89 protein-coding genes (1 of these 89 running past the window's edge) are annotated in these 115,343 nt (G+C 57.5%); 50 read left to right on the plus strand and 39 right to left on the minus strand.

The window, feature by feature from the left end; genetic code table 11:
* From OHL12_RS02315 to OHL12_RS02405, 19 genes are all read left to right on the plus strand, one after another.
* Positions 1 to 338: the end of a TrbG/VirB9 family P-type conjugative transfer protein gene (locus OHL12_RS02315; RefSeq protein WP_263412226.1), read on the plus strand. It extends 502 nt beyond the left edge of the window; the window shows 338 of its 840 coding nt (coding positions 503–840); the start codon falls outside the window, past its left edge; its stop codon occupies positions 336 to 338.
* Positions 339 to 340: 2 nt separating this feature from the next.
* Positions 341 to 1,678 carry a TrbI/VirB10 family protein gene (locus OHL12_RS02320; protein ID WP_263412227.1) on the plus strand — a complete coding sequence of 446 codons (1,338 nt, stop codon included), beginning with the start codon at positions 341 to 343 and terminating at the stop codon, positions 1,676 to 1,678.
* Between the two features lie 21 nt (positions 1,679 to 1,699).
* Positions 1,700 to 1,912 carry a hypothetical protein gene (locus OHL12_RS02325; protein ID WP_263412228.1) on the plus strand — a complete coding sequence of 71 codons (213 nt, stop codon included), beginning with the start codon at positions 1,700 to 1,702 and terminating at the stop codon, positions 1,910 to 1,912.
* A 23-nt stretch (positions 1,913 to 1,935) separates the two neighbouring features.
* Complete coding sequence (locus tag OHL12_RS02330) at positions 1,936 to 2,724, plus strand: hypothetical protein (RefSeq protein ID WP_263412229.1); 789 nt, start codon at positions 1,936 to 1,938, stop codon at positions 2,722 to 2,724.
* A 12-nt stretch (positions 2,725 to 2,736) separates the two neighbouring features.
* Positions 2,737 to 3,006 carry a hypothetical protein gene (locus OHL12_RS02335; protein ID WP_263412230.1) on the plus strand — a complete coding sequence of 90 codons (270 nt, stop codon included), beginning with the start codon at positions 2,737 to 2,739 and terminating at the stop codon, positions 3,004 to 3,006.
* A 46-nt stretch (positions 3,007 to 3,052) separates the two neighbouring features.
* Entirely contained in the window at positions 3,053 to 3,970 is a 918-nt protein-coding gene (locus OHL12_RS02340) for a type IV secretion system protein (protein ID WP_263412231.1), read from the plus strand.
* 164 nt (positions 3,971 to 4,134) lie between these two features.
* Positions 4,135 to 4,941: a type IV secretion system protein gene (locus OHL12_RS02345; RefSeq protein WP_263412232.1), complete on the plus strand. Its 807-nt coding sequence runs from the start codon at positions 4,135 to 4,137 to the stop codon at positions 4,939 to 4,941.
* Entirely contained in the window at positions 4,938 to 5,906 is a 969-nt protein-coding gene (locus tag OHL12_RS02350) for a CpaF family protein (protein ID WP_263412233.1), read from the plus strand. Before OHL12_RS02345 ends, OHL12_RS02350 begins: the two co-directional genes overlap by 4 nt.
* A gap of 475 nt (positions 5,907 to 6,381) precedes the next feature.
* Positions 6,382 to 6,777 (plus strand): single-stranded DNA-binding protein, encoded by a 396-nt coding sequence (locus tag OHL12_RS02355; RefSeq protein ID WP_263412234.1) that lies wholly within the window; start codon positions 6,382 to 6,384, stop codon positions 6,775 to 6,777.
* 68 nt (positions 6,778 to 6,845) lie between these two features.
* A complete protein-coding gene (locus OHL12_RS02360) occupies positions 6,846 to 7,796 on the plus strand; it encodes a RepB family DNA primase (RefSeq protein WP_263412235.1) in 951 nt (316 codons plus the stop codon).
* A 25-nt stretch (positions 7,797 to 7,821) separates the two neighbouring features.
* Entirely contained in the window at positions 7,822 to 8,136 is a 315-nt protein-coding gene (locus tag OHL12_RS02365; RefSeq protein WP_263412236.1) for a hypothetical protein, read from the plus strand.
* Between the two features lie 278 nt (positions 8,137 to 8,414).
* A complete protein-coding gene (locus OHL12_RS02370) occupies positions 8,415 to 8,726 on the plus strand; it encodes a hypothetical protein (protein WP_263412237.1) in 312 nt (103 codons plus the stop codon).
* Positions 8,727 to 8,827: 101 nt separating this feature from the next.
* Positions 8,828 to 10,825 carry a type IV secretion system DNA-binding domain-containing protein gene (locus OHL12_RS02375; protein WP_263412238.1) on the plus strand — a complete coding sequence of 666 codons (1,998 nt, stop codon included), beginning with the start codon at positions 8,828 to 8,830 and terminating at the stop codon, positions 10,823 to 10,825.
* A gap of 3 nt (positions 10,826 to 10,828) precedes the next feature.
* Entirely contained in the window at positions 10,829 to 13,609 is a 2,781-nt protein-coding gene (gene mobF / locus OHL12_RS02380) for a MobF family relaxase (RefSeq protein ID WP_263412239.1), read from the plus strand.
* Between the two features lie 42 nt (positions 13,610 to 13,651).
* On the plus strand, positions 13,652 to 16,570 hold the full coding sequence (locus OHL12_RS02385) for an SNF2-related protein (RefSeq protein ID WP_263412240.1): 2,919 nt from the start codon (positions 13,652 to 13,654) through the stop codon (positions 16,568 to 16,570).
* Positions 16,571 to 16,579: 9 nt separating this feature from the next.
* Positions 16,580 to 16,789, plus strand: a complete 210-nt coding sequence (locus OHL12_RS02390; RefSeq protein ID WP_263412241.1) for a hypothetical protein — start codon at positions 16,580 to 16,582, stop codon at positions 16,787 to 16,789.
* Positions 16,786 to 19,152: an AAA family ATPase gene (locus OHL12_RS02395; RefSeq protein ID WP_263412242.1), complete on the plus strand. Its 2,367-nt coding sequence runs from the start codon at positions 16,786 to 16,788 to the stop codon at positions 19,150 to 19,152. The genes OHL12_RS02390 and OHL12_RS02395 overlap by 4 nt, the downstream gene beginning before the upstream one ends.
* A 4-nt stretch (positions 19,153 to 19,156) precedes the next feature.
* The gene (locus OHL12_RS02400; RefSeq protein WP_263412243.1) at positions 19,157 to 20,845 is read left to right on the plus strand and encodes a site-specific DNA-methyltransferase; all 1,689 of its coding nucleotides are present in this window, start codon (positions 19,157 to 19,159) and stop codon (positions 20,843 to 20,845) included.
* Positions 20,842 to 23,529 (plus strand): DEAD/DEAH box helicase, encoded by a 2,688-nt coding sequence (locus OHL12_RS02405; protein WP_263412244.1) that lies wholly within the window; start codon positions 20,842 to 20,844, stop codon positions 23,527 to 23,529. Before OHL12_RS02400 ends, OHL12_RS02405 begins: the two co-directional genes overlap by 4 nt.
* A gap of 49 nt (positions 23,530 to 23,578) precedes the next feature.
* Here OHL12_RS02405 and OHL12_RS02410 read toward each other — a convergent pair whose 3' ends face one another.
* Positions 23,579 to 26,701, minus strand: coding sequence for an SIR2 family protein (locus OHL12_RS02410; protein WP_263412245.1), 3,123 nt, complete (start codon positions 26,699 to 26,701; stop codon positions 23,579 to 23,581).
* 382 nt (positions 26,702 to 27,083) lie between these two features.
* Between OHL12_RS02410 and OHL12_RS02415 the strand changes: the two genes are divergently transcribed.
* The 3 genes from OHL12_RS02415 to OHL12_RS02425 all read left to right on the plus strand — a co-directional run bounded on the left by OHL12_RS02415 (position 27,084) and on the right by OHL12_RS02425 (position 30,184).
* Positions 27,084 to 27,998, plus strand: coding sequence for an ArdC family protein (locus tag OHL12_RS02415; protein ID WP_263412246.1), 915 nt, complete (start codon positions 27,084 to 27,086; stop codon positions 27,996 to 27,998).
* On the plus strand, positions 27,999 to 28,415 hold the full coding sequence (locus tag OHL12_RS02420; protein WP_263412247.1) for a DUF6908 domain-containing protein: 417 nt from the start codon (positions 27,999 to 28,001) through the stop codon (positions 28,413 to 28,415).
* 83 nt (positions 28,416 to 28,498) lie between these two features.
* Positions 28,499 to 30,184, plus strand: a complete 1,686-nt coding sequence (locus OHL12_RS02425; protein ID WP_263412248.1) for a ParB/RepB/Spo0J family partition protein — start codon at positions 28,499 to 28,501, stop codon at positions 30,182 to 30,184.
* A 230-nt stretch (positions 30,185 to 30,414) separates the two neighbouring features.
* Here the strand turns inward: OHL12_RS02425 and OHL12_RS02430 are convergent, their stop codons facing one another.
* Both OHL12_RS02430 and OHL12_RS02435 read right to left on the minus strand, forming a co-directional pair.
* Positions 30,415 to 31,542 carry a hypothetical protein gene (locus OHL12_RS02430; RefSeq protein ID WP_263412249.1) on the minus strand — a complete coding sequence of 376 codons (1,128 nt, stop codon included), beginning with the start codon at positions 31,540 to 31,542 and terminating at the stop codon, positions 30,415 to 30,417.
* Between the two features lie 36 nt (positions 31,543 to 31,578).
* Positions 31,579 to 32,298 carry an SOS response-associated peptidase gene (locus tag OHL12_RS02435; protein WP_263412250.1) on the minus strand — a complete coding sequence of 240 codons (720 nt, stop codon included), beginning with the start codon at positions 32,296 to 32,298 and terminating at the stop codon, positions 31,579 to 31,581.
* 305 nt (positions 32,299 to 32,603) lie between these two features.
* Between OHL12_RS02435 and OHL12_RS02440 the strand changes: the two genes are divergently transcribed.
* A complete protein-coding gene (locus tag OHL12_RS02440) occupies positions 32,604 to 32,891 on the plus strand; it encodes a hypothetical protein (protein ID WP_263412251.1) in 288 nt (95 codons plus the stop codon).
* A gap of 108 nt (positions 32,892 to 32,999) precedes the next feature.
* Here the strand turns inward: OHL12_RS02440 and OHL12_RS02445 are convergent, their stop codons facing one another.
* The 3 genes from OHL12_RS02445 to OHL12_RS02455 form a co-directional block, all read right to left on the minus strand.
* On the minus strand, positions 33,000 to 35,870 hold the full coding sequence (locus OHL12_RS02445) for a TonB-dependent receptor (RefSeq protein ID WP_263412252.1): 2,871 nt from the start codon (positions 35,868 to 35,870) through the stop codon (positions 33,000 to 33,002).
* 147 nt (positions 35,871 to 36,017) lie between these two features.
* Positions 36,018 to 37,448, minus strand: a complete 1,431-nt coding sequence (locus tag OHL12_RS02450; protein WP_263412253.1) for a sensor histidine kinase — start codon at positions 37,446 to 37,448, stop codon at positions 36,018 to 36,020.
* Entirely contained in the window at positions 37,445 to 38,128 is a 684-nt protein-coding gene (locus tag OHL12_RS02455) for a response regulator transcription factor (RefSeq protein ID WP_263412254.1), read from the minus strand. Before OHL12_RS02455 ends, OHL12_RS02450 begins: the two co-directional genes overlap by 4 nt.
* A gap of 188 nt (positions 38,129 to 38,316) precedes the next feature.
* Between OHL12_RS02455 and OHL12_RS02460 the strand changes: the two genes are divergently transcribed.
* The 11 genes from OHL12_RS02460 to OHL12_RS02510 all read left to right on the plus strand — a co-directional run bounded on the left by OHL12_RS02460 (position 38,317) and on the right by OHL12_RS02510 (position 52,241).
* Entirely contained in the window at positions 38,317 to 39,336 is a 1,020-nt protein-coding gene (locus tag OHL12_RS02460) for a YncE family protein (protein WP_263412255.1), read from the plus strand.
* Between the two features lie 28 nt (positions 39,337 to 39,364).
* On the plus strand, positions 39,365 to 40,789 hold the full coding sequence (locus OHL12_RS02465; protein WP_263412256.1) for an arsenate reductase/protein-tyrosine-phosphatase family protein: 1,425 nt from the start codon (positions 39,365 to 39,367) through the stop codon (positions 40,787 to 40,789).
* Positions 40,790 to 40,804: 15 nt separating this feature from the next.
* The gene (locus OHL12_RS02470) at positions 40,805 to 41,803 is read left to right on the plus strand and encodes a YncE family protein (RefSeq protein WP_263412257.1); all 999 of its coding nucleotides are present in this window, start codon (positions 40,805 to 40,807) and stop codon (positions 41,801 to 41,803) included.
* Between the two features lie 148 nt (positions 41,804 to 41,951).
* Positions 41,952 to 43,439, plus strand: a complete 1,488-nt coding sequence (locus OHL12_RS02475) for a TolC family protein (protein WP_263412258.1) — start codon at positions 41,952 to 41,954, stop codon at positions 43,437 to 43,439.
* A 17-nt stretch (positions 43,440 to 43,456) separates the two neighbouring features.
* Complete coding sequence (locus OHL12_RS02480) at positions 43,457 to 46,600, plus strand: efflux RND transporter permease subunit (RefSeq protein WP_263412259.1); 3,144 nt, start codon at positions 43,457 to 43,459, stop codon at positions 46,598 to 46,600.
* Positions 46,587 to 47,672: an efflux RND transporter periplasmic adaptor subunit gene (locus OHL12_RS02485; RefSeq protein WP_263412260.1), complete on the plus strand. Its 1,086-nt coding sequence runs from the start codon at positions 46,587 to 46,589 to the stop codon at positions 47,670 to 47,672. The genes OHL12_RS02480 and OHL12_RS02485 overlap by 14 nt, the downstream gene beginning before the upstream one ends.
* 54 nt (positions 47,673 to 47,726) lie before the next feature.
* Entirely contained in the window at positions 47,727 to 48,656 is a 930-nt protein-coding gene (locus OHL12_RS02490) for a chromate resistance protein (protein WP_263412261.1), read from the plus strand.
* Positions 48,657 to 48,701: 45 nt separating this feature from the next.
* Positions 48,702 to 49,586 (plus strand): DUF1259 domain-containing protein, encoded by an 885-nt coding sequence (locus OHL12_RS02495; RefSeq protein ID WP_399262158.1) that lies wholly within the window; start codon positions 48,702 to 48,704, stop codon positions 49,584 to 49,586.
* Between the two features lie 6 nt (positions 49,587 to 49,592).
* On the plus strand, positions 49,593 to 50,753 hold the full coding sequence (locus tag OHL12_RS02500) for a chromate transporter (RefSeq protein WP_263412263.1): 1,161 nt from the start codon (positions 49,593 to 49,595) through the stop codon (positions 50,751 to 50,753).
* Between the two features lie 46 nt (positions 50,754 to 50,799).
* Positions 50,800 to 51,828 carry a DUF1259 domain-containing protein gene (locus tag OHL12_RS02505; protein ID WP_263412264.1) on the plus strand — a complete coding sequence of 343 codons (1,029 nt, stop codon included), beginning with the start codon at positions 50,800 to 50,802 and terminating at the stop codon, positions 51,826 to 51,828.
* A 71-nt stretch (positions 51,829 to 51,899) separates the two neighbouring features.
* Positions 51,900 to 52,241 carry a hypothetical protein gene (locus OHL12_RS02510; protein ID WP_263412265.1) on the plus strand — a complete coding sequence of 114 codons (342 nt, stop codon included), beginning with the start codon at positions 51,900 to 51,902 and terminating at the stop codon, positions 52,239 to 52,241.
* Positions 52,242 to 52,417: 176 nt separating this feature from the next.
* On the opposite strand, the gene OHL12_RS02515 is transcribed toward OHL12_RS02510, so the two are convergent.
* The 3 genes from OHL12_RS02515 to OHL12_RS02525 all read right to left on the minus strand — a co-directional run bounded on the left by OHL12_RS02515 (position 52,418) and on the right by OHL12_RS02525 (position 56,929).
* Complete coding sequence (locus OHL12_RS02515; protein ID WP_263412266.1) at positions 52,418 to 54,706, minus strand: TonB-dependent receptor domain-containing protein; 2,289 nt, start codon at positions 54,704 to 54,706, stop codon at positions 52,418 to 52,420.
* Complete coding sequence (locus OHL12_RS02520) at positions 54,681 to 55,298, minus strand: carboxypeptidase-like regulatory domain-containing protein (protein ID WP_263412267.1); 618 nt, start codon at positions 55,296 to 55,298, stop codon at positions 54,681 to 54,683. The genes OHL12_RS02515 and OHL12_RS02520 overlap by 26 nt, the downstream gene beginning before the upstream one ends.
* Before the next feature lie 515 nt (positions 55,299 to 55,813).
* Positions 55,814 to 56,929, minus strand: coding sequence for a hypothetical protein (locus tag OHL12_RS02525; RefSeq protein WP_263412268.1), 1,116 nt, complete (start codon positions 56,927 to 56,929; stop codon positions 55,814 to 55,816).
* Between the two features lie 704 nt (positions 56,930 to 57,633).
* Here OHL12_RS02525 and OHL12_RS17360 point away from each other — a divergent pair.
* Positions 57,634 to 57,993, plus strand: coding sequence for a winged helix-turn-helix transcriptional regulator (locus tag OHL12_RS17360; RefSeq protein ID WP_399262161.1), 360 nt, complete (start codon positions 57,634 to 57,636; stop codon positions 57,991 to 57,993).
* Positions 57,994 to 58,000: 7 nt separating this feature from the next.
* Here OHL12_RS17360 and OHL12_RS02530 read toward each other — a convergent pair whose 3' ends face one another.
* The 3 genes from OHL12_RS02530 to OHL12_RS02540 form a co-directional block, all read right to left on the minus strand.
* Positions 58,001 to 58,582 carry a PIN domain-containing protein gene (locus OHL12_RS02530; protein WP_263412269.1) on the minus strand — a complete coding sequence of 194 codons (582 nt, stop codon included), beginning with the start codon at positions 58,580 to 58,582 and terminating at the stop codon, positions 58,001 to 58,003.
* A 3-nt stretch (positions 58,583 to 58,585) separates the two neighbouring features.
* On the minus strand, positions 58,586 to 59,035 hold the full coding sequence (locus tag OHL12_RS02535; RefSeq protein ID WP_263412270.1) for a helix-turn-helix domain-containing protein: 450 nt from the start codon (positions 59,033 to 59,035) through the stop codon (positions 58,586 to 58,588).
* A 735-nt stretch (positions 59,036 to 59,770) separates the two neighbouring features.
* A complete protein-coding gene (locus tag OHL12_RS02540; RefSeq protein WP_263412271.1) occupies positions 59,771 to 60,169 on the minus strand; it encodes a winged helix-turn-helix transcriptional regulator in 399 nt (132 codons plus the stop codon).
* A gap of 94 nt (positions 60,170 to 60,263) precedes the next feature.
* On the opposite strand from OHL12_RS02540, the gene OHL12_RS02545 reads away from it, so the two are divergent.
* The 4 genes from OHL12_RS02545 to OHL12_RS02560 all read left to right on the plus strand — a co-directional run bounded on the left by OHL12_RS02545 (position 60,264) and on the right by OHL12_RS02560 (position 64,758).
* Positions 60,264 to 61,118: an SDR family oxidoreductase gene (locus OHL12_RS02545; RefSeq protein ID WP_263412272.1), complete on the plus strand. Its 855-nt coding sequence runs from the start codon at positions 60,264 to 60,266 to the stop codon at positions 61,116 to 61,118.
* A 59-nt stretch (positions 61,119 to 61,177) separates the two neighbouring features.
* Positions 61,178 to 62,035 (plus strand): hypothetical protein, encoded by an 858-nt coding sequence (locus tag OHL12_RS02550; protein ID WP_263412273.1) that lies wholly within the window; start codon positions 61,178 to 61,180, stop codon positions 62,033 to 62,035.
* Between the two features lie 129 nt (positions 62,036 to 62,164).
* A complete protein-coding gene (locus OHL12_RS02555) occupies positions 62,165 to 63,445 on the plus strand; it encodes a DUF3500 domain-containing protein (protein WP_263412274.1) in 1,281 nt (426 codons plus the stop codon).
* Positions 63,442 to 64,758 (plus strand): HupE/UreJ family protein, encoded by a 1,317-nt coding sequence (locus OHL12_RS02560; RefSeq protein ID WP_263412275.1) that lies wholly within the window; start codon positions 63,442 to 63,444, stop codon positions 64,756 to 64,758. Before OHL12_RS02555 ends, OHL12_RS02560 begins: the two co-directional genes overlap by 4 nt.
* A gap of 5 nt (positions 64,759 to 64,763) precedes the next feature.
* Here OHL12_RS02560 and OHL12_RS02565 read toward each other — a convergent pair whose 3' ends face one another.
* The 7 genes from OHL12_RS02565 to OHL12_RS02595 all read right to left on the minus strand — a co-directional run bounded on the left by OHL12_RS02565 (position 64,764) and on the right by OHL12_RS02595 (position 75,088).
* Positions 64,764 to 67,262, minus strand: a complete 2,499-nt coding sequence (locus tag OHL12_RS02565) for a TonB-dependent receptor (protein ID WP_263412276.1) — start codon at positions 67,260 to 67,262, stop codon at positions 64,764 to 64,766.
* Between the two features lie 418 nt (positions 67,263 to 67,680).
* Positions 67,681 to 70,227 (minus strand): serine/threonine-protein kinase, encoded by a 2,547-nt coding sequence (locus OHL12_RS02570; protein WP_263412277.1) that lies wholly within the window; start codon positions 70,225 to 70,227, stop codon positions 67,681 to 67,683.
* A 137-nt stretch (positions 70,228 to 70,364) separates the two neighbouring features.
* Positions 70,365 to 70,940 carry an ECF-type sigma factor gene (locus tag OHL12_RS02575; protein ID WP_263412278.1) on the minus strand — a complete coding sequence of 192 codons (576 nt, stop codon included), beginning with the start codon at positions 70,938 to 70,940 and terminating at the stop codon, positions 70,365 to 70,367.
* A gap of 102 nt (positions 70,941 to 71,042) precedes the next feature.
* Positions 71,043 to 71,963 (minus strand): collagen-like protein, encoded by a 921-nt coding sequence (locus OHL12_RS02580; RefSeq protein WP_263412279.1) that lies wholly within the window; start codon positions 71,961 to 71,963, stop codon positions 71,043 to 71,045.
* 49 nt (positions 71,964 to 72,012) lie between these two features.
* Positions 72,013 to 72,627, minus strand: a complete 615-nt coding sequence (locus OHL12_RS02585; RefSeq protein ID WP_263412280.1) for a PEP-CTERM sorting domain-containing protein — start codon at positions 72,625 to 72,627, stop codon at positions 72,013 to 72,015.
* A 215-nt stretch (positions 72,628 to 72,842) separates the two neighbouring features.
* The gene (locus OHL12_RS02590; protein ID WP_263412281.1) at positions 72,843 to 74,282 is read right to left on the minus strand and encodes a PAS domain-containing sensor histidine kinase; all 1,440 of its coding nucleotides are present in this window, start codon (positions 74,280 to 74,282) and stop codon (positions 72,843 to 72,845) included.
* Positions 74,273 to 75,088: an alpha/beta fold hydrolase gene (locus tag OHL12_RS02595; protein WP_263412282.1), complete on the minus strand. Its 816-nt coding sequence runs from the start codon at positions 75,086 to 75,088 to the stop codon at positions 74,273 to 74,275. Before OHL12_RS02595 ends, OHL12_RS02590 begins: the two co-directional genes overlap by 10 nt.
* An 847-nt stretch (positions 75,089 to 75,935) precedes the next feature.
* On the opposite strand from OHL12_RS02595, the gene OHL12_RS02600 reads away from it, so the two are divergent.
* From OHL12_RS02600 to OHL12_RS02610, 3 genes are all read left to right on the plus strand, one after another.
* Positions 75,936 to 76,685 (plus strand): hypothetical protein, encoded by a 750-nt coding sequence (locus tag OHL12_RS02600; protein ID WP_263412283.1) that lies wholly within the window; start codon positions 75,936 to 75,938, stop codon positions 76,683 to 76,685.
* A gap of 233 nt (positions 76,686 to 76,918) precedes the next feature.
* The gene (locus OHL12_RS02605; protein WP_263412284.1) at positions 76,919 to 78,316 is read left to right on the plus strand and encodes an MBG domain-containing protein; all 1,398 of its coding nucleotides are present in this window, start codon (positions 76,919 to 76,921) and stop codon (positions 78,314 to 78,316) included.
* 10 nt (positions 78,317 to 78,326) lie between these two features.
* Positions 78,327 to 78,845: a hypothetical protein gene (locus OHL12_RS02610; RefSeq protein WP_263412285.1), complete on the plus strand. Its 519-nt coding sequence runs from the start codon at positions 78,327 to 78,329 to the stop codon at positions 78,843 to 78,845.
* A gap of 146 nt (positions 78,846 to 78,991) precedes the next feature.
* Here OHL12_RS02610 and OHL12_RS02615 read toward each other — a convergent pair whose 3' ends face one another.
* The 12 genes from OHL12_RS02615 to fdhD all read right to left on the minus strand — a co-directional run bounded on the left by OHL12_RS02615 (position 78,992) and on the right by fdhD (position 98,623).
* Positions 78,992 to 81,184 (minus strand): winged helix-turn-helix domain-containing protein, encoded by a 2,193-nt coding sequence (locus OHL12_RS02615; protein ID WP_263412286.1) that lies wholly within the window; start codon positions 81,182 to 81,184, stop codon positions 78,992 to 78,994.
* A gap of 156 nt (positions 81,185 to 81,340) precedes the next feature.
* On the minus strand, positions 81,341 to 82,855 hold the full coding sequence (locus OHL12_RS02620) for a sensor histidine kinase (RefSeq protein WP_263412287.1): 1,515 nt from the start codon (positions 82,853 to 82,855) through the stop codon (positions 81,341 to 81,343).
* Complete coding sequence (locus OHL12_RS02625; protein ID WP_263412288.1) at positions 82,845 to 84,254, minus strand: sigma-54-dependent transcriptional regulator; 1,410 nt, start codon at positions 84,252 to 84,254, stop codon at positions 82,845 to 82,847. Before OHL12_RS02625 ends, OHL12_RS02620 begins: the two co-directional genes overlap by 11 nt.
* Before the next feature lie 8 nt (positions 84,255 to 84,262).
* Positions 84,263 to 86,287, minus strand: a complete 2,025-nt coding sequence (locus OHL12_RS02630) for a TolC family protein (RefSeq protein ID WP_263412289.1) — start codon at positions 86,285 to 86,287, stop codon at positions 84,263 to 84,265.
* The gene (locus OHL12_RS02635) at positions 86,284 to 87,000 is read right to left on the minus strand and encodes an ABC transporter ATP-binding protein (RefSeq protein ID WP_263412290.1); all 717 of its coding nucleotides are present in this window, start codon (positions 86,998 to 87,000) and stop codon (positions 86,284 to 86,286) included. Before OHL12_RS02635 ends, OHL12_RS02630 begins: the two co-directional genes overlap by 4 nt.
* Before the next feature lie 3 nt (positions 87,001 to 87,003).
* On the minus strand, positions 87,004 to 89,517 hold the full coding sequence (locus tag OHL12_RS02640) for an ABC transporter permease (RefSeq protein ID WP_263412291.1): 2,514 nt from the start codon (positions 89,515 to 89,517) through the stop codon (positions 87,004 to 87,006).
* Between the two features lie 26 nt (positions 89,518 to 89,543).
* Positions 89,544 to 92,096: an ABC transporter permease gene (locus OHL12_RS02645; RefSeq protein ID WP_263412292.1), complete on the minus strand. Its 2,553-nt coding sequence runs from the start codon at positions 92,094 to 92,096 to the stop codon at positions 89,544 to 89,546.
* 30 nt (positions 92,097 to 92,126) lie between these two features.
* The gene (locus OHL12_RS02650) at positions 92,127 to 94,694 is read right to left on the minus strand and encodes an ABC transporter permease (RefSeq protein ID WP_263412293.1); all 2,568 of its coding nucleotides are present in this window, start codon (positions 94,692 to 94,694) and stop codon (positions 92,127 to 92,129) included.
* 201 nt (positions 94,695 to 94,895) lie between these two features.
* Positions 94,896 to 95,672 (minus strand): ABC transporter ATP-binding protein, encoded by a 777-nt coding sequence (locus tag OHL12_RS02655; protein WP_263412294.1) that lies wholly within the window; start codon positions 95,670 to 95,672, stop codon positions 94,896 to 94,898.
* A gap of 53 nt (positions 95,673 to 95,725) precedes the next feature.
* Complete coding sequence (locus OHL12_RS02660) at positions 95,726 to 96,985, minus strand: efflux RND transporter periplasmic adaptor subunit (RefSeq protein WP_263412295.1); 1,260 nt, start codon at positions 96,983 to 96,985, stop codon at positions 95,726 to 95,728.
* Positions 96,986 to 97,352: 367 nt separating this feature from the next.
* Positions 97,353 to 97,730: a DUF7009 family protein gene (locus OHL12_RS02665; RefSeq protein WP_263412296.1), complete on the minus strand. Its 378-nt coding sequence runs from the start codon at positions 97,728 to 97,730 to the stop codon at positions 97,353 to 97,355.
* A complete protein-coding gene (gene fdhD, locus OHL12_RS02670) occupies positions 97,727 to 98,623 on the minus strand; it encodes a formate dehydrogenase accessory sulfurtransferase FdhD (protein WP_263412297.1) in 897 nt (298 codons plus the stop codon). Before fdhD ends, OHL12_RS02665 begins: the two co-directional genes overlap by 4 nt.
* A gap of 556 nt (positions 98,624 to 99,179) precedes the next feature.
* On the opposite strand from fdhD, the gene OHL12_RS02675 reads away from it, so the two are divergent.
* Together OHL12_RS02675 and OHL12_RS02680 are read left to right on the plus strand one after the other, a co-directional pair.
* On the plus strand, positions 99,180 to 99,602 hold the full coding sequence (locus tag OHL12_RS02675) for an antitoxin Xre/MbcA/ParS toxin-binding domain-containing protein (protein ID WP_263415054.1): 423 nt from the start codon (positions 99,180 to 99,182) through the stop codon (positions 99,600 to 99,602).
* Between the two features lie 2 nt (positions 99,603 to 99,604).
* Positions 99,605 to 100,060: an RES family NAD+ phosphorylase gene (locus tag OHL12_RS02680; RefSeq protein ID WP_263412298.1), complete on the plus strand. Its 456-nt coding sequence runs from the start codon at positions 99,605 to 99,607 to the stop codon at positions 100,058 to 100,060.
* 808 nt (positions 100,061 to 100,868) lie between these two features.
* On the opposite strand, the gene OHL12_RS02685 is transcribed toward OHL12_RS02680, so the two are convergent.
* Positions 100,869 to 101,933, minus strand: coding sequence for a hypothetical protein (locus tag OHL12_RS02685; RefSeq protein ID WP_263412299.1), 1,065 nt, complete (start codon positions 101,931 to 101,933; stop codon positions 100,869 to 100,871).
* Positions 101,934 to 102,356: 423 nt separating this feature from the next.
* Between OHL12_RS02685 and OHL12_RS02690 the strand changes: the two genes are divergently transcribed.
* Positions 102,357 to 103,406, plus strand: a complete 1,050-nt coding sequence (locus OHL12_RS02690; RefSeq protein ID WP_263412300.1) for a phospholipase D-like domain-containing protein — start codon at positions 102,357 to 102,359, stop codon at positions 103,404 to 103,406.
* Positions 103,407 to 104,325: 919 nt separating this feature from the next.
* On the opposite strand, the gene OHL12_RS02695 is transcribed toward OHL12_RS02690, so the two are convergent.
* The 7 genes from OHL12_RS02695 to OHL12_RS02725 all read right to left on the minus strand — a co-directional run bounded on the left by OHL12_RS02695 (position 104,326) and on the right by OHL12_RS02725 (position 112,176).
* The gene (locus OHL12_RS02695; protein WP_263412301.1) at positions 104,326 to 105,165 is read right to left on the minus strand and encodes an oxidoreductase; all 840 of its coding nucleotides are present in this window, start codon (positions 105,163 to 105,165) and stop codon (positions 104,326 to 104,328) included.
* 210 nt (positions 105,166 to 105,375) lie between these two features.
* Positions 105,376 to 106,455 (minus strand): zinc-binding dehydrogenase, encoded by a 1,080-nt coding sequence (locus OHL12_RS02700; protein WP_263412302.1) that lies wholly within the window; start codon positions 106,453 to 106,455, stop codon positions 105,376 to 105,378.
* Positions 106,455 to 106,832 carry a VOC family protein gene (locus OHL12_RS02705; protein WP_263412303.1) on the minus strand — a complete coding sequence of 126 codons (378 nt, stop codon included), beginning with the start codon at positions 106,830 to 106,832 and terminating at the stop codon, positions 106,455 to 106,457. Before OHL12_RS02705 ends, OHL12_RS02700 begins: the two co-directional genes overlap by 1 nt.
* Positions 106,833 to 106,856: 24 nt before the next feature.
* A complete protein-coding gene (locus OHL12_RS02710; protein ID WP_263412304.1) occupies positions 106,857 to 107,606 on the minus strand; it encodes an SDR family oxidoreductase in 750 nt (249 codons plus the stop codon).
* Positions 107,607 to 107,647: 41 nt separating this feature from the next.
* The gene (locus OHL12_RS02715; RefSeq protein WP_263412305.1) at positions 107,648 to 108,397 is read right to left on the minus strand and encodes a helix-turn-helix domain-containing protein; all 750 of its coding nucleotides are present in this window, start codon (positions 108,395 to 108,397) and stop codon (positions 107,648 to 107,650) included.
* A 132-nt stretch (positions 108,398 to 108,529) separates the two neighbouring features.
* Entirely contained in the window at positions 108,530 to 111,541 is a 3,012-nt protein-coding gene (locus OHL12_RS02720) for a sensor histidine kinase (RefSeq protein WP_263412306.1), read from the minus strand.
* A 5-nt stretch (positions 111,542 to 111,546) separates the two neighbouring features.
* Complete coding sequence (locus tag OHL12_RS02725; protein ID WP_263412307.1) at positions 111,547 to 112,176, minus strand: response regulator; 630 nt, start codon at positions 112,174 to 112,176, stop codon at positions 111,547 to 111,549.
* A gap of 291 nt (positions 112,177 to 112,467) precedes the next feature.
* Between OHL12_RS02725 and OHL12_RS02730 the strand changes: the two genes are divergently transcribed.
* The 5 genes from OHL12_RS02730 (at position 112,468) to OHL12_RS02750 (ending at position 115,333) form a co-directional block, all read left to right on the plus strand.
* On the plus strand, positions 112,468 to 112,884 hold the full coding sequence (locus tag OHL12_RS02730) for an antibiotic biosynthesis monooxygenase family protein (RefSeq protein ID WP_263412308.1): 417 nt from the start codon (positions 112,468 to 112,470) through the stop codon (positions 112,882 to 112,884).
* 241 nt (positions 112,885 to 113,125) lie between these two features.
* Positions 113,126 to 113,656: a cupin domain-containing protein gene (locus OHL12_RS02735; protein ID WP_263412309.1), complete on the plus strand. Its 531-nt coding sequence runs from the start codon at positions 113,126 to 113,128 to the stop codon at positions 113,654 to 113,656.
* Entirely contained in the window at positions 113,657 to 114,223 is a 567-nt protein-coding gene (locus OHL12_RS02740) for a cupin domain-containing protein (RefSeq protein WP_263412310.1), read from the plus strand.
* Positions 114,224 to 114,225: 2 nt separating this feature from the next.
* Positions 114,226 to 114,615: a nuclear transport factor 2 family protein gene (locus tag OHL12_RS02745; RefSeq protein ID WP_263412311.1), complete on the plus strand. Its 390-nt coding sequence runs from the start codon at positions 114,226 to 114,228 to the stop codon at positions 114,613 to 114,615.
* 151 nt (positions 114,616 to 114,766) lie between these two features.
* Positions 114,767 to 115,333, plus strand: coding sequence for a cupin domain-containing protein (locus OHL12_RS02750; RefSeq protein WP_263412312.1), 567 nt, complete (start codon positions 114,767 to 114,769; stop codon positions 115,331 to 115,333).
* The last annotated feature ends 10 nt before the right edge of the window (positions 115,334 to 115,343 follow it).

A 115,343-nucleotide genomic window follows, 5' to 3' on the forward strand; every position in this document is an offset into this window, starting at 1 on the left:
CAAAGGCCGCGCAAGCTGCTGAGTTGAAATCGGAAGAGGCCAAAGCGGAGACCTATCGCAGTCAGTATCCGGGCAGCCTGCACTTCGATTTCACCTGGGACGAGAAAAAGGGCAAAGAGCTTGGCCTCCAACAAATATGGCACGACGACAAGTTCACCTACCTGCGCGGCCAGTTTCAGGAGACGCCTGCGCTCTACGAGCTGAAGGACGGCAAAGGATCGCTCATCAACTTCGATTTCAACGCCGGCCTTTACACCGTGCCGAAGGAGCTGGACAACGGCTATCTGACGATCGGCAAGAAGCGCGTGGACTTCCATCGCAGCGGGGAGAAGAACTAGCCATGACCGACCAGAATCCCAACCCGCCCGCTACCGTTCCCGCGCAGCGTGAAGCTGTGGGGCCAGTGAAGAAGAGTACGCCTGTCATCATCGCGCTTGTCGTGATCGTCGGCCTCATAGGACTCGCGAACATATCGAGCCTTGTGAGCGGCAAGAAGAGAACCGCACCGCAGAGCGCTTTGCCGATGCGCCCCGCGACCGCAAATCCTCAGCAGGTCTCCAGCTTCGAGACGCAGCAGGCGACGGAAGCGAAGCGAGATTCCGAGGATCAGCAGCGGCGGCAGGAGCTGGCCGCCGAGATGCAGCAACTCCAGGCTGCGCAAAATGTGCCAGGGCCGGAGGCAGCTGGAGCGCCGCCCATGACTTCGGCCCAGCGTTCGGCGATGTACGGCGACAGCCCGAATGCACCGAGCAAGACCTCCAATGTCTCGCAAGTACAAGCCGAGGCGAAACAGAAGGCTTTGGAGAAGGAAAAGGTGCATCAGGACGCTATTAACAGCGACACAGTCGCCATCGACTTCGCTCATCCGACGACCGCTACCCCCGCCGAAGGTCCGCCCACAGCTCAACCAACCGCCGTATTGGGCGAACGTGAAGAGATGACGCCGAAGTCAGCGTCGGAAACTATGGCAGGGTCAACTCGCGACGACGGAGAAGCCAGGAGGGGCGGAGGCGCTCAGGCGATCTCAGATCAACAGGCGAGGTTGGCTGGTAAGAGCAATCCGATGGCACCCTATGACTTCGATTCCTATCAGGGTCAGCTTTACCGGGTATTTGAAGGAACCGTTCTGGAAGGTGTCGTTACGAACCATATCGATGGCGGTTTGAACGGGCCGATCCTCATCATGCTCACGACCGACTACTACTCGCACGACCACCAGCAGCTTCTCATGCCACAAGGTACACGCCTGATTGGAACCGTGCAGAGTGTTGGCAATGCCCAGCAGCGGAAGATGTTTGTGACCTTCCACCGTGCGATCTGCCCGGATGGGTTCTCGCTTGAACTCGACAAGTATGTCGGCCTCGATCCACTCGGCACGACCGGCCTGGCTACCAAGGTTGACCACGGCTATTTGCAGGCGTTCGCGGCAGCGGCGGCGGTAGGCGGTCTCGGCGGTCTCGCCCAGATCGGCAACAGCGGCAGTGTCCTCTCGCCCTCGACCCAGATCCGTGACGGCATATCGGAGCAGTCCGCAGCCGAGGGAGAACAGGTACTCAACCACTTTCTCAACCGGCTACCGATCATCACGCTCAAGGAAGGCTCGCGTGCCCGCGTTTACATCGGCACCGACATACTCATCCCGTCCTACGCGGAACACCGCGTCGATTTAACCCTGTAATCGTGCCATCTGGAGGCATAGATGAAGGTCCGTATTCTCAAAATCGCACTTTCCCTTGCCTTCGCTGTGTCTGCCAGCTACGCCACGGTTCACTTGATGCGGACAGTAAACGCAAGCGATGTCATTGACCGCGTTCTGTTCTATGCAAATGTACCCGCCCGCTTCGGCGATGTCGTGACCAACTTCAAAATGCTTCCGGAGCGCATGAACCCCACCCGCTCTGAGTGCAACTAACCCTCAACCCTTCAGGAGCCTCTATGAAGTTCAACCTAACTAAACGACGGAAGTATCTGCTCGCGGGCGGGCTGCTTCTGGCAACAGCGACGCCGAGCTTCGCTCTCTTCGGAATCGGAGACATCGTCTTCGATCCCACGAGCTACGCAAGTCTCGTATCTCAGCTAACCACCCTTGAGTCGCAGTACAACATGCTCAAGAACAACGTCACCCACTTTTCATTCAAGCAGCAATGGCAGACGACGCTCAATGCGCTCAAGAACGCGAACGTGGCGAATATGTTCGGTGAGACGGCGGGCGTCAATATAGCGCTCAACAGCAACTCGCCGCGTGCTTCGCTCACAGCATGGAAGACGGCGACCGTGCCGGTCAGCACCGGGACGACCACCTACCTCCAAGGGCAAACGGTCGGGAACAGCGCCCAGCTCTCCCAACTCGCCATGATCGAGATGTCCGATTCGGTATCGCCAGACTGTCTCACCGCAGTTGGACAATACCGGGCCGGGCGCAGCCAGAACGGTACAGCCAGCAGTTCTCTCACGCAGCAGCAGTTCGATACAACGTCAGCGACGAACAGTGAGGTGCAGCAGTTGAACCTTCTGAACGCCGCTCAAGCCCAGCAGTTGACGGAGATGCAGTCGCAGGCCGCTATGCACGTCTGCCTCGCCTCTCAGATGACTGTCGCCAACATGCAGCAGCGGAACGCCGCAGCACAGGACTTGAATACGGCGGCGGCTGTTCAACAGCAACGGACGGTCAACGACACGAGCGCCGCCAATGAAGGCAGCACCTGGACAAAATACCTGCCCTAATCCGGAGAAGAAATGCTGACAGCCATCAATACGAAGATTCTCCTTGCAATCCTTGCGGCACTGACCGTCATTGGCGGTGCCGCGATCTATCAACGCGATCAGGCAGCGAAGACGGCAGCCGCCGCAGCGAAAGCAGCCCAACTTCTCCAGATACAGAAAGACGACAACGACTACCTCAAGCAGGAAAATGAGGCCCTTCGGAAAAAGGTTGAGGCTGACAAGAAGCAGCGAAATTCAGCCGCTGCCCATGAAGGCAAGACCTGGAAGACCTACATCCCCTAGCCCCGGACTTAAGCCGAGTCCCTGAAACCCAGAGAGAGCACCCGCCATGTCTTCCATTGCGTTGTTAGCCCAGGCCCTTCCCAGCGCGAGTTCCGGCGTTGATTGGCTGTATCAGTTCACCAACAATCTGACCAACCTGACGACACAGAATGGCGGGGCTCTCACTCAGCTCGGGATGACGGAATTAGCCTGCATTTCATTCTTCATGCTCGTCAGCATGGTCGTGAACTGGCAAACTTCCACGATGACGTTCCGCCTGCATCATCACCCGATTCAAGCGGGCGATCTGACCAAGTTTCTCCTTCAGCTCATCATCTGCTGCCTCTTGGAGACCTACTGGGTCAACCCGTTCCCCGGTGCGAGCTTCGGCATCAACCACTTCTTTTCCTACATCGCCCAGGCGATGGTTGCAGCCTTCGATCAAAGCTCCCTGGACTCGCTCCTTCAGTTGCTCAAGACAGCCGGCGATCAGACGCAGATGCCGTCGTTCACCGCGCCGGTTCAGATCCTCTGCTACTTCCTCGTGCAGATACTTTTGGGACTGGCTTCTGCCATTCTGTTTCTCATCAACTGCAGTGCGTTCATCCTCTATGGTGTGACGGCACTCTTTGGACCTATTTTCGTCCCTTTGCTGATGACGAAAACCTTCCGTGCGAAGTTCTTTCACTTCCTCGATGTGCTCGTCAGCTTTGCCATGATTCGGGCCGTTGCCGCCGCCTTCATCTTCGTTTGGGCAGGATTTCTAAACGGATTCATTCAACAGACCTTCAACGGCAACTATTCGATGGAAATGTGGCTGGCTAATCTGATTCCTTGTGTCATGGTGTTCATCGCCTTCATCATCAACATGCTCTTCATTCCGAGCATGACTCAGGCTATCTTCGGCGGGGCATCGGGTCTGGGAGAGAGCGTATCTAAGCTCATTGGGACAGCTGCATCGACTGCCATCATGTCAGGAGGATAGACCCATGTTCTGGTTTCTCTTACGAGTGAAAGCTTTGAATCGGCTGGGCTTCACAAAGCCATTCAGGGTCGCCTTCCTGATCGTCTTCGTAGGCGCACTAATTGCCGGTCTCATTTATTCCTATGTCGTTTTCAGTGCGCTCAGCGAAAGGAGCCATACCCCCAATGTCCAGCACAATCGTAGCCAATGAAGTTCGTCTCACGCCGAAACAGTCGGTCCTGACCGACGAGATCGGAAACGAGGTCTACGCCTCCCACTATGCCGAACGGAAGCTCAGCCGATTCGTAATCGGAACCGAGACAGTTCTCCTGCTTGGAGCGTTCGGCTTGATCTTCTCTCTGGCTCACCGTCCGATCGCCAACCGGTACATCCGGATCGACGAGATGGGACGCGCACAAGCCATTGCGTACACCGACCTCAACTACAGTCCCCGGGAGGGCGAGGTGCGGACGTACCTGACGGATTGGGCGAATTATCGGTACACCGTTAGCAGAGACACCATCGCCAAGAAGTATCCGCTCAACTACTACTTCCTGTCGCAGAACTTGGCTTCTCAACTGATGGGCCAGGACAACCAAAACCACGTCGTCTCGCAGGTCGTCGGCGGACAGATTGAGCAGAGCGACGTGGAGGTCAAGAACGTCACCATCACCTCCATGTCCGAAGAGACGGTACAGGGCGCGACGATTGCCCGTGGCACAGCCCTTGTGACCATCGACAAGCTCTACTCCCAGCGCAACTCGCGGGAGCCGAGGACGGAGCATTGGCTGCTCAGTGTTACCTACTATCTGAATCCCAAGCAGGTGAGCGACCAGGCCCGCATCTTCCCGCAGTTCGAGACGATCAATCCGCTGGGATTGACCATCACGGAGTTCCACGAGAACCGGATGTCCGTCGATCCAATGCCCGTCGGTGTCAATGCCGCCGCGCCAGCGGTAGCGACGACTCAAGCCACGGAGGGAGCGCGATGAGCTACCACCTCATACTGCCGTTCTTTCCAGAGGAACTGCGCGAGCTTTTGCTCGACCCTTCCATCTCGGATTTGATGATTAACGGTACGACTGGCGTCTATGCCGACCGTGCGGGAGTGGTGCAGCATATTCCGCTGTCCGAGCCGTACACGAACGACCGGCTGCAGGCGGCGATTGAGCGCGTCGCGCGGATTCTGGGCCAGGACCTTACGACCCAGAATCCGATCCTCAATACCCGTCTGCCAGATGGCTCCCGTGTCGCCGTTGTCGGAGCGCCATCGTCCATCAACGGGCCGACGCTGACCATCCGTAAGTTCAACCGTTGGTATACCTCCGATGAGCTGATTGACTCAGGGAGTATGCCTGCCCATGTGCGGGATACGGTGGTCGAGCTGATTGGCAAGAAGAAAAACGGCATCATCAGTGGCGGAACTGGCTCAGGGAAGACCACGCTCATGAAGGCTTTTCTTGACCATATCCCTCAGAACGAACGCCTGCTCATCATCGAGCAACCGGCAGAGCTGAAGGTCGCTCACCAGAACGCCGTTCGCTGGGAGGCTGTCGAGGAGATACCAGGCCAGGTCGCCATCACTCCAAGTGAGCTATTGGCCGCCGCTCTGCGCCACCGTCCCGACCGCATCATCATGGGGGAGATTCGCAATGAATGCGGGTACGACTTGCTCCAGGCAATGAACACCGGACATGGTGGAACGCTTTCCACGATCCACGCAAAGTCCGCGTGGGACGCCCTCAATCGTCTCTCCAATCTTGCCCTCAGTGCGCGACCCAATCTCAACCACGCTTTCATGCGGTCTGAGACGGCAGAAGCCATCGACTTCGTGCTCTATTGCGAGCGCGACCATACAGGCCGGCGTCGCGTGCGCGAGTTGATTACAGTCGGCGGCTACAGCCATGCAGATCAGAGCTTCCAGACCGAGGAGGTCTACCGCGCCTCCGCAGCCTAACACCCAGTCCAAACGCTAGAGAAACCAACCCGTATCCGAGGTCTTACCGATGCACCATCATGCTCCCATTCCGGCGGCCCAGCCCCACCTGTGTCTAAACGCCTTCAACGTGCCGTCCCCGAGCGGCGAAGAGCGCAACGGCAGTCGCGAGAGGCCGTCCTTTGAAGGAACTCTAGCCAGCAGGAATGAGCTGCGGTTTGGGCGAACATCCGCCGCCGAGAATCGAGAGAGTGACTTCGGCCCAGAAGGATTCATCCGTCTCGTATCCCGCCTATGCACGGTCACTGCTTCGGGGCTTAACCGGCGCCCTGCGGCGCGGCGCTCTTCTGCTTCGACTGCGTCGCCCTTCGGGTTACGGTTTCCTGCTTCGCCGGACCCTCCGCAAATGCAGAGCTTGGCACTTGGGAGCCGGGCCCACTTCGCTTATTAGTGACCCGAGCAAGATCGGGAAATTCAACTCACGGAGATCACCACCATGTACCAGAACAAAGTCACCCTCATCGGCTTCCTCGGCAACGACGCAGAAGTTCGCACCAACGACAACCGCAGCTTCACCACTCTCTCGTTGGCAACCAAGAGTTCCTACAAGAAGGACGGCCAGTACATCTCGCACACCGAATGGCACCGTTGCGTGATCTTCGGCAAGCTCAGTGAGTTCGCCGGCACGCTGAAGAAGGGCGCTCATCTGCAGGTGGAAGGCGAGCTGCGCAGCCGGGAGTACGAGACCAAGAAGGTCGGCAAGAAGCCAATCCAGAAGAAGACCATCTGGGAGATCCGGGTGAATTCGATTCTCAAGCTGGACCGGGCCGAGAAGGCAAGCCTAGAGGAGCAGGACGCAGACTCTCAACTCCCTCTGGAAGCGGCCGCATAAGCCGCTTTACTTCCATCAACTCGGGAGCCCGGTCGACGCCGGGCTTCCCAACCTGTGAGACGCCCCCAATGAACACGCAGACCGCACACGAATTCCTAACCCGATGCTTCCATCCAGGCGAGACGGTTGCTCTCCTGCTGCGTAGAGAGAATCCCGCATCGACCACGCAGCGAATCGTGACGGTGGAGCAGGCCACAGCACCACGTTATTTCGCGTGGCTGAGATATGAGAACTACAACGGCGCGAACGTCTATGTCGCTGCGAATCCGCTTCACTCTAGTAGCCGAAAGAGAACGAAGGACTGCATCGCCGAAGTCCGCCATCTCTACATAGACATCGACATAAATGGTGAGGAGCGCATCGCAGCTCTGCGAGCGTCCGATGTCGTACCCACTCCAAGCGCGATCCTGTCCACTTCGCCCGGCAAGTATCAGGCGCTATGGAGGGTCGAAGGTTTTGACTTCGATCGGCAGGAGAACACGCTGAAGTTGCTGGTCATCGCCTTCGGGGGCGACTCCGCTTGTACTGACCGCAATCGGGTTCTTAGAGTGCCGGGATTCCTGAACCGGAAATACGATCCCGCTCACCCGGTCTCAGTCGAATACCACGGCGACTCCATCTATCGTCCCGAAGACTTTCGCTTGGATGATGCATTGTTGAATACCGTATGTCCGTTTCGCGGTACCGCAAGGACATACGCGGCAGGAAAGAACACCCATTCGGAGCAGGATTGGGCGTGGGCTATCCAACAGCTTTCACTTGGCGAGGATGCAGCGAATCTCACGCTTGAGCTTGCTTCCCGCCGCTCGGATAAACCCAACCCGCTCTACTACGCCCAGCGCACCATCGACATTGCTTCGGCTCGCCTCATGTTGCTCAATGGTGCGGCGATCGAGGACGTAGTTGTCATGCTTGAACACCGTCGTTCTGCCGAAGTCCCAGCGGTCCTTTGCTCCTCTAGAGCGCGGGAGATTGTGACCACGGCACAGCGAATGATTGGCCGGTCAAAGTTTGCTTGATTTCACCACCCAAAGGAGAAGCATAATGCCACTGCTTGAAGTCGTCCAAACCCGTCAGATCAGCGCGTCCATTCGGCTCACTGACACAACCGCCACCCAGGTCGATCAATACGCCGCTTTCATCTCGGCTTGCGCCGACGATGTTGTCGAGCAAGCTCTCGCCTATGTCTTCAGCAAGGACCGCGACTTCCAGGACTTCCTGAAGACACCGGAAGCCCGGAAGGTCGCTTCGACCTTACGGATTCGCAAGGTTGCGGCTGCCGAGGCTTGCCCTCCAGCTTCTCCGAAGCCTTTGCCTGCGCCTATTGCCGCTCCCTTATCCCAGGCGAAAGGCGCTTGATCCTCCATTTCATTCCGGGGCAAAGGCACTGCGGTGCTGCGCACCGGAAGAATGTTGACACTCCACCCCTGCGAGGGTCGTGCAAAAGGCCATTTTGGATGCAGTTGTATACGTCCCTCGAATCAGCCGTTTAGCGGGATTCCGTATGCAACTGCATACAAGCCGTATGCGATTGCATACGGCCTAGAAGGGACGAAATGAAGTCACCAACAGTATCCCAAAACAGCGTCGTTGAGAGCCGCCTATCGCGCTCGCAAGGCCGCTCTTCCCGAGTCTGTGTGGCGCAGGCACGAATCACTGAGGATGAGCGTGAGCAACTGCTCGGAGCGGCGCGCGCTGAAGGAAGAGCTTTGGGCGAATGGGCTCGTGAAGTTCTGTTGCGGGCGGCGCGCCGCTCCGAAGACCCGCTCTTCACCGAACTCATTGCCACTCGGATGATCTTGCTGAACCTGCTCAAGCCGCTCGCTATGGGGCAGGTCGTCACGCCCGAGGATTTCACGCGCATCAGCGCAACCGTGCGCTCCGACAAGCGCAAGGTCGCCCAGGAAATCCGACAGCAATACGTCACCGCATCACCGAAGGAGTTGTAATCATGGCGACCCAATGGGGACGAAAAGAGACGATTATCTGGCCTCCGCATGTGCCGATGCTGAGCTATACAGCCGTTGCAACAGCCCTGCTATGCACCTGCTTGTTCGTCTGGCAGAGGTTCACATTTTCAATGACGCCGCTCCAAAGGAGCTACATGACCGAGTACATCCGCTCCGATATCGGAGCCAAATTCACCGCCCACGAGTCCTATCGGCTTCTCTATCTTGGAGGCGGGAAGGGCAAGCCGCGCCTGGCATTTCCAGTAGACTTCGCCCCCGGCGAAACCATCCTTCCAAATGGCAAGATTGTCCCGGTCGCGCTTTCGGACTTGGCGACCGCCCAGGGCTACCGTTGGTTCTACCGTGGGCCGGAACAGAAGCTCGCAGACCTCTCGCTGAACCGTTGGCTCCGCCTCACGGTTTTCGAGGACAAGGGCCTGTTGGATCTCTTCGCGATCAGCTTTGTTGAAGGCGGAGTCTGCCTCGCTGCCATGCTTTGGTTCGCCGTTCCCTACGACATCCGGCGCTTTAAGCAGATGAAGTATGGGCGGATTCTTCGCGGGCCGCAGTTGCTTTCGCCAAGCGAATTCAACCGCGCGCAGAAGGGCGACGGCATCGGCTTCAAGACAACCGAACTAGGAAAGATGATGCGGATTCCAGCACACAAGGAAGCCCAGCACTTCCAGATCATGGGCGACACGGGCGTCGGCAAGACCCAGCTCATCGTCCAGATGCTCTGTCAGATTCAGGAGCGTGGCGAGTCCGCCATCGTCTACGATCCTGCCTGCGAATATCTCCAACGGTTCTACGACAAAGACCGCGGCGACATCGTTCTAAACCCTTTGGACGAGCGTTGCCCCTACTGGGGTCCGGCTCAGGAGATGGCCTCGAATGCCGAGGCCGACGCTATCGCAGCGTCGCTCTATCAGCCCGCCACCGACGCTAAGGACGAGTTCTTTCACCAGACTCCGGCACAGATTTTCGCCCATCTCTTACGGAAGGGGCCGACTCCGCATCAGCTAGCCGAATGGATGGCCAGCAGCGAGACGCTGGAGCAAATGGTCGCAGGTACAGAGATGTCCTTCTACATCGACCGCAAGGCCGGCCCGCAGCGGGCAGGCGTGCTTGCATCCCTTGGACTGGTAGCAAAATGCTTCCGCCTCTTGCCGGAGAAAAACCAGACCGACCGGACTTGGAACGCCCGAACATGGGCGAAGGAACGCAAGGGATGGATATTCATTACGTCACGTCCGCCCGAACGCGAAACGCTGCGTCCGCTGCATTCGCTTTGGATCGATTTGCTCGTCATGCGGCTGCTCACCGCGCCTCAGCCCGGACAGAAGCCAGTGTGGTTTGTGATCGACGAACTCGCCAGTTTGCAAAAGCTCCCGCAGCTCCATACGGCCATCACCGAGAACCGCAAGAGCAAGAATCCGCTGGTGCTTGGATTCCAAGGAAAGGCTCAGCTTGAGGTCATCTACGGCCACATGGCCGAGGTCATGCTGTCCCAGCCCGCGACCAAGATTTTCATGAAGACGGCGGAACCCAAAGCCGCCGAATGGATCTCTGAAGCCATCGGTAAGGTTGAGATCGAACGCCTCAAAGAGACCAAGTTCGACGGCTCCCGCGCGGGCAAGAACTTCACTGTTGACCGCCAGATAGAGCCGCTGGTGATGGGTTCCGAGATCAGCGGATTGGACGATCGTCACGCCTATCTCAAGCTCGGAAATAACGTGGCAAGGTTCGACTTCGACTACCTCGACCTGCCAACTCCTACGCCAGCCTTCGTCCCACGGAAGTCGGCGGACGGGGAGATGAGCTTCGATCCCGAAACACTGCAGCCCCGCCGTCCTCAGATTCCGGTGTTAGAGGAAGCGGCAGCCGCACCAACTTCCGAGCCACAGTCCGGGGGCGGTGCTCCTTTGGCCCATAAGAAGACTAAGCAGACGGCCAGCGGTGTTCGACAGGAAGAGTCGGTCGGGCTCGCCCCTGAAGTCGGCTCGGAGCACGACGACCCGGAGAACGTGCGGGTGCCATTCGGCCCACATCACCTCGGATTGCACACGACAACCGAGGGTGTGGAGCAAGGGATCTTTTAGACCATGCTCACCATCTCCAAACCACTCAGTTCCGGCCAGGCGCAGAGCTACCACAAGCTGGAGTTCACGTCGGAGACGCAGAACTATTACAAGCAGGGCGACGCTGTTCGGGGCGAGTGGCAAGGTCAGCTCGCTGCCCGCTTCGGGGTTTCCGGCGAAGTGTCGCCGCTCGAATTCTCCCGCCTTGCTGAGGGGAAGAATCCCACGACCGACGAGCAGATGGTCCGGCACCGGGCGGCGATGGAGTACAAGAACGCGGACGGCACGACGACTAAATCCGTCGAACACCGCGCCGGGTGGGATGCCACCTTTTCCGCTCCAAAGTCCGTGTCTCTCACTGCACTTGTAGGAGGCGACGACCGTGTGCGCGAAGCTCACCGCGCCGCTGTCACGACTGCTTTGGACGAGTTGGAGCGGTATACCCAGGCACGGATCGGTGGCAATCATCCCGCCGAGAATACAGGCAAGTTCATCGCTGCCAAGTTCGAGCATGACACCGCCCGCCCGGTCGATGGCTATGCCGCGCCGCAGCTTCACACCCATGCCGTGATCTTCAACGTGACGGAGCGGGCAGACGGCACAACCCGTGCGGTTCAACCCCAGGGTTTGTTCGACAGCCAGAACTTTGCGACGGCGGTGTATCAGTCGGAGTTGACATACCGGCTGACGAGGCTTGGATACGAAATCGAGCCAGGGAGAAGCGGTGCTCCCGAGATCAAGGGGTACTCGCAGGAGTACCTTGACGCGTCTAGCCCCCGCTCCCGACAGATCAAGGAACAACTGGAAAAGACGGGCCACAGCGGTCCGGAGGCCGCGCAGATAGCCGCCCACTCCACCAGGGACCGAAAGCAGACTCTAACGGCGGAAGAGGTTCTGTCGGCCCATCGGGAGATGGCGGCCAGCTTCGGAGATCAACCGCAGCAGGTAATCACCGCTGCACGAGTCCGCGCCAATGAGGAGCAAGCGGAACGGACAACGTCCGCCAAGGAAGCAGTCACGTTCGCTCGCGACAAAATCTTCGAGAGGGAGGCTGTCGCCGACGAGCGGATGATCTTGCGGGACGCTCTGCGTCGCGGCATGGGAGAGACAACGTACCGCGACATCCGAGTAGAGTTCAATCAGCGTCGGGAGATAGGAGATTTCAGCTTCGTCGGTGGAACGAAGCACAGCTCTGGCCGCAGCTTCACTACACCTGAAACCATTGCCGCCGAACGTGCCAACATTCGCTATGTTCTGGATGGCAGGAACGCCGTCGAGCCGATCATGAGTGCGGAGTCGGCTAGGGAACATGCCAGCACGAAGACCTTCCTCAGCGAAACGCAGCGCAGGGTAATTGAGCAAGTCCTCAACTCCGCCGACCGTATTCACGGATTGCAAGGACTCGCCGGCTCAGGCAAGACCAGCGGTCTTCAGTCGATCCGGGAGGGAGCGGAATCGGCTGGTTACAAAGTTGAGGGATTTGCGCCCACATCCAAGGCTGCAGGACAACTCCGTGAGGCTGGAATCGAGGCTACGACACTTCAGAGCTTCCTCGCCCGTGGTCAAAATCATTCAAGTACCGAGCCCCCCACCCGGCATCTCTACATGCTCGACGAGTCCAGTCTCGCGAGCACCAAACAGATGCGCTCACTCCTCGGCAGACTCGGTCCTAACGACCGCGTCCTGGTCATCGGTGACACCCGGCAGCATCAGGGCGTGGATGCCGGGCGGCCATTCCAGCAGATGCAGGAGGCCGGAATGCAGACCTCAAAGCTCGACAAGATCATGCGTCAAAAAGATGCTGAGCTGCTCAAGGCAGTCCAGCATTTAGCAAATGGAGAAACCGTAAAGGGGATCGCCATGCTCGCGGAGCAGGGCCGTGTCACTGAGATTCCAAACGGGCACGATCGCATTGCCGCCATCGCCAGGGACTACGCTGCGAATCCAAAGAACACGATCATTGTCTCCCCGGACAATCGGAGTCGTCAGGAGATCAATGAAGCCGTTCGCACCGAGCTACGGAAAGGCGGAAGATTAGCGGAAGACGGCCAGGTGTTCCGCATCCTCACGCACCGATCAGACATGACAGGAGCAGACCGAACTTGGGCTGCTCGTTACAACGCTGGCGACGTTCTCCAGTACACCGCCGGCAGCAAGGCCGAGGGGATCGAGCGCGGCAGCTTTTCGACCGTCCAGTCTGTCGATGCTCGTGCTAACACCCTCACAGTCTCGTTGGAGGGCGGATCAACCGTCACCTACGATCCGCGTCGGCTGAGGGGTGTGAATGTCTTCCGGGAAGTCGAGCGGGAGTTCGCCACTGGAGAACGGGTTCAGTTCACCGCACCGAACAAAGACCTCGGCGTCGCCAATCGCGACCTCGGAACCGTGGTCAGCCTCGAAGACGGCCAGGTTACTTTGCAAATGGATGGCAAATCCGCCCGCCCGGTTACATTCGACACAGCCGAGTTCCGCCAGTTTGACCACGGCTACGCCGTCACCTCGCATAGCTCACAGGGCCTCACCGCTGGCCGTGTTCTCGCTCATATGGACACCGATTCCTCGCGCGGCCTCATCAACGACCGGCTTGCCTATGTTGCCATTTCACGCGCCTCGGATGATGCCCGCATCTACACCAATAATGCGGAAACCCTCGGAGAGCGTCTGGCATCGGATATCGCCAAAACCGCCGCCGTGGAGTTCCCGAAGCTGATTTCTGCTGGACAGGCCCAGGAGTCTTTCGGCATCTCTGGGAGTCGCGCGGTCGCGCCTGAGGTCGAACTCGAAGGGTTCAGTCTAGGAATCTGAGCCAATGCTCTAAAATTGGTGCACGGAGAATTCTGAGCGCCAATGAGTCTGACGGCCTATCACGCCAAGCTCTTTGCCCATGAGCTGACGAAACGGTCCAGCTCGGACAATGTGGACAAACTTGCGTCTGCACTCTCCGACGCGCAAGTTGACCTCAATCCGCATCAGATCGAAGCCGCGTTGTTTGCGTTCCGCTCCCCACTGTCGAAGGGGGCTATCCTTGCTGATGAAGTAGGCCTCGGCAAAACCATCGAGGCGGGCATTCTGCTAGCCCAGCATTGGGCGGAGCGGCGAAGGACTTTGCTCGTCATCTGCCCAGCCAACCTCCGCAAGCAATGGAGCCAGGAACTCCTCGACAAGTTTTTCCTCCCCAGTGTCATCCTTGAAGCCAAAACCTTCAACGAGGCGATTCGAGCGGGCATTCTGAACCCGTTTCAGCAAAGTAAGATCATCATTTGTTCCTTCCAGTTTGCCCGATCAAAGGAACCCTATCTGCGAACCACTCCGTGGAATCTGGTCGTTATCGACGAGGCCCACCGACTTCGGAACGTCTACAAACCCGGCAATAAGGTGGCGAACTCCATCAAGAATGCCGTTAGCGGCTTTCAAAAGGTTCTGCTAACGGCCACTCCGCTGCAGAACTCCCTTCTGGAGCTTTACGGGCTCGTCAGTATCGTAGACGAGTTCACCTTTGGCGATCTCCGCAGCTTTCGCGCACAGTTTGGTCGTCTGGCTGGTAAAGCGGACTTCGACGCTCTCAAACAGCGGCTACGTCCGATCTGCCAACGCACTCTGCGACGGCAGGTGCTCGCCTATGTGCCGTATACCAACCGACACGCGATGGTTCAAGAGTTTTACCCAAGCCCCGCCGAACAGCAGCTCTACGAACTCGTCTCCGACTACCTCATGGGGGACAAGCTGTACGCTCTTCCAGCCAGCCAGCGCCAGCTCATGACGCTCATTCTGAGGAAGCTGCTTGCGTCTTCGACCTACGCCATCTCCGATACTTTGCTTGGGCTTGCTACCAAGCTGGAGACGGCGGAGGCTGACCAGCAGAAGGCCGCCGAGGTTCCCGCCTCCCTTGCGGATGACTTCGAGACGCTTCCCGAAGTGCAAGAAGAATGGGTTGATGAGGATGAGGGATCGGAATCGGAGTCTGACAGAGCCGATGGAAAGAAGCTACCGGAACGACTCTCTCCAGAGCAATTAGCCGAACTTCGCGCTGAAAAGGACAAGCTCCACCAGTTCCACGCTCTGGCCAAGGCAATTCAGACGAACTCAAAAGGCGACGCACTTCTCACAGCGTTGCAGCGTGGCTTCGAGGCCGCACGCACGGTTCGCATGGAAGATGGAACTGGCGCTCTCCAGCAGAAAGCCATCATCTTTACCGAGTCCCGCCGTACCCAGGTGTACCTATTTAATCTGCTCCAGCAGACTGAGTTCGCTGAGAAAGTTGTGCTCTTCAACGGTACGAACACCGATCCCCAGAGTCAAGCAATCTATCAGGCTTGGATGAAACAGCACGCCGGGACTGACCGCATTACCGGATCACCTACCGCCGACAAGCGAGCAGCCCTGGTCGAATACTTCCGAGACACGGCCAGCATCATGATTGCGACTGAGGCGGCGGCAGAAGGAATCAATCTCCAGTTCTGCAATCTGGTCGTGAACTACGATATGCCGTGGAATCCTCAGCGTATCGAGCAGCGTATTGGCAGATGCCACCGGTACGGCCAAAAGTTCGACGTGGTTGTTGTGAACTTTCTCAACAAGGCGAATGCCGCCGATGTGCGTGTCTACCAGCTCTTAGCCGAGAAGTTCAAACTGTTCGACGGGGTTTTCGGCGCTAGCGATGAAGTCATCGGCGCAGTCGAGTCGGGTGTGGACTTTGAAAAGCGCATCGTCACTATCTACCAGCAGTGCCGCACGACCGAGCAGATTGAGTTTCAGTTCGACCAGCTCCAACAGGAGCTTGAATCGCAAATCGCCCAGGCGCGGAGCGACGCAAGCGAACAGCTCCTCAATAATTTCGATCAAGACGTCATAGATCGGGTTCGCGTTTCGAGCGGAGAATCGCTTGGACGCTTTCAAGACTTGCTTTGGAGGCTTACGGCCTTTTATCTCGCTCCGTTCGCGCGCTTCGATACGCCGGGCCACTCGTTCTATCTGGAGCGTGATCCATTTTCAGCAAACGCCCGCAGCGAGCAACCGGTGAACCCTGGTCCTTACCGCATGGGTAAGAACGTCGAGGATGCAAATACCTATCGCGTTGGACACCCACTGGCACAGGAAGTCTTGCGGAGTTGTTGCGGGCTTCCAACGCCAAAGGTCGAAATCCGCTTCGATCTCAGCAGTAGCGGCAAGCGTATTGCGGCCTTGGAGGTCTTACCAATCCGAAGCGGCTGGCTCGCTTGCTCGCGGTTTACTCTCAACGGATTTGAGACGGAAGACCACATCTTGCTTAGCAGCGTCTTGGACGACGGGCAGCCGCTTGAATCGTCTGCCTGCAAGCGTCTTTTTGATCTTCACGGAGAAGCTGGACAGCCGCTAGTGCTGGAACCGCCGGATTCGCTTCAGTCAGAGATGAATAAAGAGCAGCAACGTGTTCTTGGCGAGCTTGAAGAGAGGAGCGGAAAGTGGCTCGACTCTGAAATCGAGAAACTCGACCGATGGACCGAAGATCTCAAGTACGGTCTTGAACAGGAAATCAAAGATCTGGACAAAGAAATCCGCGAAACCAAAAGGCAAGCAAAAGTGGCCGTCGCTTTGGAGGCAAAGCTGCCCTTGCACCGCAGAGCAAAGGAATTGGAGGCTGATCGAGCCAGCAAACGCCGCGATCTCTTCAATGCGCAAGACGAGATAGATACTCGGAAGGAAAGCTTAATCTCGGATATTGAATCGAGACTGAGAAAGAATGCGGATGTCGAAGTTCTTTTCGTATGCAGGTGGACTTTGGAATAGAGAGGCCTCGTGGACAACACAACGATCGCACTGCCAAAGACCGCCGACGAAGAACTTGCAGATAAGATCGCGGATTCGCTTGGTGCCGCAAAACTCATCTCGACAGAAAAACTACCGCGAGTCAGGGACGGCCTACGTAAAGGCAACTTGACCAGTGCGGATTGGAAACTGCTGGTTGAGCTTAGTGAACCAACAAAGTCCGGAGGCACTGCCGAATGAAGATGCCAATGCAGCAGCTTTCGATTTCTGGATTCCGTGGGGCCACGAAGTCCATAGACCTCATTTTTGAAGACAAGCCCGTTGTCATGATCTTTGGTGAAAATGGCACTGGCAAGTCAACAATCGTCGATGCCATCGACTTCATCTGTAACGAATGTGCTGGCCCCCTTGAGGGTAGGCAATCCACACCTGTAAAGGAATACTTGCCGTCACTGGGCGGCAAGGCCGCCGATTTGAAGGTGCGACTCAAGTGGGCCGCTAAGACCTGGAGCGCTACTTTAGACGGTGCCAAAGCAAAGGTAGTCGGAGGATCGCCGCGCCCAAAAGCTAGAATTCTGCGTCGCACACAGATTCTCGAAATTGTGGACGCACAGCCAGCGAAACGATACGAAGCGTTCAGCAGATTCGTGGCTGTGCCAAAGGTCGAGCAGTCGGAGAATGCCCTGCGAGAGGCCGTCCGGACCGTTGACGCAGAGTTTGATGCAGCGGCCAGAAGTCTCTCAGAAGCTCAAGCTGCCTTAAAGCGACTTCAGACCGAGGCCGGAGCTTCTGCCATAGACCTGATGAAATGGGCCAAAGACAAGAACGACGTAGATCCGAAAGACCTAACTGCGCGAACGCAGCACATCACGACTTTGCTTTCTTCGGTTCAATCAGCGAAAACCGCTTTGAACGGCTTGAATCAGATACGCGGTCAGGCAGCGGAAGACGCGAAATCAATCGAGTCGCTGACTATCGACTTGCAGGCAGCCGAAGAACAAAGCGAAGAAGCGAAGAATGACCTCTTGAAGCTCCTGGATGTTGCGGCGGCCTACTTGACTGCACATGATGACCAGGACTCCTGCCCAGTCTGCGAACGACCAATAGACCGAGCCGAACTCATAGTCCGCTTGAATGCCCGTAAGGCGTCCGGCGCAGCGGTTATCGCCGCATCTGCCGAATTGGATGCTGCCAAGAAATCAGAAGATCGTCGCCAAACATTGGTGAGAGATGCACGAACTCGTTTCTTGAAAGCTGCTGCGACCCTACTCAAAGCGTTTAGCGAATCACAATCTCCGGCGGTCGCGAACACGAAGATCGAATGGAGTACGTTCTCGCTGGTGCAAGACGTAGTCGCGGATGAACAAGTAGATGCTGCTGACCTACAAGCCCAAAGCCTCTTAGCTGTCTGTGAGTCATACGATCCAGCGCTTCAATCAGAGCGCACCGGGCTTTCGGCACAGCTTGAAGCACTACGAGCGATCAAACTTCAATTCGCGGCGGTGGTGAAGTCCAGCAAGCAAGCAAAGGCGCAGGAGACGCTTAGCAAACGATTGAAAGCTGTCCTAAACATTGTGGAAGCGCAGCGTAAGGCTTACGTCGATCAGGCTCTTGCGTCAATTACGCAGCGTGTCGATTCGCTTTATGCCAAGCTCCACCCCGGCGAAAAGCTGGGCGACATCAAGCTACAGCTTGATCCCAACAAACGAGGGAGCCTAAATGTTTCGAGTCGATTCGAGTCCAAGACCGGCATCCCTCCGCAAGCGTATTACAGCGAAGCTCACATGGACACGCTGGGCATCTGCATCTTCATTGCACTTGCGGAGAAGGACGTTGCGGCGAACACACTCCTAGTCTTGGATGACGTGCTCACATCTGCCGATCAGCCGCACGTTGACCGATTCATCAGTGTGATTCACGAAGAACTGACGCTACCCGTTCTTATCACGACACACTATAGGCCGTGGCGTGACCGCTATCGGTATGCGACTGGACCCGTGGGGAATGTCCATTTGATCGAACTTCTCTCCTGGACGCAGGAGCGCGGCGTTCGGCACACAAAGACCAAACTGGAGATTGACCAGTTAAAGGCACTACTAGCTATTGAACCAATCGACCGTCAGGCTCTCGCTTCGAAAGCAGGTGTTCTCCTGGAGGCGGCGCTGCGGGAGCTTTGCATCCAGTACAAATGCAAAATGTCTTTCAATGCCGAGGGACAGCACACTCTTGGTGAGTACCTGAACGGAATCGACTCAAAGCTCCGCAAGCTCATGAAGTGCGTAACGAATAGCAAAAGCGTACCTCCCTCCACGCCGACACAGACCTCAACCGACATACTCCCGTTGTTGGCGGCGGTGGATTCCATGACTTGGATACGGAACCAAGTCGGCGCGCATTTCAACTTGTCCGGTATGGACCTCACGGACGCACAAATCAGCGAATTCGCTAAATCAACGTGCAGCCTTCTTGATGCGTTGATTTGTCTTGAGTGTGGAGAACTGCCAAGAAAGAACACTGGTTCCTGCTTCGCATGCACTTGCAAAAGCCAAGAATTGCACCCACTGACAAGCCCCGGAGCATCAGCCGCTCAGACTGGTAATTGATCGAATGCAGAATAAACAACGACTCGAACTGACATGGATTGGCAAAGAGAACCGGCCACGGTTGGAGCCACGGATTCTGCTTGAAGACCCGGAGAAAAGCTATCACGCAAAGAAGCGCCTTACCGACAGCGACATCTTCGATAACCGCTTGATTTTTGGCGACAACTTACTTGCCTTGAAAGCTCTTGAGCAAGAATTCGCCGGGAAGGTGAAATGCGTCTTCATTGATCCGCCTTATAATACCGGCTCCGCGTTTACGCATTACGATGACGGAGTTGAACATTCCATTTGGCTTTCGCTTATGCGCGACCGTTTGGAATCCCTGCGCCGCCTACTCGCTGCGAATGGAAGCATCTGGATATCTATCGACGACAATGAGGCGCATTACTTAAAGGTCCTCTGTGATGAAGTGTTTGGACGAGAGTGCTTTGTCGCAAGCATTATTTGGGAAAAAGCAGACTCTCCACGAAACTCTGCTCGACAATTTTCTAGCGACCACGATTACATCCTTGTCTACTCCAAGAACCCGGACTGGACTCCTCAACGGTTGCCACGAACTGAGGAGTCCGATTCTATATATGGAAATCCCGACGAAGATCCCAGAGGAGTGTGGCTTCCTGGAGATCCATATGCGAACAAGCCATATTCCAAAGGTCTCTACACTATGACCGGACCATCTGGTAGGACATTTAAACCTCCACCCGGACGCTACTGGCGTGTGTCAGAAGAGAAGCTTCGTGAACTGGACCAGGATGGCCGGGTATGGTGGGGACCGAAAGGTGAGGCGCGGCCTAGTATCAAGCGCTACCTTGCGGAGGTCTCTGACTTGGTTCCTCGCACGCTTTGGCACAAACAAGACGTTGGTAGCAATCGGACCTCGAAAAACGAGATGCGTGCGTTGTTTCCTGGTGATGAGTCATTTACAACTCCGAAACCAGAGAAATTATTGGAAAGACTACTTTTGATTGCAACTCAGGCAGGAGACCTTGTGCTTGACTCGTTCGCTGGGTCTGGAACAACAGGCGCTGTGGCACACAAAATGCGTCGTCGTTGGATCATGGTCGAACTCGGCGAACACGCGCATACCCACGTTATTCCTCGCCTCAAGAAGGTCATCGACGGTGAAGACTCGGGGGGAGTGACCGAAACGACAGGTTGGAAAGGCGGAGGCGGATTCCGTTACTTCCACATTGCGCCGTCTCTACTTGAAAAGGATCGGTTCGGCAATCTCATCATCAGCAAACAGTACAACGCCGCGATGCTAGCCGAAGCGATGTGCAAGGTCATGGGTTTTACCTACGCGCCGAGTGACGAACTGTATTGGCAGCAAGGCCGATCCACCGAGAATGATTTTCTCTACGTCACAACCCAAACGCTCACTCGTGAGCAGCTCGCCAAATTGAGTGATGAGGTTGGCGACAATCGCAGTCTTCTCATCTGCTGCGCTGCGTTTCGTGGCAAGGCCGATGCCTTCCCAAACCTGACCATAAAGAAGATTCCGTCCGCCGTACTCGCAAAGTGCGAGTGGGGGCATGACGATTACAGCCTCAACGTCGCCAGCCTTCTGAAAGCTGCGCCACAAGTGGAATTTGCTCCATTGGTCTCTGAACAGACGCTCACTCCCAAGCAGGCTCGCCGCCGTGCGGCGCAACCGAACCTGTTTACGACTGATGAGAACGGAGGTGCGGAATGAAGCAATCCGGTAACGCTATCGCCAATCGCCTCAGCCTTCGCTTGCCACAACGTGAGTCGCTGGAGATCCTTGACCGCATCTGTGACCTGCTCTCGCTACAAAAGGATCAAGACGCCACTCAAGCGCTCGCCACCGTTCGTGCCGAGTTTGCAAACGTCACCGACTTCGAGCGTGACTTTCCCTCGCTGTGCTTTGCGTTGGCAACTGGCGTCGGCAAGACCAGGCTGATGGGTGCATTCATTGCCTATCTCCATCAGGCGGAACGCATCCGTCACTTCTTCGTCCTTGCCCCGAATCTGACGATCTACAACAAGCTCATCTCAGATTTCACGCCAGGTTCGCGCAAGTACGTCTTCCAAGGACTGTCTGATTTTGTCATTCAGCCCCCGGAGATCATCACTGGTGACAACTATGAGAGCGGGCGCGGTGTTCGTTCCGAGCGCCTGAGCCAACCCGCGATCCCCGGCCTCAAAGACCCCGATGCGCCTGTTCACATCAACATCTTCAACATCAGCAAGATCAACTCTGAGGTTCGTGGCGGCGCGGAGCCACGCATCAAGCGGCTACAGGAGTACATCGGGGAAAGCTATTTCGAGTACCTGTCCGAGTTGGACGATCTCGTTCTCTTGATGGATGAGTCGCACCGCTATCGCGGCAAAGCCGGAATGCGGGCGATCAACGAACTCAAACCGATCCTGGGGCTTGAGCTGACTGCCACACCGCGCACCGAGACAGCCGGTGGTGCGGACTTCAAGAACGTCATCTACAGCTACCCCCTGTCCTCAGCGCTTCGGGATGGATTCGTAAAAGAGCCAGCCGTAGCGACCCGCGAAAACTTCCGTGCAGAAAATTACGACGAGGCCGGCCTTGAGAAGCTGAAGCTGGAGGACGGTGTTCGCATCCACGAACACACGAAAGTCCAGCTCGACATCTACGCCCGAGAAAACATGAAGCCGCTGGTGAAGCCGTTCATGCTTGTTGTGGCGAAGGACACCACGCACGCGAACGATCTTCAAAAACGGATCGAAGCCGAAGACTTCTTCGGAGGGCGCTATAAAGGCCGCGTCATTACCGTCCACTCCAACCAAGCCGGCGACGAGAAGGACGAAACGGTGCAGCAGCTTCTCTCTGTTGAAGATCCCGCAAACCCGACCGAGATCGTCATTCACGTCAATATGCTCAAAGAAGGCTGGGACGTGACGAATTTGTACACCATCGTTCCGCTTCGCACGGCGAATTCACGAACGCTGGTCGAACAGTCCATCGGACGCGGTTTGCGTCTTCCTTATGGAAAGCGGACTGGCGTTCCCGACGTGGATCGTCTGACCATCGTTTCGCACGATCGTTTCCAAGAGATCGTTGACCATGCCAACGATCCCAACTCGATCATTCGCACGGGCATTGTCATCGGGCGGGATATTCCCTATACACCGACGAAGGCTGTCACCATCGAGCCCGTCTTTATGACTCAGTTGGGTTTGGGCATCGCACCTGCGGCTCCCACGCCGGGTGCCCCGCCTCAGCCCGCTCCGACAATTAGCGAGCCCGAGCGAAAGACCGCCGAAGTGACAATGCAAGTCATTCGGCAACAATTTGAGAGACTGACTCGCTCAGGCGATCTTAAGACACGGGATGTCCAACAGCGCATCACCGCGCGAGTAACAGAGCTGATGCAGCCAGTTCAAGGCGAACTTGCATCCATCTTGCCACCGGTAGATGTCGCCTCGGTCGTCGAGCGCGTCACAAGCGCGATTGCCGAACGAACAATCGACATTCCGAAGATCATCGTGACGCCGAAAGGTGAAGTGACTGTCGGCTACCAGGACTTCGATCTCGACTGCGCCAGCTTCCGCCAGCCACCGGCCGAGAAAGACTTGCTTGTACAGCACCTGATGAACAATCAGCGTTTCAAGATTGTTAGCGGTGATGGCATCGTTCTCGAAAAGAATCTTGAGGACTATATCGTTCGCGGTCTCATCGACAAGGACGACATTAATTACGACGAGCACGCCGAACTTCTCTACAAGTTGGCGGGTCAGATGGTGCGCCATCTCCAGTCGTACCTTCAAACCCCGGAAGACGTATTGAATGTGTTGCAGTTCTATCAGACGCAGCTTGTCACGCTCATCCATGCCCAGATGAACCAGCATTACGTCGAGAGAGCAACTGAGTACGAGGTCACAGTCTCGAAGGGCTTCCAGACTCTTACCAGTAGCATGGCGGCGATGCAGACCGACCAAGCAATCCTCCCATTCCGCGCTCCGGTTGAAGAACGTCTCCTGATTCGAGGAATGCTCTTCGGAGGATTCTCGAAATGCCTATATCCCACCCAGAAGTTTGACTCAGACACCGAGCGGCGTTTCGCCATCATCCTTGAAGACGAGACTTCAGTTCTCAAGTGGCTCAAACCACCCAAAGATGTTCTGAGGATTTATTACTACCAGGAAGAGGTCTACCAACCGGATTTCGTCGTCGAAACGGCAACCGCTCGATACCTCTGCGAACCGAAGCGTGCAAGTGAGATGACCGATGAGGTTGTGTTGCTGAAAGCAAAGGCAGCGAAGCTGTGGTGCCAACACGCGAGTACTGTTAGCGAGAAGCCTTGGCACTACCTGCTTATTCCCCACGACGCCATCAGCCAAAGCTCAACCTTTAGAAATCTGACCCAAAGATTTGCACTCTGACATTGACTTATTGGCTACAGTTGATCCTGCGTACCGTCGCGCAGGGCTTTCAGATGAGGAGACGGTAATCATAGGGTGCCGAGCCAAAATGATTAAGGTACATTCCCACTCGCGCAATTGCGCTTGCTGAATCCAGACTGGCCGGCAGCCGTGAGTAATAGTCAAAATGATTCCAATTCATCTTGGACAAACCCAAGATCTCTGACGCCACTAATGCGAGTTCCGACTCGCCTCGATAGCGTTTGATGAGCAGTGGGGCGGGAATGCGTCGCTTGCCCTGATAGTATTTGAATCTTTCATTCTGGACACTTGGCGCGTGGCCGTGGACCCAGAGCAATGCAGCGTCATCGCCAAGCACAATAGCTGCGCCTCTTGGCATAGGAAATTTGTCGATAATGGGCTTACCGTTCTGCATTCGTGAAGCAAGAAAACGGATCGACTCCTCAGTATTAATTTCGATCAATTCGACATTTGGAACTCCCTCAAGCCCCTGTGAAAGTCCATCCTGTTCGTCTTTGGTAAAACGCGTCCGCTTATGAATGACGACGCGTTTAGGCAGGCGCATTCTGGCGTCGAAGAACAGTTGCCGGATCGTTTCGCCAGTACGCCTTGCGTCATCCAGGGACATGTATGGATTTTTTCCGCGAATGATGGGGTGTTCGATGCGGCCAAGTCTGAACTGCAAACCCTCCCCCCGCGCGCTGTAGATATGACTGCACCCTAAGAGAATTTGCCTACCTGTTGCGGCTTGTGAATCAACACTATAGCCAATTCCCACAAAAGCGCTGTCGTCATCCAGGCAATCAAGCCGCCACGGAGTCCGCATCGTCTTTGCGTATAGCGCGAGAGATATCCACCACTTCACCCTGCAACTCAGATTGGCAATAACGGTACGTTCACGTAGAAATTGAGTGCTCTGGCCGTTGCGGGCTGCATAGGCTTTCACGTAATCGTGAAGGTCGAAGTGTTCACTGTTCTCGTTTACCAATTCATAGGGAGCCCACTCATTTGGAACGAAGATAACCGAAATGGCTGATGGGTTGAGACTCCGTATACGATCCAAGGCAGAGCAGATACCTTTAGCGATTTGCTTTGCGCACTGCAAGGCACTCCCCGAAGGATTCACAGCTAAAGTCTGCCAAGTCGCTTCGCCGGGGCGAGCATGTATCAGCGGCAGGGAAAAACCAGCAGCAAAACCCGGAAAAGGTTGGAGATAGTCAAGCTCAGTTCTATTGGGCTCGCTCCGTTCGCCCAATTGACACATAAATCGTTCCAAATTGCGGCCATGGTTTGCAGGACAGATCGCCGCTAATTCTGAGCTAGTTGATAGACCTGCACTTGTCACCGAATAATCCCAGGGACGGTTGTTGACCAGCCCTTTCAGCGGGTTCGCGTCTTTCACCTCGCTATTGCCAGACTTCGAACTGAAAATTAGCTTGGCATCCTCTACAACGAAACCGCCAAATGATGAGTGGCGCTGGAGTTCAGGCCTAAGCGCCTGACGGCCTGGCTGAAACAATCCGGCATACAACGGAGTTTTCCCGATGAAAAAGTGTTGTCCGCTAGCATCAGGGATATCGACATTGGTAATTCTTGCCGTCCAGCGTTTCAAATCGGTGTCGTAGATGTCATTGTGTTGATAACCATAAACCGCGTTCCGCAACACCTTTGTGGCTTCCTCATCTGCCATCTCACCGCTTGCCGTTTTTGCAATTACCTCGGGGGTCAGCAGGACGTATGCTTTACCCTTCAGGATCGCTAGTCGAAATGAAAGTGCTCTATGAATAGCGAAACTTTGCTGGTTGTATGTTCTGTTTTCGTGTGAATCGACATCCCAAACACGACCACCATCGGTCTCGATCTGACAACTCTTCGCCACGCTACGCACAAGCGCCCTTCGCATCAGGGATTGAATGCGGTTGTCTCGCGCCAACTCATCAGGGGAGATCGCGACAGCGACAGGTGTCCCAACTACAGAAGACGCTAGGGACGAACGAATAGTCGATATTGAGGCTAGGAAAAAGGCACCCGATGAGTGTGTTACCCAAGCCCCGTCGACATCTTTCATCTGCGTGTCGAGCCAAGCGCGCGGTCTCGATTGATCCGGAAACCTGAGTTCAACTTTTGTGATCTCGCTGGGTGTCGTCAGTGGATATGCATTACTCTTTGCCAAACTGGAGGCAGCCTCGGCGCGTGGTGAGAATTTACCTTTACGACTTTGGACTTTACTTGTTGCCACTAAAATTTCTTTGGCGGACTGCAAGTCTGCGTCCGTCAAAAGTCGAAGCGCTATGCGTTCCATCAGGTCGTCGAAGCCTTGCGATGTGATATAAAAAGCCTCCCGTCCCGCGTTGACTGCTAGCTCCAGCAATGTTCTGACTTCCGGCGTCGGTGTCGCCTGCATTCCGCACCAGTAAAGCCGGCCCGCGTATCCGGTGGAGTAAGCTGCCGATAACGCAGACATTACGGAGTGATCTCGCCCGCTATATCCAATTACTACAAGATCGTGGTCACGAAGATCGGCGACAAGTTCATCCTGCAATCCTGTCTCCTGTTGTTGAAGCTCCACGGCTGTATTTTTCAACTCGTCGTAGCGATAGTCTCCGTGTAGGGAAACCACGCGCAGGTCGCCCAACGAAGGAACCAGGCCGACGCGTTGCTGGGTGTCGATCCCCACTTCAATACAAGAGACATTTCCCGCTGAACACGCTCTTGCAGCAAGTCCATCAAAATTTGTGGTCCAGACGGTTCGAATCAGGCCGATCTTAGATAGAAGTGGAACCAAGCGATACCCGATGAACGGTGCAGCGCTCCGCACATAGTTCTGAAAAAAACTTCTTCTATCAGTTGAGGTTGGAAAGCACGCTTGAGCATAGACGGCGTACTCGCTTGCGTCGGCATTCGGTGGAAAACCTCCCCTCCGGTCCAACCAATCCTGAATGCGCCTTTTCGTTCCCGGCAACGAGAGTTCACCAACCGATTCACGAAGAGCCGGGTTATTCGTGGCGAAAATATCCTGCTTCCACTCCCAAATGCACCGTTCCGCAGATGGCATCCCAGAGGAAATTGATGCTCCAGCACCCAAGAGAAGGCTTATAGATTTGCCACGATTGACGGCCAATGAGCGTACTAAGGCATCGAGTTCGAGGATAACTGTCTTCGTGCTCTGCATAGGCAAGATTACAAGTGAAACTATCATAGCCCGTTGAGGGAGGTTTCCTCCCTGTCTGCGGCCCTTCGGTCCTCCGCCACCCTCCTCAGCGGGCCTTTCCCGCCCGCAACGCCCACCCTGTAAGCGTCCGCTTCGCGATCAAGAACAGTGAACGGACCGTGCGCTAAGGGGCGCTGCCCCGATCGCGCGGCGACAAGGGGTTTCCCCAATCTTCCGCGCTTCGCTTGTGCAGACCGGCCTTTGGCCGCCTCCGCTTTGCTCCGGTGGGGAGACCCCTCCCCTTGCGCCTTGCTACCCCCGCCTTCGCCAGGTGGCGTTCGGCATGTACATGCCGCGTTTCAACGCGGAAGTGCAAAGGCCAACACCCAAGGAGGAAGCACCCATGAACACCACCGCAAGCACCGTCACCCCCATCAGCGAAAACCCCAAACAGCCGCAGCAACGGCAGACCGCCAAAGACATCATCGCCGCCAACGTGAAGAGCCTTATCGAGCAGCTAGAGGCCGGACACTCGGACGCCCTCACCGCGTACCTCGACGCGATGGGCCGCTTCCACAACTACAGCTTTGGAAACATTCTGGAGATCGCACGGCAACGACCGACCGCAACCCGCGTCGCTGGCCTGTACGCATGGAACCAGCTAGGACGGAAGGTGAAGAAGGGCGAGAAAGGGATTCGGATACTTGCCCCCATCGTCGGCATCAAGCGCAAGAAGGACGAGGAAGCGCAGAAGGACATCACCAAGCAGAACACACGCGTTTTGGTCGGCTTCCGCAATGCCTATGTATTCGACGTGGAGCAAACCGAGGGCGCGGAGCTTCCGACCATGCGGGAGATGAGCGGCAGCGTTGGCGACAACCGCGACCGTCTTGTTTCCTTCATTGAGGCCCAGGGCATCGAGCTTTCCTTTAGCCAGAAGATCGCTCCCGCGCTTGGCATGAGCTACGGCGGAAAGATTGCCATTCTTCCCGGACAGTCCGAGGCCGGGGAGTTCAGCACCCTTGTCCATGAACTCGCGCACGAGATGTTGCACAAGGCCGAGCGCAGGACGACCACGACCAAGGTAGTACGCGAGACAGAGGCCGAAGCCATCGCCTTTGTGATCGGCAAGGCCGTAGGACTCGAAACCGGAACGGCTAGCGCCGACTACATCAATCTCTATCATGGCAACGCCTCACTCTTGATCGAGAGCTTGGAAGTCATCCAGCAGACCTCCGGCGTCATCCTTGCCGCCTTGCAGCCGCCGACCGCAGCAGAGGCCGAGATGCCCGATGCAGAACTGGCGAAGGTGGCGTAAATGCAGACCATCCTTCGCATTCTCAAACAGGCCGGAGGTTGGCACCACGGCCTGTACCTCAAGATCGAAAACCCGCCTTATATGGCTTTGGTCATTGAGGCGACCGATGAATCAGGCCCGTGTGGTCTGCCCTCTGTCTCTGTCGCGCACTACGGCGAACAGAACGGCGACCTCATGCGCGACCCGGAGATGTGTTTCGAGCTTGGATTAGCGGACGGGCCACACCTGAACGCCTTCTATTACCGAAACGACTTTGTAGGCGTAGAGCAGTGGAGCCGCACAATCGTCCGCGACAACTACGTTTATCTCGTCAGCTTGCACCAGCAGCACGAGCGATTCGCCAAGGTGTGGGACAACAACCTGCGATTGCAGGGCTTCGCCGAAGCCTTCGAGCAACAGCAAACCCCACGCGCCTAAAACCTTTCCCGCCCCGGAGCGGATGGGAAAGTGCGTCCGCTCCACAACCTTAGTGCAGTGCAACCCCCTCAAGGAGAGCAGCCATGCAGGATTCTTCCGCCTTCCAATTTCTAGCAATAGACACTATCCACGAGTCCACCACCAACCCCCGCCGGACGTTCGATGAAGCCAAGCTGTACGAGCTTGCCGAGTCCATCAAGCACAACGGCCTCATCCAGCCCATTACCGTCCGACCCAATAACCAAGGCTTCGAGATCGTTGCAGGAGCCAGACGCTACCGTGCCGCCCAACTTGCCGAGTTGTTTTCCGTCCCCGCCCGTATCGTTGAGATCGACGACGCCAAGGCACTCGAATGGCAGCTAGTGGAGAACAGCCAGCGGGTGGACGTGCATCCCTACGAGGAGGCGCAGGGCTTCCAACGCTTGCTCGACATCCCCGGCTACGACGTTGCCACGTTGGTCGAGAAGTCAGGCAAGAGCGCAAGCCACGTCTACGCCCGTTTGTCTCTTCTCCAACTCATCCCCACTGTGGCTGAGGCGTTCACCCAGGAGCGCATAACGGCCAGCCACGCCAACCTCATCGCCCGTCTACCGCAGGAGAGCCAGGCCGAAGCCTTCGAGCAGTGCTGGCGCAAGGACTGGCAGGACAAAGAGCCTCACCTATTACCCGCAAAGCACGTTGCCGCGTGGATACAGGCCAACCTCTATCTCTCCCTCGCGGATGCACCATTCGACCGCGAAGACCCAACCCTCAATCCCGCCGCCGGAGCTTGCGTTACTTGCCCCCGGCGCAGCGGGTACAACACGTCCCTCTTCTGCGACGTTCAGGGCGACCAGTGCCTTGACTCCGCTTGCTACCACAGCAAGGTTGAGGCATTCCTTGACAGGGAGATTGCCGCCCACCCCGGCCTCGTCCAGATCGAGAACGGCTGGCGCAATCCCAAGGAGCAGCGACCCGGAGCCGTGCAGCGCGGCCACGTTCGGGAACTTCCCGACGTGATCGACAACCCCGACGCGGAGCCGGTCATGCCGTGCGAAGCCGCCAAACCTGCCATCGTCGTGTACGGAAAGCAGCTTGGCCGCAAATTGACCGTTTGCACGGACAAGCATTGCCCCGTGCATGACCCGCAAGCGGCAGCCGAAGCAGCGGCCCACCCAGTGCCGACAATGCCGCCGCCGCACGAAGCCGAGACGGAAGAGGAGGCCGCAGAACGAGAAGCCGAGCATGAACAACGCATGACGGAGTACAAGGCCGAGCAGGAACGCAAAGAGGAGGAGCGTAAAGCCGAGTTCGACCGACAGCAGAGGGAGTACGAGGCCGAGCAAGCCCGCCGCGACAAACAGCGTAAGGCAAGAGTCGCCACCTTCGAGCGCATCATCGAACAGGCCCCTGCAGCGTTCAATCCAGCACAGATGCGCGTCTTCCTTCGCTTGCTCATCCATTTGGACTACAGCTTCCTTGAGGAGGTAGCTAATCACTACGCCAACGGCAATGAGAACTCCCAACAGTCGTACGATGAGATCGTGCTGGCCGCCTTGGACGGCACCGCAGACGAGAAGCTTACCGGACTCGCCTTGCGCCTCGTCCTCTCTGACCACGTCGGCATTCCTCACGAAAGCCAACCAGACTTGCTTGCAGAGGTCGAGCAGGTTTTCGCGCCGAAGAAGCCCAAAGCCGTCAAAGCCAAAGGAGACGGTTCGAGCAAGCCAAAGCCGACAGCAGTAAAGGGTCCGGTAAAGAAAGAGACGAACAAAAAGAAAGCGGCCTAACTCCATCCACTTTGGCCCCGGTTTCGTCCGGGGCCGCTTTGTGTTCCGACACGCCGCGAAATCGCGCCTGGAGACACCCCTTCGGTTTCTCCCGGACCCTCATCCCGCTTTGCTGCCGGCCCTCGCTCACCGGCTGCGCGGCAGGAGTCAAGTTCCTCCTCCTGCACCTTCCCCTTGCGGATGAAGCGACGTTTAACTATTTCCGAGACCTGCCTTTGAATGTCTCAGGCTCATAAGTTGCCGGTTCGGAAAGCCAGTTGTTCCGCGAGCGTCGGCATCGTGTCGGGACGATGGGGAATGTCGAGATGCAGCGACCCATCTGGATTCTCTCGAAACGTAAACCCGGCCCGGTTGTATAGTTCGCGTACCACGTCACTCAGAGGATTGAATACGTTTAGATCAGCGAACTTGGGATAGACATCCAAGAGCTTCATAAGACCTTCTCGCAACTCCATGATCAACGACGCAAACTCCGAATGCGCGTTGATCTCTGTTGCAGCTTTCGGCGCAGCGTCTGCCAAGCTCACGTCGGTCTTCGCTAGATAACCGAACAGGTAGCCCGCGTATACGATAACGTGGCGTATTTGAATCGATACTTCTGAGAGAACCCGTTCAACATTCCCGTGCATTCGATAGTGTCGAATAGATTCTGTTATTGCAGGCCAAGCATTCTTGAGCCGATCGCAGAAGCCATCCTCATATCCCTTCAACGTCTCCGCATTTCCGTATTGGGCGCTCAAGTATTCCGCCATGAATTCCGACCAGCACGCCATCGCAGGTTCCTTCAAATATCTCTCAACGGGCGCCCATTTCTGGAGAAAAGTGTCTGCCCCCATGTGTTTCATCTGCATCGCGTGGTCATGAACGTGCCCACATTCATGGGCGATCGTATGGATGGTGAGAGCTCGAAGAGCTTGGAGTTGCTGTTGCGTTTCCACGGAAGGATCTTCGGGTTCGTAAGACAAAGAACGTGCATAGGAGGCGTTCAACGCAATCACTGATTTCCAGACATCCCCACGCTTCACGGTCGGAGCCATAGCGATGCCGGTGGCTACATCATCCGCAGTAGGAATGATTACCTGCGTCGCACCGACTCCGCGGTCAATCGAGGCAAGTGTCTCTGGATAGTTGAATGATATGAAGACCTGCTCCAACTGACTGAGGTCCATTACCCGACCAAATATTTCGAGATGGAATCGCACAGCCTGACCGCAGCGTTCTGCGTCGTCTTTGTCGGCGAAATAGCAAAGCGTGATGACGAGATTGTTTGGGAGCGAGCAAGGCTTCCGCAAGAACTCCGCGACTTCCTCCTCGGATATTGCTTCTTGTGTTGCTGTAGCGCCCTTCTCTTCAAGCATCCTGCTCTCCGTCCGTCTACGGTATTGATGGTTATCTTACAAAGGCAAGAGTCCCGACTCTGCGGCTTGTTCAGCTTGACGCATCAGTTCAGGGCCGTTGTTTCGAACATTGTTCACTTTCGGATCCGCTTCATGCATCTCCATAGCTTCTGACTCGAACGGCCTTAGAAGATCGAGCGGTAGCCGTTCCATTTCCTCCCGGTCAAGCCAACGGTCGTAATCCCGGGAGTGCAGAATGACGGGCATTCGCGGATGAATCTGTGACATCAACTCATTCGCCTCAGTCGTCACGATGGCATAGGACTGAAGCCAGTGGCCTTCCCCGTCCTTCCAGGCATCCCAGATGCCGGCGAACGCGAACAGACTTCCGCTCGACAACTCAAAAACATACGGTTGTTTTGGTGCTTTGCCCTCTTTGGGCCATTCGTAAAAGGCGTTTGCTGGAATGAGGCAGCGCCGTTTCTTCATCGGTTCTCGCCATGTGCGCGACGTAGCAATCGTCTCCGCCCGAGCGTTGATTGTCGAAAGCCCCTTTATCTCTTTCAGGTCTTTCGTAAAAAACGGGATAAGACCCCACCGAGCCAGGATGAGCTCCCGCTCTCCGGTTTCTCGGCTCTGGCGGATGATGGGCTGATGCATGGTGGGCGTTACGTTGTAATCGGCCGCAGGCATCGGCAAGTCCGGTGGGCTCGGATTCGCATGGAAATGCTCAGCAATCTTTTGTTTGTCACTTCGTCTCACGTATCGTCCACACATATCTAAACCTCACCACAACGCGTGCAACCAAGGACGTGTTCCGCAAAACTATCCCACTCGGCGATACCGCCAAACGCTGAACTGCGGAGGTCGTTGAAGTCCTTCGGTTCGAGAAAAGTGTAGTCCGCAGGACGTGCCCGAGCGAATTCTTCTAGGAGACGCGTTCCAACATCGCAGGGTGAGAAGACCTGAATGAGGGGATCTTCCCGTGATATGGAATTGTGGGCCAACACGCCTCCAAGCCCGCTGCGCTGCGGATAAAACCATTGTGGCATATTCGCCTCTTCTTCGCCTATACTCGACCGATGAAAGTTGTTGGAAACGAGCGCCGCCCAGACTGGCCGAAACTTGGCCCGTCCATCATCATCGCCACGGCGTTGATCGTCGCAATCCGCACAGCCAAGTGGGTAGCAAAATCGTCGGCGGACGCGCAGTTTTCAGATGTAGACGTTGAACTGGATAAAGAAGTCAGCTTCGCGTCACGCATCAGCATCCGTGTAATGCACGAACTGCTCCGAAGGCATGAAAGCCTCTTCCCGCAGCGGGTCGAACCCATTTATGAAGGTGGATCAGAAGAAGACAGCCCGCAATGAAACAGTCATCCTTTTCTTCTAGCCCTCGTCTGCACGGCAGCTCGACCTTCCACTCCGCGAAGAAAAAACTTCAACTAAAGAGGCTGCAGAATCGTTCTACCGCATGGCTCAAAAAGCAAAACGCATTTGCAGTTCCAGGCGACGATTCGTCGCTGACTCGGAAAACGATGTGCCAGTCTGCGTATTCGCTCCCGCAGACTGGTTTGCTCTGCCGAAGAGTGGCGACGCAATATTCCCAATTATTAATCCCGGATTGTTGTGGTTCGTGACGTTCCGCACCTGTAGTGTGAGCACCAAACTGTAGCGTGGCTTTGACTCCTTCGGCTTTCCCGAAGCGTCCAGTCCGGAACCGGACGATCCGAAGCCCAACGTCTTGCTGACTCGCATATTCAATTGCACGGAGCCGGGCCCACGTCCTGAGTTTCGCCCCAAGATCGTCTCACCAGCGCTTGGGGTGGGATCGAGCAAGCCGTAAGAGGTTTGGATCAAACCCGCCTTGTTTTGGTTTAGGGCGATTCCAGGCCGACCGTTGAACAGCGTCGTGCCATACAGATCACGCCCCACCGTGATATTGAACGGAGCGCCGGAGCGAACAGTCAGTAATGGGCTCCAGGTCGTCTTCCACAGTGTCTGGATCGTTCCGCCGAATGTCTCAAAGTTCCGCACGTCCGTAGATGCGGGACCGTACTCTCCGGCAGAGCTGTAGGGATTGGCCGGGAAGGTAGTCGGGCCATCCGTATTGCTGCGTGCGTAACCGAGGGTATACGAGCCGAAGAGCGAGATCTTCTTTGTCGCTTGCGAGTTCGCATTGAGGATCAATTGGTTCTGGTTATACAGACCTTCGGATTGCGCTTGAAACACCGGATTGCTGTTTCCTAGTGGATAGCTTCCGCTTCCCGGGAGTCGTGCGTTGATGTCTTCGGAACGAAGCTGATGCAATCCGTGCGTGTTCGAGTAGCTGATCGCCAGCGATGTGTGGAACGGCAACTGCTGCTCGACGCTAATCAGCGACTGGATGTAATACGGGGCGCGGAGATTTGGAGCGTTCTGCTGAATGACCTGGCCTGCTTGCGAAGACGCAACGGTCGATAGTGGAGGTACAGTCGGATAGAAGTCGGGGTTATCCACGACGTATTGTTGCTGCGTGATCCCGTTATAGCGCAGAGCGGTCAGCGTGTTGGAGAGAACGAATCGATCATAGAAAACCCCAAAGCCCCCACGCAGAACCAACTTCTGCTGCGCCCGCTTCGGCGACCAGGAAACCGCCAATCGCGGTGCCCAATCACGGTGATCGGGAATGTTGTTCTGCACCTCATATCTCAAGCCGGCATCGAGGCTAATGTTCTGCTTAATCTTCCAGGTATCTCCGACAAAGAGTCCAAGATCGACCTGAGACAGCGAAAGGAGCGGATTACCCGCGCTCAAAGTGAACTGCGAGGCTCCTCCACCTAGCGCCCGTATCTGTGCGGCACTGTAACCCGCCTTTTGAAGGGAAGCGGTGCGCTGATACTGCTCTATAGAGGAAATCGGCACAAGGATGGGGTTGCCACTACCGTCAAGAATCGGCTGGTTGTTGGCGTCGAGTTCTGGCCCGGTAACGCCGCCGAACGTGAATGTTCCGTTGAAGTCCTGCTCAGAGAGATTGCTGTCCGAGGTTGCGCGAAGCCTTGCTCCAAAATGGACGACGTGACTGCCGCGGTTCAACGTCGTCAAATTCTGTAACTCATAGTTCCGCTGCACGTCCGAGGAATTCCCGACCGGCGAACCTCCGCCCGTGAACGCGTTGAGCACTTGAATCGATACGCCGGGATTGTCGGCGAAATTGCTGCTGCTCACGTTGAAGAACTGGAATCGTGTCTCATTGACTGCCGTTGCTCCAAGGACAGCTGTCTCGACCACCTGCGTCGTCTGCGAAAGGGAGTGCGCGTGATAAGCCGTCTCCACTAGATTGAATCCGCCGAGGCCAGAGTTCGGAATATCGGCGTCCGTGACGCGGTAGCGAACGCTCAAAGTGTTGTTCTTCGTGAGTTGATAGTCAATCTTCGGTGTGATGATCGTCTGCATCTGCGCGACGCTGTAGACGGTCGAGTAGGGCGAGATGATCGCAAGAGAAGTCAGATCGAGGGTCGCTCCGTTGATGACCGCGCCATTGTCCGTATCCTCATATCGGCCATCGAACGTGAATGTCGTTCGATGATTGAGAGGGCCCACCACGTTCACTCCATACTCGCGCAGCAGGAACGGGGCCTTGACGCTCGCGTAAGGATTTCGGGAGTTGAATGTGTCACTGCCGATGTTGAACGAACCGCTTCCGTGAAACTGATCGGAGCCAGGCTTGGTGAAGATTTCAATGCGACCCAGGCCAAGTTTGTCGAATTCTGGCGAGAACGGATTTTGATTGATGCGGATCTCGCGAATGGATTCCTTTGGCGGCATCTCGCCAGAGCTGAAGCCATCGATGTAGAACGAGCCTCCGCTGGGACCGGCAGTCGGCCCGGCGAGTGCTTGCAGATCGGAAGCGAGATCGTCAGGGTTGTCAGCCAGCGAGTCGAGCGCAGAGCCGCTGAGAACAACTGCGCTTGCGTTGTTCGCCGCATCGACCGATAAAGTGGAATGGTCGGTCGCATCAACGGTGACCTGTTGCACTACGGAACTCACTGTGAGCACTAGGTTCAGGCTTGCGGTCTGGCCTTTGGCAACGAACGTCTGTGGCTGCTTAAGATCGAATCCGGGATAAGAGGCCGCGATTCGGTACGTTCCCGGTGCCAGGCCGTTGAAACTGTAGGCTCCGTCAGACGAGGACTTCGTGGTGATTGTCTTGCCGGTGGTGCTGGTGGCCGTCACTGTCGCATCCGGTATGACTGCCCCCGTTTCATCGCTCACATGCCCATGCACGGCGGCGGTTTGCGCTTGGGCGGCGAGTATCGGAACAAAGTATCCCAATAGAAGAACGGTGAAGATTGTGAGGACTCTACGCATAAGGCTGCTTTATGAAGGTCCTAGACGAGATTGGCGGAGGCCAGACAAAGCCCTGCGACTGCTACTAGTTATAGCGTTTGGCCATTCGACGGAGGTCTGAAGAGTTCCTTACTAATTTCTGACCGAGAGTTAAGGGGCCGTCAGTTGTCATGACGATTTGTGAGGCAAGGTATGGGTTTTGGAGGCCGGAATACGGATGGTGAAAGTGCAACCTTCCCCAGGCTCAGACACGAGATCAATGCTGCCTGCGTTGACCAATACAGCCCATTTCACAATAGAGAGGCCAAGGCCCGTTCCGCCCTCCGCGCGTGTGCGCGCCTCGTCTACACGATAAAAGCGTTCAAATACCTTCTCTCTATGCTCAACAGAGATTCCGGGGCCGCTGTCCTGAATCTCGATTGCCACCGTATCAACATCGAAACAGACATCGACTCGGATGCTTCCTCCAACCGGGGAATACTTTACGGCGTTGTCCAGAAGGTTTATGACTGCCTGGCGCAGGATGAGTCGATCACCCCAAAGCGTGATAGACGGGTTACCTTCCACGACAACATTTTGCTGCTTCTCCTCTGCGAGACTTTCAAGCAGGGTTGCGGCTTCTTGTACGAGTTCCAGAGCGTTCACTGGAGCTTGGTGAAGGTCGATCTGTCCCGCGTCCGCTCTACTGATCGTCAGCAGGCTTTCTACCAAGCGGGTAAGACGGTTGACCTCTTCAAGCATGCTGCCAATGATGTCCCGATAGTAGGGGCCATCTCCGGTTTTTTGAAGTGCCACTTCGCCTACGCTCCGGATTGCTGTCAAAGGCGTTCGCAGTTCATGCGAGGCATCAGCCGTGAAGCGTCTCAACTGGTCGAACGATCCCTCCAACCTGCCAAGGGTTAGATTGAAGGCTTGCCCAAGGTGCCCGAGTTCATCATCCGGGTTCGAAATAGCGAGTCTGGCGTCCAGTCGTTCGGCACTGATTTTGGCAGCGTGTCGTGCCATGAGATCTACGGGAAGAAGGGCCCGACCGGCCAACGCATACCCGGCCAGGCCAATCAGCAGGACTATGATCGGAAGCCCAATGCTCAGGACGCCCACCATCTCCCAGAATTCGCGCCACAATGGCTCTTCGCTTACCCCGAGACGTAGAACCAGAGATTGCCCTTCAACTCTGTGGATACGGCTTGCGACGCGGATTCTCGTGCCATTGGACAAACGAATGGTTTGGGTCGGTTCGTGCCGGTGATTGGCGTTGAGGTGTACCGGTGGTCCCAAGGCAGCCCCTTCGAGTTCGTTCGAGCGATAGAGCAGAAAGCCATCGGCTGAAAAGACTTCCAGCAGGTAACCGCGTTCAAAGTCACTTTCTCTCGCTTCGCCTTCATCGGAGCCTATTTCTAAGTGGCCTTCTGAGGACAGTCGGAGGAGCCCTTCGACTGTCTCGATATCCCGGTCGAGGCCAAGGTCAAGCTGCTGCCTGAGATTGTGCAGAAAATACACGGACGTCCCGCCCGCATACAGGGCAAGAGCCAGTGTGAGCAAGAGCCCATACAGAATCGTCAGCCGGCTGCGGAGACTCTTTCCGAGGAGAGTAATCATGGAGCCTCCTCACTCAGCAGGAATCCGACTCCACGTACCGTATGCAGCAATTTGATTGCAAACGGATCATCCAGTTTCTTCCGTAGGCGCGCCACATGAACATCAATCACGTTGTCCAGTGGAGTGGCACGTCCGGGTTCCTTCCACACATCTCGCACCAACATCTCGCGAGAAACGACTCTCCCTTTGTTCCGCGCGAGGTATTCGAGCAATTCGAATTCGCGAACCGTAAGCTCGACCCGGCCGCCCTCACGCTGTACCGTTCGGGTCACCGGGTCGAGTTCCAAAGTTCCGATTTTGATCAGAGTGATTGGCTCGGTCTTGCCACGGCGTAAGAGCGCCCGGATCCGCGCGCTCAGTTCGGAGAAGGCAAAAGGTTTGACGAGATAGTCGTCGGCTCCCGCATCCAAACCAGCCACGCGAGATTCCACCGCGTCTCTTGCAGTGAGGAGCAGAACCGGCGTTGAAACGCCTTGCTTGCGGAGGGCGGTCAATACCTCCAAACCATCGCGCCCGGGCAGCATGACATCGAGCACGATCAGATCAAAGACGCGATTGCTGGCGAGAAAAAAACCGTCCTCACCCGTAATTGAAAGCGTGATTTCATAGCCTTCGGCCTGCAATCCTTCCTGCAAGGCTTGACCGACTTTCGGTTCGTCTTCGATCACGAGGAGTCGCACGCATTTACCTCTTTCCTGTATAGAGGCTAATCGAATCTCAAGGACTGAAGTGTTGCTGGACCTCTCCTTAATCCGAATTAAGGCAATCGTAAGCAGATCGTCAGTGTTACCTCTCCTTGAGGCGACTATACCTACCGATATGGCGTTATGAATCACAACGTAGGAAAAGCTGTCAGGAGACTCATCGCATGGGAATCGCCCGCCGTACAAGAAGAGCAATTTATCTAGCGATATTCGTCACTCTCTCACTTTCAACATCGCTCGCGCAGCCATCAGGAACGGCAAACAAGGTCTTGACGACGGTCGCGGACATTCCAATGCCAGGTGCCGCGGTTCGCTTTGACTATCAGACGTTCGATCCATCCAGCGGACGCCTCTACATCGCCCACATGAATGCCGACCAGTTGGTCGTGTTTGACACGTTAAAGAGGCAGGTCCTGGCCAATCTTGACGGTTTCAAACGTGTCCACGGAGTAACCGTTGCACCCGAGATTCACCGGATTTACGCTTCAGTGACCGGAGACCACCAGGTTGCGGCCGTCGATTCCGAAACGTTCAAGATTGTCGGTACTGCCGGTCCGGTCATCTACCCGGACGGTCTGGCCTACGCGCCAAAGCAGAACAAGATTTTTGTGTCCGACGAACACGGAGGAGTGGATGCCGTCATCGACGCGGGAAGCAATAAGCTCATCACCAGCATTGCCTTGGGTGGCGGCGCAGGGAACACTGTCTATGATCCTGCCTCCGGGCACATTCTCGTCGCCGTACATGGCTTGAATTTGATTGCAGTCATCGACCCCGCTTCGAATCAGATTCTGAGCCGTGTACCGCTGGCAGGCATTAAGAATCCTCACGGGATCGCACTTGACAGTGCCGCTCGAATTGCGTTCGTTGCCGGCGAAGGAAACCACTCGCTCGCCATGGTGGATCTAAACACGATGAAGGTTCTGTCTACTTATCAGGTGGGGGACGACCCCGACGTTCTCGCATACGATCCCGGACTGAAACGTTTGTACGTCTCCGCCGAATCCGGTACGGTGACTGTCTTTCAGAGTAATGACAAGAGTCTTACGCTACTGGGTTCGTTTGACATGCCTCATGCACACACGGTCTCCGTCGATCCCAAGACCCACCTTGTCTACTTTCCGCTGGAGAACGTGGACGGCCATCCTCTGCTAAGGATTATGCGGCCCGTCGATCAGAAATGAATGAGCAAAAACGTCTGGAGGCTGGCCCGTGAGTCTTTCTCTAATCAGAATCGCCGGAATTTCTGCTTTCGTACTGACACTCGGTGGCTCTGTGTCAAGAAGTCATGCCCAGACTCTTGACTCTCAGGTGCTCTTTGTCTGTGAACACGGCAATGTGAAGAGCCTTATGGCGGCGTCTTACTTCAACCAACTGGCTCAGGAGCGTGGGCTGCGTTATCGGGCAGTATCTCGGGGTACTGCTCCGAACTCAACCACCGTACCGAACGCGATTATTCAAGGCTTGGCCGGCGACGGCTTCAACGTGAGTTCATTTCATCCGTCGGCGGTGAAGACTTCCGACGTATCTGCATCTCAGCGTGTCATCACGATCGGGACAGAGCTGCCCGCGGACGCACAGGAGGCGGCTCAGGCGAAGATAGAGCAGTGGAGCGACGTGCCAGCCGCCAGCGATGACTACAGTGCAGCGCGTGCAGCTATCAAGAGACATGTCGAAAGCTTCGTCGCCTCTCTCGAAGCGACGAACCTGCTTACGAAGACGGCGGTCATCGAAGTGTCCGGCCCGAAAGGGCAGCGCTTCGACTATCTCGCTATCGACCCGGAGGATCACTACCTCCTGTCAGCGCATCTGGGCCCCGGCATCATGTATGTCGTCGACCTGCGCACGAATATATTGGTCAAGGCTATTTCGGGCGTCCCGGGAATCACTGGGGTGGAGTACATTTCGGACAGACACAAGGCCTATACCTCGGATTGGGGCGAAGGAAAGATAGGTGTTGTCGACCTCAAGACCATGGCAGTCGTCAAACGTCTGCCCACGGAGTCGAAGCCTAACGGCATCTCCTACGCTCAAGAGTTCGGGAAGGCATACGCCGTCAATACGCTTGCCAAGGCTGTCAGCGTAATTGATGTTGAAAAGGATGAGATTGTAAAGATTCTGCGATTCGACAGTGAGACCGGAACACCAGGCTACGATTCGGTTGCCAAACGGATGTATGTCAGTCTACGTTCGACCAACGAGGTTGCAGAGATCGATCCCGCAACCGATCGCATTGTGGGCAAGTATCCGGTCGATGGCTGTGTCTTTGATCACGGCATGGCGATCGACTCGGAACACCATCGCGCATTCCTGCTCTGCGGGAGAAGCCAGAACCTCACAGTCTTCGCGCTTAACAGCCACAAGGCGATTGCTCATTTTCCGATACCGGCCGGTGCGGATGTGGTGAAATACGACTCCGGCAACGGCCGAGTCTACGCCGCGTGTTCCAGCGGTTCCATCTCAGTGGTTCAGGAAGACGACCCAGACCATTTTCACAAGTTGGGAGATGTTCCCGTAGCCCAATCGGTCCACAGTCTCGCCGTTGATCCAGCCACGCATCGGGTGTACGCCCCGGAGCAGGAGGAAGACGGCAAGCCCGTCGCACGGATCATCGTCTACGAGGCTAGTCACAGGTGAATGGGAGGCAGTGAAATGCGTAAAACTACCTTGGTTATTCTTCTAGTATCGCTATGCGGTTGGCCAACTGTTTCTCCCGCGCAGTCTGCAAACGCCGAACCTCTGAAGCTGATTGCCACGATCCCTTTGCCGGACGTCCAAGGCCGCATCGACCACCTTTCCATCGATATGAAAGGCCAGCGCCTCTTTGTCGCGGCCCTCGGAAACAATTCTCTCGAAATCATCGATTTGAAAGAGAATAAGCGAATCCATTCCATCGCCGGGTTGGCGGAACCTCAGGGTATCGCTTACATTCCTTCATCCAATCATCTCTTTGTAGCCGATGGCAAAGATGGTTCCGTCCGTGAGTTCGATGCAGCGTCCTGGAAGATGCTCAATTCGATCTCCTATGGCGATGATGCCGACAACCTGCGCTTCGATCCGGCCAGCGGCCACATCTGGGTGGGCTACGGAGGAGGTGCCTTGAGTGAATTTGACCAAGACGGAGCGAAGCTGGGAGAGATCAAAGTTGACGCGCATCCCGAATCCTTCCAACTGGAAAAGAACGGATCGAGAATGTTTGTCAACCTGCCTGGAGCCCGGAAGATCGCGGTTGTGGATCGCAAGGCTAGATCGATATTGGCGTCGTGGAGGACTGGAGGTCCGCTAGCCAACTTTTCCATGGCACTGGACGAACAGAACCACCGGTTATTCGTGGTCACCCGTCTTCCGGCGCGTCTCATTGTGCTGGACACGGTTGACGGCAAACGTGTGGCGGGTCTATCCGCAATCGGCGATTGCGATGATGTGTTTTATGATGCGCAGCGTCACCGCATCTATGCGACCGGAGGAGAAGGAGGGATCGCGGTGTTTCAACAGCGGGACCCTGATCACTATGACGAGATTGCCCGAGTCAAGACCGTAGGCGGTGCGCGAACGGGATTGTTCTCGGCGGATCTCGATAAGCTCTACGTTGCGGTACGAAAGCAAGGATCGCAGCCCGCTGAGATTCGCGTGTACGAACCGGTCCCGTAGATGCGGAGTCCAGAGCGTGAAAGAGCCCCGTTCTGGCTCAAGACTTTTGTGAAATTCCAAACAAGGGATCTTAGACATTTTCCGAATCGGAGCCGCCGCGTTCGAGGCTGTGCTATTGTTGTTTCACGGATTGGTTATGCATATAACAATGACAGACAGCATTCGTTGCGTTTGGTCGGAGAGCGCTACGAGGAACCGGCGCACGAAAACACCCGGAGCCTGGCACGTACGAAGTGTTATTTCTTCGTGTGCGCTGTTGAGCGTGTTCGCGGGTTCCGGCAGTCCGATCGCGCACGCGCAAGCTCCTCCCCCGCCTTCTCCTGTACTTGCGCTCTCCGAGGTGGTTCAGTCTGCGGTGCGTGATTACCCCTTGGTGCACGTCACGCAGGAAGAACTCAACGCGTCTGCCGCCAATATTGAATTGGCGCGAACGGCCTACCTTCCACGAATCGACGGGCTGACCCAATTCAACCGCGCCACTAGGAACAACGTCTTCGGAGCGCTGCTGCCGCAAAGCATTGTGCCTTCCATCACGGGTCCGGTACTTGGAACGAATAACGGCGGCTCGGTCTGGGGCAGTGCAACTGGATTGCTCGTTAACTGGCAGCCGTTCGACTTTGGTGTCCGCCACGCCAACGTGCAGGCTTCCCTTGCGGCGCGGGACGCGGCCGGTGCGGCGGTTCGACGCACTCAACTGGAAGTTGGTACCGCGGCGGCTGATGCCTTTCTGACACTGATTGCAGCGCAGCAGACCGAGAAGTCTGCAACAGCGGCGGTAGACAACTGGGATGTGTTGCTGCGCAGCATCCATGCGTTGACATCGGCTCAACTTAGGCCAGGTGCGGACGAATCCCGGATAGAAGCTGAGCGCGCATTGGCAGGGACACAGCTCGCTTATGCGAAGCAAGCCGAAGCGACAAGCCGGGCCACCCTTGTTAAGTTCATGCCGCATGCGGACGACGGTGGAGTCGTGTTCGACGTCGCGCGTCTGTTGTCAGAGCCACCCCCGCTGGCGGACGAGGACGCGCCCTTCCAGGCGGGCCAGCATCCCATCCTGGTGCAGCAGAAAGCGGTCACTGCGCAATCGGAAGCGCAGTTGCACGCGACCGAACGCAGTTGGGTTCCGAAATTCAATTTAGAGGGTGCAGCCTTCGCTCGCGGAACGGGTGCCGAGTCGGACGGAAGGCGACTTGGGGGCATCAATGGTCTTGGTCCGACGACAGCGAATTACGCGGTGGGGGTTAATGTCACCTTCGCATTCATGGATTTTGCCAGCATCCATGCTCATGAAGCCGCACAAGCTGCGACGGTCAAAGCCAATAAGAACAACGAACAGCTGGCGGATAGAACCCTTCAGGAGCGGTTTGCCATCGCCCGGGCAGCGGTACGCACTGCGCGTGAGGTTGCAGCAAACACTCCGGTCGAAGTGAAAGCTGCACATACGGCCTTCGACCAAGCCCAGGCTCGCTACAAGGCAGGTCTTGCCCCGATCGATGACGTGGCGCAGGCACAACGGCTGGTAGTTCAGGCTGAGATCGATGATTCCATTGCTCGCCTGAATGTCTGGCGGGCTCTTCTTCAATTGCAAGCCTCGCGCGGGGATATTCAACCCTTCGTACAAGCAGTCAGCAAGTGAGTTCCAGGTAGGAAACGATGCGTCTTGTTTTGGCAGCTTTATCTCGTCCGTTGGCTGTGATCGTCGCATTGATCGCGATCCTGGGCGGCTTTGCCCTTTCGCTGGGACGCATGCGCACCGACATCTTTCCCGAGGTCGGGAATCCGGTGATCTATGTTGCGCAGCCATACGGGGGAATGACGCCTGCCCAGATGGAGGGCTTCCTCACCTACTACTACGAGTACCACTTCCTCTACATCACCGGTATCGAATCGGTCGACAGCAAGAGTATCCAAGGCGCTGCGCTGATGAAGCTAAGCTTCCGTGAAGGAACCAACATGCAGCAGGCGATGGCTGAGACGGTAGGCTACGTCACGCGAGCCCGCGCTTTCATGCCCCCCGGCACCGTCCCGCCGTTCATCACGCGTTTCGATCCAGGTAGCGTGGCCGTCGGTTTGTTACTCTTCACCAGCACGAACCATACCCAGGGCGAACTCCAGAACATCGCGCTCAACCAGGTACGCCCGTTGTTTGCGACGCTGCCCGGCGTCTCTGCGCCTCCGCCCTTTGGCGGCAATCAACGGACGATCGTCGTCACGCTTGACCCGGACAAGCTGAAGCAATACCACATCTCGCCGGAGCAGGCGATCTCCGCAGTGAGCACGGGGTCGGTGGTCGCTCCATCCGGAAACCTCTATGACGGCACCCTGAACCGGATCGTGCGCAACAATGCGACGCTCGGGCCGGAACTGGGCGAGTTGATGAACACGCCGATCCACCCAGGATCAGGCACAAGTGTCTATCTCCGCGATATTGGAGCGGTCGACAACGGAACCGACATTGTGACGGCCTACGCCCATGTGGATGGACGGCGAACGGTCTATATTCCGGTAACGAAGCGTTCCGACGCCTCGACTCTTGCGGTCATCAGCGCGGTCAAGGCGGCTATCCCTCTTTTCAAGAAGGCAATCCCTGACGACGTGGACGTTCAGTTGGCGTTCGATCAATCGGGGTATGTCTCTCACGCGATCAACGGCCTGGTACGCGAAGCCATCATCGGTGCGGTGCTTACAGGAATTGTGGTTTTGTTCTTCCTGCGCGACTGGCGCGGAGCCCTGATCGTAGTGGCAAATATTCCGTTTGCACTCTTCACGGCCGTCCTTTTGCTTTGGGCAACCGGGCAAACCATCAACATCATGACGCTCGGCGGTCTGGCGCTCGCCGTGGGCGTTCTCGTAGACGAAGCCACCGTGGAGATCGAAAACATCCATACGCAGCTTCTCCCGGGCGTCTCCCGAGCAAAAGCAGTTCTGGAGGCGTGCAAACGCACCGTGATTGCTCGATTGTTGTCCATGCTGTGTGTTCTGGCGGTCTTCGTTCCGTCCTTCTTCATGAAGGGTGTTGGGCGGCAGCTCTTCGTTCCTTTGTCTCTCGCGGTTGGCTTCGCAATGATCGCCTCCTACCTGCTTTCCAGCAGTCTTGTCCCGGTGTTTGGGACGTGGATGATGAAAGAGACCCATCGGCGGGAAGAGTCGGAAGGAGCCTTCGGACGACTCCGGGCGCGATATGAGAAATTCCTGGACGCCGTTCTGAAGTTCAGGTGGCCCGTCATCCTCACCTACTTCGGAGTGTCGATAGTCGTTCTGGTGCTTGTCACACCACATCTCGGAACGGAGATATTTCCGGACGTCAATGGTCCTGTCCTGCGGATGCGTTTGAAGGCACCAGTCGGCACACGCATTGAGGAGACCGAGCCGATGATTCTCCAAGCGCTCGATCTCATTCGCAAGACCATTGGAAAGGAGAACGTGGAAATTACATCCGATTACGTCGGCGTGCAACCTTCCAGCTATCCGATCAACCTGGTGCATCTTTTCTCCAGCGGTCCCGAGGAAGCGATGGTTCAAGTCCAGTTGCGACCCGGACATCCCGACGACGAACGGTTACGGGAAGACCTGCGCTCTGCTTTCAGTAAAGAGATGCCCTCACTCCATCTGTCTTTCGAGGCAGGAGACATCGTCTCGCAGGTCATGAGCTTCGGTTCGCCCACTCCTGTGCAGATCGACGTACAAGGAGTGAACCTCGAACAGAACTACGCTCAACTTGCAAAGATAGAGGCGGAACTCCACAAATTGAGTTTTCTCCGCGATATATCCATCGTGCAGCCGCAGAAGTATCCCACCGTCGAGGTAAACATCGACCGGCAGTATGCCGGACAATTCGGGCTGACGATGGCAGACGTGACCAACTCCATGGTTGCCGCGACAGGATCGTCACGGTTTACTTCGCCGAATTATTGGCGCGACCCGAACACCGGAAATGCTTTTCAAATTCAGGTACAAATTCCTCCGAGCCGCGCTCAGGGTATGCCGGCCTTGTCGTCTCTGCCGCTGATGCGAGATGGACTCTCACAGCCTCAGCTCGATCAGGTCGCAAGCCTGCAGTACGGCACCATGCCGGAGATGATCGAGAGGCTCAGCGGACAGCGTGTTGTGAGCCTCACAGCCAACCTCCACGGTGTCACTCTCGGAGAAGCACAACAGAAGATAAAGGACGCACTCGCCAAAATGCCGGCACCGCCCAAGGGGTCCGTTGTCACAGTTCGGGGCGAGGTTCCAGCGCTGGAAGAGACCATCTCAGGCTTACGCGTGGGACTTTTGCTAGCGATTGCAACTATCTTTCTCCTCCTGATGGCATACTTTCAATCCCTTCGGTTACCGTTGGCTGTCTTGAGCACTATCCCCGGAGTGCTCTGCGGCGTGGTGCTGATGCTGCTCGTTACACGAACAACCCTCAATATCCAGTCCTTTATGGGAGCGATTATGGCGGTAGGGATCTCCGTTGCCAACGCAATTCTCCTTGTGACATTTGCCGAACACGCCCGCCAGCAGGAAGGCGCGGAGGTGGCGGCGCACACAGGCGCTGTCGGTCGCCTCCGTGCGATTCTGATGACCGCCACGGCAATGATCTGCGGCATGATCCCAATGGCCATCGGATTCGGGGAGGGCGGCGCGCAGTCCGCCCCTCTGGCCCGCGCCGTTATCGGTGGCCTCCTCTTTTCGACGTTTGCCACATTGGCCGTGCTGCCCGCCATCTACGGGCTCCTGCAACGGCGCGCATCTGTTACTTCCAATTCCTTGAATCCTGAAGATCCCGCGAGCCGATACTATGCACAATCATAAGAAAATCCTTCTCATTGCTCTTGCCATCTGTGGGCAGGTGATCGCCCAGTCGCCAGCGCGTGTGGAGCTTGTGGCGGTGGAAAGCCGTAACCCTACACGAACGATCGCATTGCCCGCGGAGTTGGCACCATATTTGCAGGCTGACATTGAAGCACGGGTGCCCGGTTACATTGAACAGGTACTCGTGGATCGTGGCAGTCGCGTGCGACGCGGACAGGTTCTGGTAGAGCTATCCGCCCCGGAGATGAAGGCCCAGACAGCTGCCGCCGAAGCGAATCTTCACCAGGCCGAAGCTGACCAAAGTCAGGCGGAAGCTCAGGCAGCAGGCATTGAGAGTACGTTTGCTCGCTTGCAGGAAGCTTCAAAGACGCCAGGAGCCATAGCGGGCAACGAACTGGTTCAATCGGAGAAAGAGCGGGACGCCGCCCAATCTCTTGTGAGTAGCAGAAAGGCAGCCACTCGGGCGGCGTCCGAGCGTTTGCGCGTTGCAAAGGAGATGGAAGGTTATCTCCGCGTGACGGCGCCCTTCGATGGCACAATCACTGATCGTTTTGTGCATCCGGGCATATTGGTCCAAGGAGGTACCCACACTCCTCTGCTGAAGCTCCAACAGACCGCCCATCTTCGCTTGACGGTCCCAGTTCCCGAGAGTTATGCCGGTCACGTTGTTTCTGGCACACCGGTAAACTTCCACGTCTCGTCACAGCCCGGCAAGACGTATTCTGCCAAGATTGCCAGAATCTCTGGCGCTCTGGATGCACAGAGCAGAACGATGACAGTCGAACTTGACGCCTACAACAAGGACGGCAGCCTTGCACCCGGGATGTATCCGACTGTCGATTGGCCGGTCAGTTCGGCGGAGCCCCTCCTGCTCGTTCCTGCAACCAGCGTTGTCTCGACCACCGAGCGAACTTTCATCATCACCCCACTCAATGGACACGCTCACTGGGTCAACGTGCGCAAAGGCGCAGCTTTTGGAGATCAGGTGGCGATACGTGGCGAGATCAAACAGGGGGACAAGGTTGTAAAACGAGCATCGGATGACCTACGTGAGGGTACGCCTCTTCCGTAGATATCGGAGTTGAACTGCGGGAATTGCACAACGGAACGACAACTTTTGAATTCCATGAAGAAAATCAATGAGACAAACTCGGCGCCGTGGCTCCTGTTGATCTTCACCTTGCCCGGGAACAAGGCAAGCGCGAGGGTCGGCATCTGGAGAAAGCTGCAGCGATATGGAACGCTTCAGCTGCGAAACTCTGGCTACCTATTGCCAAATACGCCGACAAATCAGGAGCGCTTCGCTTGGCTGGCGACCTCAATTCGTGCTTCCAAGGGTGAGGCCTCGGTGCTTCAAGTCTACACCGTTGATTATCCTCCCGTAGACAAGCTTCACGATCTTTTCCGTGAAGAACGAAGACCCGATTACTCAGGATTAATCCAGGAGGTGCAAAAGCTTGACCCGTCAGGTCCGGGCTTTCCCAATCAACTTGCAAAGTTGAAACGGCGGTTCGATGAAATTAGCGAGATCGACTTCTTTCATTCTCCTCTGAGAGCCAACGCCGAAGAGGTTCTTTATAAGGCGGAACATCCGGTAGCCACCCAGGTGAAGGTGCCGAAAGGAAAGCTCTCAAAGGGGGCCTATCAGAAGCGTGCCTGGATTACGAGGCCTCGGCCTGGGATTGACCGCGTGTCCTCTGCGTGGCTCATCCAACGTTTCATTGATCCGAAAGCTACGTTCGTGTTTGGAAATGAACCGGCGAGCCACCCGAAAGCTGTCCCGTTCGACATGTATGAGTCTGGCGGCTTTGGCCACGAAGGAGAGAACTGCACTTTCGAGACTTTGTGCCTTCGCTTTGGAATTCGCGACAAAACAGTTCACCGCATTGGACAAGCTATCCACGATGCCGACTTCGATGACATCAAGTTTGGTCGGACAGAAGGCATCACCATCAACCAAGTTCTGAAGGGGTGGGCCAAGCAGGGCATCCCGGATGACGAACTGCTGCGCCGAGGAATGGACCTTATCGAAGGGCTCTATCACTCGATTGCATAGAAATAAGGGAGAACAATGAGAAACCAAATCGTATATTCCGTTGCGCTGTGTGCACTCGCCTGTTGCCTTACCTCTGCATGGGCTCAGGCTGATCCGAATGCGGCATGGAAGCCTGTGGACGCGGCACTCGGCCGGTCTGGTCAGATGCAGCCAGGAGATGTATACAAATTTGCCCTTCCGCGTAGGGACATGAAGGTTGTGAAAGATGGGGTGACCATCGCCCCCGGCCTCGCGCTGGGATCGTGGATTGCCTTCAAGAAAATGGGCAATGAAGCTATGGTCATGGGCGACCTCGTTCTTGCCGACGACGAGATTGAACCCGTCATGCTGAAGCTTCAGCAGAACGGCATCGAGCAGACATCGATCCATAATCATCTCTTGGGAGAAAGCCCTCGTGTGATCTACATGCACATCGCAGGGCATGGTGACCCGGTCGTATTAGCGCGTTCGCTTGCTTCCGCACTGGCTTTGACCAAGACACCCTTTCCCCCAGCCACGACTCCTCCCGCAGCCGCGCAACCAACGATTGATCTAAAAACGGCAGAGGTCGAGCAAGCCCTTGGCTATTCCGGTAAGGTCAATGGAGGCATACTGCAATTCTCTGTTCCTCGCATCGAGAAGATCAGCGATAACGGAATGGAAGTTCCCCCCGCCATGGGTACTGCGACTGCGATCAACTTCCAACCTACGGGAGAGGGTAAGGCTGCCATCGCAGGCGACTTCGTCCTGCTCACCGCCGAAGTCAATCCGGTCATTCGCGCTCTGAGGACGCACGGCATTGAGGTCGAGGCAGTGCACAATCACATGCTTTTCGATCAACCTCATCTCATTTTCATGCATTTCTGGGCGAATGATGACGCCGTCAAGCTGGCGCAGGGCCTTAGGGCCGCACTTAACGAAACCAGTTCGCAAAAGCCACAAATCAAATGAGGCCACATGGTCGATCGCGCCAAACTCGCAGATGAGCAGAAGGCGCCCCTTGGGGCCTTTGTGCTCTATTTCCTTCGCCTCGGCGCACTCGGATTTGGCGGGCCGATCGCGTTGGCCGGTCGGATGGAATCCGAGTTGGTTCAGGAGCGAGGTTGGATTCAGCGGGAGGACTATCTTGAAGGTCTCGCTTTCGCACAACTCGCCCCCGGACCGCTCGCTGCGCAACTCGCTATGTACCTCGGCTATGTGCGTGCAGGTGTGCTCGGTGCGACTGGGGTGGCTATCACCTTCATCGCGCCTTCGTTCCTTATGGTGCTAGCCATATCGGTGCTCTATGTGCGCTATGACGGCTTGAAGTGGATGCAGGCGCTTTTTTATGGAATCGGAGCGGCGGTCATCGGCATCATCCTCCGTTCGACTATCAAACTCGGAGGCGTCACTTTAAAGAGAGATCCATTGTTATGGGCAATCTTTCTTGTGTTGGCAGCTTCGACCGCCTATACGGGAAGAGAAATCGTCTGGCTCTTTCTTTTGGCGGGTATCGTTTCGCTCGGCGTAAAAACCACGTCTTCGCGCACTGGCTCTGTGGCGATCGCAATCTGGCCCGCGACGCTAGGGCTCTCGGAGCCAGCGAGCAAGCACTGGGCATTGTGCCTGTTCTTCCTCAAATCGAGCCTCTTCGTCTTCGGCAGCGGTCTAGCGATTGTGCCTTTCCTGCACGGCGGTGTCGTTGATTCTCACCATTGGCTCAACGAGCATCAGTTTCTAGATGCCATCGCAGTTGCGATGATTACTCCTGGTCCCGTCGTTATTACGGTTGCCTTCATTGGATACCTTGCCGACGGCCTGACCGGTGCTGTATTGGCCGGCTTGGGAGTGTTCCTGCCCGTCTATTTGATGGTTGTGATTGTTGCACCGTTCTACCGTCGGCTCTCCCGCAATGACGGAATCAAAGCCTTCGTAAGCGGGGTAACCGCCGCTGCCACCGGAGCGATTGCCGGCGCGGTCTACATTCTGGCGCGTCACTCTATAAAAGATGTTTGGACCGCTGCCATCGCGTGTCTCGCCTTCATCGTACTGTGGCGTTGGAAAGTGCCGGAACCTGTCATTGTGGCTGGCTCTGGAATCGTGGGGCTGCTCTTATATACCTCATTCGGAGGCAGGTGAAATGCACTCAAACACATCATTACTCGTTGTCGAGTTCACAGCGGACATGACGACAACAATCTCTCGTATTCAATCGGCCGGGTCCAACCGGATTTGTCAAAACACACCGGCTGCGCCTCAGACACGAGCGCATCGTCCGAAAAGACACTTCGACTGGCATCTGTCCGCTTCGCTACTTGCCGTTGGAGTGGCGACGCAGTTGATGGCCGAGGTCCCGAAGCAGGCCCGCGTGCTAATCGATCAAACCATAGGCAGTCCGGGAACATACATACCCGAAGAAGGAGTTTATAAGGTTGTATTGCCGGAAACCAAAGCCACGGTGGTGCAGGATTATCAAACACTTTCTCCCAACTTTGGGCTGAATTCCTGGGTTGCTTTTACACCTGCTGTCCATCATGAAGCCCTCCTTGTCGGTCAGATTCTCCTTCTCGAGGACGAAGTGAATCCCGTGATGACCGCTGCTCTGAGTGCCGGGTTGGAAATCACCGGACTTGCAGACTCATCCACTTTTGACGGACCTCGATTGAAAACCCTCGATGTAACAGGTGTCGGAACCTATCAGAGCCTCGCGTCAGCCTTTCGCAAGGCGCTCGATGAGATACGACATACCCGTGTTGACGTCATTCGCCGTGGGGGGAGCGTTGCGCCACCAATGCTCTCACTCGACAGTTCTATCGATTTTCATCCGCTGGATGCGGTTCTCTCGATGAAAGGTTCGATAAGCGAGGGTGTGTATAGGGCGGCGATCGGTCGACGGGCGCTTTCCCACGGTGAAACGATCGGAAGAGAGATGGGGATTACGAGCTGGATATCGCTCTCGGGCACCGATGAACGGGCATTCGCTCAGGGAGAGTTCGTCGCGACTTCGGGCGAACTTCAAAAGCTCCTAAGAGCAGTTTGTTCCAAGAATATGAAAATCGTTTCTATCCGAAACCATATGGTTGGTGAGCATCCTCAACTTATCTTCGTGCACTTCTGGGATCAAGGAAGAGCGATTGAAATCGTTAAGGCCGTACGATATGCCCTGAACGTTCAAGTAGGGATAACCACGGCCCCTTCCTTGGTTCGTGAATGAGCTCGGCAACAGGCAAGGGTGGTCGTACGGAAAAGTGCCTTGATTGTATTCGACGCGACGGAGCAACCGACATGACTCCCCGCAATAACCAAATGCAAGGCAACGATTTCGTGCAGAGCAATTTGTGCCATCGTCAGCTACGTTGTTTCGACTGCCATGAGGTCCATACCGACGCCGTCTCCAATCTGTTCGTCTCCGGGAAGAAGCTCCGCTTGTCCTGCCATACCAAAGAAAACGCTGCAGGACTGAAGGGCACCGCCTCCGAACATACCCATTACGCGGAAGGAAACGCCGGGAGCCAATACACCGCTTGCCCTATGCGGCGGATCGAACAGACGATCAAAGACAACTACGTCACGGCACACACATACCGGTTCATCACTCCAACAGAGACGGAACATTCAGGAATTTAGATTCCTGCACATCTTGCCATGCCGATAAAACCACCGAGTGGGCGAACAGTGAGTTGAGAAACTGGTCTTCCACCTTTCCTTGGCGCGTTGGACAATGAGGTCATCGACTCAACAAGCCAATTTCATTTGGACGATGGTGCTCTCAAGAACCTGTCGCCATGCTCAGGTCTTCGCCATCAAAACTCGTAATCCAAGGAGAATTGAATCCTCCGCGCAGTCAATGTTGAGATCGGGCGACCGAAGCCTGATTGCGATGAAACAGCAGAGCCGAACGCGCTGTTCAAGATGCCGACGTTCTCATGGTTCAGCAGGTTGAACGACTCCGCAACTACATCTAAGTGGCCCTTCCTGAAAGGGATCATCTTTAGGGCACGCAGATCGAAGTCGATGATCCCACTTCCACGAAGAGCATTCCGGCCATACCCGGCCGGCCGGAATGCAAAGGGGTAGATATGCTCGCGATTGCTGTCGAGACCGACGATAGGATCATCGCGAAATCCGGTTGAAATGCTCAGGATCGGAGCGAACTCGAAGCCTGTCAACAGACGCATAAGGCGGCCCGGGTTCTCGTTAGCCACAGCGTCTGCCGGATCGTTCAGGTCCGGCCCAATCAACCATAGTCCGCTCAACGTCAGACGGTGACGCTGATCCTGAAGTGACGGCCCATACTCTCCCCGGAGGTTATAAGGATTGTGGGGCTGCTCTGTGTCCGTCGAGGCATTGTCGAGGGTCTTCGAGAACGTGTATCCCACGAGTAATTGGAAGTCGTCAGTGAACTGCCGATTCAGGGTCACTGTCGCACCGTTGTAATTCGAATGTGCGGATGTTGCGAACGCGTGGATTGCGTCATACGCCGGATTCAGGCGAATCGGCGAGAACACCAGGTTTCCCAATTGTTGCGGGGTGGGAGAACTGACATCAAGAGCAGCGGCGTTCTGTGCGGTAAGAATCACCGGAGCCGCAAGGTTAGTGTTGATCGTTCGTCCAAGATGAACTCCGTTGACGAACTGATACTCAGCCTTGAGAGTTGTCTGAAGAGGAAGTGCATACTCGACACTCAGGGATGCCACTTCGCTGTAGGGATTTTGGAAACTTTGCGATGCTCTCCAAACGCTTGGTGCGACGGATGGCATCGGCAGGAGCGTCGATCCACTAGCCCGGTATGCAGACGTAGCCGCCGTATCCTCCACGATCTGGGTGAACCCATTGTGCCCGTCAAGTTCCAGGAGCCGGTTGACCGTTGAGACCAGAAAACGGTCCTCAAATATCCCAAATCCTGAGCGAATGACCAATGACTTTCGAGGCGTCCACGCGATCCCGACTCTGGGGCTGAGATTGAGTGCGTGCTGAGGCAAAGACGCGGGGAGGTAATTGTCTTTGTACCGAACACCGAAATCGACCGCCAAGTTTTGAGCCGGAGTCCAATGATCCTGCGCGTAAGCCTTCAACCGGTACTCCGTGAAGTTGACGTCTGGATTGGAGTAGAACGAGTGGATAAAGAAATCCGGGGCAGCAGCCGAGAATGCGTTCAAGCTGCTGAACACGAAAAGGCCGCGGCTCCCATCCGTGATGGCACTCCGCAGGGAGGTTCGGTCGAGACCTCCGCCCACCTGCACCATGTGTTTGTGGAGCTGCAGGATGGCAGTCTCTTCAAACTCGACATGCGTCTCAAACCGTCGGTTGTTTCCGGCATAGGGCGTCCCAAAGAGAGCGACGCCGGGTATGAGGACGCCCGGAAACTTAGTTGAGCCTGTACGTTCGACTGCGCGACGTTGAGACACCTCGAAACTCGCTTTGTTAAGGAATGACTTAGACAACGTTGAAGTCAGTGTTCCATTCAGGCTGTTATCCGCCGTGAACGCTGAACCACGCGCGCAGACATCGGCCAGCTCGTCCGTGTTGAACGCGTCAGAACCGTTACGGCTATTGGTGAAGGCATAGCGCAACATGCCCGACTGTTGATCGGTGAAGACACGATCGAGCCTTCCTGACAGCTCGGTCTCCTGATCGGTGGTCGGGAAAAGGGCGGTTTTAAGGATGAGTCCTTGTACCGGGCCCGGCTGCTGAAGAGCCGCGTTGATCTGACTCACGACTGTGGGCTTGAGATCGTTGGCATCCTCTCCGTGAGCGATCTCCTGTTCAGCGGCGACGTAGTAGAACGTCCTGTCCCGTTGAAGTGCACCACCTAACGCAACGCCTGCACGGAATCGATTCTCATCCGGCTTGTACGGGTAGATGCCCAGCGGAGGTGTGCCATTCAGAGCTCCGTTCTGCTCAAAGATGAATTCGTCCCCGTGGACTTGGTTTTGACCTTCTCGCGTCTGTACGTCGATGGAACCGCCAGCCCCTCCACCTGACTCGGCCGCAAATCCGTGGTTGACGATCTGGAAGTCGCTGATTGCCTCTGGGGACAGCTGCGTTCGGCTGCCGCCCGTGAATTCATCGTCGTTCCGGAACTCCGTCAAGATGGACGGAATTACTGGAGGGGCGCAGTCCTCCAAAGCCGAAGCCTCCGCTCGACTGTGCCAGGGATTGTTGCGAAAATACTGGATTCGAGGGTGTGGCTTGCGGCGACAGCAGGACGAAGGTCAGATAGTTCCGACTCGGGATCGGCAACTCTTCGACCCGATCCCGGTCGATATTGATCACGGACGATGTCTGCGAAGCGTCGAGCGGCGATTGCTCGGCGCTGACGTTTACTTGCTGTGTCGTGCCGGCGACCTTGAGCGTGAAGGTGAGTAGCGTGTTTCGTCCTACGGCGACCGATATGTCGGATTGCTGGGCTGAGGCAAATCCAGGCGCGGCAACCTGAACAGTGTATGTGCCGCTCGGCACGTCGATCAGCGAGAAGTCTCCCTGTGTTCCCGACGATTGCACCCGTTTGAAACCGTCTGCTCCCTGAAGGGACACAGTGGCACCGGCCACAAAACTATGATCCACGGTATAGACCTGACCTGAAACGGTTCCGCTCTGGCCAAGTTGAGCTGACGCAGGGACCGTGAGAGTGAAAACGACGCAAATAACTCGTTGAACAGCTGAAAAACGTAGAAAGGACATGGAATCTCCGGGTGAGCAAATACGTGGGTCCGCGCGATCAGTGCGCGGAAACGACGCTCCACGAGCGACAGCAAGGGCCGTCGCCAAGCAGAGTTGCGAACACCAGATCCATCAAATTCGGAGAGGAGGAGGAAACTGCGGAGGGATAAAGGCGATCTTCGAAAAGAGCCGGTCAATGATTCGAAACGTTTGCTCCCACCGTGGCAGCAGTGTTGTTATCCACGAAAGACGCCCGGACGATGCGGCAATGAGCCTGCATACTAGCAGGACAAGACAAAGAACTAGTACCAGGAAGAAGACGCCCATCTCCGTGTCATTGCCGAGGCCAGGTGCGTCCCAGCGGTCGAAGAACTCGAACAATGGGATGACGAACGCTGCCAGAAGCAGCATCATCGTTCCGAATTGCATAAGGCGACGCACTCTCAGATTGTACGAGGTGGAAGACTCAGTCCGAGGTGCCCGTTCAACAGGTCGGAATCGTATATCGCAGATTTGACAGCGGCTCTAAAGCCGGTTCAGTCTTCTGAATCAACGTTCTTTTTCGCGGGGCTTGACGCGATCGGTCCAGATTCCTCTCTGACCTTTGCCAAAAGAAAATCTCTCAGGGCGGGAGTTTTCGCGGCCTCATCGCTCATGACGATCCGCCACTCATCCCCTCGCCGCGCAAACGCCATCCCGTACAGAGCCATCATCTCGCAGAGCAAATCGTATATCGGTGCAAACACTTCGAGTGAATCCCACCCAAACTCGGAGAGCCAAAGTTCCTGCAACACTCTTTCCAATCGGGAGATCAGTTCCGCAATAGGGGGATTCTTTGTCAACAACTGTCGAGCGCCCGGGGCTTGCTCCATTCCGTGCATCTCCAACCCGTGAAGGTGCCCGAGCAGGTAACCTGCGCAAATGAAGGTGTCGCCAAAGACCTGTTGGATTTCTCGAAAGGTTTCCGCCGCATTCCCTCCATCCCGGAATCGCTCAATCCACTTCTGGGAAGAAGAGAGACTCTGTTGGAGCGCTACGCAGAATGCCCGGTCGAAGTCCTCCATCGCCTCGGCCCGAAACTGCGCCGAGGACCGGCAGGCCGCGTATTCACTCCAGACATCCAGCGACTTGATGAAGGACTGGCGGGAGCGATCTCCGCAGTCAAGCGCATGACCGTATACATCAGGAAAGGTCTTGTAGAGGAGCCCTTCATGTTCGACGTGCGCCGCTTCGTGGGCGATACACCCGCAAGCCAGCGCCTGCTCTTCGGGCTTTGTAGATAAAGTCATCAGACCGAGTCCAGGTCGCAGAACGATGTGAAAGCGGAACTCGTCTCCACGCTGTACAGCAACCGTCCGAGCAAGTTCCATTGTCTCGGGTTGCTCGGTCATCTCAAGAGGGATGGCTCCGGCGGGCAAATCCTGCAAATCGCAAGCAGCCTTCCGTGCGTCGCTCGTAACGGTGACGCCATCGAGAGAGCGCAAGTCCATACCCGACAGTGCAAGCGCATACAGCGACTGCTCGATCGAGGATGCGATTGCATCCCGAATGTCCGATGAGTCATAGCAATCGATTGATATGGTGCACTTCGGGGGGAGCGGAAGGCTTCCTTCTTCATGATGGTGAAAATCTAGGAGGTAGTTACCGCCCATCCTCAAGCCTCGCAACTGTCCGCGTAAAAGCGTATCGGAAGAGGATGTCGCTCGCGCGGATAAAACTCGGGAATTCGATACGTGTTGCGGATCGATCGAGTCTTGCCTGTATCTGTCCCGAGATCAACGGAGGCCCATCCAACTCATTCGGGGAAGAAACGTCTGCGGTGCGCCCCCGCAAACTGCCCTATAAACCCGTGATCGGGGAGTTGGAAAACCGAACAGAGTACGGTTCCTGAGACCTTTAGCTTTAGGGGCCTGGACATACGTCTCAGGCTCCCCGACCGCAAAGGCAAGGGAATCCATCGCGCTCATAAGCGCGATTTACTCTGTTAGGGGTTTCCACACCCCAGGACGGCGCGTGACCGTCCCGACTCCATCATCGAACATCCCATTGGAGTTGGCAATTCGATCGGGACGCCGAAGTAAAACCCACTCCCTCAGCGCCTGCCAGTTTTCTACTTCTAAGGGTTTAGTCCCCGTTGTGTCTTACTGAACTTTCACCCGCTATACGTGTGTTTCATCGAATCGGGGAGGTTTGGGAACTTCGAATGTTCCGCGGCACTGCAACCGGTTTTCATGGCGCGAACGTCTCTGTCAGTAGGGCAACGGATCTGCAGATTAGTTTTTATGCACCCAAAGACTTGCCCAGTGATGAAGGGCGACGACACCTGAAAGACAGGGTCATACGCCGAGGGCCACGCATGAGCCACACTCCAGAGGATTACTGCCGCTCGTGTACCGATACCGTTCACCTCGTCCAAGGCAAATGGAAGATCCACATCCTTTGCGCTATACGGACCGGTCCCGTCCGCCTAGGGCAACTGAGGCGCGAACTTCGGCACGCCTCAAAGAAAGTGCTGGCGGAGAATTTGCGGGAGTTGGAAGACGCTGGGTTAGTGCTTCGAAGGGATCTGGGCGGGTCAGTCCGCCATGTCGAATACGATTTCACCGAGGATATGCGGCCTCAGATTCACTCCATATTGGATCACCTTGCGGATTTTGGCGAAGCGCTCGGCTCATCCCGCCTAAATGCAACTAGCGCTGTTCGAACGAGAAGCTGATGTTTGGTCAGAGGTCGGACAATCCATCTCTGATATGCTCGCGCATCGCGTCCACGCTCTTGCACAGACCTTGCTGTCGAAGGTCATCAAGGTACTCGTCTCGATTTTTGGGTGGGTTTTTGAGACTAGCGCGGTGGGCTATTGCTGCTTCTAGGACGAGACCGGGGAAAGCCTCAAACAGGGCCAGAACAAAGTCATCCGGATGCTGGGCTTCGATGTCGAAAGCGGCAAGGACATCAGATGGAAAGTCCGCCAGGTTCAGCGTGACGATCAAGCTCGAATCGGAGTGAATTGCGGCGGCGAGGACGTGCCGATCGTCGCGATCCGACAGGCACAAGGTTTCAGTGTGGTGTTCGTATCCGAATACCATGGCATCCGGCAACGCTTGCTCCATCAGGCGCCGCGTGCGCTCCAACTTGTCGAGCGTGATGTCGGGTCGATTCTCAAGGAGATTGCACATCCATTCCTCATGCACTTCGGCAGACCAGTGGGCACGAAAGGTTCCCGTCAATGCCAGGTACATGAGGAAGTTCCGCAGCCCCGCAGGGTAGAGGACATTGGCGTCGAAGAAGGCCCCGAGTGTCGCCACGAATCAGATCCCGATCTCCTGGTCGTAAGCAACAAGTTCACTGAGAGCGGCAAGCCGCTCGGCGTGGGCTTTCCGTTTGTACGCCATGAGGGACTCGAAACGCACCCTGCGATGGGTGCCAACTTTGCGGTATTCGATCTTGCCTTCGTCCAACATTTGGATCAGGGAAGGGCGCGAGATGCTGAGCATGTCGGCTGCCTCCTGGGTCGTCAATTCGGCGTGGACCGGGATAACCGTGACCGTGTTTCCGCGTCCCATTTCGTCGAGGATTCCGACCAGCATCTTGAGGGCGGAAGCGGGGAGAACGACCGTCTCATCTTCGGGTGCTCCGACGACCCGGAGGCGAAGCGGGGTTTTCGAGCGAAGCCGGGAGGAGAGTAGACGGCTGGTTTCCTCGGCCTGCTTGGCCTCGGACGGCGTGGGTAAAATCTGGGTCAGAAGGGCTTCCGGCACGGTTTTAACCTCGTCTTATTATGGCTTCTATTCGTAGCAAACGCAACCAATCGAAGCATTCGCGGAGCGTTTTTGACCACAGCTCTGCCGCGTTGAAGCAGTGGTTTAGGGCAGAGGTCGTGGGTTTGGACCCACGGGTCCGATAAGGGTCCAATAACTGTTCCTTGCTGTTCCCAATAGCGCTAAAACGGGCCATCCGCTACGCATTGTTTCAGCTAGTTACAGTTTTCCGGTTCACTGTCACGGCAGAGGTCGCGGGTTCGAGCCCCGTCGTCCCCGCCACTAAGTCACTCGGAACGAGTAGGTTAGTGGCACCCCAGCAAGAAAGCCAAATACTTCAACATCACAGAACATCATCCACTTTTGAATGCCGGAAGTGTGCAAGCCGACGAGCTCTGTGACGTAAGCACGTTGGGCGGCGGGCCGGATGATCTTCTCCATCATCATGTTGGACCGCAGGGCTTCGTTCCGTTCGGGAGGAAGCTTCGAGCCTTACCGATGCTTCGAATGTGCGGCAGCAGGGAACCCGTGTTGGGAACTGGCTCATGAAGGAGCAGGCAAGGGGACTGCTTGCTGTTCCCGATCGCGCGGCCGTGAAGGGCTAGCGAAGGCTACGCGATTCTCTCCCTCCTTGTCGGCTACGCTCTGCGATCGCGATGAATGACATGATGGACGCCCGCGCTTCGGAAACAGAGAAGTATACCGTGGAGCAGCAGCACCCCTCCCCCGCGGTTTCTAGGCCATCAGCTTCGCTGTACTTGCCCGGTGGGCGAGAACTTTGCCGACGTTTGCCTCGATGTAGGAGGTGAGTGCCTGCATCCGCTCCGCGACTTCTTTGCCAAGTGGGGTTAGGCTGTACTCCACTTTGGGCGGTTTCGTCGGGTGAACCTTGCGCAACACGAACCCGTCTTCCTCCAGGGCCCGGAGAGTTTGGGCGAGCATCTTCTCGCTCACACCTCCGATAAGGTAAGCGAGTTCGCTGAAGCGATAGCAGCTTTCCTTGAGCAGGAGCACCAGCACGAGCGCCCCCCAGCGCGAAGTGACATCGTCCAGGATGTTGCGCGTCGGACAGTCGGCTGCAAACAGGTTTCCCTGACGTATGCGAACGGTCTTCATGCTCTTGGGCCACGGCATGGACAGAGCTTACCTCTAGGTACGTACTTACGCAAGGTAAGCCCCCTGGCTATTCTGATTGTGGTGCCGCCCTAGCTAGCGGTAGGAGAAGATCATGATCGTCGTAACCGCTGCCAATGGACAGCTTGGAACCCTTGTCATCGAAGGTCTGCTGAGGACTGTTCCCGCCAATCAGATTGTTGCCGCCGTCCGTACGCCCGAGAAGGCGAGCGCTCTTGCCGCTAAGGGTGTCGCAGTCCGCGAAGCTGACTATTCCAAACCTGAAACACTGAAACCTGCTCTGAAAGATGCGACCAAGGTCCTGCTCATCTCCGGAACGGAGATCGGGCAGCGTGTCCCGCAACACAAAGCCGTGATTGATGCTGCGAAGTCGGCCGGTGTCCGCTTGCTGGCATACACCAGCCTCCTACACGCGGACACCTCAACCCTGCAGCTGGCAACCGAGCATCTTGAGACCGAGAAGTATCTGCAGGCGAGCGGCATTCCTTTCGTGCTGCTGCGGAACGGCTGGTACGCCGAGAACATCACGGCAGGGGTGGCCCCCGCACTCGAACAGGGCGCGTTCATCGGTGCTTCCAAGGGAGGCCGATTCGCCGCTGCCAGCCGTGCAGAGTACGCAGAGGCGGCTGTTGCCAGCCTGACCGGCCCGGGACACGAGAACAAGGCTTATGAATTGGCAAGCGACGTGGCTTTCACGCGCGAGGAGCTGGCCGCGGAGGTGAGTAAGCAGACCGGCAAGACGATCGGCTACCACGACCTGCCCGAATCTGATTACGAGAAGATACTTGCCAGCGTCCTGCCGCCGTCACTTGCACACATCATCGCCGATGCAGAAGCCAAAGCTGCCAACGGCGAGCTGGATGACAACTCCCATACGCTGAGCCACTTGATTGGCCACAAAACGGCGACTCTGGCCGAGATTGTGGCCGAAACCTTGAAGGCGCTTTGACACCGATGAGCGATCCACAGGAAGACGACCTCGCAGGTCACTAAGGGAGCGAAGGCAGGATGAAGAAGAAGACGATCGTTTGGAGCGCGCTGCTGTGCATGGGTTCGGCTCTTCCCGCCTCGGCAGCGTCCTGCGACCGGGCGTGCCTGCTGCAAACAGCCAAGCTCTTCAATGGGGCGATGCTCGCGCACACACCGGACAAGCTAGACCTCTCTGCGGATGTGCAGATACGGGAAAACACAAAGAGCATCACTCTCCCGGAGAGCCGCTGGTACGGTGTGAAGGCGATTCGTTCCGAGGGCGTGTACGCCGATCCTTTGCTGGGCAATGTCGTTGAGCATGTGGCAGCGGAGACCAACGCCGGGAAGATGGTCTACATCGGATCGCGTCTGAAGGTGGTTGATGGCAAGATCACGGAAGTCGAGATCAACTTCGATGATGGACCTCGGGTAAACGCCAAGAACCTGATTCCATACGACCCGTTCTTCCTCACTGTTGTGCCCGAAAACGAGCGGTCCACTCGCGCTCAACTAGCAGCAATCATCACTCGCTACTTCCAAGGCCTTACGGATCACAAGCCTGTAGAAGCTGATTATGACGCGCGTTGCGATCGCTTCCATAGCGGTAACCGCATTACGCACAATGGCAGAAATGGCATCGAGGCCGGCACGGGGGACGACGGCTGCTACGAAAGCAATCTTGGTCCAAAGCCCTGGGGACCAGCAACGGAAACACGCATTGCTGTAGTCGATCCCGAGCGCGGCATCGTCATAGGGTATGCGGTGCTGTTCTACGGCAACAGCACGCGTCGCATGCAGATCAATGAAGTTTTCAAGATCCTCGACGGCCGCATCCGCATGGTGGACAACATCGGGCTTATGGAAGAGGGGATAACCACGTCAGGCTTTACTCACTAGAGCTCGCGGAGGCACCTTGAATACGTGGGATCATCACTCCCGACGCGGTATTTGGCTTCCGCAGGAAAACGCCTCTTGCTGCGACCACGCTACGATCTGGGCAATTGGACATTGTAGAAATGCGCATGGATGACGATGCGGAAATGCAGCGATAACGGGAATGCGAGATCGGAAGACAGAAGAACAACGAGAAGTAGAAGGGCTCGGCGGCGACCCGACGATGCACGTTCATGCGATCTCGCGATCAACGAACGACTACGGTGTGAAGCTTACGGGGGCAAAATGAAACGAATCGCTTGTCTGGTGGCTGTTGCGGCACTCTGCGCTTCTGTATTTGTAAACGCGCAACAGAAGAACTCGACCGAAGCCGTCGTGCATGCAGCCAATGACTTTCTGGCGACGCTGACGGCAGAACAGAAGAAGAAAGTGATGTACGCCTTTGACGACTCGACGCAACGAGCTAGGTGGTCGAATTTCCCGACTGGAGTGATTGCACGTGGCGGCATCAACTTGAAATCGATGTCTGCTGCGCAGCAGCAGGCTGTGATGACGCTGTTAGGCACCGTGCTGAGCCCGATGGGAGTTGAGAAGGTTGAGGAGATCCGCCAGGCGGATGATGACTTCAAGGCGAACGGGTCAAAGCGCGGGCCTGGAGGCGGTGGACCGCGGCCGCAGGGACCACCACCGGGCGGACAGGGCGGCCCGCCGCCACAGTTCGGTGGGCGAGGTCCGGGTCCGGGAGGTCGGCCACCTGGAGGTGATCTGTTTGGTTCTGATCTGTACTACATCTCGTTCCTCGGAGCACCTTCTGCGACGCAGCCGTGGATGCTGCAGTTCGGAGGACATCATCTCGCCCTGAACATCACGGTCGCCGGGAGCCAAGGCGTGCTGACTCCTACGTTGACCGGAGCACAGCCGGCGCTTTTCAAGCTTAATGGTAAGACGATCCGGCCTGTCGGACGGGAAAGCGATAAAGCTCTCGCACTCTTCAAGGCTTTGGACGAGTCGCAGCGCAAGCAGGCGGTGCTCACGTATCAGGTCGCCGATCTGGTACTTGGGCCAGGACAGGACGGAAAGAAGATTCAACCTGAAGGCCTGAAGGCTTTGAGCATGAACGCGAAGCAACAGGCCATGCTGCTGGACGTCATTGGGGAGTGGACCGGCATCCTGACCGAACCCTATGCAGCAACGCGCATGAACCAGATGAAGGCCGACTTGAAGGACACTTACTTTGCGTGGAGCGGACCAACGGACGCAGAGGTTGGAACGAATATCACAGCGTATTACCGCATACAAGGTCCACATCTGGTCATTGAATACGCCCCGCAAAGTGATGAACCCGGGAACCACGTTCATACGATGTATCGCGATCCGACGAATGACTACGGAAGCGCGCTTGTGAGGCCATGAGGCGAAAGTTCGCGTTTGTTGCCGCTCTCTGTTCTCTGCTTGTGGGAGGCACCGCATGGGCGCATCGCATCGATGAATATCTGCAGGCCACCATCGTCTCCTTGCAGTTGAATCAGATGCACGCATCGATGCGCTTGATCCCGGGGGTTATGGTCGCGCCCTCCGTTATCGCGATGATCGATACCAACCACGATGGTGTGTTTTCCGAGAAAGAGAAGCGCGCGTATGCGGATAGGGTTCTCGGGGATCTGTCCCTCTCGATTGATGGACAGGGTGTGAAGCCACGACTCGACTCGTGGGTCATTCCAGAGGCGCCGCAACTTCACGATGGCCTTGGGGAAATCCGTCTTGAGTATCACGTCGATCTGACTTCGAGCACGGCAACGGATCGTACCCTCGTCCTTACGAACCGGCATCTGAACGAGTCTTCGGTGTACCTGATGAATGTGGAAGTGCCGCAGGAGCGGACTCTTCGCATCGTGGACCAGGAAAGAAATCCACGGCAGTCGGTTTACGAACTCCACTTCCAACAAATGGGGAGGGTGGGCCAATCGAGCACGAGGTCGGGTATACGCGCCTGGTGGAGTGACTTGCAACTTTCCAGCCTTTTCCACCTGGGATTGCGCCACATTGCGGAGGGCACAGACCACCTGCTGTTCCTGCTTGCGCTCCTGCTGCCTGCGCCGCTGTTGGCTGTCGGCTCGCGTTGGGCTGCACCGGCGACCGAGCGCCAAAGCTTGCGCCATATTCTCGGCATTGTTACGGCGTTCACCATTGGTCATTCGTTGACGTTAACGGTGGCTGCGATGAACGTCGTTCATGTACCCAGCCGCCCCGTCGAAGTGCTCATCGCCGTTTCGATCCTGGTTTCGGCCGTACATGGTTTGCGGCCAATCTTTCCCGGAAAAGAGGCCTGGATCGCTGCCTTCTTTGGGTTGATCCATGGACTAGCCTTCGCTTCGACGCTGGATCGGCTCGGGCTATCTCGATGGGATCGACTTGCCGGGATACTAGCGTTTAACCTGGGGATCGAAACGATGCAACTGCTGGTTGTTGCAGTGGTTCTGCCTTCGTTGCTCATCCTGAGCCGCACGCGTGCCTATTCTGCCTTCCGCATAGCCGGAGCGGCGTTCGCCTGCCTTGCCTCCGCTCTGTGGATTGCCGAGCGGCTGTTCGGCCTCGACACGTATGTAGATACAGCAGTGAACCTGATTGCTCAGCGAGGTCTCGTGTGTGCGGGCGTGCTCTTCGCATCTAGCATGGCGCTTCTGCTAGTCGCAAGACGGGCATCGGCCTTGTCGAGTAACGATTAACCGCCTCAGAACTTGAACTGCAGGTTGAGTTGCATCCGCCGTCCGGGCTGCGCTGTAACAGGGCGCGCGAAGAACGGTGATGTAATCACGCCCACGTAAGTTAGTGGATTCAGGTGGTTCAGCACGTTGAACGAGTTAAGCGACACTGAGAGCACCGGCGACTTTTTGTCTCTTCCCAACCGGAAGTCATGCGTGCCATTTAAGTCGAGGTTCAAGTAGCCGGGGCCGTGAAGGGTGTTGCGTGCGAGGCCGAGTGGGCGGTCCACTACCACGCCGTCATGGTTATCGTCACTACCGGTGGTCACATTGACCGGGCGGCCGCTGTAGACAGAGAGTGCCGATCCCACGGAGAGCCATGTCTTCATGGTCACCGTACCAAGCAGGTCAAACTTGTGACGGCGGTCGTTGTCGGAGCGTGCCCAATCGCCGTTTGGGTTGTAGCTGTCGGCGGGAAAGTAAAGGATGCCCTGCGTGTTGGTATAGGTCTTGCTCAACGTGTACTGCGCCTGCCCGGAGAAGTACGGTGTAGGCCGACCGCGAAAACTCACCTCAAGCGAGTCCGCTTTCAGGTACCCCTCCGACTGCAACAGGCGTTCCTGCCCCAGGGTTGGGTTCGGCCGCACGATGGAGTTCAAGCCGACCGGTGCGTTACCGTCCACTGACCGAAACAGGTGCATGCCGCGCGTGCCGACGTAGGTTGCAGAAAGCGTACTCTGCCGTGTCAGCTGATCCTCCACACCAAAGCTGTACTGCAATGTGGAGGGGATGCGAGTGGCCGGATCAAGCCGCACTACGCTAGTGGGTAAACCCTGCAGTTCTGTGACAGGGAAAGGGTAGGCAGCGGGCGTTACGATATAGCGCCGGAGCGTGACACCGTTGTAGTGCAAGAGATCCGAGATGGGCTGAGGCCCGGAACGGTCATAGAACATGCCCGCGCCACCGCGCAGGATGATGTGGCCGCGGGTGGAGGGCGCGTACGCAAAGCTGGCTCGCGGCGCCAGATTGTTGGGGTCGTCGTGGAAGTAGTTCTGGAAGTAGTACCGCAGGCCGGCGGAGATCGACAGGTTGGGTCGCACGCGGAACGTGTCTTCCATGTAGCCTGCGACGACCTTCTCCCAGAATGTGGCCCGTGGCTGTCCCTGCTGCACCACAAAGAGTGACGGCCTGCCCGCAACGTAGTCGGCAAGGCTTGCAAAGGTGTAGGTTCCTTGCGCATTGGTGTAGTCATCGTAGGCGCGGCGGCTGATGTCTGGTACGTCGATGCCGAACTTCAACTCGTGCTTGCCCTGAGTCAGGGTTAATACGTCCGCGCCATCGAAGTGGTTCTCAGTTCGGTGCAGGCTGGCTTGCGCGCCACCACCGGTAAAGGCGCCGGAGACGACCGTCTGCGGTAGTGCAGTGATGCTGTCGGTGCGGTTGTCCGCCTTACCCACAAGGAAGCGCAACTGGTTCAGCATCCTTGGCGAGAGCACGGCGGAGTAGCCAACGTTAATTTCGTGCTCGAATGTGTGCGTGTCGATGCCCGCTTCAGGCAGGACCGTACCGCCCACGCCCGCGTTTTGCACCACACGGCGCTCGTAGGAGTAGCCGATCCAAAGCTGGTCCGATCCGCGGAAGGTGTGGAAGGCACGGGCGGAATAGAAGTCATGCGTGGTGGGGTTGGTGACGTTCGTCTGCACTTGGCCGGTCGGCGTAGCGGCCACCACAATGGCCTGCTGGTGATTGCTATCGTGATTGCCGGTCAGCAGGAACGTCGACTTTTTGCCTGGGCCAAGCGGGCCGGTCAGCGCGCCTTCAAAGTAAATGCGCTCCTGCGGTGGCTTGCTGGCGCTGAAGGGCTCGCGCGCGTCGAAGAGCGAGTTCCGGTACAGAAAGTTGGCCGAGCCGTGAAACTGGTCGGTGCCGCCCTTTGTTGTAATCTCAAGCCGGGCCCGACCGGGTGCTGCATACGCTGCTGTGTACGGATTCTGATTGATGCGAACGCTCTGGATGCCGGATGCGGAGACGCCGGGACCGTTGGACTCCATGCCATTCACTACCAGCGATACTCCGTTTGTGCCGGTGGCGTCCGTGTTCAGGAAGCGGGTCAGCGTTGTAATGTAGTCCGCGTCGAACACTGGCAGCCGATCGAGCGCGTCGCGGTCCAGTTCTACGGCGTTCTGGTTGCTCTCCGGGTCTGTGGTCACTTGCAACTGCTGGTCGCCCGCTGACACGATCACATCGGTCACGACGGACGATACCTTGAGCACGATCCGCAGCGACTCGCCCGGATAGGGGAGACTCACCTGCTGCTGGGTGCTGTCAAAGCCTTCGGCCTGAGCGGAGAGAGTGTACCGGCCGGCGCGCAGGTTGCTGAAGCGGACGCGACCGGCAGTGTCGGACCGCACTTGCTGCACCGTCTTGCCGTCTTTCAACAGCATCAAGCGCGCATTCGGCACGAGCGCGCCTGACTGATCCTGCACCGTGCTGTTCAGGCCCAGGTTCGCCTGGGCACCCGCCAACATCGAGGCACCAGTCACGATGACAGCCGCGCCCCACCGTGCTCCAAGGCCGCATTTGCCTACGAAAGTCAAAATCACCTCACTGCTGCCTGAGATCGTCGGGGTAAAGATGACAGGAGCAATTGCACAAAGTCACGTTGCCGTCATCATCACTTTCCTGATATGGGCAGTCGTCATGATCGCCGTAGAGGATGCAGAGATTACGTTCCTCCACGTGCCGCTTGAGCTGCACTTCATCTCCGGACATAGTTGTAGCTTGCACGCGGCAACTTAAGTCCTGCTGAAGGTGTCATGTCGAGGTGCGCCATGAGCTGTGTCGCGCGTCAGTTTCCCAACCGCGAAGTGTGCTGGCCGCGGCCCGGCCCTATCGCCCGTTTAGCGGGTGGCCGGGCCTATGTTTCTTGTGACAGCACAGGCCTGATTAGGTTATTTGCAACGAGCAAGATTGCGTCGGATCCGCTGCAGCGCCGGGTTGCCGGGTTCCGCCCATGCCTCTCGCATCGCCAGGGCAGCTTGCAGCCATCGTCTGGCCCTCGGCGTGGTCGCCCTGCTGAAGCGCGACCACGCCCAAGCCTTCTTCTGCATCGGCAGTCACAGGATGGGCCGCGTCGCCGAAGTTCGTCCGCGCAATCGTGAGTGCATTGCGGTACGCATTCGAAGCGTCCGCAGCATCGCCATTTGCCGCAAGCGCCGCGCCCAGATTGATATACCCCGCGGCCCACCAGATGTTCTGCTGCGGATACGCAAGCCGAGTCTCTGCCATTGCATTGCGCGTCTCCCGCAGAGCCTGCGCACGCTTTCCTTCCGCTAACAACAGTTCACCCAGCTGCTCCTCACTCTGGCTCAGCAGTGCGTGATGTTCCATGCATTGAGCGCGCCTTAAATCAAACGCAAGATTCAGGTGGGTGGCTGCTTCGTCCAACCGTTGCTGAGCCAACAACGTCAGGCCCAGTTCGTCCTCGGCAGCAGCTACCTCCAGGTTTCCCTCCGCGGCGACCTTGCGGTACATGCGAAGCCCTTCGCGAGCGAACGGTTCAGCCTTCGCCGGGTCATCGGTGTCGCGGTAATAGTGGCTCAGGTGCAACAAGGAGCTGGCTATCTTCGGGTGTTGTTCTCCATACAATTCGCGTCGAAGCTCAAGCGCATGGGTCAGCAGCGGCAATGCTTCGCGAAATCGCCCTTCGTGCTCCAGCACTACGCCAAGATGGTCCGTACTGCTGGCTGTGTGAGAGTTGCGCTCTCCGAAGATGCGCCGCCGCGTGGCCAGCACCTCACGATCGATGCGCTCCGCCTCTCGGAAGCGCCCCATGTCCAGATACAACACCGACAGGTTGTTCTTGTCGACCAGCGTCATGGGCGCATCCGGACCGATCACCCGCGAAGCCATCGCAATGGACGCAAGGTGATACTTCTCCGAGCCGGCAAAGTCGCCCATCTCCCAGAGGATGCCTGACAATCCATCCATGCTGTCCGCCAGTTCTGAACTCTCCGGGCGGTAGCGGCTAAACAGATTCACGGCCTCGCTGTAATCGCGCAAGGAGTCCTGATAGTCGCCATCTTCCAGCTCAGCTTCACCCAGGCTGTTCAGTACGTCTGCGATTGCTGCCGGGTCATGCGCCGGCAGCGCGAGATAAATCGCCTTCGCCTGCCGGAACAGCCGCTTGGCTTCGGGCAGCGATCCAAGCTGGAAATACACGCTCCCCAGGGTGCTCAGCAGTCGAGCCTTGGCGGTCAGATCGCCCTTCCACGCAGTGTCGAGTTGAACGACCCCGGTGTCCAGCAGTTCGCGTGCGCTGGTGCTTCGTCCTTGCGTGCTGTCTGGCTGCGCGCTATTGAACAGGCTGATCAGGTATTGCGAGACAGCATCGGCCGAGGCTGCTTCTCTCTGCGCGCGTCGTGCCTGCACCACCAGCAACGCGCCCAGCGCAATTACGGTCACGGCGAACAGCGCGGCCGCTGCAACCCAGGCGCGATTGCGTCGAATGAACTTCGCTGCCCGATACCGCGCAGAGTCCGGTCGGGCCAGCACAGGGAACCCTTGGCGGAACCGCAACAGATCGTCCGCCAGCGCAGCCGCAGAGCCGTAGCGACGCTCCGGTTCGCGGTGCATCGCTTTCAGCACAATGCGGTCCAGGTCACGATCTACCTTGAACCCGGCAGAACCCGAGCGTTCGCTTGGAGGCGGCGGCGCTGTCTCGCACACAAGGCGCTCGGCTTCGGCCGGGCTTCTTCCTGTAAGCGAAAACGGCGTCTGCTCGGTCAGCAGCTCATACAGCAGCACGCCCAAGCCCCACACATCTGTGGCCGTCGTGATGCGTCCACCCCGTACCTGTTCGGGGCTCGCATACTCCGGCGTCATCATTCGCTCCGCCACCATGGTCATGTTGGCGTCGCGACCGTCCTCCAGCAACTTTGCAATGCCGAAATCCAACAGCTTCGCGTCGCCATCCGCGGTAACCAGAACATTGCCGGGCTTCAGGTCCCGGTGCACAATCAGGTTGCCGTGGGCATACTCCACTGCCGCGCAAACCTGCGCAAACAGTGCCAGCCGCGCCTCTACGCTAAGCGCATGCGAGCGCGCATAGGCCAGCAGGTTCTCGCCCTCGATGTACTCCAGCACCAGGTACGGCAGCCCTGCCGGCGTCAGTCCACCATCCAGCAGGCGAGCAATATGCGGATGTGCAAGCGCCGCCAACACCTGGCGTTCGGTCCGAAAACGGTTCAGCAGCGCCTCGCCCGCGCCTAGCCCAGCGCCAACGACTTTCAGCGCGACCACCTGGTCAAAGGCACCGTCCGCACGTTCCGCCCGGTAGACCACGCCCATGCCGCCATGGCCGATCATGTCCAGGATCCGATAGGCCCCAATGCGATCGCCAGCGCCATGCGAGGAGAACACAGCCGCATGCCGTGCTGCGTTCAGCACCGCCTCTTCCATCTCCAGGTCCGGCTCGCTCAATGCATTCGCCATGCGCTCCGCTTCTGCGCAAAGCTCGGCATCTTCGCTGCTATCGGCACACTGTTGTGCGAGCCACGCCGCACGCTCGTGAGTTGGAAGCGCCGCCGCTCCCTCGGCCAGATCTTGCAGCCGGTTCCAGCGCGCCGCGTTCAAGGCGCTGGCACCGCCTCAGGCGCGCGTTCCAGCTCAGACCGCATCCATGCCTTTGCCATGCGCAATTCACGATGCACAGTCACGGCCGAGATGCCCAGCACCTCCGCTGTTTCGTCGTAGGTCATGCCGCCGAAAAACACCATCTCAACTACCTTCACCTTGCGCTCATCCACTTCATTCAGCCGGTCCAGCAGCCGATTGATCTCCAGGATCGTCTCTGCATCGGCCTCCAGCGCCGCCGAGTTCTCCTTCAGCGTCTCGTGAATTGCGCCACCGCCACGCTTGTCTCGCTTCTTGCCGCGCGCCCAGTCCAGCAGAATGTGCCGCAACACCGTTGCCGCCAGCGCTGCAAAATGCGCCCGATCGTTCACCGGCGCGGGCCCATCTGCCAAGCGCAGATACAGCTCGTTCACCATGGCTGTGGCGCTCAGCGTATGCGACCCGCTCTCGTTTCGCAGCATACTTCCCGCGAGCGCTCGCATTTGGCCGTACATCAGCGGCATTAGCTCATCCAGTGCCGCGCGATCGCCCTCTCGCCAACGTCCTAAAAGACAGGTAATTGCTTCCGCCATGCAGCCATTATCCAGCCGTCTGCTGCACAACGGAGCGCAATGGGAAGGCGAGAGCGACCAGAATTTGCATGGCCGCCCTCACGCTCACCGCAGTCGAAAAGATCAGTCCTCAAACCAGAGGGTGACCTTCTTGTGCTTCACCGGCGCCGGCGCGGGCTGCCCAGCCGAGACGGCTGCGGCGCGTGCTGCCTTCGCAGTCTGGGCCTGCACCTTCAATGCGGCGACCTCCTCCTCACTCGGCTTGGCCGTCAGCGCCGCGGAAGGGGAAGTCACGACCGCATCCGACTTGGTGCAAGGCTGCTGTGTGTCAGGGTCATACGAGCACATGCGATATACCTTTGCGCTCGCAGTATCGCTGGCACTTGCGGCAGTAGCAGTCGAGAGGCAGCCAGCACTGTAAACGGCGTAATGACTATCGATGTTAAAAATGTCCGCGGATCCGTTGTTGTATACCTTGCACGTCATCGTGATGACACCCGTACCGCTGGAGGCATTTCCCGGGTTTGTGTCAGGACCGACGGCCGACACAACCAGTTCATGCAAATCCTCAGAGTCATAGTCGCGAGAGCCGCAGCCGGTGCCTACAAGCACCGAGTTCACTGGGCAGGTCTGGTAAAGGTCTACCGTGCCCAATTCACCCACGCTCGCCTGCGAGGTAAACCAGGTCACCACCGGCACCAGCGTGTCGCCCGTGGCACCTTTTGGTCCGGTGGGTCCAGTGGGCCCACTCGGTCCGGCAACCCCTTGTGATCCTTGAGGTCCGGTCGGCCCAGCCGGCCCGGCAACACCTTGCGGTCCCTGGGGTCCGGTCGGCCCCTGCGGACCCGTCTGGTTCCAGTAAGTCACCGTCTCCGTGTTGGGATTGCAGCTTGCAGCCGAAGGCACAATGCGCGACACCGCTGTCAGCTTCGACACGCAGGAGGTAATCACATTGCTGGTGGTGGTCTGTGCCCCGGCTGACACCGTGGCAGCGGCCGTAGCGGCGCAGAACAGAAACGAAAAACGAGCAAACGAGAGCGTCATGGAATTTCTCCTTGATGGTTTGGCAAAGCAATTGGGTTAGGGGTGGAGCTTAAGCGGTAGCGCGCAAACGCAACCGACGGCGCAACGCACCAGCCGCGCCCAGCAGGCCAGTCGTGGTCAGCACGATGCTGTTCGGTTCCGGCATTGCTGCAAGGGCCGGCGCCGCAACCGTAAATGTCACATCGCCTTTGGCCCCAGTCAGGATCAGCGCGCCGGCTGACGTTTGCTGCGCCTGTGTGCCGTACGACACAAACGAGCCCATCGTGGATCCGTATTCGCCCAGCACGTTGTACGAGGTCAGTTCATTGAACTCGCCCGCGGCAAAGCTGGTGACGCTGTCCTGAAAACTGGCTGCGCCGTACTCACTCTCCACGCCAAAGGTCGGGCTCAGGATGCGCGCGATCGCTGCGGAGCCAAGCTGAAACGTAGCATCGCCCGCAGTGTTGAAGAAGAATGCGTTGTCGGTGGTCGAGACGGCGCTTGTGTCAGAGCCGCTCAAGGTAAAGGTCGCTGGCGTGTCGCTGAAGGTCAATCCATTCAGCGATCCGCTGAACAGCCCTGACAATGTGTAGGTCACCGGCATGGCATGCGCTGGCAAAGCTGCTGCCAGCAGCAAAAGCGGGGCAGCACCGAGCAGGCGCCCGAGGCGAAGGGGAAGGCGCATCGAGAACTCCAGGGAAGATTTGTTGATCTACCCCTATAGCGACGAAGCGTCACGAATCACTTCACCCTTACGAAAATATTTCCGAACACTCCGCGCTACTCTGAACGCGCCCTTCAACCGCCCGACTGGCAGGTGGCAACTTGGAGTGGAGTACGCAAAGATCTCTGCTGGACAGCGCAGCGAAATCCATAACTTTCTGCTGTTTCCTACACGCCTCAATGAGGAAACGTCAGTACGAACACAGTTCCGCGCTTCTCCGGTTTGACACTGCTTCGCACACGAACCCGTCCTGCGTTCTTATTCACCAGATCCTGTGTGATCCACATGCCCAATCCAGTACCACCGATCCCCTTGGTCGTAAAGAACGGCTCGAACAGCCGGCGAAGCGTAGAGGAATCCATGCCGGTCCCCGTGTCAGCAATCGTGATGCGCAATTCAGGGCGGCTACCGGAGAACAGTATCGTGTCACGGCAGCGAATGGTCAGCGTGCCTCCGGACTTCATCGCGTCAAAGGCATTCGCGACAAGATTGACGATGATCTGACGGATCTCTCCATCGAAGCAGCGAAAGGGAGAGGCTCTCTTGCAGTCGCTGCTTGCGGTTATGCCAGCATTGGCGAACCGCGACCGGTACAACGCGAGCACTGATTGAACGAGCGTTTCTACATCGACGGGTACGCGGCTGCTGCTCTGCTTGTAAAAACGGAGAGTCTGCGTAGCGATCTGCGACACTCTCGCCAACTCCTCTTGTGCCATCGTGACAAGCTCTAGGCTTTCGGCCGGGAGGGGGTGAGATTGCAGGATGTACAGGAGGTTCGTAACCGCTTCAAGTGGGTTGTTGATCTCATGAGCGATGGAACTCGCCATACGACCAACCGAAGCTAGTTTCTCATTCTGCAGGAGAGCTCGCTCGGACGCCTTGAGCAATGTCACGTCCCGGATGATCGCGGAGAATGCGACTAAAGTTCCCGGCGCCTCTAGGTGAGGCGTGAGACTTACTGAAAGGTCGAGAGTTGAGCCGTCTTTTCTGACGCCAGCGAAGTCTCTGACCACCTGCGTCCCACTACCGAGGAGCGCCATCGCATCCTGCATTGCCGTTGCCGCACCATCGTCCATCAGCGAGCTGATGGAACGTCCCAGCACCTCTGCGGACGACCAGCCAAAGATGCGGATGGCTCCCTCATTCCAGCTCTGGATCGTTCCATCAGGGCCAAATCGGAGGATAGCGTCAGATGATCGGCGCACCACTTCGGAAAGGCGCTCCGCCTCCTTACGAGCTCTGAGTAGTTCCTTCTCGTAGAGTCTGCGCTGCGTGGCATCGAAGAGAGTGAGGAATATCCCATCTGGATGGCCGTCTGCCCCACGATGGAGGACAGCGTTGGCAAAGACCGGGATTTGCTGCGCTGAAGGCAGTCTCAACTCCAGCGAGATGCCCTCCACCTTCCCACGCTGAAGAAGCGTAGGAACCAACTGGCTCTCATAGAACATCGCCGCCCCTCTGGTGAGGGCCTGTTGAATGTGGAACTCGGAGGCTGCGGCATCCTCCCCTCCGGTCAATGTCCAGAAGCTTCGGTTAGCGGAACGAACCAGCCCATCTATGTCCAATAGCGCCTGAGCGCAGGGGGAGTTTTCGAAGAACTCGACCGCTAGATGCAACTGAGAGCTGTTTCTTCCGCTTGAAGAAAGCTCTTTAGGGCGTTCGTCACCTTCTCTGGGGCACTCATGTGCGGGCAGTGACCGGTCGCATCCATCAGGACGAATTGGCTGTTCGGCAGACACTGGTGGACGTATTGTCCCACCTGCAGTCCGGCAATCACATCCTTTTTGCACTGGAGAATGAGCGTCCTGACAGAAACCTTTGGAAGATCAGCCCGGTTATCTGACAGGAAGGTCACTCGTGCGAAATGATGAGCCAGGAACGGGTCCATCCGGCAAAAACTTGCCTCCAGTTCGCCCGAGAGTTCTGGGCCGTTCTCTTGCCCCATGATGGCGGGAGCCATAGATGCCGACCATGCGGTTTGATTGCTTTCGAGAGATTCCAAAAGTGCCTCGATGTCCGCTCGATCGAACCCGCCAACATAGTCCGCGTCATGGATATAGCAGGGGGAAGGACCAATCATAGTCAGAGACTCAAATTTGGATGGGTTCTCGATGGCGGCTAGCGCACCGATCATTGAGCTGACGGAGTGCCCCACGAAGTTCACCTTCTTCAGCTTGAGCTCGTCGATGATCTCAAGAACGTCAGCGGCGTACCCCTTGAGCGTGCTATAGCGCGTTTGTTCGAACGCGGAAACATCTGAGTTCCCGGATCCGACATAGTCGAAGAGCACAACCCGATACTCTGAGAACGCCGGTACGACATGTCTCCACATGCTCTGGTCGCACCCGTAGCCATGCGCGAACATTAATGTCCGTTCGCCTGAACCAACAACAGTTACATTGTTGCGCTTTTGCACGCTCATCAGATCCCGATCCGATAGCAGGATTGCTTCTCCGCCATTGTCGCAGATGGGTCGAGTGTCCGGCCGGCTGTCAAAGGCGCCCGTAAGGTCTGGCGTCTGAAGTGAATAGTTGCGTAGCTGCACCAAGGTGATTCGTAGCTCTCTTCGGACGAGAGCTATCAGCTGCTTGCGGACAGCGGATCGGCGCCGTCGACTGAGGTGTAGAACCGGGTCATCCTTCCTTTTATCCAACAGGTCCGTACCTGTGTAGGAGAAGGTCCGCTAGGAGGGACGCTTCTCCGAGTGCTTCAGGACCGGTGTTAGGCGCATTCCCTGGCTTTTTTTCGCTACTACCCCAGTCGGCGCCAGCAAACGCCCGCTTTGCCGGCGTTGGTCAGCACCCTACGCGTGTGACACGGAACTGGGCTGCTTCTTGCGGTCAGAAGGGCATCACGGGGGATGGCTTCTCCGGAGCGAAGGAGGTCTTCCGTCCCTTTCTCTCCCGGTCCCTCCGTCGGGTGAAATGCTCCGGTCGGGTGAAATGCTCACCCGCGGGCGTAGGAGTTTGAAGGCAGCTGACATCCCGTTCACTCCAGATGTTGTAACCGGACCGTAATCACCCTCAGCCGTTCCATGCTCGGCTCGTTATGAGAGCCCTTCAGATTTCACTTACGACTCGATGGAATTCAAAAGGAAAGTGCCCTTCGGGGCCCTTGAGACTTCTCAAATGCACAACTTTGAGGCTTATTTGCTGCACTTTGCGCCGTTTTAGCTTTATGGTCCGAATGTCGGTGGACCTCTCAGGGCAGCCGCCTTCCCGAAAAATCCTCTTACAACCTGGGCTTATCCAAAGGCCAGATGGAGAAGCATGAACGCCTCAAAATTGAAACTCAAATCCCGACAATTCCTTGGCATCGGGCTTTGCCTAGGCCTGACCGCTCTGTTCCACGCCGCGTCAGCAGAGGCGCAACTTTCTCCCGTCCACCCCGTAGGCCAATGTGTGGAGTACTCCAATGTCCCCGGATCGGGACAGTATGTGGGTCACTTTTCCTATTTCAACTCCGACAGTTCCTCTCATGTGTACCGTCCGGACGGGTCGAGCAACTACCTGCAGCCCCTCGACGTCACGACGCAGCCCCTCACTTACTACCCAGGGTTCCACCCGGACGCGTTGACAGTACTGGTGCCGTTCGGGACGGCAGAGACGTGGCACCTGGGAACCGACGAAGCGACCGTCTTCAGCGGTACGCAAGCGTCGCAAACGCAAGCTGTGAGTCCCACGTGTCCTGCTCGCCTCATCCCGGCCTCCCTGCAATTGAGCCAGCCCGGCACGTACCCGCACCAGTACCTGGGCCAGGTGCAATCCGGGCCAGCGATTGATGCCGATACGACGTACGTGCTCATTGGCGTCCCGCTGGCGACTGCGAACGTGACCGTGTCCAACCTGACCTATATTCCCGCTGACAGCGCCAACCCCGGGCAGTGGTTGAACCCCAACTCGATCTATGGCGATATCACCGTCACCGCGGCCGCCCCCGGCACTACCATCGCGTTGGACGTGCAACTCAGTGTCAAGGGCCTTCCCATCGTCGAGGGTCTTGTCACCGTGCAGCAGTGAAACTTGCCGAAGATGGCGAACCCGAGTTCCGGAAGCACCTCTCCCGAGTTCTACCTCACCCACTTACCGGGCCGGTATTCCTGGCTCCGGATGGAGCGTTCATGATTGCCTTACGCACGAAATTCAGACCTTCGCGCTTCCCCCGGTGGGCGCTTCTGACGAGCTTCGCGTTGCTTGGCCTTTCGCCTCTTGCAACTGCTCAAGCCTCCAAGGTCACCCCAATTGCACAATGCGTGGAGTACGCCAACACGCCCGACGATGCACAGGTAATCGCACATTTTACCTACTTCAACGCTGGCAGTGCGCCTGTGGCGTACCGTCCCGACGGGTCCAGTAACTACTTCCAACCACTCGACATTACGACTCAACCATTGACCTACTATCCAGGCTTTCACCCGGATGCTGTTCTGATCTCCGTGCCATTCGCAACGGCAGAGACGTGGCATCTGGGCACCAGCGAATCGACCGTCTATGCCCGGGGAGCAGCGAACTTCTCTGGTCCTATAACGCCGACGTGTCCTGTCCGCCTGATCCCTGCAGCGCTGCAGCTGACGCAGCCAGGGACCTACACCCACCGGTTTCTGGGGCAAGTAGAATCCGGGCCGCCCGCCGACGCTGCGAGTGTGCTGACCGAAGCAGCGATTCCTCCGGGCGGTGCCGGCGTATCGATCTCAAACCTTACTTATGTCGCGGGTGATTCTTCCAACCCGTCCCATTCTCTGAATCCGAACTCTCTGTACGGAGACGTAACCCTGACCACGGCACAGGCAGGCACAACTTACGTCAAGCTCCAGATGCACCTGAACGGCGCAATCGTTACCAAGGCTCTGTTGCCGGTGACAATACTCGCACCGATCGCACCTGCTTTGGCGCTGACGATTGTCGATCACCAGTTCGACGACGCCCCATTTACGCTTGCCGCGTCGTCCAACTCACCCGGCGCGATCACGTACAACATCGTCTCCGGGCCAGCAGCCGTGACCGGCAACGTGCTCACGCTCACTGGCGCCGGTCCGGTAACGGTTGCTGCGAACCAGGCTGCATCCGGAAGCTACGCCGCCGCGTCCAGCGCGGCTACCTTCCAGGTTCAGAAAGGTCCTGCTTCCATCAGCCTGTCTGGGTTGACCGAGCCATACACAGGGCGTGCTGTGAACCCCAACGCGAGCACCACTCCGGCAGGACTTACGGTGGCTTTCAACTATGCTGGATCCTCTTCGGCTCCAACGCAGCCCGGTTCGTATCCATTCACCGCCAGCGTTGTGGATGCCAATTACCAAGGCTCCATCTCGGCAGTGCTGGTGATCAGTCCTCCCGTCACCGGTACCGTTCAACTGGTCAGCCAGAACACGCTGCGCAGGGCCGCTGACGGATCGCTGCTGTTGACTGTGAGCCTGGTAAATAGCGGGACCGGAACGGCACAGAATGTAACCGTTACATCCCTGTCGGTCAACGGGATCTCAGGCTTGGTTCCAGTGTCTTTCGGCTCCATTCCACCGAAGGGCGGCTCCGCTTCCCAAACCTTTGTCTTTCCACCGCCGATTGGTGCCGCAGGAACGGTGGTGCCGGAAAAGATTACAGCAACTTACAGTGGCGGCACCTTTGTGACGACCGTCCGCGCCATTCTGCCTTAGTGAGGAATCGATGTTCAGAGGTATCTTGCTCATCCTGGTCGCCGTGTTCTGTAGCACTGCTGCACGCGCCGACTCGATATCATTCACCCTGCTTGCCCCTGACCAGGCGGCCAGCGTGGGACAAACTGTGACTTACATCGCAAACGTCTCGTTGGACAGTACAAGTTCGCCTTACTATCTCTACGCGCTGGCCGTGAACCTGAATGCACCCGACGGCTCGGATGTGACGCAACTCTTCCGACAAAACCAGGATGGCTTCTACAACAACTTCCCTTTCGAACTGGACCCAGGCACCAGCATCACCGATGTGCTGTTTACGTTAGAGTTGCCCGCCGGTTTGCCTGCAGGCACCTTTACCGGGACGGCGGCACTGCAAGGTGGTTCCGATCCCTCTTCCTCGGATATCCAGGTTTCTGACGCGTTCAGCCTCACGGTCGTGTCGGAAACCGCAGAACCTGGAAGCTTCCTATTTGCATGCACGGGCATGCTGCTGTTAGCTGCGCAATACTATCGGACCCGCCAGATCTAGATGCCTTGGTGTACTGCTGATTTACCCCCCGGCTGTGTCTGGAAACGGAGCCGTCGCAATGGCGGCTTCGTTTTCGTGCCCGTCGTTACGGCGGGGACTCGTTCAGTACGATCGACGCGTTGGAGGCCGCTCATCCTCGCCGGCGCCTATGGCAGCCGTAAGTTCCATAGATTGCTGTCAGTGTTCTGATCCAGGAAAGCCAAACGCTTACCATCTGCCGAGGGCACCGCCCAGGTGGAACGCTGGCTCGTGAGTATCCGTTTGGCATGGCCGTCCAGGTACAACTGCACAATCTCAAACCGGCCGGAAATGGTTGCGGCTGTTACAAAGAGGTCTGAGTGCGAGACGCCCCAGGTGACCGCTGCAAGCAACCGGTGCTCCTGGTTTGGAACTTCGACGATCTCTCCATGTTCCAGATCGATCACGTGCAGAGCCGAAGTGCCGGCGGCAGACGAAAGTAGCGCCAGGTATCTGCCGTCGGCAGAGACATCCCAGTCAGCGTTGCCCCAGCCTGATGCGTCCTGGAATACAGCGGCGCCAATCCCGCTCTCCGGATCAAGGCGGCTGTAGGTATGGTGCCCGTCTTGACCCAGCAGCTGCGCAATACAGGAGCCGCGAAGCAAAGGACAGCGAACCTGTAGCAGGTCGGGTCGATCACTCACAAGCGATGGTGAGCCGCCCGAATCGGGAGCCCGGTACAGGTGAGGGCGGCCGCTTTGACCCCAACGGCCAAAGAAGAGAATCCACCTGTCATCCGGAGTTTGCCTGGGCGAGACCTGGTTCATGTCGCTGATCATCACGGGATGGCCGTTGTGCTGATCAAGTTGCTGCCGGTAGATCTGCCAATGACCCTCTTTGAGAGATTCGTACAACACTGCCGAACCATCTCGAGACCAGGCATGGGGATACGAGACGTCCCCATCCTGGCTCAATGGATAGGTATTCTTCAGCACCCCACTCGCATCGTCCCAAGAGCCGACGTACACACCGACAGGGCCCTGCTGGGATAGGGTCACAATGATCTTTCCACTGCGGTCTGCGGTGAAGGCATAAATGTGGGGCTGGCCCGCAGCAAGACTCGCCAGGATTTCAGGAGTTCCCTTGAAATCTCCCGTCGCCGGATCGAGGTCGACTCGCCAGACCGTACTTGCCTCTTTTGAGTTCGCGAGCGCAGAGCGCGTGAACAGGACACTATTCGGTTCCACGGCAACGGCATTGGCGATGTACACATTGCTGCGGGTTGCAGTGATCGCGCCCGAGACAGGGTCGACAACGGTCAATGCTCCTTCCACGCGGGAAGCAAGCTCGTCTGCGCTCGGCAGCACATAGCTCGGTGAGGCCAGCTGCCTATGACTCTCCACAAGTAAATGCTTGTCATCGGCGGACCACAGAAGACTCGTAAAGGTACTAGCCTCGCGGCTACTCTGCAAGCGTCTTGGCTGCTCGCCGCTTGCGCTCGACACCCAAAGTTCACTGTTGTGCTTGCGAAGGAAGGCCAGGTAAGTACCGGACGCAGAGAGCGCACCTAACTGAGCATCGTCAACCAGCAGGTGCGACGGCTCACCCGTGAGTGAGATCTCCCAGATCTGCGCCGCGCCTGATTGCGCTGACTCTCCGCTGAGCAGCAGGTGCAGACCGTCAGGGAACCATGCCAGCGACTGCACCTCCCGTACCTCGGGCACTCTGAGGGTCTGCAGCTTTTCTGTGTCAAATGGGCGCACCTCGATCCCATCGGAGTCCGCGAACGCGAGCATGCGGCCGTCGCGGCTGACAGCTACGGCGGTGATCTGATTCTGTGAGGAGTGATCCGTCAGCCGCTGCAGCTTGAAAGCGGGCATCTGCGACTCGGGTCGATGCCGCAGATGTTGATGCCAAAGCAGCAACACTGCGCATGCAGAGCCGAGGCCCAGGGCGATCCACGCGGTGAGCTTTAGGTTGCGGCGGCTTGTAACCGGCTCATCCACCGCAGGCTGCACGTCGGGAGCATTCACTGCAACCTGCGTCTCCGCTGCATTCGGCAAACGCGTCACGGGTAGGGTGAATCGGTAGCCCCGCCTTGTGATTGTTTCGATCACCTGCTGCTCGCCATACTCGGCGGCAAGCAGCTTCCGCAGAACAAAGATGTTCTGGGTTAGGTTGGCTTCGTCCACAAAGCAATCAGGCCAGACAACAGCCATCAACTCGGCCTTGCTGACAACCTTGCCAGCACGCTCGACCAGTGCGAGAAGGGTGCTGAGCACTTTCGGGGAGGCGGCCACACGCTGCGACCGGCGGTTCAACTCCGGGCCGTTCGCTAATAGCTCAAAGGGGCCAAATGCAAAGCCTTCCGGGCGCTCCACGAAGAGGAGGATACCATCGGCTCGACAGGATCAATCGGCGGCCGCGAGAGATCTAAGCCGCGCAGGGGGTCGTGGCGGGTGGAGCAGCGTGCGATCTACACGGACTTTCGTATACCAGAAAAGTCTGCAGAGTCAAATGGGCTTTCCGGGTGCTCTTCACATTTTTGGCGCTGCCCTTGTATCCAGCAACGGCAGACTCAGTTCCACGAGGCATCCTGACCCGTCGTCGCGATTCCGTAAACGAATGGAGCCCTGGTGTGCCGCGACGATTTGCTGGCAAAGCGTGAGCCCGATGCCAGTGCCCTCAGGCTTGGTGGTGTAGAAGGGCACAAACAGGTTCGCGGGATTTGCGAGCCCTGGGCCGTTGTCGCGAATCTGTATCGCAACATCGCCGTTGAGCGCTGTCCATGACACTTCGATAAGAGGTGATCCGTGTTCCAGCGTGGGGTCTCCTGCGGCTTCGGCGGCATTCTTGAAGAGGTTGATCAGTAGTTGCTGAATCTGGTCCGGGTCGGCTTGAATGTACAGATCAGGGGAAGGCCGCACCTGGATCGCAAGCCGCCGTTCCAGCAGCGCGCTCCTTTCCACGATGGCAGCGATGGAGACGGTCTGCATGCGCGGCGACGGCAACCGCGATAGCTGCTGGTAGCCCTGCAGAAAGCGATTGAGGGATTCCGCGCGATCTTCGATCATGGCCAGACCGCGGCGCAGGTCATGCAGATCCTGCGAAGTGTGCGTAACCGAATCCAGCTTGAGAGGGCGCGAGCGCAACATGCTCGCTACGGACTTGATCGGCGTAAGAGAGTTGTTGATCTCGTGACTGAGAACGCGGATGAGACGTTGCCATGCGGAGCGCTCCTCCTCCCGGAGAGCCGCGGCGACGTCGCTTAGAACGACGAGCACGTGCGGCACGCCGTGAAGGCGGAACATGGTGCGGCGAACCGACCATCGGGACATAGAGCCGCCGGCAGAGAACTGATTGGATCCGCTTTTCTGACCAGGCTGGCCCCGTTCGGCGGGCTGCCGGTGGTGCTCGCGATTGCGCTCTGGCGTGATGACGCTTTGATCGCGCGCCTGCAAGAGGTCGGACAGGATTAGTTGCTCGGCAGTTCTACCTAAAGCGCTCGATGCGGAGAGTTGAAACACATCCTCTGCGGCGGCATTGAGCAACCGAAGCCGCTGATGCTCATCGAAGGCGAGAACGGGCGACGGCATGGATCCGATAACGCGGTCGGCTAGCGTGATCGCGTCCATGGCGGCGTTGCGATGCAATTGCATGGCGCTCGCGAGCGTGTTGATCTCCAGGGCAAGGTCGCCTAGCGAGTCGCCGCGGATCGCCCCACGCGCGCGAAAGCTGAAGTCTTCGTCGCGCAATGCGGCCACGATGTTCGAGAGAGTTTGCAGAGGCCGAATGACGGTCTCGAAAAACGCGCTGGTGACCACCTGCCATACGAGGGCGGTTACCAGCAGGTACAGCGCAGACCAGCCGACGGGGATCTCGTACAGACGGCAGCACCAGAACACCAGAGCGAAGCAAGGCAGAGAAAGAGCCCAGCGCCACAGGTGGAGCCTGCGTTCGAAGCTGAGGCGACGCGCGGAGCGCCCTAAAGGCAGGCGTTTGCGCGAAGGATTGCTGCGTGGCGGATCGGAAGCGGGCCGGCTAGAGCCCATGCTTCTCCATGCGACGGTACAGCGCCCCACGGCTCAGGCCGAGTGCGTCTGCGGCATGACTCACGTTGCCGCCAGCGCGAGCCAGCGCCTTGCGGACGAGAACGGCCTCGACTGCTTCCAAGCTCAGATCATCAAGGTTTGTTGAGGCGGCACGTGCACCGGTCTGCAGGCCTAGGTCGGCGCTGCCGATGCTGTCGCCCGAGCACAGCAGCACCGCGCGCTCCATGGTGTGATCCAACTCGCGGACATTGCCGGGCCAGCCGTACTGCAGCATCTGTTGCAGCGCTGAAGGTTCAAAGCCGTGAAGAGCGCGACGATACCGCGTGGCATAGCGAGCGAGGAAGTGCGCGGCGAGGACGGGAATGTCCTCCCGGCGTTCGCGCAGCGGTGGCAAGTGAATCTCCACAGTGTTTAGCCGAAAAAACAGATCTTCGCGGAAGTTGCCCTTAGATGCTTCTGCACGCAGATCCGCGTTGGTGGCCGATAGCATGCGAACATCAACGCTGCGCGTGGTGGACGAGCCGACGCGCTCCATCTCGCCAGTTTCCAACACACGTAGCAGCTTGCTTTGCTGGCGAAGCGGAATATTGGCGATCTCGTCGAGAAAGAGCGTGCCACCGTTTGCCAATTCGAAGCGGCCGATGCGGTCCGCGCGAGCGTCGGTGAACGCGCCTTTTACGTGGCCGAACAGCTCGCTTTCAAAGGTCCCTTCAGGCAGCGCTCCTGTGTTGACCGCCACCAGGGTGCGGTGCGCACGGTGTGACAAGCGGTGTAGCGTTTGCGCCACCACCTCTTTGCCGGTGCCGTGCTCACCTGTGATGAGTACGTTCGCGTCCGAGGGCCCGATGCGCCGCACCAGATTGAGCACCGGGCGCATGGAGGGCGCGCTCGCGATGAACTCTGGTGCGCCTTCCGCGCGCAACATATCGTTCTCGGCTTCCAGCAGCAGCGTGCGGCGATGCGCACGGTAGAGCTCAACCTGTGCTTTGACCACGGAAAGAAGCCGAGCGTTCTCCCATGGTTTCTGCACGAAGTCGTTCGCGCCCAAGTGCATCGCTTCCACGGCGAGGTCCACGTTGGCGTACGCGGTCATAACGATGACGGGCAGTCGATCGAAACTTTGCCGGACCTGCTGCAGCAGCTGCAGGCCTTCGGTGCCGCTGGTTGTGTCGCGCGTGTAGTTCAGGTCGATGAGAAGCGCATCGTACTCGTTCTGCTGCAACAAATCGAGTACCAGCCCAGGCGTGCGCGCCGTCTCGATCTGGAAGCCCTCCGGCCGTAACAGCAGGGTCAGCGCCTCCAAGATGAAAGGCTGATCGTCTGCAATGAGCAGACGCGGACCGGGCGCCGCGGCTGCGTTGCGGGATGGAGCAGATTCGGTAAACGAGGGTAAAGCCATATGCGATTTCAGGGCTGTGGCTGCGCCGGACTTGCTTGCGCGCCAGTTCGAGGTGACGCATCGGGTGCACGTTGCGAGACGGATGCAGGTTGCACACCGCTTCGGGCCGATTCTACCGAAACGTGGTTCTCCGCGAGTGTAGTACCGATGGCACGCTGCAATTCCACCCGCGCCTTCTGGTAGGCGGTTCGCGCCGCAACCAACAGGCTTTCGGCTGTGGCAAGCGCTTGACGGGACTGGAGCGTGTCGAGCGCAGAGCCGGCGCCGAGCTGTTGTTCCTTGCCCATGATGTCGAACGTCTGTGCGGCGATGTCCCGGGCTTTTGCCGCGGCCGTCACCCGAGCGGCAGCCTGCGCCAGGGCGTATTGCGCATTGCGGACCTCGATACGAATCTGCTTGCGCTGCTGCTGAAGCAGGATTTCGGCTTGACGGGTCTCCAGCTCAGACCGATATTGATCGCTCTTGGCCTGGCGATTGCGGATCGGGATGTCCAGGTTGAGTCCGACGAAGTAATTGGGCGCGCTATTGTTGAAGGCGTTTTCGACGGAGCTCCCGAAGCCTACAGGCGACGTCGATGTGATGCCTGCTGCCGGATTCGACACGCCGGCCAAGCCTAGCCCGCCGTAGTTGGCCACCAGATTGAGAGATGGCAACAGGTTGTTATTCACAGCCTTGCGGCTGATGTCGCGGTTGTGCAGGTTTGTGGAACTGATGCGGAGCTCAATACGACGCTCAAGAGCGCTGTTGATCGCTTCCTGCGTAGGCTCCGCCATCTCCGGCACGCTCGCACTGCTCACACTGCTCAAATCGGTCGGCCGCACCGGCATGGACTCCAGGATAGGATCATCCAGGTTCTTGGTCAGCGCGTTCTTCATCAACAGTTCCTGGAACTGCAGCGTGGATTTAGCAATGGTTAGATCACCTTCGGCTCTGGCGACTTCACCTTCGTCCTTCGTTACATCAAGGCCGGGTATGGCTTGCAACTGTAACTGCTGACGGGCTGAGGTGAGAGTACTGTTGGCGAAGTCGAGTGAGCGTTCCTTCACTTGTTCGTCTTCGTAAGCCGCAACCAAGTCCCAATATAGATTGGCTGTTTGCGTCACGGTGCTGATCACCTGAAGTTCAAACGCTTCGTCGGAAATCAGCTTGTTGTTGCGTGCGATGCGAAGGTAGCGAAGATTCGGACCTAGTCCAGAACCGGCGAGCAGCGGCTGTTGGATCTGAACCTGGTACTGCGAGTTGAGTTGAGGATTCAGGAAGGTATAAATGCTGTTGGTGGTCTGACGATTGGCATTGAAGCTGAACTGCACCGATGTGCCCGTTGCGAAAGCCTGGTTGTACCCGAAGCTGCCGGCCCAGGCGTTGGAACGCAAGGTGGGTACGCCATTCACAGCGAGGTTTGAGAGCGGCTCAGTGGAGTGCTGGAGGCCGATCTGTCCGGTGATGATGGGGTCATAGGAGTTGACCGCGGTTCCTGTGCCCAGCGTAGACTGCACCAGGCCTGACGCGCCGGTGCCTGCACCGCCGGCACCTCCGCTGGTGCCGCCTGCTCCAGCACCCGCACCCGCTGAGCCAAAGGCGCCAACGCCTCCGCCGCCAGGCGTGTTCTGCACTACGCCTGTATTTACACCACGCGTAATGCCACCAGCCTTGGTCCGTTGGATGTCGGCCTCGGCGATCGGGATGTTGTAGCGCGCGATCGCCAGATCCAGGTTGTTCTCCAAGGCGAGCACGATGGCATCGGACAGAGAGATCTCCAGGACACCGTTGTGAACCAGCGCGTCCAGCCGAGGCGAGTTGGCGAGGTTTGCGGGTGGGACCGCGGTCGGCAAATATGCACGGAAGGGATTTCGCTCGTGTGGGATAGTGAGCGGAACCGACGTCGGCAGGGCGAGTCGTGGCTGAGGAGCAGCGGGCGGCTGCTGCCCGGTCTGCGGCTGCACAGCCGCTTGCGCAGCAGCAACGCCGGCGGGCAAGGGAAGTACAAACAGAGCAAGCAGGCTCATCAGGCGTTGTGAGGTGGTTCCGATCATGCTGCGTATGCTCCTGCCCGCGCAGATGGCGCAGCATCGTTGATCTTCCGATCCTCGGTGATCCAGCCATCGCGCATTTCAATGACGCGAGCGCCGTAAGCGGCGTTGGCGTCGGAGTGCGACACCTGAAGGATCGTCGTGCCCGCGGCGTTCAAGGTTTGAAATAATCGCATGATCTCAGCCGCTTGTGCGGAGTGCAGATTACCGGTGGGTTCATCCGCCAGCAGGAGCGATGGATTGTGGATGACGGCGCGTGCGATACCGACGACCTGCTGCTGGCCCCCGGAGAGCTGCGACGGGTACAGATCTTTCTTCCCGACGATGCCGAAGCGATCCAGGGCGTCGGCGACCAACGCCTGCCGTTCGCTGCGCGGCATGTTCTTGTACGAAAGCGGAAGGTCAATGTTTTCGGCGACGGTGAGATCGTCAAGCAAGTGATAGCTTTGGAAAACCATTCCAATTTTGCGGCGAGCCACGTCGGCTCGTTGCTTGCGCGACATCGTGTGGACGGCTTCTCCGTCCAGCAGGTACTCGCCGCTCCAGCCATCGTCCAGCAGCGCGAGCGTATTCAGCAGGCTCGACTTGCCTGCGCCGCTGGGACCCATGACGGTCACAAACTCACCGGGTTGGATCGTCAGGTTGATCCGGCGCAGCACGAACGTCTGTTCGTGACCCGTTTTGTACGATCGCTCTACGTCGCTTAGCACAATCATTGACTACTCCGTGCGAAGTGCGGTGTTGGGGTGAACGGAAGCAGCGCGACGCGCTGGCAGAAGTGCTGCGACGAAGCTGACCAGAGCGATCAGCAGTACGGCCACCAGCGCGCTTAGGGGATCGGTTGCGGATACTCCATAGAGCTGGCTGCGTAGGCTGCGCGCTGCGAGCAGGGCAATCGGCACTGCAACCGCGATTCCCGCGCATGCGAGCCAGGCGACGTCCAGCAGGACAAGCCGAGCGACCATGGATCGGGTTGAGCCTAGGGCCATGCGTATGCCGATTTCCCGCGTGCGCTGCGACACAGAAAAGGCGAGAACGCCATAAAGGCCGACTCCGGCGAGCAGCGTTGCCAGCACACTAAACGCGATGGCAAGCAGTTCGATCATGCGCTCATTGCTGAGTTCCGAGTCGATCTGTTGGTCCATGTCCCAGAAGTCCACAAGCGCGAGTCCCGGGTTCAGATCGTGCATGGTGGCTCGCGCGGCCTGCGCTGTCTGCAATGGAGCGGTCGTGGTTCGCAGGTACATCGTGATCTCCGAGGTCTTCGGTGCCTGCTTCAGCGGCATGTAGAAACTGATCTTTGCCGCATCGCGCGGGCCAGTGTGACGGAGATCCCGCGACACCCCCACGATCTGTCTCCATTGCACGTTCTTGCCACCGCCGCGCGCCATCAGCCTGCCGATTGCTGCTGCTGCAGAGCCGTAATAGTGCCGCGCGAAGCTCTCGTTCACAATGGCTACCAACGGGTGCTGCAAGTCGTCTGTCGGGGTAAAGTCCCGGCCCGCGATCATTGGCACGCGCATCGTAGACAGGTATCCCGCCGACACTGCAGCGTAGCCCACGTCAAGATCTTCGTCCGGTGGTGGCGTATAGCCCTGAACGGTCACGTTGGTGCCCCGATCGGAGTTTGCAAGTTCCGCGTTATCGGTTGCGGCCACACCCGTGACTCCGGGCAGGGCAGCAAGCCGCTGGAGCATCTGATCGAACAGAGCAGGTGTAGTCTCCTGCGCAATCCCTGCCATCTGCGGCACAGTCGTAAAGGTAAGCAGATGCGAAGTGTCGAAGCCAACGTCCGCATGCCGCAGGTTTCGGAGGGTCTGTGTAAACAGACCGGCGCCCATCAGCAAGAGAACGCTTAAGCCAATCTGCAAACCGACCACGACGCGCCTGAAACCTACTCGTGCAGCACTGCTCGTCCCGGCCTGCTGCTTAAGCGCGCTGATCATGTCAGGCCGCAGCAACTGCAGTGCCGGCGCAATGCTGAATACACCGCTGACTAGAATCGCATTGACGAAACTGAAGGCGAGCAATCGCGCGTCTACATTGGAACTGAAGTAGGTGACGTCGCCAGCGTCGACCAACCGGCGCGCGATGCCATGCATGGCGGCGGGTGCCAACAGAACTCCCGCAAGCGCGCCCGCCAATCCCAGCACCAAGCCCTCGAGCAGCAGTTGCAAGATGACGCGTTTGGCCGTGGCGCCCAGGGCGTAGCGCAAGGCGAACTCGCGGACGCGCCCGCTTGATCGCACCAGCAGCAGGCTGGCAACATTCACCGATGCGATCAGGAGTACCAGGAACGCCATACCCATGACGACCAGCAGCGGAGTCTGCAGGCTTTCGCGGCGATACGACAGGCCACGCGCGCCGGGCAACACTCTCAATCGACTATTGGTTAGGAATTCGCTTACAAAGCGGGGTGAGCGATTGCCAAGCGCTTTTAGTTCGTCCGCGCGCAGGCTGTGCCAGAGAGGAGCTAGCTGTGCCTCCGCTTGTGGCTGAGTAACGCCCTGCTGCAAGCGGCCGATGATGTTGAGCCACTTGGAGCGATGATCGGTCAGTGCGGTCAGGCGACGCGCGTCTACCTGCGGCAGCAACGCCATGGGCGCGAACACGGCAGGCGTTTGTCCCCAAACCGCACTTTGGAAATTCGGAGCGGCGACGCCGATGATCTGTACCGGTACACCGTTCAACTCGACCGTTTCGTTGACCACGGCAGGATCGGCGCCCAGTTTGTCGTGCCAATAGCTGTAACTCAGCACCGCAACCTGGTGATTGCCGCCTACGGTGTCGTCGGTGGGTGTGAGCATCCGGCCCAAGGCAGCGCCTGTACCCAGAAGTGAGAAGTAATTTCCGCTCACAAATTCTGCATCGACTGCATCTGACTGGCCGCGCCGGATCAGTCCGATGGCATTGGTGGTGGTTGCTGCAAGCCCCTGAAAGACAGTGGAGTGGTCGCGGAGATCGCCATACATGGGATAGCTGAAGTATGACTCCGGGTCCCCTCCGTGGCTGCTGGCACTCCCCTCCCAGGCTTTGCCCGTGCCTTCCAGGATGACGAGTTGTTGCGGGTCGCGCACCGGGAGTGAGCGCAACAATGCCTGATCCAGCAACGAGAAGATCGCGCTATTTGCACCCACGCCAAGAGCCAGCGTGAGAACCGCCGTGATCGCGAATCCCGGCGATCGCCGCAACTGGCGCAATGCGTAGCGAAGATCCTGCATAAGCTGATGCATCCTGTTTCCTCCTGTCTTTAAGGTGCTTACTCGCTCCGCAACGCTTGCATGGGCTGGATGGCCGCGGCTCGGCGTGCCGGGATGGCACTGGCCAGGAACGCTGCGCAGAGCAGGGCAGCGCAACTGGCGAGCACAGGCAGGAGATTCCATCCCGCCAAGCCGTACAGTTGCGAACGCAAGAGGTACCCTGCTACGAAGGCAGCCGGAATCCCAATCAGAAGGCCGATGCCGGTTTGGACCAAGGACGATCGAAGAATCATCTGAAGGATGCCGGATCGATCGGCACCGAGCGCCATGCGGATGCCGATCTCGTGCCTGCGGCGGCCAACGGAGTACGCTGTGACGCCGTAGATTCCAAGCGCTGCCAGGACCAACGCGATGCAACCGAAGATCGTGGTCAGTCGGACTACCAGTTGCTGCGTTGTGAAGTAGTTGCTGACCTGCTCGTCATAGGTGGTCAGCCGGGTCACTGCGATATCGGGGTTGATGGCCTGCAGAGTGCGACGAACGGTGTTGGCCGCAGCGGTAGGGTCGCCGTCATAGCGGAAGATCAGGTTGCCGGCGAAGTGATAGAAGTGCTCCCCGCTTTCTGCCTGCGCCAGTACGGCCGGACTCGCATGCAGACCCGAGAGGTCCAGGCTCTGCGCTATCGGTGTAAACCACATGGGGCGCGTTGGTTCGGTAGGATCGCCATACTTGCTGTCGTCGACGACGCCGACGATGGTGAAGGCACTTGGCAGAAGCGAGTCAGGACCAAAGACTTCACCCAGCGGCTGCTTGCCTTTCATGAAGCGATCGACGAACTTCTGGTTCACGATCGCGACGCGAGGGGCTGCATTGGTATCGCGATCGGTGAACACGCGGCCACGCAGCAGGCGAGTGCCGACCGTGTCAAAGAACATCGGACTGACTGCGGTATAGCTGGCGTTCATGTGTGCGTTCGGATCGCTGCCCGGGAAGGCAATGTCTCCGCCCCAGTTGTTGAACGCCATGGGGCTGTAGGTGGCGTAAGCAAAGCCGTGCAGGCCGGGCACACCGCTGAACTGTTGCTCCATGCGGCGATACAGACCTTCTAACTGCTCGAACCGGTAACCTGCAGCTTGCAGGTCGACAAAGGCGATCAGCCGCCCGTGCGGCTCAAACCGGAAGTCCTGGTGCTGCAGGTTGCGGAGGCTGCCGATCAGAAGACCGGCGGTGCTGAGCAGGGCAACCGAAAGTGCGGCCTGCAGGATGATGAGGATGCGCTGCGGCCGTGCACTCGCATCGGTGGTGCTGCGATTCGCCCCACGAAGGGCGTCAGCAGGGTTGGAGTCGGTCACGATCCACGCGGGCGCGATTCCGAATGCGACGCCAGTGAGCAGCGATATAGCAAAGGCGAACGCAAGCACCGGCAGGGACGGGGAAGCGCTGAGTGGGCTCACGGTGACGTCCTTCATCGCAAGTGCGAGGATGCCTTTGACACCGCCGTATGCAACGGCAAGCGCGACGACACCTCCCAAGATTGAAAGCACAACGGATTCGGTGAGCATCTCGCGCACCATTCGCCAGCGGGGCGCTCCCAACGCGGCACGGACGTTCAGTTCCTGCGATCGGGCCATGCCGCGCACCAGCATGAGGTTGGCCAGGTTGGCACAGGTGATTAGCAGGACGAAGCCCGCAATCGCGGAGAGCAGGACCAGGCTCTTTTGGTACTGATCGCGAAGGTTGTTGATGCCTGTATCTGCTGACGTCAAGTGCGTGGTCTGCTTCTCAACGACTGCGTCGGGTGTGTGGTCCGTCGGCTCCTTATGCGTGCGCAGCCATCGCACCAACTCCACCTGGAGCGCGCGTTCCACCACAGGCACTTGCGACCTCGCAGGGATGCGGACGAGCAGGTCCAGCCAATGAGAGCCCGGCGTGTTCAACAGCTTGCGCTCGGGCTCCAGCAAAGGCTCCTGCGACAAGGGAAGCCAGACGCCCGCGGGATCACCATCATTGCGTTCGCCGAGGAAGTTGGCAGCACCCACGCCGACGACGGTGACCGGAGTTCCGCTGAGCAATAACGTGGACCCGACGAGCCGTGGATCGGCATGGAATCGGCTCTGCCAAACGGCATAGCTGAGCACGGCAACGGGCGCCGCGCCAGTGCGGTCGTCTTCCGGACGCAACAGGCGGCCCATGTACGGCTTCACGCCGAGCACATCGAAGTAGTTGCCAGAGATGACGCGTACGTCCAGCGGCTGCGATGCTCCTTCACCTTCTCGCCGCGCACTCAGGGTTGTGGTGCCGGCCTGGACAGCTGCGATGCCGTCAGTGTTGGGCGTCTGATCGCGCAAGGTCCGATACAGATCGGCCCCGAACAGATTCCACTCGGTCTGCATACCGCCTGTGACACAGCAGTTGATGTCCTTGCCGATCTTGTAGAGCTGCTCCGGGTGCTGCACCGGTAGAGTCCGAAGGATCACCTGGTACAGAAGCGTGAAGATCGCGGTGGTGGCGCCGATGCCGATCGCTAGCGTGAGCACCGCAGTCGCGGCAAAGCCCGGCGAAAGGCGCAGCCTGCGCAAGCTGTATTGCAGATCCTGACGAAGTGTTTCCATGATGCTGATCCTTCCTGGTGATGCCGCCGATTACTGTGCTCGCAGAGCAATCATGGGGTCGATGCTGCTGGCGCGCCGTGCCGGTACAAGACTGGCAAGCAGGGCAGCGATGGCAAGCACTGCGCACGAGCACAGGAGCGTGGGAACGTCGTAGGCGTTCACGCCGAAGAGTTGTGACTTCAGCAGGTAGCCGGCAAGCAGCGCGGCGGGCACGCCCACCAGGAGTCCGACGGCCGTTTGCAGCAGAGCTCCGCGTACGACCATGCCGAGGATCGTGTTGCGGCTTGCGCCCAGGGCCATGCGCACGCCGATCTCAGACACCCTCTGATTGACCGCGTAAGAGGTAACGCCGTACAGGCCTATGGCCGCGAGAGCGAGGGCCAAGAGGCCGAAGGTGCCGGTGAGTCGGGTCACCATGCGTTGGTCGTTCAATTGCATTGCAACCTGACCGTCCAAGGATCGGTAATCTGTGAGTGCCAGGTTCGAATCGACGTCGTGAAAGGCCCGGCGTACCTGCTGTTCCAGGCCTTCCTGCGCTCCAGGAGCTACTCGCAGCAGCACAGCGTGCGGCGCCAGGGAGTACTTCTCGCCCATGTCCTTCGGATCGGCGTTGAGGTCGGGCTGCAACATGGAGCGGAAGAACATGGCGCGAGGTTCTGCCGACGGCTGCTGGAAGCGTGCGTCGCCGACCACGCCCACGATGGTGTACTTGGGCTTATGTGCTTCCGTGCCGAAGCGCTTCCCGATCGGGTCTTCGTTGGGCAGGAACTTGCGGACGAACTTCTGGTTCACAACTACGGTCAGCGGTGTGTTTGCGCGATCTGTCTGTTGAAAGTCGCGGCCGCGCAGCAGTGGCTGGCCTACGGTTGCGAAAAAGCCAGGGCTGACACGGTCCCATGAGGCGCCAATGTCGTCGTGCAGAGTCGGGTCGGGCCGTCCCTCGATGAAGACGCCTTCACCCCAGTTGTTGCCCTCAAGCGGACTGTAATTGGCGAAAGCAATACTCTGGACACCCGGGATGGCGGTGAGCCGAGTTTCTAGCGAGCGCATCAGGCCTTCCATGCGATCGTCGGTGTAACCGCTGGCGTTCGGATCCAGGTGCAGAACGATGCGATCGGCGGTCTCCAGTCCGAAGTGCTGGTGCTGCAGGTTCATCAGGCTGCGCGTAAGCAGGACTGCCACGGTGAGCAGCACGACAGAAAGCATCGCCTGGACAACGAGGAAGACGCGCTGCGTCAGCGTCGCTCCACCACCTGCGCTACGGTTCAGTCCGCGCAACGCGTCAACAGGCTGGCTGCGCATGGCGGACCAGGCCGGTGCGAGGCCGAAGAGAAGGCCCGTAAGCACCGCAAGCACCACCGTGAACAGCAGCACGGCAGGGGAAGGTGTGGCTGTGATTGGAAGCAGATGCGCTTCAGGAAAGGCGAGAGACAGCATGGCTCGTGCGCCGGCGTAGGCCAGCAGAATGCCTGCGATGCCGCCGGCGAGCGATAGCACGATGCTTTCCGTAAGCGCCTGCCGCAGGATCCGGGTGCGACCTGCGCCCACTGCAACTCGAATGCTGGTTTCCGCGCGTCTCGCCATGCCGCGGGCCAGCAACAGGTTGGCCAGGTTGGCACATGCAATCAGCAGTACCAGAGCGGCGATGGCCATGAGAAATCGCAGACCTTTGCGCGCATCGTTCTGGAAGCCTTGTTGCACCCCCGTCGCCGCAGAGACGAGTTCCGAGTGGACCTTGGGCAGCTCTTTAGCGGCTTCCGGCTTCTGGTAGTCCTTCAACGTGGCGAGCTGGTTGCGCAGTACGGAGTCCAGCTTGCGCTGCAACTGCGGAATTGCGGTTCCGGGCTTAACGCGGCCGACGATGTAGAGCCATCGAAGATCGCGGTTCTTCGACACGTGTATCGCAGTCATCGTGTCCTCTGCCGACAGAGGCATGTAGAATGCCGGCGGGTTATCGATGATCCGGTCGCCGAAGAACTCCTGCGGCGCGACACCTACAACGGTGACGGGATGGGAGTCGAGAAAGAAGGTGGCGCCTACGACAGACGGATCGGCGCCGAACTGGTTCTTCCAGATGGGATAGCTGATGACCGCCACGGGCGGCGCGCCTTCTTGATCGTCAGCATCCTGCAGCAAGCGGCCAAGCGTCGGCTGTACGCCGAAGGTTTCGAAGTAATTGCCAGAGACGAAGTAGCCGCGGAGTTTCTGCGCTGCTTCATTGCTGCCCGCACGTTTGGCGAGGCCTGTGCCGTTGCCCATGCCCGACTGCATTGCGGCCAGATGCTGGAACTCGGGTAGGTTCGTGCGCAATGCCCGATAGGTTTCGGTCGAGAAGTCGGAGTAGACGTGGTTGTCTTCCAGACCGCCGTCGATGCAGCACGCGTCGCCGCTGCCCACGCGATACAACTGGTTCGGCTCGGTCACTGGCAGGTTGCGCAGAATCATGGCATGCGCCAGGGTGAAGATGGCTGTATTCGCGCCAATGCCAAGAGCGATGGTGATGATGGCCGTAATCGCAAAACCGGGAGAACGGCGGAGCTGCCGCAAGGCGTACCGCACGTCTTGCCCTACTGTGCTGATCGAATCGAAGCCACTCATCGTTTCCTCCGTTGCACCTGTTCTGTTGCGCGTCTGTCAGTTCGCCGTAGCGGAGAAGGGAATGCCAGCTCGCTTGCGGACCACGCGGCCAAGGATTCGTAGGACCTGAGTTCCCGCTTTGCGAGAGTTCCTGCAACGTACTGACATGAGGCAGACTGCGAACGCAGCAAGGTGAGCAGTGAAGCTTTCGGTTTGTGCCGATCAGGCGTTGGTTGGTGCTTCGTATCCCATCGCAGGAGCGTTGCGATATTCCGTGTCAGCTTCTGCGAGCAAACGGCGCAGCTCGCCCTCTGCTACCACCTTGCCGTCGAAGAGGTGGACCTGACGCTGGGCGTGTGCCGCGAAGCGCGGATCGTGGGTGACCATGCAGATGGTCGCGCCCTCACTGTGCAACTCGGCGAGGAGGCGCATCACAGCCTCGCCATTTTTCGAATCAAGATTGCCGGTGGGTTCGTCGGCGAGCAGGATGCTGGGTGATCCAGCCAGTGCACGCGCAACGGCAACACGCTGCTGTTGACCGCCGCTGAGTTGCGCTGGGTAGTGGCGCAGCCGGTGAGCCATGTTCACGCGCTCTAGTGCCTGCACCACGCGCTGCTTGCGGTCGGCTGCGGACATGCCTCCGCGATAGGTCAGCGGCAGCTCGACATTTTCAAACACGGTTAGATCCCCGATGAGGTTAAAGCTCTGAAAGATGAAGCCGATCTCCTGGTTGCGGATGCGCGAGCGCTCGGCGAAGTTCAGGCCCGCCACTTCCTTGCCGTTCAGCGTGTATGTGCCTTCGGAAGGCGTATCCAGCAGCCCAAGGATGGACAGCAGCGTCGATTTGCCGCAGCCCGATGGCCCGCTCATCGCTACATACTCGCCGCGCGCAATGTTCAGGTGAACTCCGCTGAGCGCGTGCGTTTCAATCTCGTCGGTGTAGAAGACCTTGGTCAGGCCGCTGATGTGGATCAGGTTTTCGGTTGGGTTTGCACTCATCGTTTCAATCTCCGCTGGCTTGCTGTTTGACTGATTTGCTCTACGGCTGGCCGCTATTGCTCGATCCGCACGCTGTCGTTGCTGTCCCACTTGCTCATGTCGCTCAGGATGACGGTGTCCCCCTGCTGCAGTCCCCCGAGCACCTGAATTGAGTTGACCGAAGCGCGGCCGACCTGTACCGGCACCCTCTGCGCGAACTTGCCATCCGAAGACAGCTTGAACAGGCTGAGTGTGCTGTTTTCGTTGCCCTGGGCCGGCCGGCCTACGTACAGCACGTCGCTCAGCCGGTCTAGATCGATCGTTCCGTCCACGCTCAGGTCGGGCCGTGCGCCTTGGGGCAATGCTCCTTCTAACGCAACATCGACGGTTACGGTTCCGTTCTGCACGGCGGGATCGACACGGCTGACCTTTCCGGCAATCACGCTGTTGTGCGTGTCGACCGCGGCAGGTTGACCGATCTGGATGTCTCGCGCCTGCGTTTCCGCAATCTTCAGCGACGCTTTTAACTGATCCGGCTGCACTACCTTGGCCAAGGTTGTGCCAACTGTTACGTGTTCGCCGACCTGGTGAGGCAGGTCGACCAGTACACCGTCGATGCCGGCGCGAACGCTTAACGCGTCCTGCTGCTTTTGCTTTAGTGCGAGCAGCGCCTGTGCCTGCTCCACCTTGGCCTGCTGCACGGCAACCTGAGTGCGAATGGCCTGCTGGTTCAGTTGCAGCCGCTTGCCTTCAATATCGTTGCGGACGCCGAGTTCATCGGCTTTCCCGCGACTCTCGTTGTATTTGAGGCCGCTGATCACGCCCAGCTTCAGCAGGCTGGCATCGGTCTGTGCCTGCAACTGCGCCTGCTTCTGATCCTGGCTGACTGTCGCAGCAGCGGCCCGCTGTGTCATGAGGTCGCTCTCGGCCTTGGCACGTGTGTTTTGCAGGTCTGCCTTCGCCGCCTGCAGTTGCAGTTGGGCGTCCATCAACTGCTGTTGTGTGGAGGGATCGACGAGGTCCATCACGATGGTGTCAGGGTGTACCAGCGCACCAGGCAGTACGCGGATGCGTACCACCGTGGCTTCGGTCTGGGCCGGGATCAGGCGGATGCGGTCTTCCCGCGGAACCAACGTACCAGGGCCGCGCACCTGCCGCAGGAGCATGCCGCGCTTGACGGTGTCGGTGAACAGGGGGCCGTCCACCGTAGGCACTGCCGGCTTAAGCCGGACGACGAAGAAGGCTAGCGCCGCGAGCACCACCGCTCCCACAGCAGCGAAGAGAATGGTTCGGCGTTGCCGTTTGCGCCTCAGATCGGGACGAGCGATATCCATGCGCCGGTTCTAGATGCACGCACCTGCCCAAACTCCCACTGAGAGAAACGCGTCAAAACGGCGCATTCTGGCGACAGGCCTCTTCTCCAGGTGTTCGTTTACGTTTTGCGTGTCCGATCCCGGACACATAGGATCGAGAAAATCTAGTCGTGACCTGGTTGAAGATGCATGAAGCGCTGGGCAGCTATGCCACGCGGCTGGACACGGCAATATCCCTTTGTCAATCTTCCACCCAGAACGCCGCTCTATCTGACTAGCCGTGCGCAGATGGGGAGAAAGCACCGAGATTAGAAAGCTCCACCTCGTGCCATTCGCATTGGACCCTAAGCCAAGTCACCACAGAGTCGATTCGCCGACGGCAGAGCAATCAGCAGGTCATGTTCGGATTTTGGTAGGTATCCGCGTTGTCCGCATCACTCCTGTCAAGACAGGCGAAATCCTTTTCGACAACAAGGGCGATCGGCTGCACGGCACCGGTTTCGACCTGCGCGTAGATACCCACCTGGTCGCTTGTGGCCCAGTGCAGGATCTGTTCTGCCGGAATGCTGACTAGAATCTCATTGCCCGTAAAACGAACCTCGGGGATGTTGGTTCCAACCGTCTGCTCAATCGCGTATGTAAACCGCGCAGAAGGATCCGGACCAAGGCATAGGGTTTCCTGGAGTCGCGCGCCCGTGTGCAGAGCTGCTACCTCCGAGCGCAGAACGCGCAAACGCAACGAATTCTTCGCCAGCCTCAATTTCATCTCAGGTCCTTCCGTACAGGGTGTGTCTCGACACGATCCGCTCCGTGGTAAATGTTAAAACTCTGTTCGCGGAGAAAGCCCACTAGAGTCACATCGAACTCGCGCGCAATCTCTACCGCCATGCTGGAAGGAGCCCCGACGGAAACCACCGCGGAAACGCCAGCCATAACACTCTTCTGCAACAGTTCGAAGCTCGCGCGCCCAGAAAGCAGCAGAATGCAATCACGGAGCGGAGTACGATCAGCGAGGAACTCTCTTCCGATGAGTTTGTCACAGGCATTGTGGCGTCCCACGTCTTCCCGCAACGCCAGCAACTGACCCTTCGCATCAAACAGCCCGCACGCATGAATCCCGCCAGTAGCTTCGAAAGCTTGTTGTCGAGCACGCAACAATGCGGGAAGCTGTTGAAGCGTTTCGGCCGATAGTGTGAGGCGATTAGGCGCGCGGGGAGGACATACGCTTCGGATTGCTAGAAGCGAAGCTTTGCCACAAATCCCGCAGCTTGAGGTGGTATAGAAGTTGCGCTCCAGCGATCCCAGATTGAACTGAACGGAAGGCTCGAGCGTGACCCGCAGAGTGTTCCGCGATGCGCGTGGTTCGTGCCCCTTTGAACCCTGCACGATCTGTATGCTCTCGATCTGTGCTGCGTCGGTGAGGATCCCTTCCGTCAGCAGAAAGCCAGCAACTAATTCCTGATCGTTCCCGGGTGTTCGCATTGTGACGGAGATAGATCGGGTGACGCGATCATCGCGAGGACCGTATCGGAGTTGCAGTTCCAGCGGTTCCTCGACCGCGATCACATCGTCACAGGCGATCAGATGACCGTTCTGCATTCGCGTGATGTCAGCCTTCTGAGTGGCCTGATCTCCCGAAACGGATTCAACGCTTACCATGACGCTCCACCGCGACGTCGCTGGAGCCGTTCCCATGTGATTGCGATTGCGATGGGAGGCCGGGCCGCATGGACAGTCTACGGCAGGTATAGCCAACGGGTTTGCCGGGCTCTGCCGCTTGGATCGAGGCTGCAAGATGCCAGCCTGCCTCGGTCTTGCATGATCGTGCGAGACCAAAATGCGGCACATTAGGGCATCTGCAATTGCGAACCAGACAGCATGCGGAGCAAACAGCGGCGTGGGGCTGGTTGAGACACCGCGCGGAACGCGTCCAGCTAGCCCGGTTCCGAAACTGTGCACTAAGTGGGAGATGGCTGGTAAGTGCAGCGCTCATTGACGGCCACGATGGGATTCGAACCCATGTTACCGCCGTGAAAGGGACCCGAGGGGCCGTAACCCATTGACTTCATTGGGCACGGTTGGCGCTTTACGGCACCCTTGGAGCCCTGAAGAAGCTTTATTGCACCCTTATTGAACCCACGTTCTCGGCGCGGAACGGGCTCTCCATCTGAGCCAAGAAACGAGCTATACTGAGCTGGAGAGGTGTTTGATATCGATGATCGAACCCCAATCCATTGCTGAGATCCTCGGGCTCGGACCTTCCATCCGGACCGTCAGTGAACTGGAGTCTGCCGTCTCGGCCGGGCTCCCGAAACGCTCCCTAGAAAAGCTGTCCACTCGTCTTTACGAGGATCGTCGTGTGGCGAACGCCTACAAGTTCAAGGTTGTGCCAGCGGCAACGTGGAAGCGGCGGACCAGGCGTCTCTCCGTAGACGAGAGCGAGCGGACCGAGAGGCTGGCGCGCGTGCTCGCACAAGCAGAGTACGCCTGGGATGATCGGGATCAAGCGCGCGAGTGGATGAACAAGCCACACCGCGAGCTCAATGACCGAACTCCCCTTGAAGTGGCTCGCACGGAGCTCGGCGCGCGCCGTGTCGAAGACCTGCTCGAGAAACTCTTCTACGGACTCCCCGTCTAGCGATGATCGCGTACCGGATCGCGGATGCGCGCCACCCGATCTTTGACGGAACCGGGGCCATGCTCCGGGGAGGCCGTTGGAACTCCATTGGTCAGCGCGTCATCTATGCCGCCGAAAGCTATGCCGGCGCGATGCTTGAAATCCTTGTGCACGCCAATCTGACGCTCCCTCCCAAGCATCATCAGGTCGTCCGGATCGCCATGCCGGAGAGTGTCGCGATCGAGACTCTATCGCCGTCTGCGCTGCCAGGTTGGGATGCCGAGGATGTGACTACGGCACGAGCTTTTGGTGATGCGTGGCTTCGGGAGGGTCGAACCGCAGTTCTCCGTGTGCCAAGCGTCGTCACCGAAGGACGCGAGTACAACATTCTCATTAACCAAGCCCATAGTGCCGCCAGATTGATCGAAGCTTCCGCTCCCGAACGGGTACGCTGGGACACTCGATTGTTTACACGTTGACCGTAGCGCGTATTTCGGGGGCGGCACCAAACCGGATTGAAAACACACCGAAGCTTCGAACCTGTGTCGATCGGAGGGTGGCGCCGGTGCCCTCACTTTATGCCGGTCCCAAACCTCGCAGAGCCGAAACCAGGGATGCCAATCTTAGCTAGTCGCAGAATGTATCCGGCCGCTCTCGGGCTTGTTGCCAGTTCCAGCGCATGATGAATAGCTGCTCTCTTTATCAATCAATAAAGCCGCCTATTGTGATTGATTGCTGGGGCGTCCTTAGGTCCTGCTCTCTTAACTCGGACTGCCCTCTTCACTCCCCGCTTCATAGATAGTAAGCGCTGTTGCGGAAAGAGACTGGCGTGCTTCCGGAGCAGTTCGTGCATCACGCGAACGCTGATGCGGGCGGCGAAACTGACCTCTCTGTCGAGCTTCACGTCCACGTCTGAAAGTCTGGCATCCGCAGAGGCTTCGCAGCCCATTTAACCGTTCGAATGGCTACGATCAGCGCAGTCGCAATCAGAATGGACGGCCCCAGCTTCGGCCAGTCTAGTCGGATGTCGTGACCCACAACTTTCATTGCTGAAGTATAGGCGAATACACGGCGAAGATGTAAAGATGAAAGCTGTGCGTCCGCTCGAGTCCGAGGAGATGGAGATGGACGAAGCCAATCCGAAAGTCGGCCACGTGAGGAATAATGGCCCTGAACTGCTGCGAGCTGAGCGTGCGGCGCAGAACGAAGAATTATCGTTTTGAGGCGAGAAAAGATCACTGACGATAAGGCGACTTGTCGTTACCAATTGCTAAGCTCAAAGGTCTTCTAACGACTGTTCGAAATCTCGAGGAGATAAGCCGTGGGATTGTCTAGCAGCAGCTTCCGCCTTGATTGAGCGAATTGACTGGCCACCGAAATGACTCCTGACGTTACAGTGACGAGCTCACCGAGATGTGTCCAGACCGTAGCGGGCAGTGCCTCGCGAACCGTCAACGCCGTGCCGATCATTGCCGCTGCAGAGATCACTTGGGTAGTATTAAGCGCAACCAAAGCCTGCAACTTCATTGCGTCTTTCAACTCTTTGTAATCATCCTCCATCGACTGCTTCAGTTCAGCTTTAGCGATCCCTTTGTCTCGCTCTGACATGCCTGACGTCATAACCGCCGCCTGCTTGCGTAAATGATCCGACAGCCTGTGACGCAGCTTCCTAAGTCGATATCCACTCTCCCTCTGTTCTTCGAGCCGCAGTGCGATGAGTGAATCGAGTGAGAACTGCCTTGGATCGATTATGTCCAGTGCGATCTGGGTAATAGACAGCTCAGCTTCACTTCTCGATGCGTCAGCAAAGAGACTTTGGACCGGCTCGTCAGACTTTAGCAAGTCGTTATCGATGAACAGGCCCGCCAAGCCCGCATACGTCTCACTTCTATCAGTGACACGGACAAGCGAATCTCCAGCGCAACAGTCTGCAAGGAGACTCATAAGTACTAAGCCCGTAGGTGCGGAAGTTGCGTAATGGCTAGGGCGCCTGCGGATCGGTTGAGCCATCCCCGATCTTTGAAGGAGATCCCAGGTCTTGTGGAGGATTTTGTGTTTGAAGAGTTCATGAACTTCTCTGTCAGCAGAGTGCGCGCGAAGATAAAACGCAGGAGGAAGGGGGCGCCGAATGAAATCTTCAACAAGACTATGTAAGCGTTCCTTCTCTTGCTCCGATGGGTAGAGCGTCTTTCCAACCAGATCGAACGCTTCTCTCTCCTGGTCGGGACCGTCTTCGATGCGATATCCCGGCCACGGTACGATTGTGTGAATCTCGTCCCAAAGTAGGAGCGACGACTTTAGCATCGATTCATTGCGAATCTTCGTATGTGGGTAGTAGAGGGCGCTGTACATGGTGTTCCCACTTTAGCCGAACCGCGAATTTTTGGTGCAAGGCTTCATGTTCTGCATCCATTCGGCTGGTCACCTGCCAACGACATGACTGCTCGAACTGGATGCAGGTGCTGCAGAGACTCAAATGGACTATCCGATGCGACCCCGCCCTTTCGGAGTTCAAGTCCTAATTAAACGCGGTTTTCGGAAATCATCGCGTCCATGCTTACCGTTGTGCCGCATCACTGACGACACGTCTACTTATCGGTATCGCGTATCGAGACTAGATGGTGACTTGGCGATTATGGACCCACTTAGAACGCTGGGTCTAATCTCCGCAGAGACGATCACGCGGAATCGATCCGACTGTTCCATTCGCCATAGGATCTGCGTACACTCCTAGCGAAATTGGTTAGCAAGCAGGGTCTATGTCATGCTTGCCGAATGGAATTTCTGACAGACGGAATTGGGGACTGCTTACTCAACACTCTGCGTAAGGCAACCCGGGTTCGCATCGCGAGCGCGTTCTTCTGCCCTGGTAGCGGGACTCTTGAACTGCTGAACGCCGTAAAACATTTAACGCTAGTTGTCTCGGAAGAGTTCACGATCAACGATCCGCACAAGCTGGAAACGTTGACGGCAGCGATAAAGCTATCGGTCCCACCAGATAGCGACGACGGCAAACTGCACGCAAAGGTGTTCATCGCGGATATGCCAAACGGCGATGCCTGGGTTCTCATCGGTTCTGCCAATCTGACAGAACAGGGACTGTTCTACAACCAGGAGGCATGCATCGCCTTGGACTCGGCCAGGCCCGAAGATCGCAGGCACATCACGGACGCGCAACATTGGTTTGAGCTTCTTGAGAAGCGCGCCAGGCCAATCAACATGATCCAGGCAAAGGCAATCTGGAAAACGCGCAGCCAGCAGCGTCTGAGCACCGTAGCCAAGTCAAACCAACCGGCCCCCTCATATTGGGCCATCAAGACGACGGAGGGCGGTAACACCCACTCGATTGAGCATTGGGATATGTTCGAACGCGAAAGCGTCATCGCTCTTGGATGGGAAGCGGTGGCGGTTGATCCGTCTGCCGTAGACGACGAGACACTCCAACAGGCTGTAGCTCAAGCCTTCCCGGACATGAAGCCGCGTTCCAGGAGCTTCGCTGCGCGAACACTTCGCAATTTCACTGCAATGCCCGTTGGATCACTCGTGATGATCTGCCATGGGTATTCGTCGACCGCGAAGGATCACAATCTTGTGAAGGTTTACGCTTTTGCGCGCGTCGCCGACGATCTCAAAGCCGTTCCCTTTGTCGCTGGGGAATGGCGGTTCAGGCGCCCCGTGATAATGCAGATTGTACACAAGACCTTGACCGTGGGGATGATGCGCAAGCTACTCGAGCTTGGCAGCTTTATGACGACGCTGCACGAGCTGGATCGTAGCGGCGTCGAAGCCGTGGCGCAGGAACTAGGGATACAGATTGGAGTGTAGAAGACGAATGGGCGTTTAATCCGGTCGAGGTAGCGGGATGCCGCCAGTGACACTATGGAAAAGACTATCGACCAGATCGTCGAGTCGGCGGTCGGCCAAAGCTTCCTTGGCAGCTCATTGTTCTAAACGCTCTTTGCGCGAACTGCAATCGCTGGTCCCGGCTTCAGTGCAGGCTAGGCATCCTTGAAAACGTTCCCGTCCGATCTAGCAGCGTTCGCCACTGCTGATAGTTCTTTGCTGACGCTGCTTTTTTTGAGCTACCAACGGAAGAAGACCGTGTGAATGTCTTCTGCGTTGAATCGGGCGTTCTTCGGCACGTCATCCAACTTCTTGAAAGTTTTCTCACTGACGAGAAAGGTTCTCGGATGCTCTTCTGATTGTGTTCGGTCCTCTGCGACCATATCAACGTATTCAGTTTGACCAAGCTTGCGAAACCAGATGTGCATAGAAATGATGTCACAGGTCGTCTAATCGAAGCATTGTCCGAGTGCTGGCACTCTATTCTTTTTGTGTATTCGCTGCCTGACTCTAGGCTGACCGAGTCCGTTCATCCAACCGCACCCATCGAGTGAATAGTAAGAAACGCCGTTCGCGGAAGTGTTCGCGTCCATGCTACCGCAGTGCCGCATCACCGACGACAAGCCGACGTGTCAGGAGCAGTTCGAGTCAATGAGTGCATTGGCGATTTGGCACTCATGCAGATCACAACTGACGAAAGGGCGTTTTCGGTACTAACCACTTCGCGCAAATGCTTTTCGCGCAAGTGCTTGATGAGCCCATCGGCCTGTTCGCGAATCAAGCCCGACGTACCTCGTCATCTTTCTCGTTAAACAGCTTTCGCAAATTGCGAACCCGAAGACCTATCACAACATCTCGCCATCGGCCGTGATGTCAGAGGCTCCTCTTGAATACGCAGGTTCTAGGCACTTTCCCTGGGGAAGTCTGTGGAGATGCTCAGTTCTTTCCACTCTTTCGCCGCTTCGATCTTTGCCAGGTCGTTCTTTTCGATGGCGTTGTAGGCATCGCTTCCGATGATGAGGCGGAAGGGCGGGTTCTGTTCAGACGCGATCCTTAAGAGAGCTGCGGCGGCGCGCTTAGGATCGCCGGGTTGCTTGCCATTGAAATCGCGTTGGAAGCGAGCCGTCTTGCCGACGGTTTCGTCGTACTCAGGTCGCCCTTCTTGAAGACTTGTGGAGGCACCAGCAAAATCTGTGCGGAATCCGCCGGGCTCAACAAGGGTCACCTTTACACCAAACGGCGCAACTTCCTTCGCCAGCGTCTCAGAGAATCCCTCCACGCCCCACTTCGCAGCAGCGTAGGGAGCACGACCGATTGGTCCGATGCGTCCAGCGATCGAGGTCACTTGGATAAAATGCCCGCCCTTCTGTTCGCGGAAATGCGGAAGTGCAGCCTTTGTCAAAATGATCGTCCCAAACAGATTTGTCTCAATCTGCTCCCGAAACTCGGCCAAGCTCGTGTCCTCGACAGGCGCGACATTGCCGTAACCTGCGTTGTTGACCAAGACATCAAGGCGACCGAATGCGGCGATCGTGCTCCGTACGGCTTCGTTTGCTTGTTCCTCGTTGGTCACGTCCAAGGCAATCGGGAGCACATCCTCGCCGTATGTCTTCTGCAGGTCTGCGAGATCACTGATCTTTCGAGCAGTAGCCGCCACCTTGTGACCTGCCTCAAGAGCAGCGATTGCAAATTCTCGTCCGAGACCTCGGGAACTTCCCGTAATAAGCCATACCAGTGACATACCGTTTGTGCCCCTTTTATCTGTAGCTCTTACACCAGCCGCTGACACCGTGATCGCCTGGATTCACCTTCGAACGCGATCTGCGCGAGAGCCGAGCGATCATTCTGTGCGGCGTCCGTTCTCTCGGCAGTCATGTTCACTCCCGACGTCCTATTGCTTAGACTGAGGCTTGGACTCCAAGGCCTCGACAGGCATGCGGGCTTGCGTTTGTTACGCCTGGTTGCTGGAAGTCACCACAGTCAATTCCAAGCTGCCCGCCTTGCCCGCGTACTCCATTGCGGGTTCCAGGTCCGGCAACGAGAAGACTTTCGGTTGGATCGGCTTCAGATCCAGTTGGCCGGATCGAACCAACGACAGAAGGGGCAGGTACGCCCCTCGGGGGTGCATGAAGTTCCCGATGATCTCCCAGTTGTTGAACATCAATTGAAGATAGTTGATTGGAATCGGAACGGCGCTGCTGCCCATGAGGACGATGCGCCCCCAGCGATAGAGTGAACCAAGGGCCGCTAACGTGGAATGTGGGTCCTTCGCGTTTCCAACTTGATCGAAAGCTAAATGGGCGCCGCCGTTGGCAGCGCTTCGCAGAGCCTCCGTGTCCTTCGTCACATCGCCAGTAAGGACGACGGGAATCACTCGATCGCCGCCAGCCTTAGCAAGCTTATCGAGCGTTTCCCTGCTGCGCCCAGCCGCGACCACGCGACTCGCCCCCATTGCAACGGCGACGAGAGTTGCGGCGCTCCCGTAAGCCCCACTGGCACCGTTGACCACCACCGTCTCTCCCGCTTGGAGTCTTCCCCGTGCCAATCCTCCAAACGGAACGATGCAGCGGGTGATGGCGGCCAGTTGCGGGGAGTCATAGTGATCAAGCCCGTCGATCGGCGTGACGACCTGAGCGGGTAGAAGAACGTACTCCGCAAGAGTGCCGTCCTTCCAAGAGCTTTGAAGGGCCTCTCCGATACCTCCCGGGGAAGTTACACCGATCAGAATCTGTCCTGGCTCCGGTACGTTCTCCCGTGCGACCAGGTGACTCGACGTTACGACTCGCTGGCCCTTCTTGAGGTGCCAGACATCAGCACCGACGGCCTCGACTGTTCCGATCGCATTGCCGCCGGGAGTGAAGTCTTCTGGGGCACGATAGGCGGGCAGCTTCCCCTCCACATAGGGCTTCAGATAAGACATCAGAGCTTGCGACTGGACACGAACCAGCACACTTCCGGGGCGAACATCCGGCATAGGAACGTCAACGAAAGTGAGTTTGCCGCCCAAGCGGTCAATCTTCCATGACTTCATCACGCGTTCTCCTTCTTCTTGGCAGGTTCGAAGTACTCGACTATCAGCCCATCGGGGTGACGAGCGGTGAGGTTTCTTCCGCCGGTGACAGTCTGCGGTCCGTGCAGGATCTCCGCCCCGTTGGTCTTGAGGCAGCTATAGCTTTCGTCGAGCGAGTCGACATAATAGACGGCGGTTACAAGGCGAAGCGTATCGAGAGTCTCTTGATCGGCACCGAGAAGGAGAACGCCCCCAACCTTTGCTGCGTCTACGTTCGTCTCGTCGATGTGAACCCGTCGTTCGCACGGAACTCCCTGAAGCGTTTCATAAAACTGGATCGCTGTTTCCCATTGGCTTCGCTCGGTGTAGATACGTATGGCTTGCTGCAGAACCCGCATGACGTGCTCCTCTCGAACGTTTCTCTAGACCAGGGATAATCCGCCATCGACGACGAGATTCTCTGCATTAACGAAGCTGCTCTCGTCGGATGCCAGAAACAAGACGGCTTTGGCGATCTCTTCCGGCTGCCCTGTACGCCCCGCAGGCGTCTTCGCAGAAGACTGCTTGGCATACTCTTTGATTTGTTCGTCGTTCATGCCCAGTCCGCTGTAGCCGGGGGTGATCACAACCCCGGGGCTGACCGCGTTGACGCGTATCTTTCGGGGCTTGAGGTCGCTAGCCCATCCACGAGCGAGATTCCGCACAGCGGCCTTCGATGCGGAATACATGCTGAAAGCTTCCATACCCTGGCTCTCGGTGATGGATGAGTTCAGGACGATCGAACCGCCGTCGTTCATGACCGGCAACAGCTTTTGAACTGTGAAGACAACTCCCTTCACGTTTGTGTCGAAGATCTGGTAGTAGTGCTCTTCCGTTACATCCGCGATGGGAAGAACAGTTCCCGCACCCGCATTTGCAAAGAGAATGTCCAGCTTCACCTTCTCTGCCGTCAGTTCAGCCGCCAGGCGGGTGAGATCGCCGATCTTAGATACGTCTCCCTGAATTCCTACCCCTAGAGGACCGATCTCCTTGAGAGCATCAGTTAGGGCTCCTTGCCGGCGTCCCGTAATGAAGACCTTTGCACCCTCTTGCGCCATCAGTTTGGCCGTTGCAAGCCCAATCCCGCTATTACCGCCTGTGATCAAAGCCGTTTTGCCACTCAGTCGTCCCATGTTCGTTCCTTTCGATCGTCCGAAATCCTAACCTTGCCTCTCTATGGATGAATGGCGCTTCCCGGCAGCGTGTCCAAACTTCCGCTTTTCAGCGGCCCGCTTCCAGCAGGCGTTCGATCGTCCTGGGAAAGGATGTGGCGGCGATCAAGCAGGGTAGGAGCCGCCGAAGCATAGTCAGACCGCTGGCGCTGACGCCGGTACTCCGTAGGAGTAACGCGCGTGAGCCGTCTGAAGATTCTGGCGAAGTGTTGCTGCGTCCGAAATCCGCATTCGGCAGCGATATCGATGATCGGAGATTCGGATTCTTCGAGGAGGGTTTTTGCCTTACATATTCGGAGCCGCAACAAATACTGGTGAGGTGACGTACCCGTGGAGCACTTGAATCGCTGCGAGAAGTAGGCAGCGCTCAGGCCAGCCTCACGGGCCAAGTCGGAGAGCTTCAAATTGCGGCTAAGGCGATCGGCGATAAACGCCAGTACACGGCGAAATTGCGAAGGAGAGAGGCCGTTCTCAGCTAGTTGAGCAGGAGGGACGCAAACTGGAGTAAGTGCAGCGTCTTCACGAGTCCCTTCAGTGACGAATGATCCGGCGCCGGGGTTGATAAGGAGAATGCGTACACGCTTGCCATCCTGCTCGATCCAGGCCGGTCCCGGAAGAAGAGCATTCGCACCGGCTCGGTGCACCATCGCAAGCGACGACGGCTTCCGCGACGCGTCCTGTATGAGGAAGAGCTTTCTCTTTTGGGTTGGTGCAGTGGAATTGGCGGCCTGGTGATGTGTGCATTCGCGCATGCCTACCTCACTTCTGAGCTCACCGTTCCCTGCGGGAATCAATGGCTCTTATGTGAAGGTAGACTTCGCGCGGTTTGTCTAAAACCACACAAACTTCAGGTATCCCCTATAGATTTCTCTAGGTTTGAGCAGTCAGTGTCGCTCTCCGCGGATGAGGCGAGCGATACGGACCCAAATCGAAGGTCGTGCGTTCTCCAAAAGACGGGAATGGGGCACGCGGAGCAGCACTTCTGTGCCTTCTCCGGGCGAGCCCGTGAATGTCAGAACAGCACCGAGGAAGCGCGCTCGCTCTCGCATCCCGGCCAAACCATAGTGCCCGAGACGCCCCTCTTTGACCAACTCGGACGCGATACCGATGCCGTCATCCTTTACTTGGAGTTCAAATGCTTCTCCGTATGTCAGAAGGACGTCGAGGCGTGTCCCCTCAGAATGTAAGCAAGCGTTTGTGATCGCTTCGTACGCGATGCGATAGACTTCCTCTCGCACACATACCGACATCGCAGTAGGTTCACCAGCTACGTCCAGCGCGGTAATGATCTTGCTCGACAACGCACAGTCGTCCAGCGCATCTTCGATGAGACTCGCAAGCGATTGCTGCTCGATAACGGGAGTGCGGAGAGACCGCAGTGCAGTCCTGCCCTCTTCCATGGCATTTCCGAGCCAGGTCGATAACAGCTGCACGCGGGGTTTCGCTTGATCGTGCTCGGACATCTGCACCAGCGCCGTGTCCGCAAGCATCTTGCTCCCTTGGATGGTTTGAAGGAGCGTGTCATGGATATCCCGCGCGATCCTCGTCCGTTCAGCCAGCCGCTCATCGTAACGCGCCTGCGCTTCCCGGCGGATCTGACGAATTCTGAGTCGATACGCGAGGACGATGACAAGCGAACCCAAGGCAGCACAAAGCGCAAGGAATGTTTTGGTCTGATACCAGGCAGGAAGGATGGTGAAAGAAAACTGGGCCTCCTTGCGGCTCCAGTTGCCGTCTGCATCTCCGCTCACCACACGGAAGGTGTAGCGTCCGGGGCGCAGATCCGTATAGAACGCATCTCGCAACGTCGTCGAGTCCTGCCACTCCTTATCGTGACCGTCGAGTCGATAACGAAATCTCACTCGCTCCGGTATCGCCAAAGCTGGAGCCGTGTACTTCAGGTCGACGTCACGCGTAAGGGCAGGCAGGTTCACTCCGGAAACTGCCGCCTGTTCCACATGGCGAGCCACAAGAGCGTCGATCTCTGCGTTCGGTACTGCTGCCGCATGCTGTGCGTGGCTGGGGTCAATCTCCTGGACATCTGTCCCGTTGGCGAACCAGAGCCGCCCGTCAGTCGACCGCGTAAGACGGGGAGCAAAATCCGCCCCATTCGGAAGGGCACCGTCGAAGATATCGAAGAGATGCGATCTGACGCTGTATCGCGAATCAGTTTTGAATTTCGAGAGCTCCGAGTTCGAAATGGATATCACGCCGCACTCGGAATACACCCAGAGATTGTCTAACTTATCGAAGACGACCGAGAAAACGTGGTTGCATGGCAAACCGTGTGACTTGTCGAGAAACCGGGACTCCTGACGGTTGAAGAGTTCAACGCCATGGAATGTACTGGCCCATCTGGACCCATCTTTCGCAAAAGCGAAGGAGGTTCTTTGAATCACCGTCTTGGGTGTCCACGTCTCAGTCGATCCGCGCTGAAAGTGAACGAGAGGTGTTCCATGCTTCCCACCATCGATGAAGATCCCGCCGGCCGGGTCAGCAACGATGGCGTCCGGGTCAAATCCGAGAGGCTGAACTTCGAGCGCACGCGATGCGGATGAAAGGCGAAAGAGCGCGTAGGGTCTTCTGCTAGCCAGCACCCACACGTTCTGTTCAGTATCCTCTTCGATCGATACGACAGCGCCGGTCGCATGGCCTTCACTGTCAAGAACACGCGTGAACCGGCCCTTCTCAAGAACATACAGGTCGGCATCAACTCCAACCCAGAGACGCCCCGCGTGATCTTCGAGAAGCGCCGTGACTCGCTGTCCGGGTAGACCAGTCTTAGGGGAGTAGTTGATGGCCTTACCGTCGCGCAACAGGCTCAAGCTGCCCTTGTTCCCGACCCAGACCCCACCTTGCAACGAGGCTGCAACCGAATGGACCGAGTCGCTCCCCAGACCCTCGGTTGTCGAAAATGTCGTTACGGCGAGGTTCCGAAATCGATCCAAGCCCTTCTTTGTTCCTACCCAGACATCCCCTTCGTCATCCTCGAACAGGCTGGAGACGGCATTGCCACTCAGCCCGTCGCTCTCTCCGAAGCGGTCGATCCCGTCTTGCCTGATCCGGAACAGTCCCTTGTCGGACGTGCCGACCCAAACCGTTCCGTCGCGGTCAACGAGTGTGGAGGTTACGCTCCAATCGCTGCTCGATATGGGATCACTGTAGGCGTCATGCCAAATGCCGTCTTTGAGGCTTTGCAAGCCGAGCCCCGCCCCGGCTCTTGTAATGCCCACGAGCATGCTGCCGTCCGCACGAGGTGTGAGCGATTCGATTCCATTCGAGGTTTCCGCAGCGCTCAGTTCTGGATGAGGAAACTCTCGAAAAATTCCCGAGTGGTCACGGAGGAGACGACTCCCGCTTGCCACCCACAGATCCCCCTTCGCGTCAGCTGCGAGGGCCTCGGCGTAAGGTAGCGTCACGCCATCAGCAGCAGTGAGGCAATGAAACTTACTTCCCACAACTTCGCAGAGCGGGCCAGAAGTGGACCGCGACCGCGTGAACCAGATTGTTCCATGCACATCCTGACGAATGCTGTTGACGTGCACATCGGGGCCTTGAAGCTTCTCAACCTGACCACTACGCAGGTGGAACAGAGATTGTCCCGTTCCGAACCAAAGACTTCCGTCCTGAGCGGCTTGGAGCGCAAGGATGGTTCCACTCCCGACCTGCGTGAAACGAACACCGTCGTACTTGAGAAGACCGTTATCGGTCGCTATCCAGAGAAAGCCATCGGCTGTTTGCGTCACGCCGTTCACGGCACCCTTGAAGGCGCCGTCGCGGATACGCCATGCTGTATGCCCCAATTGCGAAAGCTGTGCGTCAGACTCGAGGGCCTTGCTCGAAACACCACCCGCGAGCAGGATTGCCACCGCAATGCATTGGAGACTCTTCTTCACCAGCTTCAGATCTCCAATAGGCCACGCCGAAGCGCGATCATCACCGCGTGCGTACGATCGTTCGCCTGTAATTTCTGCGAGATGTTCTTGATGTGAAAATTCACGGTTGCTTCGGCGATTCTCAGGTCAGAAGCTATCTGTTTGTTTCGGCGGCCATCGCGTATGAGCTTCAGCACCTCTAGCTCCCGGTCTGTGAGCCTTTCCTCTCCAAACCGCTCGGCCATTCGTGCTGCGAACTCAGGCGGCACGTGTTTCGTTCCGCTGTAGACCGAACGAATCGTAACGACGAGCTGTTGCATGGGGAGACTCTTCAAAACATAAGCAGAGGCGCCCCCGCGCATCGCTCGACGTACGTCCGCATCGTCCTCAGAAGTCGTCAGGATGATGACGCGCGCATCTGGGTTCAACTTCCGAATTTCCGCCAAAGTCGCGAATCCGTCAGTTCCAGGGAGCCTCAGGTCCAAGAGGGTGATGTCCGGGGCATGGCGTCTGTACTGCTCTAACGCCTCAACGGCGTTTGAAGCCACTGCGGCGAGCTCCATGTCTGGCTGAAGGCTGAGCACCGCACGGAGACCTTCGCGGAAGACCGGATGATCTTCTACGCTGAGGATCCGAATTCGGGGCGTCTCGTCCATGGCAAGGTTTTATGCAGCGCTGCTTGCGTTGCAGTGCCAGTTTATCGCTCGTCGAAAGATGCTGTCGTGTCACGCGTGGACATTCAAAGCTCTAGCAAAATCCGTTCGGATGCCTTCCAGAGGCGACGTGTCTGAAATGTCTAGCTTGTGTCCAAAACTACCGCGAAGTGTGCACACGATTCCTTGAAGGCCTCTTATACGACTAAGCCGTGTTAGCGTAGCGCAAGCTACGAGCAGAGCGCCAAAGGATTGCAAGAGGTCCTTGCGCTGGAGCCACATGCCGAGTCCTGAATGTTCCGTTCATTCAAAGACACCCTGCCGAGCCGGCGAGAGATCATCGTCGGCGCCGTCGCTGCAGTGGTCGGACTTCGTTACACGAAAGGCGATTCCCCGGTGAAAAACAAACTCACTCTCGTTGTACGTTTCCGCATTCCCGAGCTTCAACAAGCAGAGTTCTTCGCCAAAATCCGCGAGGTCTTCACTCACATCGTTCAAGAGAACACTTTCATCGAAGCCTCTCTAGTGCAGGACATGCGGGACCCTGAAAGCATCCTGAATTACGAGGTCTGGGACGAGACGCCTGATTCCTTCATGAAGGATCAGATGAAAAAGGACTATCGCGCAGCATTCGAGAAGATGATCGTCGATCTCAAGATCGAGCGGACTCCCGCTTGGTATTCAACGATTGACGACTGGAAGCGTGAGTAGGCTGCGGGGTTCTCATGAGCACAGAACTCGAGTGATGTGGAACGGAGAGTCCGGGCTCTTTCGTTGAGGAGCAGGTCGAGGCGATAGCCGTGGCAAGCTGAGCTTGGATAAGGTCGGCCGTTCGTGAGGTGAACAGCAGATCGAGCGATCCCTTCGAACCGAAACCGAGCTTCTGGACACGTTCGATGAAACAGATCCCATTAGAACAAGAGAGGTCGCAGCTGGCGGCCCTGGGGATCCAATGCAAACTATTCTCAACAGCCTTCCTGCACAGGAAGGCGTTCGTTTGATCAAGCCCGGTGAAGGAAAGCCCTTCGATCTGGGCCCCGTCCACTTCCAGTGGAAGGTTCGCGGAGAGGATAGCGCTCACGCTTACACGATGTTCGAGCTCCATCTGGCTCCCGGGGGCGGGGTTGATCTGCACAGTCATGCTTCTCCCGAAAGCTTCTATGTGCTGGAAGGTCAAATGACCTTCTTCCGCGTGACGAATGGGACGCAGGAAGCCTTCGTATGCGGTCCCGGGTCGACGATCGTCATCCCTCCGAATGCTCTTCACGCCCTCTTCAACAAGAGCGCTGCCGGTTGCCGGTTACTGGACGTTTCGACGGTTTCTCACCAGCACTTCTTCGATGCCGTACAGGCGGCCGATCGAAACGAGAGCTTTGCGTCCCTCGAAGCGAAAGCAGCGGGAGCTCGCTTGTCAGAGATCGCTCGCAAGAACGAGATGTATCTCGCTCCATATGACGTCCACACGCAGAAGGAGACCGAGTAAATGAAGGCGCTTGAACACACCGCGAGAGTATTTGAACGGACTGTCACCCTTGATTCGACGGTCGCCTATATGGGCAGCATGATGACGTTTCTTGCGAAGGCCTCTGAGACCGATGGCCGCTTTGCTCTGATGGAGTACTACACCAAGCCTGGCAACGAGCCTCCACCACACATCCATGACCGAGAACACGAGATGTACTTCGTGCTGGAGGGCTCCATGCGCTTCTATTGCGAGGACAAGACGATGGACATTAGCGCGGGGGACGTAGTCTTTCTGCCTCAGGGGAAGGCGCACGCCTTCAACTGCCTTTCTCCTCAGGTACGCACCTTGATCCTTGTAGCAGCTTCAGGGGAGGGCTCGGTAGGACTCGACACTTATTTTCTGACGGTGGGTGAACCGACTCGGAGCATGTCACTCCCAGGTCACGCGGTGACATACGTAGAAGAAACCCCGGAGCGGGCGATCAGGGCCTGTAACGACAACGGAATTTATCTGATGTCTGCAGAAGAGACAAGGAAGGCGTTGCCCCAGTATCCGGGCTTCGGCGTCCGGCGCGATGAGGGATGAAGATGACAGATCAGCAGAACATATTTGAGATTGAACGCTTAGAGGACCTGCGCTATACGGCGATGCTAAGCCAGGACGTGGAAGCGCTCGATGTGCTGTTGCACAACCGCCTGCTGCACGTGCACTCCACGGGCAATCAGCATACGAAGGGCGCATATCTCAACGGATTGAAGAATCGCGAATGGGTGTACCAGCAGATCGACCGCTTTGACCAAAACATCGTTCTGCAGTCTGATACCGCACTCGTCTTCAATCACCTCCTTCTACGCCTGGAGTTGAAGGGACAGCGGATGCAACTCCACAACCAAGCACTATCGGTGTGGATTCGAGAGAAAGGCGCATGGCAACTCATCGCAATGCACTCAGGCTTAGAGCCGTCAGAACCGAGATGACCTTCGACAACCCGCGATAGATAGAGCCGTAAACGAGCTGACGAGCGGAGCACTCAAGACGAGTGCTTCGCAGTCGGAACCCAAGTAAGGACAGGACCCAGCGAAGACGCTGGGGCTGCGCGGTTTGCCCGCGCGAGAAGGAGGCACCACCATGCCAAATACAGAGAAGCAGCAAAGTCCCACTGCATACTCCCGCGAGGTAGGAGTCGATTCCACAATCAAGTACATGGGCCAGGTGATCACCACTTTGGCGAAAGCGACCGAAACCAATGGACGATTTTCTCTCATGGAAGTGAAAGTCCGACCGGGTTTAGAGCCGCCCGTGCATATCCATGAGCGTGAACATGAACTGTTCTTCGTGATTGAAGGTTCGGTTCGCTTTTACACGCCCGAGAAGACCTTTGATGTACATGCCGGTGGGGTCGGATTTCTTCCGCAGGGTAAAGCTCACACGTTTGCATGTCTTACCGACGAACTGCGTGCTCTCATTCTGGTGGGAGCAACCGGCCTAGAGACGGTCGGCATGGACGGCTATCTGCTGCAGATGGGTGAGCCGGCTCAAGACATGGATGTTCCTGACCCATCGACGATCGCACCGATCGAAAATCCTACCGAGGTCATCAAGGCCGGGGCCTCCTGGGGCATCCGCTTCCTGTCCCCCGAAGAAACGAAGACCGCGCTGCCGGAATATCCAGGCTTTGGTACTCGCGTTTCTTAAGCCCGGCACC

Origin of the sequence: Terriglobus aquaticus, assembly GCF_025685415.1 — a bacterium.
Classification (GTDB): domain Bacteria; phylum Acidobacteriota; class Terriglobia; order Terriglobales; family Acidobacteriaceae; genus Terriglobus; species Terriglobus aquaticus.

Excerpts from the sequence above, each read along its gene's own strand:
- OHL12_RS02420 (WP_263412247.1), top strand. The coding sequence starts at position 27,999 with ATGCAGACCATCCTTCGCATTCTCAAACAGGCCGGAGGTTGGCACCAC.
- OHL12_RS02410 (WP_263412245.1), bottom strand. The coding sequence starts at position 26,701 with ATGCAGAGCACGAAGACAGTTATCCTCGAACTCGATGCCTTAGTACGC.
- OHL12_RS02630 (WP_263412289.1), bottom strand. The coding sequence starts at position 86,287 with ATGATCGGAACCACCTCACAACGCCTGATGAGCCTGCTTGCTCTGTTT.
- OHL12_RS02440 (WP_263412251.1), top strand. The coding sequence starts at position 32,604 with ATGAAAGTTGTTGGAAACGAGCGCCGCCCAGACTGGCCGAAACTTGGC.
- OHL12_RS02395 (WP_263412242.1), top strand. The coding sequence starts at position 16,786 with ATGAAGATGCCAATGCAGCAGCTTTCGATTTCTGGATTCCGTGGGGCC.
- OHL12_RS02345 (WP_263412232.1), top strand. The coding sequence starts at position 4,135 with ATGTCCAGCACAATCGTAGCCAATGAAGTTCGTCTCACGCCGAAACAG.
- OHL12_RS02360 (WP_263412235.1), top strand. The coding sequence starts at position 6,846 with ATGAACACGCAGACCGCACACGAATTCCTAACCCGATGCTTCCATCCA.
- OHL12_RS17360 (WP_399262161.1), top strand. The coding sequence starts at position 57,634 with ATGAGCCACACTCCAGAGGATTACTGCCGCTCGTGTACCGATACCGTT.
- OHL12_RS02565 (WP_263412276.1), bottom strand. The coding sequence starts at position 67,262 with ATGTTGGCGGGTGCCCAGGCGAACCTGGGCCTGAACAGCACGGTGCAG.
- OHL12_RS02705 (WP_263412303.1), bottom strand. The coding sequence starts at position 106,832 with ATGCGGGTTCTGCAGCAAGCCATACGTATCTACACCGAGCGAAGCCAA.
- OHL12_RS02625 (WP_263412288.1), bottom strand. The coding sequence starts at position 84,254 with ATGGCTTTACCCTCGTTTACCGAATCTGCTCCATCCCGCAACGCAGCC.
- OHL12_RS02595 (WP_263412282.1), bottom strand. The coding sequence starts at position 75,088 with ATGAGCGTGCAAAAGCGCAACAATGTAACTGTTGTTGGTTCAGGCGAA.
- OHL12_RS02425 (WP_263412248.1), top strand. The coding sequence starts at position 28,499 with ATGCAGGATTCTTCCGCCTTCCAATTTCTAGCAATAGACACTATCCAC.
- OHL12_RS02485 (WP_263412260.1), top strand. The coding sequence starts at position 46,587 with ATGCACAATCATAAGAAAATCCTTCTCATTGCTCTTGCCATCTGTGGG.
- OHL12_RS02400 (WP_263412243.1), top strand. The coding sequence starts at position 19,157 with ATGCAGAATAAACAACGACTCGAACTGACATGGATTGGCAAAGAGAAC.
- OHL12_RS02575 (WP_263412278.1), bottom strand. The coding sequence starts at position 70,940 with ATGGCGGAAGCAATTACCTGTCTTTTAGGACGTTGGCGAGAGGGCGAT.
- OHL12_RS02715 (WP_263412305.1), bottom strand. The coding sequence starts at position 108,397 with ATGCGCGAATGCACACATCACCAGGCCGCCAATTCCACTGCACCAACC.
- OHL12_RS02570 (WP_263412277.1), bottom strand. The coding sequence starts at position 70,227 with ATGGCGAATGCATTGAGCGAGCCGGACCTGGAGATGGAAGAGGCGGTG.
- OHL12_RS02730 (WP_263412308.1), top strand. The coding sequence starts at position 112,468 with ATGTTCCGTTCATTCAAAGACACCCTGCCGAGCCGGCGAGAGATCATC.
- OHL12_RS02665 (WP_263412296.1), bottom strand. The coding sequence starts at position 97,730 with ATGAAATTGAGGCTGGCGAAGAATTCGTTGCGTTTGCGCGTTCTGCGC.
- OHL12_RS02445 (WP_263412252.1), bottom strand. The coding sequence starts at position 35,870 with ATGCGTAGAGTCCTCACAATCTTCACCGTTCTTCTATTGGGATACTTT.
- OHL12_RS02320 (WP_263412227.1), top strand. The coding sequence starts at position 341 with ATGACCGACCAGAATCCCAACCCGCCCGCTACCGTTCCCGCGCAGCGT.
- OHL12_RS02735 (WP_263412309.1), top strand. The coding sequence starts at position 113,126 with ATGCAAACTATTCTCAACAGCCTTCCTGCACAGGAAGGCGTTCGTTTG.
- OHL12_RS02335 (WP_263412230.1), top strand. The coding sequence starts at position 2,737 with ATGCTGACAGCCATCAATACGAAGATTCTCCTTGCAATCCTTGCGGCA.
- OHL12_RS02585 (WP_263412280.1), bottom strand. The coding sequence starts at position 72,627 with ATGCGCCTTCCCCTTCGCCTCGGGCGCCTGCTCGGTGCTGCCCCGCTT.
- OHL12_RS02460 (WP_263412255.1), top strand. The coding sequence starts at position 38,317 with ATGGGAATCGCCCGCCGTACAAGAAGAGCAATTTATCTAGCGATATTC.
- OHL12_RS02635 (WP_263412290.1), bottom strand. The coding sequence starts at position 87,000 with ATGATTGTGCTAAGCGACGTAGAGCGATCGTACAAAACGGGTCACGAA.
- OHL12_RS02560 (WP_263412275.1), top strand. The coding sequence starts at position 63,442 with ATGAGGCGAAAGTTCGCGTTTGTTGCCGCTCTCTGTTCTCTGCTTGTG.
- OHL12_RS02325 (WP_263412228.1), top strand. The coding sequence starts at position 1,700 with ATGAAGGTCCGTATTCTCAAAATCGCACTTTCCCTTGCCTTCGCTGTG.
- OHL12_RS02740 (WP_263412310.1), top strand. The coding sequence starts at position 113,657 with ATGAAGGCGCTTGAACACACCGCGAGAGTATTTGAACGGACTGTCACC.
- OHL12_RS02415 (WP_263412246.1), top strand. The coding sequence starts at position 27,084 with ATGAACACCACCGCAAGCACCGTCACCCCCATCAGCGAAAACCCCAAA.
- OHL12_RS02690 (WP_263412300.1), top strand. The coding sequence starts at position 102,357 with ATGGAATTTCTGACAGACGGAATTGGGGACTGCTTACTCAACACTCTG.
- OHL12_RS02525 (WP_263412268.1), bottom strand. The coding sequence starts at position 56,929 with ATGGGCGGTAACTACCTCCTAGATTTTCACCATCATGAAGAAGGAAGC.
- OHL12_RS02600 (WP_263412283.1), top strand. The coding sequence starts at position 75,936 with ATGAACGCCTCAAAATTGAAACTCAAATCCCGACAATTCCTTGGCATC.
- OHL12_RS02450 (WP_263412253.1), bottom strand. The coding sequence starts at position 37,448 with ATGATTACTCTCCTCGGAAAGAGTCTCCGCAGCCGGCTGACGATTCTG.
- OHL12_RS02725 (WP_263412307.1), bottom strand. The coding sequence starts at position 112,176 with ATGGACGAGACGCCCCGAATTCGGATCCTCAGCGTAGAAGATCATCCG.
- OHL12_RS02500 (WP_263412263.1), top strand. The coding sequence starts at position 49,593 with ATGGTCGATCGCGCCAAACTCGCAGATGAGCAGAAGGCGCCCCTTGGG.
- OHL12_RS02640 (WP_263412291.1), bottom strand. The coding sequence starts at position 89,517 with ATGCATCAGCTTATGCAGGATCTTCGCTACGCATTGCGCCAGTTGCGG.
- OHL12_RS02555 (WP_263412274.1), top strand. The coding sequence starts at position 62,165 with ATGACGATGCGGAAATGCAGCGATAACGGGAATGCGAGATCGGAAGAC.
- OHL12_RS02545 (WP_263412272.1), top strand. The coding sequence starts at position 60,264 with ATGATCGTCGTAACCGCTGCCAATGGACAGCTTGGAACCCTTGTCATC.
- OHL12_RS02610 (WP_263412285.1), top strand. The coding sequence starts at position 78,327 with ATGTTCAGAGGTATCTTGCTCATCCTGGTCGCCGTGTTCTGTAGCACT.
- OHL12_RS02470 (WP_263412257.1), top strand. The coding sequence starts at position 40,805 with ATGCGTAAAACTACCTTGGTTATTCTTCTAGTATCGCTATGCGGTTGG.
- OHL12_RS02660 (WP_263412295.1), bottom strand. The coding sequence starts at position 96,985 with ATGGATATCGCTCGTCCCGATCTGAGGCGCAAACGGCAACGCCGAACC.
- OHL12_RS02355 (WP_263412234.1), top strand. The coding sequence starts at position 6,382 with ATGTACCAGAACAAAGTCACCCTCATCGGCTTCCTCGGCAACGACGCA.
- OHL12_RS02695 (WP_263412301.1), bottom strand. The coding sequence starts at position 105,165 with ATGTCACTGGTATGGCTTATTACGGGAAGTTCCCGAGGTCTCGGACGA.
- OHL12_RS02550 (WP_263412273.1), top strand. The coding sequence starts at position 61,178 with ATGAAGAAGAAGACGATCGTTTGGAGCGCGCTGCTGTGCATGGGTTCG.
- OHL12_RS02620 (WP_263412287.1), bottom strand. The coding sequence starts at position 82,855 with ATGGGCTCTAGCCGGCCCGCTTCCGATCCGCCACGCAGCAATCCTTCG.
- OHL12_RS02580 (WP_263412279.1), bottom strand. The coding sequence starts at position 71,963 with ATGACGCTCTCGTTTGCTCGTTTTTCGTTTCTGTTCTGCGCCGCTACG.
- fdhD (WP_263412297.1), bottom strand. The coding sequence starts at position 98,623 with ATGGTAAGCGTTGAATCCGTTTCGGGAGATCAGGCCACTCAGAAGGCT.
- OHL12_RS02475 (WP_263412258.1), top strand. The coding sequence starts at position 41,952 with ATGACAGACAGCATTCGTTGCGTTTGGTCGGAGAGCGCTACGAGGAAC.
- OHL12_RS02405 (WP_263412244.1), top strand. The coding sequence starts at position 20,842 with ATGAAGCAATCCGGTAACGCTATCGCCAATCGCCTCAGCCTTCGCTTG.
- OHL12_RS02700 (WP_263412302.1), bottom strand. The coding sequence starts at position 106,455 with ATGAAGTCATGGAAGATTGACCGCTTGGGCGGCAAACTCACTTTCGTT.
- OHL12_RS02385 (WP_263412240.1), top strand. The coding sequence starts at position 13,652 with ATGAGTCTGACGGCCTATCACGCCAAGCTCTTTGCCCATGAGCTGACG.
- mobF (WP_263412239.1), top strand. The coding sequence starts at position 10,829 with ATGCTCACCATCTCCAAACCACTCAGTTCCGGCCAGGCGCAGAGCTAC.
- OHL12_RS02750 (WP_263412312.1), top strand. The coding sequence starts at position 114,767 with ATGCCAAATACAGAGAAGCAGCAAAGTCCCACTGCATACTCCCGCGAG.
- OHL12_RS02480 (WP_263412259.1), top strand. The coding sequence starts at position 43,457 with ATGCGTCTTGTTTTGGCAGCTTTATCTCGTCCGTTGGCTGTGATCGTC.
- OHL12_RS02330 (WP_263412229.1), top strand. The coding sequence starts at position 1,936 with ATGAAGTTCAACCTAACTAAACGACGGAAGTATCTGCTCGCGGGCGGG.
- OHL12_RS02675 (WP_263415054.1), top strand. The coding sequence starts at position 99,180 with ATGATCGAACCCCAATCCATTGCTGAGATCCTCGGGCTCGGACCTTCC.
- OHL12_RS02490 (WP_263412261.1), top strand. The coding sequence starts at position 47,727 with ATGAAGAAAATCAATGAGACAAACTCGGCGCCGTGGCTCCTGTTGATC.
- OHL12_RS02685 (WP_263412299.1), bottom strand. The coding sequence starts at position 101,933 with ATGTACAGCGCCCTCTACTACCCACATACGAAGATTCGCAATGAATCG.
- OHL12_RS02510 (WP_263412265.1), top strand. The coding sequence starts at position 51,900 with ATGACTCCCCGCAATAACCAAATGCAAGGCAACGATTTCGTGCAGAGC.
- OHL12_RS02435 (WP_263412250.1), bottom strand. The coding sequence starts at position 32,298 with ATGTGTGGACGATACGTGAGACGAAGTGACAAACAAAAGATTGCTGAG.
- OHL12_RS02645 (WP_263412292.1), bottom strand. The coding sequence starts at position 92,096 with ATGGAAACACTTCGTCAGGATCTGCAATACAGCTTGCGCAGGCTGCGC.
- OHL12_RS02655 (WP_263412294.1), bottom strand. The coding sequence starts at position 95,672 with ATGAGTGCAAACCCAACCGAAAACCTGATCCACATCAGCGGCCTGACC.
- OHL12_RS02650 (WP_263412293.1), bottom strand. The coding sequence starts at position 94,694 with ATGAGTGGCTTCGATTCGATCAGCACAGTAGGGCAAGACGTGCGGTAC.
- OHL12_RS02710 (WP_263412304.1), bottom strand. The coding sequence starts at position 107,606 with ATGGGACGACTGAGTGGCAAAACGGCTTTGATCACAGGCGGTAATAGC.
- OHL12_RS02680 (WP_263412298.1), top strand. The coding sequence starts at position 99,605 with ATGATCGCGTACCGGATCGCGGATGCGCGCCACCCGATCTTTGACGGA.
- OHL12_RS02745 (WP_263412311.1), top strand. The coding sequence starts at position 114,226 with ATGACAGATCAGCAGAACATATTTGAGATTGAACGCTTAGAGGACCTG.
- OHL12_RS02340 (WP_263412231.1), top strand. The coding sequence starts at position 3,053 with ATGTCTTCCATTGCGTTGTTAGCCCAGGCCCTTCCCAGCGCGAGTTCC.
- OHL12_RS02540 (WP_263412271.1), bottom strand. The coding sequence starts at position 60,169 with ATGCCGTGGCCCAAGAGCATGAAGACCGTTCGCATACGTCAGGGAAAC.
- OHL12_RS02520 (WP_263412267.1), bottom strand. The coding sequence starts at position 55,298 with ATGTCCTTTCTACGTTTTTCAGCTGTTCAACGAGTTATTTGCGTCGTT.
- OHL12_RS02430 (WP_263412249.1), bottom strand. The coding sequence starts at position 31,542 with ATGCTTGAAGAGAAGGGCGCTACAGCAACACAAGAAGCAATATCCGAG.
- OHL12_RS02365 (WP_263412236.1), top strand. The coding sequence starts at position 7,822 with ATGCCACTGCTTGAAGTCGTCCAAACCCGTCAGATCAGCGCGTCCATT.
- OHL12_RS02350 (WP_263412233.1), top strand. The coding sequence starts at position 4,938 with ATGAGCTACCACCTCATACTGCCGTTCTTTCCAGAGGAACTGCGCGAG.
- OHL12_RS02505 (WP_263412264.1), top strand. The coding sequence starts at position 50,800 with ATGACGACAACAATCTCTCGTATTCAATCGGCCGGGTCCAACCGGATT.